This is a genomic window from Kocuria sp. TGY1127_2, assembly GCF_013394385.1.
Classification (GTDB): domain Bacteria; phylum Actinomycetota; class Actinomycetes; order Actinomycetales; family Micrococcaceae; genus Rothia.
This window is the reverse complement of record NZ_AP022834.1, coordinates 115,344-230,686: the sequence shown is the minus strand read 5'-3', so window position 1 is coordinate 230,686 and position 115,343 is coordinate 115,344. Positions and strand designations below refer to the sequence as shown.

102 protein-coding genes, 1 tRNA gene and 1 riboswitch (2 of these 104 cut by a window edge) are annotated in these 115,343 nt (G+C 60.5%); of the genes, 43 read left to right on the top strand and 60 right to left on the bottom strand.

Going from position 1 to position 115,343, the window contains the following annotated elements; translation table 11 throughout:
• Positions 1–89, bottom strand: the 5' portion of a protein-coding gene (locus sake_RS01025) for an MFS transporter (RefSeq protein WP_178945267.1). Its footprint begins 1,204 nt before the window's first position; the window shows 89 of its 1,293 coding nt (coding positions 1–89); the start codon lies at positions 87–89; the stop codon falls past the left edge of the window.
• A 72-nt stretch (positions 90–161) separates the two neighbouring features.
• Between sake_RS01025 and sake_RS01020 the strand changes: the two genes are divergently transcribed.
• Complete coding sequence (locus sake_RS01020) at positions 162–1,061, top strand: LysR family transcriptional regulator (RefSeq protein ID WP_178945266.1); 900 nt, start codon at positions 162–164, stop codon at positions 1,059–1,061.
• Between the two features lie 30 nt (positions 1,062–1,091).
• Here sake_RS01020 and sake_RS01015 read toward each other — a convergent pair whose 3' ends face one another.
• Positions 1,092–2,162 (bottom strand): biotin/lipoate A/B protein ligase family protein, encoded by a 1,071-nt coding sequence (locus tag sake_RS01015; RefSeq protein ID WP_129358441.1) that lies wholly within the window; start codon positions 2,160–2,162, stop codon positions 1,092–1,094.
• A 100-nt stretch (positions 2,163–2,262) separates the two neighbouring features.
• Here sake_RS01015 and sake_RS01010 point away from each other — a divergent pair, with 100 nt between their 5' ends.
• Complete coding sequence (locus tag sake_RS01010; protein ID WP_243155712.1) at positions 2,263–2,832, top strand: GNAT family N-acetyltransferase; 570 nt, start codon at positions 2,263–2,265, stop codon at positions 2,830–2,832.
• 81 nt (positions 2,833–2,913) lie between these two features.
• The gene (locus sake_RS01005; protein ID WP_178945264.1) at positions 2,914–3,351 is read left to right on the top strand and encodes an ASCH domain-containing protein; all 438 of its coding nucleotides are present in this window, start codon (positions 2,914–2,916) and stop codon (positions 3,349–3,351) included.
• Here sake_RS01005 and sake_RS01000 read toward each other — a convergent pair.
• Complete coding sequence (locus sake_RS01000; RefSeq protein ID WP_178945263.1) at positions 3,338–4,306, bottom strand: hypothetical protein; 969 nt, start codon at positions 4,304–4,306, stop codon at positions 3,338–3,340. The two genes, sake_RS01005 and sake_RS01000, sit on opposite strands and share 14 nt — an antisense overlap.
• A gap of 484 nt (positions 4,307–4,790) precedes the next feature.
• Here sake_RS01000 and sake_RS00995 point away from each other — a divergent pair, with 484 nt between their 5' ends.
• The 3 genes from sake_RS00995 to sake_RS00985 all read left to right on the top strand — a co-directional run bounded on the left by sake_RS00995 (position 4,791) and on the right by sake_RS00985 (position 9,184).
• Positions 4,791–5,450 (top strand): C39 family peptidase, encoded by a 660-nt coding sequence (locus tag sake_RS00995; protein WP_129358437.1) that lies wholly within the window; start codon positions 4,791–4,793, stop codon positions 5,448–5,450.
• 267 nt (positions 5,451–5,717) lie between these two features.
• Positions 5,718–7,241 carry a M48 family metallopeptidase gene (locus sake_RS00990; RefSeq protein ID WP_178945262.1) on the top strand — a complete coding sequence of 508 codons (1,524 nt, stop codon included), beginning with the start codon at positions 5,718–5,720 and terminating at the stop codon, positions 7,239–7,241.
• Between the two features lie 269 nt (positions 7,242–7,510).
• Complete coding sequence (locus sake_RS00985) at positions 7,511–9,184, top strand: ATP-binding cassette domain-containing protein (RefSeq protein WP_178945261.1); 1,674 nt, start codon at positions 7,511–7,513, stop codon at positions 9,182–9,184.
• A gap of 115 nt (positions 9,185–9,299) precedes the next feature.
• Here the strand turns inward: sake_RS00985 and sake_RS00980 are convergent, their stop codons facing one another.
• Positions 9,300–11,294, bottom strand: a complete 1,995-nt coding sequence (locus sake_RS00980) for a glycoside hydrolase family 15 protein (RefSeq protein ID WP_129358434.1) — start codon at positions 11,292–11,294, stop codon at positions 9,300–9,302.
• 112 nt (positions 11,295–11,406) lie between these two features.
• Between sake_RS00980 and sake_RS00975 the strand changes: the two genes are divergently transcribed.
• Genes sake_RS00975 through sake_RS00965 form a run of 3 tightly spaced genes read left to right on the top strand, consistent with a single transcriptional unit; the run spans position 11,407 to position 14,387 of the window.
• Positions 11,407–11,748: a metal-sensitive transcriptional regulator gene (locus sake_RS00975; protein ID WP_178945260.1), complete on the top strand. Its 342-nt coding sequence runs from the start codon at positions 11,407–11,409 to the stop codon at positions 11,746–11,748.
• Positions 11,749–11,798: 50 nt separating this feature from the next.
• The gene (locus sake_RS00970; protein WP_129358432.1) at positions 11,799–12,014 is read left to right on the top strand and encodes a heavy-metal-associated domain-containing protein; all 216 of its coding nucleotides are present in this window, start codon (positions 11,799–11,801) and stop codon (positions 12,012–12,014) included.
• 30 nt (positions 12,015–12,044) lie between these two features.
• The gene (locus sake_RS00965; RefSeq protein ID WP_178945259.1) at positions 12,045–14,387 is read left to right on the top strand and encodes a cation-translocating P-type ATPase; all 2,343 of its coding nucleotides are present in this window, start codon (positions 12,045–12,047) and stop codon (positions 14,385–14,387) included.
• Between the two features lie 259 nt (positions 14,388–14,646).
• Here the strand turns inward: sake_RS00965 and sake_RS00960 are convergent, their stop codons facing one another.
• Positions 14,647–15,684: a DUF418 domain-containing protein gene (locus tag sake_RS00960; protein ID WP_129358430.1), complete on the bottom strand. Its 1,038-nt coding sequence runs from the start codon at positions 15,682–15,684 to the stop codon at positions 14,647–14,649.
• 399 nt (positions 15,685–16,083) lie between these two features.
• Here sake_RS00960 and sake_RS00955 point away from each other — a divergent pair, with 399 nt between their 5' ends.
• Positions 16,084–17,463 (top strand): amino acid permease, encoded by a 1,380-nt coding sequence (locus sake_RS00955; protein WP_178945258.1) that lies wholly within the window; start codon positions 16,084–16,086, stop codon positions 17,461–17,463.
• Positions 17,464–17,472: 9 nt separating this feature from the next.
• Here sake_RS00955 and sake_RS00950 read toward each other — a convergent pair whose 3' ends face one another.
• The 3 genes from sake_RS00950 to sake_RS00940 all read right to left on the bottom strand — a co-directional run bounded on the left by sake_RS00950 (position 17,473) and on the right by sake_RS00940 (position 20,210).
• On the bottom strand, positions 17,473–17,901 hold the full coding sequence (locus tag sake_RS00950) for a hypothetical protein (RefSeq protein WP_129358428.1): 429 nt from the start codon (positions 17,899–17,901) through the stop codon (positions 17,473–17,475).
• A 95-nt stretch (positions 17,902–17,996) separates the two neighbouring features.
• Positions 17,997–18,596 carry a DUF308 domain-containing protein gene (locus tag sake_RS00945; protein WP_129358427.1) on the bottom strand — a complete coding sequence of 200 codons (600 nt, stop codon included), beginning with the start codon at positions 18,594–18,596 and terminating at the stop codon, positions 17,997–17,999.
• A gap of 108 nt (positions 18,597–18,704) precedes the next feature.
• Positions 18,705–20,210: a PLP-dependent aminotransferase family protein gene (locus sake_RS00940; RefSeq protein ID WP_178945257.1), complete on the bottom strand. Its 1,506-nt coding sequence runs from the start codon at positions 20,208–20,210 to the stop codon at positions 18,705–18,707.
• A 197-nt stretch (positions 20,211–20,407) separates the two neighbouring features.
• On the opposite strand from sake_RS00940, the gene pdxS reads away from it, so the two are divergent.
• Positions 20,408–21,325 (top strand): pyridoxal 5'-phosphate synthase lyase subunit PdxS, encoded by a 918-nt coding sequence (gene pdxS / locus sake_RS00935; RefSeq protein WP_178945256.1) that lies wholly within the window; start codon positions 20,408–20,410, stop codon positions 21,323–21,325.
• A gap of 7 nt (positions 21,326–21,332) precedes the next feature.
• A complete protein-coding gene (pdxT, locus tag sake_RS00930) occupies positions 21,333–21,914 on the top strand; it encodes a pyridoxal 5'-phosphate synthase glutaminase subunit PdxT (RefSeq protein WP_129358424.1) in 582 nt (193 codons plus the stop codon).
• Here the strand turns inward: pdxT and sake_RS00925 are convergent.
• On the bottom strand, positions 21,911–22,984 hold the full coding sequence (locus sake_RS00925; RefSeq protein ID WP_129358423.1) for a 2,3-butanediol dehydrogenase: 1,074 nt from the start codon (positions 22,982–22,984) through the stop codon (positions 21,911–21,913). The genes pdxT and sake_RS00925 overlap by 4 nt on opposite strands.
• A gap of 389 nt (positions 22,985–23,373) precedes the next feature.
• Between sake_RS00925 and sake_RS00920 the strand changes: the two genes are divergently transcribed.
• The gene (locus tag sake_RS00920) at positions 23,374–25,797 is read left to right on the top strand and encodes an FdhF/YdeP family oxidoreductase (protein WP_129358422.1); all 2,424 of its coding nucleotides are present in this window, start codon (positions 23,374–23,376) and stop codon (positions 25,795–25,797) included.
• A 78-nt stretch (positions 25,798–25,875) separates the two neighbouring features.
• Here the strand turns inward: sake_RS00920 and sake_RS00915 are convergent, their stop codons facing one another.
• The 18 genes from sake_RS00915 to sake_RS00835 all read right to left on the bottom strand — a co-directional run bounded on the left by sake_RS00915 (position 25,876) and on the right by sake_RS00835 (position 46,352).
• Positions 25,876–27,093 (bottom strand): MFS transporter, encoded by a 1,218-nt coding sequence (locus tag sake_RS00915; RefSeq protein ID WP_178945255.1) that lies wholly within the window; start codon positions 27,091–27,093, stop codon positions 25,876–25,878.
• A gap of 148 nt (positions 27,094–27,241) precedes the next feature.
• The gene (ribH, locus tag sake_RS00910) at positions 27,242–27,730 is read right to left on the bottom strand and encodes a 6,7-dimethyl-8-ribityllumazine synthase (protein ID WP_178945254.1); all 489 of its coding nucleotides are present in this window, start codon (positions 27,728–27,730) and stop codon (positions 27,242–27,244) included.
• A 52-nt stretch (positions 27,731–27,782) separates the two neighbouring features.
• On the bottom strand, positions 27,783–28,454 hold the full coding sequence (locus tag sake_RS00905) for a GTP cyclohydrolase II (RefSeq protein ID WP_129358419.1): 672 nt from the start codon (positions 28,452–28,454) through the stop codon (positions 27,783–27,785).
• A complete protein-coding gene (gene ribB, locus sake_RS00900; protein WP_243155711.1) occupies positions 28,451–29,797 on the bottom strand; it encodes a 3,4-dihydroxy-2-butanone-4-phosphate synthase in 1,347 nt (448 codons plus the stop codon). Before ribB ends, sake_RS00905 begins: the two co-directional genes overlap by 4 nt.
• A gap of 16 nt (positions 29,798–29,813) precedes the next feature.
• The gene (ribD, locus tag sake_RS00895; RefSeq protein WP_129358418.1) at positions 29,814–30,866 is read right to left on the bottom strand and encodes a bifunctional diaminohydroxyphosphoribosylaminopyrimidine deaminase/5-amino-6-(5-phosphoribosylamino)uracil reductase RibD; all 1,053 of its coding nucleotides are present in this window, start codon (positions 30,864–30,866) and stop codon (positions 29,814–29,816) included.
• A 687-nt stretch (positions 30,867–31,553) separates the two neighbouring features.
• Positions 31,554–33,221 carry an MFS transporter gene (locus sake_RS00890; protein ID WP_178945253.1) on the bottom strand — a complete coding sequence of 556 codons (1,668 nt, stop codon included), beginning with the start codon at positions 33,219–33,221 and terminating at the stop codon, positions 31,554–31,556.
• A 2-nt stretch (positions 33,222–33,223) separates the two neighbouring features.
• Positions 33,224–33,667: a DUF2871 domain-containing protein gene (locus sake_RS00885; protein WP_129358416.1), complete on the bottom strand. Its 444-nt coding sequence runs from the start codon at positions 33,665–33,667 to the stop codon at positions 33,224–33,226.
• A gap of 224 nt (positions 33,668–33,891) precedes the next feature.
• Positions 33,892–35,952: an ATP-binding cassette domain-containing protein gene (locus sake_RS00880; RefSeq protein WP_129358415.1), complete on the bottom strand. Its 2,061-nt coding sequence runs from the start codon at positions 35,950–35,952 to the stop codon at positions 33,892–33,894.
• A complete protein-coding gene (locus tag sake_RS00875) occupies positions 35,949–37,169 on the bottom strand; it encodes a secretion protein HlyD (protein ID WP_178945252.1) in 1,221 nt (406 codons plus the stop codon). The genes sake_RS00880 and sake_RS00875 overlap by 4 nt, the downstream gene beginning before the upstream one ends.
• A gap of 14 nt (positions 37,170–37,183) precedes the next feature.
• Positions 37,184–38,062 carry a hypothetical protein gene (locus sake_RS00870; RefSeq protein ID WP_129358413.1) on the bottom strand — a complete coding sequence of 293 codons (879 nt, stop codon included), beginning with the start codon at positions 38,060–38,062 and terminating at the stop codon, positions 37,184–37,186.
• 59 nt (positions 38,063–38,121) lie between these two features.
• Positions 38,122–38,484 (bottom strand): peptidase inhibitor family I36 protein, encoded by a 363-nt coding sequence (locus sake_RS13585; RefSeq protein ID WP_371811963.1) that lies wholly within the window; start codon positions 38,482–38,484, stop codon positions 38,122–38,124.
• A 195-nt stretch (positions 38,485–38,679) separates the two neighbouring features.
• Positions 38,680–39,981: an LLM class flavin-dependent oxidoreductase gene (locus sake_RS00865; RefSeq protein ID WP_178945251.1), complete on the bottom strand. Its 1,302-nt coding sequence runs from the start codon at positions 39,979–39,981 to the stop codon at positions 38,680–38,682.
• Complete coding sequence (locus sake_RS00860; protein ID WP_129358411.1) at positions 39,978–40,772, bottom strand: 3-oxoacyl-ACP reductase; 795 nt, start codon at positions 40,770–40,772, stop codon at positions 39,978–39,980. The genes sake_RS00865 and sake_RS00860 overlap by 4 nt, the downstream gene beginning before the upstream one ends.
• Before the next feature lie 76 nt (positions 40,773–40,848).
• A riboswitch (TPP riboswitch) is annotated at positions 40,849–40,945 on the bottom strand.
• Between the two features lie 15 nt (positions 40,946–40,960).
• Positions 40,961–42,382, bottom strand: a complete 1,422-nt coding sequence (gene efeB, locus sake_RS00855; RefSeq protein WP_178945250.1) for an iron uptake transporter deferrochelatase/peroxidase subunit — start codon at positions 42,380–42,382, stop codon at positions 40,961–40,963.
• A gap of 15 nt (positions 42,383–42,397) precedes the next feature.
• Positions 42,398–43,726, bottom strand: coding sequence for an iron uptake system protein EfeO (gene efeO / locus sake_RS00850; protein ID WP_178945249.1), 1,329 nt, complete (start codon positions 43,724–43,726; stop codon positions 42,398–42,400).
• A 65-nt stretch (positions 43,727–43,791) separates the two neighbouring features.
• Positions 43,792–44,664, bottom strand: coding sequence for an iron uptake transporter permease EfeU (efeU, locus tag sake_RS00845; protein ID WP_178945248.1), 873 nt, complete (start codon positions 44,662–44,664; stop codon positions 43,792–43,794).
• A 154-nt stretch (positions 44,665–44,818) separates the two neighbouring features.
• Entirely contained in the window at positions 44,819–46,249 is a 1,431-nt protein-coding gene (locus tag sake_RS00840) for an MATE family efflux transporter (RefSeq protein ID WP_129358407.1), read from the bottom strand.
• Positions 46,209–46,352, bottom strand: coding sequence for a hypothetical protein (locus tag sake_RS00835; RefSeq protein WP_178945247.1), 144 nt, complete (start codon positions 46,350–46,352; stop codon positions 46,209–46,211). Before sake_RS00835 ends, sake_RS00840 begins: the two co-directional genes overlap by 41 nt.
• Between sake_RS00835 and sake_RS00830 the strand changes: the two genes are divergently transcribed.
• Positions 46,351–48,759, top strand: a complete 2,409-nt coding sequence (locus sake_RS00830) for an excinuclease ABC subunit UvrA (protein ID WP_178945246.1) — start codon at positions 46,351–46,353, stop codon at positions 48,757–48,759. The two genes, sake_RS00835 and sake_RS00830, sit on opposite strands and share 2 nt — an antisense overlap.
• 19 nt (positions 48,760–48,778) lie before the next feature.
• Here sake_RS00830 and sake_RS00825 read toward each other — a convergent pair whose 3' ends face one another.
• Both sake_RS00825 and sake_RS00820 read right to left on the bottom strand, forming a co-directional pair.
• The gene (locus tag sake_RS00825) at positions 48,779–49,177 is read right to left on the bottom strand and encodes an RNA-binding S4 domain-containing protein (RefSeq protein WP_129358405.1); all 399 of its coding nucleotides are present in this window, start codon (positions 49,175–49,177) and stop codon (positions 48,779–48,781) included.
• 415 nt (positions 49,178–49,592) lie between these two features.
• Positions 49,593–50,351 (bottom strand): DUF6270 domain-containing protein, encoded by a 759-nt coding sequence (locus tag sake_RS00820; protein WP_178945245.1) that lies wholly within the window; start codon positions 50,349–50,351, stop codon positions 49,593–49,595.
• Positions 50,352–50,447: 96 nt separating this feature from the next.
• Between sake_RS00820 and sake_RS00815 the strand changes: the two genes are divergently transcribed.
• From sake_RS00815 to sake_RS00800, 4 genes are all read left to right on the top strand, one after another.
• On the top strand, positions 50,448–52,430 hold the full coding sequence (locus tag sake_RS00815) for a glycosyltransferase (RefSeq protein ID WP_178945244.1): 1,983 nt from the start codon (positions 50,448–50,450) through the stop codon (positions 52,428–52,430).
• A 194-nt stretch (positions 52,431–52,624) separates the two neighbouring features.
• Positions 52,625–53,878: a UDP-N-acetyl-D-mannosamine dehydrogenase gene (gene wecC, locus sake_RS00810; RefSeq protein ID WP_178945243.1), complete on the top strand. Its 1,254-nt coding sequence runs from the start codon at positions 52,625–52,627 to the stop codon at positions 53,876–53,878.
• Positions 53,879–53,961: 83 nt separating this feature from the next.
• Complete coding sequence (locus tag sake_RS00805; RefSeq protein ID WP_178945242.1) at positions 53,962–55,953, top strand: glycosyltransferase family 4 protein; 1,992 nt, start codon at positions 53,962–53,964, stop codon at positions 55,951–55,953.
• A 30-nt stretch (positions 55,954–55,983) separates the two neighbouring features.
• On the top strand, positions 55,984–58,869 hold the full coding sequence (locus tag sake_RS00800; protein WP_178945241.1) for a heparinase II/III family protein: 2,886 nt from the start codon (positions 55,984–55,986) through the stop codon (positions 58,867–58,869).
• A 10-nt stretch (positions 58,870–58,879) separates the two neighbouring features.
• On the opposite strand, the gene sake_RS00795 is transcribed toward sake_RS00800, so the two are convergent.
• The 7 genes from sake_RS00795 to sake_RS00765 are packed head-to-tail and all read right to left on the bottom strand — an operon-like array spanning position 58,880 to position 66,228.
• Positions 58,880–59,839: a hypothetical protein gene (locus sake_RS00795; RefSeq protein WP_178945240.1), complete on the bottom strand. Its 960-nt coding sequence runs from the start codon at positions 59,837–59,839 to the stop codon at positions 58,880–58,882.
• Between the two features lie 59 nt (positions 59,840–59,898).
• Complete coding sequence (locus sake_RS00790) at positions 59,899–60,300, bottom strand: hypothetical protein (RefSeq protein ID WP_178945239.1); 402 nt, start codon at positions 60,298–60,300, stop codon at positions 59,899–59,901.
• A gap of 11 nt (positions 60,301–60,311) precedes the next feature.
• Positions 60,312–61,463 carry a non-hydrolyzing UDP-N-acetylglucosamine 2-epimerase gene (gene wecB, locus sake_RS00785; protein ID WP_178945238.1) on the bottom strand — a complete coding sequence of 384 codons (1,152 nt, stop codon included), beginning with the start codon at positions 61,461–61,463 and terminating at the stop codon, positions 60,312–60,314.
• 49 nt (positions 61,464–61,512) lie between these two features.
• Positions 61,513–62,316, bottom strand: a complete 804-nt coding sequence (locus sake_RS00780; RefSeq protein WP_178945237.1) for an ABC transporter ATP-binding protein — start codon at positions 62,314–62,316, stop codon at positions 61,513–61,515.
• A complete protein-coding gene (locus sake_RS00775; protein WP_178945236.1) occupies positions 62,303–63,235 on the bottom strand; it encodes an ABC transporter permease in 933 nt (310 codons plus the stop codon). The genes sake_RS00780 and sake_RS00775 overlap by 14 nt, the downstream gene beginning before the upstream one ends.
• A complete protein-coding gene (locus sake_RS00770; protein WP_178945235.1) occupies positions 63,232–64,953 on the bottom strand; it encodes a glycosyltransferase family 4 protein in 1,722 nt (573 codons plus the stop codon). The genes sake_RS00775 and sake_RS00770 overlap by 4 nt, the downstream gene beginning before the upstream one ends.
• A gap of 42 nt (positions 64,954–64,995) precedes the next feature.
• Entirely contained in the window at positions 64,996–66,228 is a 1,233-nt protein-coding gene (locus sake_RS00765; protein WP_178945234.1) for a glycosyltransferase family 4 protein, read from the bottom strand.
• A 716-nt stretch (positions 66,229–66,944) separates the two neighbouring features.
• On the opposite strand from sake_RS00765, the gene sake_RS00760 reads away from it, so the two are divergent.
• The 3 genes from sake_RS00760 (at position 66,945) to sake_RS00750 (ending at position 69,018) form a co-directional block, all read left to right on the top strand.
• Entirely contained in the window at positions 66,945–67,715 is a 771-nt protein-coding gene (locus tag sake_RS00760; protein ID WP_129358404.1) for an SDR family NAD(P)-dependent oxidoreductase, read from the top strand.
• Between the two features lie 383 nt (positions 67,716–68,098).
• Entirely contained in the window at positions 68,099–68,302 is a 204-nt protein-coding gene (locus sake_RS00755; protein WP_129358403.1) for a cold-shock protein, read from the top strand.
• 200 nt (positions 68,303–68,502) lie between these two features.
• Positions 68,503–69,018, top strand: coding sequence for a ferritin (locus tag sake_RS00750; protein WP_129358402.1), 516 nt, complete (start codon positions 68,503–68,505; stop codon positions 69,016–69,018).
• A 119-nt stretch (positions 69,019–69,137) separates the two neighbouring features.
• Here the strand turns inward: sake_RS00750 and sake_RS13505 are convergent, their stop codons facing one another.
• The 6 genes from sake_RS13505 to betT form a co-directional block, all read right to left on the bottom strand.
• A complete protein-coding gene (locus sake_RS13505) occupies positions 69,138–69,260 on the bottom strand; it encodes a hypothetical protein (protein ID WP_255411230.1) in 123 nt (40 codons plus the stop codon).
• Entirely contained in the window at positions 69,253–69,645 is a 393-nt protein-coding gene (locus tag sake_RS00745) for a hypothetical protein (RefSeq protein ID WP_129358401.1), read from the bottom strand. Before sake_RS00745 ends, sake_RS13505 begins: the two co-directional genes overlap by 8 nt.
• Before the next feature lie 229 nt (positions 69,646–69,874).
• Positions 69,875–70,591, bottom strand: a complete 717-nt coding sequence (locus sake_RS00740) for a glycosyltransferase family 2 protein (RefSeq protein ID WP_165000920.1) — start codon at positions 70,589–70,591, stop codon at positions 69,875–69,877.
• On the bottom strand, positions 70,588–71,952 hold the full coding sequence (locus sake_RS00735; RefSeq protein WP_178945233.1) for a bifunctional PIG-L family deacetylase/class I SAM-dependent methyltransferase: 1,365 nt from the start codon (positions 71,950–71,952) through the stop codon (positions 70,588–70,590). The genes sake_RS00740 and sake_RS00735 overlap by 4 nt, the downstream gene beginning before the upstream one ends.
• A complete protein-coding gene (locus sake_RS00730) occupies positions 71,949–72,992 on the bottom strand; it encodes an acyl-CoA dehydrogenase (RefSeq protein ID WP_129358398.1) in 1,044 nt (347 codons plus the stop codon). The genes sake_RS00735 and sake_RS00730 overlap by 4 nt, the downstream gene beginning before the upstream one ends.
• A 274-nt stretch (positions 72,993–73,266) precedes the next feature.
• On the bottom strand, positions 73,267–75,459 hold the full coding sequence (gene betT / locus sake_RS00725; RefSeq protein ID WP_178945232.1) for a choline BCCT transporter BetT: 2,193 nt from the start codon (positions 75,457–75,459) through the stop codon (positions 73,267–73,269).
• A 729-nt stretch (positions 75,460–76,188) separates the two neighbouring features.
• Between betT and sake_RS00720 the strand changes: the two genes are divergently transcribed.
• On the top strand, positions 76,189–77,811 hold the full coding sequence (locus sake_RS00720) for a thiamine pyrophosphate-dependent enzyme (protein WP_178945231.1): 1,623 nt from the start codon (positions 76,189–76,191) through the stop codon (positions 77,809–77,811).
• A 162-nt stretch (positions 77,812–77,973) separates the two neighbouring features.
• Here sake_RS00720 and sake_RS00715 read toward each other — a convergent pair.
• Positions 77,974–78,060, bottom strand: a tRNA-Leu gene (locus sake_RS00715).
• 331 nt (positions 78,061–78,391) lie between these two features.
• On the opposite strand from sake_RS00715, the gene sake_RS00705 reads away from it, so the two are divergent.
• From sake_RS00705 to pknB, 7 genes are read left to right on the top strand one after another with little or no spacing between them, the layout of a single operon-like run.
• Positions 78,392–79,468: a DUF3662 and FHA domain-containing protein gene (locus tag sake_RS00705; protein ID WP_243155710.1), complete on the top strand. Its 1,077-nt coding sequence runs from the start codon at positions 78,392–78,394 to the stop codon at positions 79,466–79,468.
• Positions 79,468–79,971: an FHA domain-containing protein gene (locus tag sake_RS00700; RefSeq protein ID WP_178945230.1), complete on the top strand. Its 504-nt coding sequence runs from the start codon at positions 79,468–79,470 to the stop codon at positions 79,969–79,971. The genes sake_RS00705 and sake_RS00700 overlap by 1 nt, the downstream gene beginning before the upstream one ends.
• Before the next feature lie 5 nt (positions 79,972–79,976).
• Complete coding sequence (locus sake_RS00695; protein ID WP_129358393.1) at positions 79,977–81,875, top strand: PP2C family serine/threonine-protein phosphatase; 1,899 nt, start codon at positions 79,977–79,979, stop codon at positions 81,873–81,875.
• Complete coding sequence (locus sake_RS00690; RefSeq protein ID WP_178945229.1) at positions 81,872–83,371, top strand: FtsW/RodA/SpoVE family cell cycle protein; 1,500 nt, start codon at positions 81,872–81,874, stop codon at positions 83,369–83,371. The genes sake_RS00695 and sake_RS00690 overlap by 4 nt, the downstream gene beginning before the upstream one ends.
• The gene (locus tag sake_RS00685; RefSeq protein ID WP_129358392.1) at positions 83,368–84,810 is read left to right on the top strand and encodes a penicillin-binding protein 2; all 1,443 of its coding nucleotides are present in this window, start codon (positions 83,368–83,370) and stop codon (positions 84,808–84,810) included. The genes sake_RS00690 and sake_RS00685 overlap by 4 nt, the downstream gene beginning before the upstream one ends.
• Positions 84,807–86,639 (top strand): protein kinase, encoded by a 1,833-nt coding sequence (locus sake_RS00680; protein WP_129358391.1) that lies wholly within the window; start codon positions 84,807–84,809, stop codon positions 86,637–86,639. The genes sake_RS00685 and sake_RS00680 overlap by 4 nt, the downstream gene beginning before the upstream one ends.
• Positions 86,640–86,649: 10 nt before the next feature.
• Positions 86,650–88,863: a Stk1 family PASTA domain-containing Ser/Thr kinase gene (gene pknB / locus sake_RS00675; protein WP_129358390.1), complete on the top strand. Its 2,214-nt coding sequence runs from the start codon at positions 86,650–86,652 to the stop codon at positions 88,861–88,863.
• Between the two features lie 74 nt (positions 88,864–88,937).
• Here pknB and sake_RS00670 read toward each other — a convergent pair whose 3' ends face one another.
• Genes sake_RS00670 through sake_RS00660 form a run of 3 tightly spaced genes read right to left on the bottom strand, consistent with a single transcriptional unit; the run spans position 88,938 to position 90,455 of the window.
• A complete protein-coding gene (locus sake_RS00670; RefSeq protein ID WP_178945228.1) occupies positions 88,938–89,576 on the bottom strand; it encodes an aminodeoxychorismate/anthranilate synthase component II in 639 nt (212 codons plus the stop codon).
• 9 nt (positions 89,577–89,585) lie between these two features.
• Positions 89,586–89,747, bottom strand: coding sequence for a hypothetical protein (locus tag sake_RS00665; protein WP_165000919.1), 162 nt, complete (start codon positions 89,745–89,747; stop codon positions 89,586–89,588).
• A 3-nt stretch (positions 89,748–89,750) separates the two neighbouring features.
• Positions 89,751–90,455 (bottom strand): class E sortase, encoded by a 705-nt coding sequence (locus tag sake_RS00660; RefSeq protein WP_178945227.1) that lies wholly within the window; start codon positions 90,453–90,455, stop codon positions 89,751–89,753.
• A gap of 249 nt (positions 90,456–90,704) precedes the next feature.
• Between sake_RS00660 and sake_RS00655 the strand changes: the two genes are divergently transcribed.
• Positions 90,705–91,196, top strand: a complete 492-nt coding sequence (locus tag sake_RS00655; protein ID WP_178945226.1) for a cell division protein CrgA — start codon at positions 90,705–90,707, stop codon at positions 91,194–91,196.
• Positions 91,197–91,448, top strand: a complete 252-nt coding sequence (locus tag sake_RS00650; protein ID WP_129358386.1) for a hypothetical protein — start codon at positions 91,197–91,199, stop codon at positions 91,446–91,448. It abuts the gene before it with no gap.
• 56 nt (positions 91,449–91,504) lie between these two features.
• Here sake_RS00650 and sake_RS00645 read toward each other — a convergent pair whose 3' ends face one another.
• Positions 91,505–92,254: a hypothetical protein gene (locus tag sake_RS00645; RefSeq protein WP_178945225.1), complete on the bottom strand. Its 750-nt coding sequence runs from the start codon at positions 92,252–92,254 to the stop codon at positions 91,505–91,507.
• 149 nt (positions 92,255–92,403) lie between these two features.
• Positions 92,404–92,943 (bottom strand): YceI family protein, encoded by a 540-nt coding sequence (locus tag sake_RS00640; protein ID WP_129358384.1) that lies wholly within the window; start codon positions 92,941–92,943, stop codon positions 92,404–92,406.
• 277 nt (positions 92,944–93,220) lie between these two features.
• On the opposite strand from sake_RS00640, the gene sake_RS00635 reads away from it, so the two are divergent.
• Entirely contained in the window at positions 93,221–94,834 is a 1,614-nt protein-coding gene (locus sake_RS00635) for an FAD-dependent oxidoreductase (protein ID WP_178945224.1), read from the top strand.
• Positions 94,835–95,324: 490 nt separating this feature from the next.
• Here the strand turns inward: sake_RS00635 and sake_RS00630 are convergent, their stop codons facing one another.
• Positions 95,325–96,242 (bottom strand): ArgP/LysG family DNA-binding transcriptional regulator, encoded by a 918-nt coding sequence (locus tag sake_RS00630; RefSeq protein WP_129358382.1) that lies wholly within the window; start codon positions 96,240–96,242, stop codon positions 95,325–95,327.
• 79 nt (positions 96,243–96,321) lie between these two features.
• Here sake_RS00630 and sake_RS00625 point away from each other — a divergent pair, with 79 nt between their 5' ends.
• The 5 genes from sake_RS00625 (at position 96,322) to sake_RS00605 (ending at position 101,621) form a co-directional block, all read left to right on the top strand.
• Positions 96,322–97,080 (top strand): LysE/ArgO family amino acid transporter, encoded by a 759-nt coding sequence (locus sake_RS00625; RefSeq protein WP_129358381.1) that lies wholly within the window; start codon positions 96,322–96,324, stop codon positions 97,078–97,080.
• Positions 97,081–97,248: 168 nt separating this feature from the next.
• The gene (locus sake_RS00620; protein WP_178945223.1) at positions 97,249–98,637 is read left to right on the top strand and encodes a UDP-glucose/GDP-mannose dehydrogenase family protein; all 1,389 of its coding nucleotides are present in this window, start codon (positions 97,249–97,251) and stop codon (positions 98,635–98,637) included.
• Positions 98,638–98,812: 175 nt separating this feature from the next.
• Positions 98,813–99,334, top strand: a complete 522-nt coding sequence (locus tag sake_RS00615; RefSeq protein WP_129358379.1) for a flavin reductase family protein — start codon at positions 98,813–98,815, stop codon at positions 99,332–99,334.
• A 314-nt stretch (positions 99,335–99,648) separates the two neighbouring features.
• The gene (argE, locus tag sake_RS00610; protein WP_178945222.1) at positions 99,649–100,920 is read left to right on the top strand and encodes an acetylornithine deacetylase; all 1,272 of its coding nucleotides are present in this window, start codon (positions 99,649–99,651) and stop codon (positions 100,918–100,920) included.
• Between the two features lie 104 nt (positions 100,921–101,024).
• Entirely contained in the window at positions 101,025–101,621 is a 597-nt protein-coding gene (locus sake_RS00605) for a TetR/AcrR family transcriptional regulator (RefSeq protein ID WP_129358377.1), read from the top strand.
• A 668-nt stretch (positions 101,622–102,289) separates the two neighbouring features.
• Here the strand turns inward: sake_RS00605 and sake_RS00600 are convergent.
• The gene (locus sake_RS00600) at positions 102,290–102,634 is read right to left on the bottom strand and encodes a hypothetical protein (protein WP_178945221.1); all 345 of its coding nucleotides are present in this window, start codon (positions 102,632–102,634) and stop codon (positions 102,290–102,292) included.
• A gap of 198 nt (positions 102,635–102,832) precedes the next feature.
• Here sake_RS00600 and sake_RS00595 point away from each other — a divergent pair, with 198 nt between their 5' ends.
• Together sake_RS00595 and sake_RS00590 are read left to right on the top strand one after the other, a co-directional pair.
• Complete coding sequence (locus sake_RS00595) at positions 102,833–103,594, top strand: response regulator transcription factor (protein ID WP_129358375.1); 762 nt, start codon at positions 102,833–102,835, stop codon at positions 103,592–103,594.
• Positions 103,591–105,093, top strand: coding sequence for a HAMP domain-containing sensor histidine kinase (locus sake_RS00590; RefSeq protein WP_178945220.1), 1,503 nt, complete (start codon positions 103,591–103,593; stop codon positions 105,091–105,093). The genes sake_RS00595 and sake_RS00590 overlap by 4 nt, the downstream gene beginning before the upstream one ends.
• A gap of 4 nt (positions 105,094–105,097) precedes the next feature.
• On the opposite strand, the gene sake_RS00585 is transcribed toward sake_RS00590, so the two are convergent.
• A complete protein-coding gene (locus sake_RS00585; RefSeq protein WP_243155708.1) occupies positions 105,098–105,625 on the bottom strand; it encodes a DinB family protein in 528 nt (175 codons plus the stop codon).
• Between the two features lie 431 nt (positions 105,626–106,056).
• Here sake_RS00585 and sake_RS00580 point away from each other — a divergent pair, with 431 nt between their 5' ends.
• Positions 106,057–107,118 carry a hypothetical protein gene (locus sake_RS00580; protein WP_238147505.1) on the top strand — a complete coding sequence of 354 codons (1,062 nt, stop codon included), beginning with the start codon at positions 106,057–106,059 and terminating at the stop codon, positions 107,116–107,118.
• A gap of 117 nt (positions 107,119–107,235) precedes the next feature.
• On the opposite strand, the gene sake_RS00575 is transcribed toward sake_RS00580, so the two are convergent.
• The 6 genes from sake_RS00575 to sake_RS00550 all read right to left on the bottom strand — a co-directional run bounded on the left by sake_RS00575 (position 107,236) and on the right by sake_RS00550 (position 110,275).
• A complete protein-coding gene (locus sake_RS00575) occupies positions 107,236–107,508 on the bottom strand; it encodes a GlsB/YeaQ/YmgE family stress response membrane protein (RefSeq protein WP_129358373.1) in 273 nt (90 codons plus the stop codon).
• A 471-nt stretch (positions 107,509–107,979) separates the two neighbouring features.
• Positions 107,980–108,576 (bottom strand): alkaline shock response membrane anchor protein AmaP, encoded by a 597-nt coding sequence (amaP, locus tag sake_RS00570; protein WP_129358372.1) that lies wholly within the window; start codon positions 108,574–108,576, stop codon positions 107,980–107,982.
• Positions 108,573–109,136 (bottom strand): DUF6286 domain-containing protein, encoded by a 564-nt coding sequence (locus tag sake_RS00565; RefSeq protein WP_129358371.1) that lies wholly within the window; start codon positions 109,134–109,136, stop codon positions 108,573–108,575. The genes amaP and sake_RS00565 overlap by 4 nt, the downstream gene beginning before the upstream one ends.
• The gene (locus sake_RS00560) at positions 109,133–109,561 is read right to left on the bottom strand and encodes an Asp23/Gls24 family envelope stress response protein (protein ID WP_238147504.1); all 429 of its coding nucleotides are present in this window, start codon (positions 109,559–109,561) and stop codon (positions 109,133–109,135) included. The genes sake_RS00565 and sake_RS00560 overlap by 4 nt, the downstream gene beginning before the upstream one ends.
• 2 nt (positions 109,562–109,563) lie before the next feature.
• Positions 109,564–109,746, bottom strand: coding sequence for a hypothetical protein (locus sake_RS00555; protein ID WP_129358370.1), 183 nt, complete (start codon positions 109,744–109,746; stop codon positions 109,564–109,566).
• A gap of 64 nt (positions 109,747–109,810) precedes the next feature.
• Positions 109,811–110,275 (bottom strand): Asp23/Gls24 family envelope stress response protein, encoded by a 465-nt coding sequence (locus sake_RS00550; RefSeq protein ID WP_129358369.1) that lies wholly within the window; start codon positions 110,273–110,275, stop codon positions 109,811–109,813.
• 178 nt (positions 110,276–110,453) lie between these two features.
• Here sake_RS00550 and sake_RS00545 point away from each other — a divergent pair, with 178 nt between their 5' ends.
• From sake_RS00545 to sake_RS00535, 3 genes are read left to right on the top strand one after another with little or no spacing between them, the layout of a single operon-like run.
• Positions 110,454–111,035, top strand: a complete 582-nt coding sequence (locus sake_RS00545) for an RNA polymerase sigma factor (RefSeq protein ID WP_178945219.1) — start codon at positions 110,454–110,456, stop codon at positions 111,033–111,035.
• On the top strand, positions 111,032–111,583 hold the full coding sequence (locus sake_RS00540) for a hypothetical protein (protein WP_129358367.1): 552 nt from the start codon (positions 111,032–111,034) through the stop codon (positions 111,581–111,583). The genes sake_RS00545 and sake_RS00540 overlap by 4 nt, the downstream gene beginning before the upstream one ends.
• Positions 111,576–111,977, top strand: a complete 402-nt coding sequence (locus tag sake_RS00535; protein WP_129358366.1) for a hypothetical protein — start codon at positions 111,576–111,578, stop codon at positions 111,975–111,977. The genes sake_RS00540 and sake_RS00535 overlap by 8 nt, the downstream gene beginning before the upstream one ends.
• 115 nt (positions 111,978–112,092) lie before the next feature.
• Here sake_RS00535 and hutH read toward each other — a convergent pair whose 3' ends face one another.
• The 3 genes in view from hutH to hutI are tightly spaced (each overlapping or abutting the next) and all read right to left on the bottom strand, a layout consistent with a single transcriptional unit that may run on beyond the window.
• The gene (gene hutH, locus sake_RS00530) at positions 112,093–113,667 is read right to left on the bottom strand and encodes a histidine ammonia-lyase (protein ID WP_178945218.1); all 1,575 of its coding nucleotides are present in this window, start codon (positions 113,665–113,667) and stop codon (positions 112,093–112,095) included.
• Entirely contained in the window at positions 113,664–114,665 is a 1,002-nt protein-coding gene (hutG, locus tag sake_RS00525) for a formimidoylglutamase (protein WP_178945217.1), read from the bottom strand. Before hutG ends, hutH begins: the two co-directional genes overlap by 4 nt.
• Positions 114,658–115,343, bottom strand: partial view of an imidazolonepropionase gene (gene hutI, locus sake_RS00520; protein ID WP_178945216.1) — the 3' portion only. Its footprint extends 508 nt past the window's final position; 686 of the gene's 1,194 nt are visible here — the last part of the coding sequence; the start codon falls outside the window, past its right edge; the stop codon is at positions 114,658–114,660. Before hutI ends, hutG begins: the two co-directional genes overlap by 8 nt.

Sequence of the window (115,343 nt, the reverse complement as noted above, 5' to 3'; positions counted from 1 at the left end):
CCTGCGGCACTTGGGGACGCTGCGGAGGAAGCATCGTTTGGGACCAGCGAATGACTGGTCAAGCGCTCGCTCGGAAAGGGGTGGATCATGCCTCAACTATCCGAGAATTTATTGTTGAAGAGAAGCAAACATTTTTCGACGAAACCGTATAAAATAATTGCATGATCGACCCGCGGTTGCGCGTGCTCCAATTAGTGGCACACCACGGAACAGTCACTGCCGTCGCCAAGAGCCTGAACTACACGCCTTCGGCAGTCTCGCACCAGTTGCGTCAGCTCTCGGAAGACCTCGGGGTAACCCTTCTGGTGCAGTCTGGTCGCGGCATTCGACTGACCAGCGCAGCGCACACGGTCTTGCGCCACGCAGCGGTGATGTTTGCCCAGGAAGAGCGGGCTCGCGCCGAGCTCACTGCGGATCCGGAGCAGGTCACGGGATCTTTCACGATGTGTGGGTTCTCCACGGCTGCAACCCGGCTCCTCCCCCAGGCCGCGGCCCAGTTGCGCGGGGATTTTCCGGAAACCACGGTGCGGGTCATCGAGGCCGAACCGGCTCGGTGCTTCGACCTTCTGCTTTCGGCAGACGCGGACCTGGCGTTGTACACGGCGACGTCGATGACACCTTCCTCCTCGGACCCTCGTTTCGATCAGGTTCACCTGGTGGATGACCCCTTGGATCTGGTCGTTCCGCAAGATCACCCGCTGGCTCGGAGAAAATCGGTTGAGCTATCGGACGCTGCCGAGGAGCCGTGGATTGTGGGTCGCCCGGACAGCGCCTATTACCATCTCGTGATCGCAGCATGCATGAACGCGGGCTTCTCACCCAACGTGGCTCATCAGGCCGATGAATGGGAGACCGGCACCGCATTGGTGGCCCACGGTTTCGGGGTCATCCTCGTTCCCAAATTGGCGCGTCTTCATGCGGATTGGCCGGTCACGCGCGTACCCCTCCGCGGGGATCCCGCACCGACCCGCCGCATCTTCAGCGCCACGCGAAGCGGTGCCCGGGGGCACCCTCTGATCACAGCGGCATTGGACGCTCTTCCGGTCTCCCGGCTCCTCTAGTTCGGCGGTCGTCCGGATGGTAGCAGGCGATTACGGGACCCTATGTGTCCATTCCTCGGTTTCGAACTTCTCCTCGACGAGCCGACGACCGGCATCGAGATCTTCCGAAGACAACGTGGCCCACTCGGCGCCTGTGCGCGTCTGGAAAGTCTGCCCCATGGTCTGGATGATTCCTTCGCGGCTCTCGCCGGTCTGGCGGCGCAACGGGTCCACACGTTTCTTGGCACTGCGAATGCCTTTGTCGGAAATCTTCGCTTTGCCGATTCGGAGTACTTCAGTCATCTTGTCGGCATCGATGTCGTAGGACATGGTCACGTGGTGCAGGATCGCACCGCTCACCCGTTTCTGGGCCGCGCCGCCGATCTTTCCGCCCGAGGACGTGATGTCGTTGATGGGCTTGTACCAAGCATTGACGCCCAGTTCCCTGAGGGCTTGAAGGACCCACTGATCGAGAAAGACATAGGATTGCTCATAGCTCAGCCCGGCCACCAGGGAAGCCGGCGCATAGAGCGAGTAGGTCACACAGTTGCCGCCCTCCATGAACATGGCGCCGCCGCCGGATATGCGACGCACGACGTCGATCCCGTGCTTCTCGACGCCTTCCGGATGCAACTCATTCATATACGACTGGAAGGACCCGATGACCGTTGCCCTGTCCTCCCAATCCCAGAAACGAAGAGTCGGGCCCCTTCTCCCCGAGGCCACTTCGTCGAGCAAATACTGGTCCAGAGCGACGTTCAGGCTCGTCGGAAGGGGCCCGGGCCGCAGCATGCTCCACTCGAAGTCGCCGAAGTCCTTCGCTCCGGTAATCGCGCGCCGAACCACCAGGGCGACGTCACCGGTGGAGAATCCGTGAAGATCCAGGTCCTCGCCGAATGGAGCGAGCGCGGCGTCGAGGCGGGCCGTGAGCGTGGCACCGTCGTCGGAAGCAGATGAACCGACCAATGCGGGTGCGAGCTCGAAGAACGCCTCCTCGGGTTCCAAGAAGAAGTCCCCGGAAATCGTGGCGTCAGTAATACGCTCGCCGTCGGTGGTCACATCGGCGACGACGAGCTTGCCGCCGGCAACTTTGTGTTCTGCATGAAAAGTCTGGTCAGCCATGAACTCAGCCTACGCACGCCGCATCCCCACCGCCACAGAGGCGATAGGCCGTAAGATACATCACAGGAATCGACGTCCACCCGATATTGCGAGGCACCCTGTGAGCACATCCAGAAAACCGGCCCAAGGCGATCTTCCAGAGGATCGGACGGAACAATTGGATCTTCATATTCCGCAGACGTCGGATCTTCAGGACCTGCACCGTCTGTATTCGGATCCCCGGGTCTGGAGCCACCTGCCGAGCGGTCGCTTCGCAGACATCGAAACCACGGAAGAAGTCCTCTCCGGGTGGATTTCCGCGTGGGAATCAGGTCTTGGAACGTGGGTGGCCCGCGAAAATGGCACAACGGTCGGCCACGGCGGCTGCGCTCTCCGCCAGAACACTTTCTGGAATCTCGGATACCGGTTCGCTCCGGAAGCCCAAGGGCGGGGATTCGCGACGGAGCTTTCCCTCAGAGCCGTAGAAAGGGCACGCGAGTTACGCCCTGATCTGCCGATCGTGGCATATCTGCTCGAACACAACGAGGCCTCAGCGGCCGTCGCCCGGAAGGTTGGACTGACCCTTCAACACCGTGGGCCTGACGCGGGCAATCCGGACCCGACGGCGATTCGGCTGGTTTTCGCAGATCGCACCCTCGACTCGACAGAGCTGGCCGCCACGATGAGATGATCCACCAGGTCTCGCGATCGCTTGCCGGGGCGATGCCTGGAGGTTGGCCCATAGCCTCTTGCCCCATGTTTGAATGTTCGCATGTGCACCGACCTGCCTCTCGTAGAATTCGCATCCCCAGGGCCTTTGCGAGATCAACTCATTGCCGCCATCAGGACCGGCGCAAAAAGCACAACCAGTTCTCTCGTTCGCGAATACGACGTGGGAGGCGAGCCGTTGCCCGTCGCCGGGCAACAAGGCGTCGTCATCGATTCCGAGGGGCACAAGCTGTTCGTCATCGAAACGACCGAGGTCAAAATTGCCCCTTTCCGAGACGTCCCACTGGAACACGCCATCGGCGAGGGCGAGGGATACGAAACGGTTGCCCAATGGCGTGAAGGCCATGCGGCGTACTGGAATTCGGACGAGGTGTCCTCGGTGTTGGGGAAAGACTTCATCATCGACGATTCGACCCCCGTGGTGATGGAACGATTCCACGTTGTCAGGCCAGGTGAGACCCACAGACCTACTGATACGTGACGATCCACGGCTTGGGGTCTACCTGGTAAGTCTGTTCCGGCGTGAACGTCGGCGTGTCCTCATCGTAGAAGTTCTTCCAGGACATGTAGATGTTTTGCGGCAGCCCTTCCTGCAACGCTGACCACGTTTGCTCCTTGAGGTCGGGCGTCCCGTGCCCATCCGCATGCAGGGTGATGCCGAGCTCAGGATGGGAAGTATTGACACTCTCCCGCTGAGTGATCATGGAGCCCGCGAATTGATGAATGACCACGGCCTTCTGCGGCAGGTCTTCCCGGCGGGTCAGATCGGCAACGTAATCCAGCGATTCATTGATCTCCGAAGCGTCTACGGAACCGATTTGCCCCAAAGGCTTCTGACCTGGCTGCAGCCGCCACTCCGGATCGAGACCGACGCCGACGTTCGGATCCTTCAGCAGCTCCTGGTATTCCTTGATTTGGCTCGTGAAGTCTTGTTGTCCGGGCTGAAAATCGAGAATCACGTAGACCCCATTTTTCTTGGCCGCGTCCAGTAACGGTTTGAGTTCGCTGGGAGAAAGCTCATTGGAATAGTCCCCGTCATCCCCGGGGACGGCGTCCGCAACGGAGGCGATGACCTCGAAAGCCGGAATGACCGGTTCCTCGCTGTACGGTTGATACTTCTCAGCAAGGTTCTTGACCCGCTCCACGGACGCGGCAGGATCCTGCTCACCGAGAGCCCCCAGCGCCGGATTTCCGGGAGCTCCGTACAGTGCAACCATACGGCGATCAGGGAATACGGTCTTTCCGCCGCCAATGAGTTCGGGCGGCTTGTCCTTTTCTCCGCCCGCCGGCGATTCCGAAGAACCTTCCGAGGCTCCGGAAGACGAGGATTCGGCGTCGCCCCCGGAAACGGAGGAACACCCTCCGAGGAGGATAGACGACGTGACGAGAAGCGACGCAGAAACGAAGGCAGGCAGAGTAATCCCATTTTTGGACATGATGTGGTTCCCCAGGTGGAGTGCAAAGTGGTTCTGAGCCCAAACTACCGACGAAAACAGAGATGGCAAAACGGGCACCCGGGCAGAAATAACCCAGGACAGCCACCCTCTCAATCCCATCTGACTAGGGAAAACGTTATCGACGAGTGAATTCATTCGCATGAGTGTGACGTAGGAGAAACACTTTAGGGAACCATCGGTTAACTATATTAAAACTTAGATAAGCGCACCACATATACCGGCAGACGGGCGATATTTCAACCTATTAAATCCCGGAGTTGAACTCGAGGAATGACCACACCTTCGCGGCCATCGCACAATAGAGCCACCATGCCATTGACCAACGCAACCTATTACAAATTGATAATTACGAGCGATTCTCCGCAATCAACAAATCTTCGGGCAAACGTTGACGCAGGACGCATTTCATTCGTACCGTCAAAAATGCCCGAAACACCCAAAACAAACGGTAAGGAATTCAAAGATGAATAACTTCAAACGCAGGTTCGTTGCTGGTGCCGCTATCGCTTCATTGGCCACCGGTGCGATGGCCGGAGCCGCAAATGCAACCACAACCGCAGCACCGGAAAGCGCAGGCAACGCCCAGGCCTCGACCCAAGCCCAGCACAAGTTCCAGTACATCAGCCAGGTACAGGGCCAGGCTTCGCAGTACAACGACTGCGGCCCGGCCTCCATCCTGATGGCCCTGCTGCAGAATGACGGAAAATTGCCGAGCAAGTATTCCGACTCGGACCAGAGCGCCGCCATGACCCAGATCCGGGAGGAAGCCGGGCGTGGCAATTCCGAGTTCCTGCAGAGCGATGACGTCGCCACGATTCTCAGTAATCACGGTGTCAAGGGAACGGCACACGTGAACGCCAATGCCACCGACGCAATCGCAAGCATCAAAGACGGCAAACAGGCCATCGTACTGACCCAGACAGGCGTTATTTCCGGTGAGGACGCTGCCCCGGGTTACGGACACTTCGTCTACGTCTCCGGATACAACAAGGACAAGGGAACCTTCACGGTCAACGACCCGTTGAAGACATCCAAGAAGTCCTACCAGGCCACCGAAACCCAGCTGACCAACATCATCACCCAGGCCGCCGAGGGGAACACCCCCTGGACATACACGGTCTAGATTTGAGCTGAATTCCCCCCTCCTCGGCCAAGGGGTGTTGAGCGTCGATGTTCGGTCTTCGGGCATCGACGCTCATTGCTCTCTGCCACCAGAGAGAATTCCACATCCCGCCATGCCCGTTCGTTCTTCCGCATTGCCCCGTCCTCCCAGGTTTTCCTCACTTCGTATCCGCCCATCGACTGACGGCCCTGGGTACAGTTGGAAGTCATACCGTTGCCGCGACGCCTGAAGCACGTCTCGCTGATATGAACCACCGAGAGGACGTTCATGACCCAGAACCCGTTCGGGTCCCAACCGGGCCCTAACTTCGAGAAGGATGCGCACACGTACGGTGCACCCGGCATCCATCCGCCGGAAGCTTCGATCCCCTCCCAACCACTCGCTGACGACGTCAGTAACGGTTGGGTGCCCGAGGACTCACGCCAGAGAGCACACAGTCCTTTTCCCGGCCCGTCCTTGTTCTCGCCCCAGTCGCTCCTGGACGAGAGCCTCCGCAAGAAACTTCGGCATCCCGGCGAGATTCCGTGGCTCATCGTGGGGATCTGCTTCACCCTCGCGGCATATACCTTTGCGTTCTGGGTTTTGTTCATCCGCACGTTCATGCCCTTGGTGACGACTCCGACGACGTACGCGGAAGCCGATACGGCGTCGACCTTCGATCAGCTTCTTGCCCTGCTGTGCCTGTTGCCGATCATCATTTTCTTCAGCCGCGGCATGCTGTACGGCCAAATGCGCCTGACGGGCGTGCGCATTACTCCCACGCAATTCCCGGAAGCCTACAAGATGCTCGTCGGCGCGGCGAAAGCCCACGGTCTGCGGCGGGTCCCTGACGCCTATGTGGTCCTCGGCAACGGCACGATCAACGCGTTCGCTTCGGGCCACGGCCATCGGCGCTTCGTCGCGATCTATTCGGACCTTTTCGAGATCGGGGGCCAGGCACGCGACCCCGATGCCCTGCGTTTCATCATCGGTCACGAGGTGGGGCACATCGCCGCAGGCCATACCTCGTATTTCCGGCTCTTGGGCATCTCTGCTTTCCAGAACGTGCCCTTTTTGTCCTCGATTCTTTCCCGCGCGCAGGAGTACACGGCCGATAACTTCGGTTTCCGTTTTTGCCCGCGCGGATCTGAAGGAACCATCCGCACCCTGGCGGCCGGCAAGTACCTGAACAAGGACGTCAATTTCCAAGAGTTCGCGGACCGCGCCGTCTACGAGCGCGGATTGTTTACCTGGCTCGCCAACCTGAATATGTCCCACCCCGCGACGACGTGGCGCGCCCATGCGCTCCGTGACCGGTCCCGCCCGGGAAGGCTCATTTGGCGACCCCGATTCAACCCGGAGAACAATCCGATCTCTATGGTTCCCGCGGCCGAGCCCGCCGCTTCCTGGCCGGACCCGTTGCAAGGCAACTCCTTCATCGACGGTTATCCGGAGAAGCCAGGCAACACCCACTGGGGCGTCAACGTGGTCGAGGACAAGGACATCGCAGATCGGCGCGATCGGCCGATACCCGATCTCCTCGACATTCATTGGGCCGGACCCGGTCGACGTGGTTTCGGAGGCTTCGGAAGTTTTGGAGGACCCAATGGGTCGGGCGGTCCACAAGGCCCACAACCACAGACCCCCTCACCGGTTGAGGGCCCCGGCGGCCCGGGTCCGAAACCGCAGGATACCAACGGCTCTTCGGCTCATGACGGTGGCGACCCGCGTTCCCGTGACGACCGTGGTTACGGTATCGACCCCGGGAACGCCGAGCCCCCATGGCCTCCAAAACCGCCAAAGAATAGCTGACCCGGTATTGCGCCATCCTCTAGCCCCGCCGGGTCACGGCCTCGAGAGACGTTTGGCGTCAGGCGTCGGGGATTAGGCCCCCGACGCTTGACGGTATAAACGCCTCCTGCGTCGATCGACGCTTTCTTGAGAAACGGATTGCATGCTACGCTCTACTCGTTTCTGCCCCCGAGCAAAGGAAATGCATTGGATAGTGCACCTCTCCTCGCAATTCGCTGAGTGAGACCTCGCGTCCGCTCAGCATCATTTCATGCTGAGAGGGATGTTTTATGCCTATCCAACAGAATATTTCCATATCCGGAGTCGACTTCACCTGGCCAGACGGAACCGCCTGTCTGACTGGCATCAACGCAATATACGGTGCAGGGTTCCACGGGCTCATCGGCTCCAACGGCTCCGGAAAATCCACCCTCCTCAGGCTCATCACCGGTGACCTCGAGCCGGCCAGCGGTTCGATCGCCGCGCCGCGCCGGATTTGCGTACTGAGCCAGGACCTGGGTCTCGACACGGCGGCGACGGTCGCAGACTTGTTGGGGATATCCCCAATTCTCAACGCAATCTCCGCGGTAACCGAAGGCGACATAGACCAACGGCACTTCGACCTCATTGGCGACGATTGGGACATCGCCGATCGCGCCCGTGCCGAGATGTACCGTTCCGGGTTGCCGGGAATCGACCTGCGGCGCAACGTGGGGAGCCTCTCCGGCGGACAGGCCGTCAGGACGGCGATTGCCGGAATTCAGGTGGCCAGGCCGGAAGCTCTGATTCTCGACGAACCGACCAACAATCTTGACGCCGACGCCCGCAGTCAGTTGTGGGCTCTCCTGGATCATTTTCGACCCCGGATCCCGATCCTGGTCATCAGCCACGACAGGGCTCTTTTGGAGACCTGCGACTCGATCAGCGAGCTCAGGACCGCAGGCCCTCGGACCGACGCATCAGTCCTCAGACGGTTCGAGGGCGGCCTCTCCACATGGGAGAGTGCCGTCGCAGGAGAGGAAGCCGCCAAGCACCGCGATATTCGAGATGCCCGCGCCGACGCCTCGCGGGAAAAACGCGACCGTATGAACCACCACATCAAGCAGACGAGAGACGAGCGACGCGGAAAGAAGTTCGCCGAGACCAAACGCAAACCGCCCATCGCGCTGGGCGGTGACAAGGAAAAGTCCGAGAAGTCCTCGGCTCGGGCACGTTCCGTCATGGCGGATCGCGAGCGCGCGGCTCTCGGCAGGCTGGCCGATGCCGAGGATTCGCTGCGGCAGACCGAAGGGGTCTACCTCGACCTGCCAGACACCGCCGTCGGCAATGGCGTCAGGATTGTGGAATTACAACTCACCGAGGACCCGACGGCCGAAGAAACCCAGGACGCACCATTGGGAACCGAGGAGCGTCACGTGATCGTGACGGGTCCGGAACACGTGCGCATCGCAGGTCGCAATGGGTCGGGCAAGAGTAGTCTTTTGCACCGCATCGTCGAAGGTCCAAAGAGCACCTCCTCACGACCAGCTCGTTTGCCTGGCATGGGCCGCGTGTACGAGGTCGAGAACAGGGTGGACCGCGTAGGTTTTTTGCCGCAGCGCATCGAACTCGCACCCGAGAAATCCGTACTCTCGACGGTTGCGGCCACCAACCAACGAGCGAGCGAACAGCAGCTCAGGGATGACCTGGCCCGGTTGCTCTTTCGCAGGGACCGAGTCTTCTCCCCGATCAAGACTCTTTCCGGCGGGGAACGTTTCAGGGTTGCCCTGGCTGGAATCCTCTTGTCCGCGCCGGCCCCGCGGTTGCTGATTCTGGATGAGCCGACCAACAATCTGGACATGGCTACCGTCGACTGGCTCGTCAATGCTCTGGAGGGATTCCGCGGAGCGCTGATCGTCGTGAGCCACGACGAAGACTTCCTGGCACGCATCCGAGTGGACCGAACCATCGACTTGGACGAATGAGGACCACAGGTTCTGGTTCAATCCCACCGAGCCGGTCATGATCCACCACCTCTGGCCCACGCGCAGAGGCGACGTCCCGGCCCGGGACGACGGAATCGGCCCGGCGGGACAGTGGCTAGAGCAGGATCGCGTCTATCGCGGACACCAGCGCAATGTGGGCGAGGGTCTGCGGGAAGTTGCCCGTCATCCGGCCCCGCTTGAGCGAGTATTCGGCCGAGAACAGCCCGACGTCGTTGGCGCGTTCGAGCACGGCATCCAGAATTTCGCGCCCCCGATCGATGTATCCGGACCGAATATGCTGCTCCGCAAGCCACAACGTGGAGGCGAAATGGGGGTTGTCCTGCCCCTCGATTCCGTCCAACCCATCGGAGTTGCGGTAGCGGTAAATCATACCGCCGCCCGCATCGAGTTCACGCTCGATCCGCTCGACGGTTCCGCGCATTTCCGGCGAATCGAAAGAGACGAAGCCGGTGTGAGCGATGTTGAGCAATGACGAGTCGACGTTCGTTCCGCCGTAGTACTGGACGAACGAGTTGAGGTCGCGGTTGAACCCGTGGGCCCAGATCTGCTGGGCGAGCCGGTCCCGGGCGGAGGCCCACTGATCGGCGTCCCCGGACAAACCGTGTGTGCGAACCGCACGGACACCGGCGTCCAACGCCGCCCACAACATGATTTGGGAGTGAGTGTAGACGTGCGTCTCACCGTGCGTTTCCCAGATGCCCTGGTCTTCCTCGCCCACGTGCTCGACGGCGGACCCCAGCAGTGCCTGCTGAAGAGGCCACGAAAGATGGTCTTCCGAGTACCCCAGGCGACGCAATTTTTCGAAGGTCACCATGAGCTGTCCCATGGCGTCTCCCTGCAACTGCATGGCCGCACCGCTGCCGCGCCGCACCGGTTCCGAGTCTTCGTACCCGGGCAGATTGATATGCCGCTCGAAATCATCGCTTTCGCCGGCCAGACCGTACACGTTGTGCAATTTGGTTGGGTCGTTCGCGATGGCGCGCAGAAGCCAGTTGCGTAGCTGGGTCGCTTCGCGATCGTGGTCATGGGCGATCGAGATGCCAACGGACTGGGCGACGTCGCGCAGCCAGCAGAATCGGTGATCCCAATTTCGGGGCCCTCCGATGACCTCGGGCAACGACGTCGTCGGGGCGGCCACCACGCCGCCGGTCTCACGGTTCATGAGAGCGCGAATGACCAGAAGCGACCGCAGGCGGGCTTCACGGTAGTCGTCGAGCTTCGTATCTTTTTCTTCTGCTTCGGTTTGTCCGCCTGGGACCGCACCCAACGGCATGGCGCCTGAATTAACGTCGACCATCGGCATCGCCGTCGTGGTCGGGACGGGACCGGTGCCGGTGGGGACGGGCTCGCTGGGATCGTTGTACAGGTCGGACCATTCGCTCCATTGATCCACGGTGCGGTGCAGAGATTCGTTGAAGTCCACGGGTGCGGGAGGATTGCGGTGCGAAGCAAAGTAGGTCAGTGAGAAATCACGAACCTGTCCCGCAGAGATGTCGAATTGACCGGCGTGGCATCGGTGAGCGGCTTCGGGAATCGGGTCGCCTCGGTAGACCAGCGCGTCCGGACCGGCCATCGCCACAAGCATCCCATCGGCAGGGTCGGAATAGCCGGTTTGCAGGTCAGGGGCCCCCTCGTACCGAGTCACCCACGGCACGGTCCGCCCGTAGTTGAAGCGCAACGCGAGCTCCTGATGCATCGTCACTTCACCGGTCAGGCCCTCGACACGTCGAATGATCTCGGTGCGATTGCCCAACGGCATGAAATCGGTGACGCGGACCGAACCGGTGCCCGTGGACCAAATGGTGTGCAGAACAAAAGAATTTTCGCCGTAGAACCTCTCGGCCACTCGGGCCGATGAGTCCTCTTCCTGGGAAATCTCAGGGTTTTCCTCGTTTGGGGCCACGGGGAAGACAGCCGCCGCGGGAGCTAGCAGCCAACGCCCGTGGTCTTCGTCCCCCAAGAGCGCCGCGAAGGCGGCTTCGGAGTCGAATCTGGGCGTGCAGAACCAGTCCACGGACCCCTCGCGTGAAACCAGTGCAGCGGTGCTCATATTCGAGAGCAGGGCGTAGTCCTCAATCTTCGAAGCCATGGGTTAACTCTCGCACAAAGATCTCCGGTGGTTGTCTCCTGACCGGTCAAACACCTCAATTCTCACATTCGACCCTCTTGATGTATACCCCTAGGGGGTATATATTCGAGTGATGAGCGAAACATCGAGCCACCACATCGCGGATCCCACTCGGACGCCACACGGCTACACGCACGACAAGGAGGCCTACCTCAAGCGATTGCGACGCATCGAGGGGCAGGTCCGTGGCATCCAACGGATGATCGAGGAGGACAAGTACTGCATCGATGTCCTCACCCAGATTTCGGCAATCAATAAGGCGCTCCACGCGGTGGCGATCGGACTTCTGGACGAACACCTCGGCCATTGCGTCGTGGGTGCCGTGGAGTCAACCGCCGACGGCGGCGACCCCGAGGCCGTTCAGGAAAAAATAGCCGAGGCCACCGCCGCGGTATCCCGGCTGATCCGCAGCTAGCCATCGGCGGCTCACTCCAGACACTGCATCTCGACGAAAGGAAAAACCTCATGAATACCACCGACATCACGGTCCAGGGCATGACGTGCGAGCACTGCGTCGCCTCCGTGACAGAAGAGCTCCAGGAGATCGGCAACGTCCGCGACGTCCAGGTTTCGCTCAACGCAGGTGGGGACTCCCCTGTCCGGATCACCCACGAGGGGCACCTCGATTCATCCGCGATTCGAGCAGCAGTCACAGAAGCCGGCTACACCCTCATCAGCTGAACACCTCAATTTCTCGTCCAAGGAGGAATCATGGCTACCGCATCTCAGCAGTCGACTGGCGGTTCCGCATCGGATGGCACCCGCGTCGTGGACCTCAGCATTGAGGGGATGACCTGTGCTTCCTGTGTCGGCCGAGTCGAACGCAAACTGGGAAAAATTGAGGGAGTCGAGGCCAGTGTGAATCTCCCGCTCAAGTCGGCGCGGGTGACGGCACCTGAGGACGTTTCTGACGAAACTCTCCTCGAGACGGTTCGTAGCGCAGGGTATACGCCGTCGATCGCCCCCAGCGCCCGTGATTCCTCCAGCACGACCGGGCACTCCGGAGAGCATGAAAGGACGCACAACCACAGCGAGCACGCGGGGCATGACATGGCGATGCCCGCCGAATCCTCCTTGAAGAAGCGAATTTGGGTTTCGGCCGTTTTTACCATCCCGCTGTTCGCGATTTCCATGGTCCCGGTTTTTCAGTTCCCGCACTGGGCTTGGGTGGCTGCGGTCCTCGCCTTACCGGTGGCAACCTGGTCGGCGTGGCCTTTTCATGTGACCGCAGCCCGGGCTGCGCGCCACGGTTCCTCGACCATGGACACCCTGGTCTCGCTCGGCGTGATCATCGCTTACCTCTATTCCCTCGGACGCCTTATCGCAGAGCCGGCAATGACCGCGGGGGCCCATCCCGGCGCCCACCTGGACATGTCTTCGCACCAGGTCTATTTCGAGACCGCCGCGGTAGTTACGTTCTTCCTGCTCATCGGCAGATTCATCGAAACGCGCGCTCAATCCCGCTCGAGCGAAGCCCTGCACAAACTCTTGGACATGGGGGCTCGTGACGTCGAGGTGCTGCGGGACGGCGGCTCACGGTCGGTCCGCGTCCCTGTCGAAGAACTACAGGTGGACGACGAATTCCTGGTTCGCCCTGGCGAAAAAATAGCCACGGACGGAACGGTCATCAGCGGGAACTCCGCAGTCGACGAGTCGATGCTGACCGGGGAGTCCGTACCTGTCGAGGTCTCCGAGGGAAGCACCGTCACGGGTGCGACCCTCAACCAGGGAGGTCGGCTCATTGTCCGGGCCGCCCGTGTCGGCGAGGGCACCACTTTGGCGCAGATGGGACGGCTCGTCGCCGACGCCCAATCCTCCAAGGCTCCCGTGGCCCGGCTGGCCGACCGAATTTCGGCGGTCTTCGTGCCCATCGTCTTGGCGCTTGCGGCTCTCACATTCATTCTCTGGTGGGTCATCGGTGGAGCATTGGCCCCGGCATTCGTCGCGGGAGTCTCGGTGCTCGTGATCGCGTGCCCCTGTGCGCTCGGACTCGCGACTCCGACCGCTCTCCTGACCGGGACAGGCCGTGGCGCCCAGCTCGGCATTCTGATCAAGTCCGCCCAGGTCCTCGAGGACACACGCCGCGTGGACACGGTTCTGCTCGACAAAACGGGCACCGTAACGAACGGCGAACTCACGCTCGAGGCGACCCGAGTCCTGAACTCTTCTTCCATGAACCTTGACGAACATGAGGTTCTGGCGGTCGCGGGCGGCCTGGAGAACGCTTCCGAGCATCCCATAGCCCGCGCGATTGCAGATGCCGCCCGCGAGGAATTTGGGGACCTGCCGCGCGTCTCAAATTTCCTGAGTTCCCCCGGTGGCGGGGTTCGTGGGCAGGTTGAGCTCGATGGCACTGCACACGACGTCGCGATCGGGCAGCCTTCTTGGCTGCGGGACGTTGGCGTCGAGGTCCCCTCCAGCGATCTCGACGCCATGACCGAATTCCAGGAAGACGGCGCCACTTCGGTCATTCTCGCCGTGGACGGCGCCGTTGTCGGATTGCTGGCCCTCCGCGACAAGCCGAAGGTCGACGCCGCGGACTCCATCGCGGAGCTCAAGGACATGGGGCTGCACCCGATTCTGCTCACGGGCGACGCCGCCCCCGTGGCCCGGGCCGTAGCGGCGGACGTCGGCATCGCCACGTCCGATGTGATCGCGGGTGTCAGCCCGAGCGGCAAGGTGGATCAGGTCGAACGTCTGCAAAACGAGGGGCACGTCGTCGCAATGGTCGGGGACGGGGTCAACGACGCGGCCGCTCTTGCGCGCGCCGACCTCGGCATTGCCATGGGTGCGGGCACCGATGTCGCTCTCGAAGCCTCGGACATCACCCTGGTGCGCGACGAGGTCGGTTCGGTGCCACAGGCCATTCGCCTTTCACAAGCCACGCTCCGGGTCATCACGTCGAGCCTTTTCTGGGCCTTCGGCTACAACGTCGTCGCCATACCCGTGGCCGCCCTCGGCCTTCTCAACCCCATGATCGCCGGTGCCGCGATGGCGTTCTCGTCGGTCTTTGTAATCCTGAACGCGCTGCGATTGCGTCGGTTCGGACGGTAATTCCATTGGCCGTGGGGGCGGCACTCACCTCCTACTCGCTTCTTGCAGCCCGTTTCGGTTCGATAAGGCTTCGGAGAACAGCGTCTTGTGCAGGCAAGAACCCGAAGGGGTCTTCGCGACGTTTTTCGTCGCCCGTGAGCGATTTTTCAGATGGTCTTGGAGGTCCAGCCTGTTCTGGGTTTTCGCGAGTGCATTCAGGTGAGCGCTCCGCCCGGTTTCCGAAGACCGTGACCCGGCTCGACGAGATTGCGCGATTTGATCAAGTACTCCGCGGCACGGATCGTGAAGAACCGTTTCCCCACCATGTGACCAGACGCCACAAGCGTTCCAGCGGTCCCTGGGCGAACGCACGTAGCCAGGCCGTCGAATACAGCCATTGGACGATCAGTACTGCGCCGCAACCGGCCAGGCACCACACCCACGAGGCAGGGTCTTCGGATTCGAAGAGACCAGGCACGAGGAATCGTGCCGCCAACACGATCACTGTCGCGCCGATGTAATTGGTCAGGGCCATCTTTCCGAGGGGTGAGAACGTCGCGATCATGAAGCCACGGACAGGTGTGGTCATGATCGCCAGGACCACGAAGCAGTATGTCAGTGCCCCCAGAAGTCCGAATTGTGCGGCGAAATTGCTGTCGAGGAATCGTGCCTGCTGTGAGGTCATCAGGTAGCCGCAGGCGTCGGCGATCACCAGTATCAGGGTAATCCCCCAGGTCAGTTTCGGATAAGCGGTCATTTTCCGTACCCAGGAGGAACCGCCTAAGGAGAATCCTAGGAGGAACAGGCCCGGGATCACCACGGGACCGCCGCTGAAGACAGTGACGCCCACAGCCGTCAACGCCGTACCGAGCACAAGGCACACCCAGGTGCGTGCCTTCTCGGGTACGAAAGTAGACGGCAACAGGAAGACAAGCCCGGCCACGGCGTAAGGCAGAAGCGCCTCACCAGGCTGGAGGACCTGGTGTATCACGCCGAGCACGGCGAGCATGAGGAACCTCCGGGCCATGGCCCAGCGCGGTGAATCGGTTTTTTCCCGAGCACCCGCCCACATCAGGCCGAATCCGGTACCGAACAGAAGCGAAAAAATAGGGAAGAACCGTTGCTGTACAAAATCATTGAGCCAGTGGCTCGTTTCGTTCGGAAGAGCACCCAGATGCAGAATCTGAGGGGCATTGACGAGAATGATTCCCGCCAGTGCCAACCCGCGCAGAACATCCAGCTCCGGAATGCGACCGGATGCGGAGGATTGCGACGCCGCACGAACAGGGGCCGAGTCGATCTTTATTCCAGGATTCATAATCGAAAAATTATCAGCTGAACAAAACTCGAAGTAGGGATTTTGTTTGATATCAGTGCTGGCTCACGCGGAACCATGCCTGCCTATGCCGCACGGGGTAGATCGAGCTCTACCCCGCCCCACCTCCGGCGCCGCAACAGACCTCTGTGGGACGGACATGGTCGAATGCGACATTACCGACCTGCGCGAAGAGTGCACTCCATGAAATGTCCACGCAAAGTCCCACTCACAAATCGAAATTCGCATGAAAACAGAAATGAATCCTGGATTGAAGGAAAATTGTGTCCTGAGAATCATCGTCTCCGGTCCAATCCGCATGCCCCGAATCAGCTTCGTCTTCGGTCCCGATCAGGGCATAATCTGCTGGGTGACTACCAGAAATTTGGCGGGTCCCACCCAATGAACCGGAATTCCGCCCCACAACTGCGCAATTCGCTGACCAACCGGCACGTGACCATGATTGCGCTCGGCGGCGTGATCGGGGCCGGACTTTTCGTCAGTTCGGGGGCGGTGCTCAATACGGTCGGGCCCGCGGCACTGATCAGCTATATCGTCTCCGGGGTCCTGGTCACCCTGATCATGCGTGCCGTCGGCGAAATGGCCGTGATGCTGCCGGAAGCCCGCAGTATCGAAAACTACCCGCGTCTCGGGCTGGGCCGATGGGCAGGGTTTTCGGTCGGGTGGATGTACTGGTACTTCTGGGTCATCGTCGCCGCGGTCGAAGCGGTCGCGGGGGCCGGAATCATCAGCGGGTTCTTCCCGTCCGTGCCGAATTGGGCAGTCTGCCTCGGTCTGATCGTCGCAATGACTCTCCTGAACCTCATCTCGGTTCGGGTCTATGCGGAGACGGAATTCTGGTTGGCTTCGATCAAGATCGTCGCGATCGTTTTTTTCCTCGTCGTCAGCGGCCTCTTTCTGTTTGGCCTCTTCGGACAGTCCCCCGGAACCACTCATCTGACCGAACACGGTGGTTTCTTCCCCTTAGGCTCGGGCGCCGTCGTTGTGGGATCCGTGACGGTGCTGTTTTCCTTCGCAGGCGCAGAGATCGCCACCATTGCCGCAGCCGAGTCCAAGGACCCGGCGAAGTATGCCGCCCGGGCAACGCGCCAAGTCATGTACAGGATTTTGTTCTTTTATCTCTTGTCTATCGCGGCCATCATCTGCGTGGTTCCGTGGAACACGCCGATGTCCGGCTCCGAGGTGCGCAGCCCCTTCGCACTGACGCTGAACGCCGTCGGCATCCCGTATGCAGACGTCATTATGGAGGTTGTGGTTCTCACCGCGGTTCTCAGTTCCCTGAACTCTTGCCTGTACTTGACCTCGCGCGTGCTTTTCTCGCTATCCAAACACGCAGACGCCCCGAAGTTCCTCGTCAGACTGAATTCCCGCAAGGTTCCTGCACGAGCAATCTTCGCCGCGACGATCGTCAGCTACTTATCGGTGATTGCCAACTACTTTTTCCCGGAACAAGTCTTCCTGTTCCTCATCAATTCATCGGGTGCGGTGTGTCTGATCTATTACTTCCTGCTGGTCCTCGCGGAAGTATCAGTGCGACGCCGGCTGGCTGCTCAAGGAATCACACCGGACTTCCGGATGTGGGGGTTTCCGTGGCTGAGCTATCTCACGATGGCGTGGATCGTAGGGGTCCTCGTCTTCATGGCCGTTTATCCGGCCACGCGCTGGCAGCTCGTGCTGTCTGTCCTCAGCTTCGTGATCGTCCTCGGCGCCTACAGGATCGTTCGACGCCGTCCGGTCACGTCAGTGAAAAACCCGGGGTAAGAAGGTTCCCTAGTTGTGCTCTTCCGGGTGGGCGCGCTGACCGTAGTCTGGACCCTGTTCTGAACCGCTCGACTCGGAGTCGTTCGGCGTCGCGTTTCCCTTTTCCCGGGCTTCCCGCTCACGAGCTTCCCGCTCACGGGCGTCTTTACGCGCTCTGGCTTGGGCGTAAAGGTCCGCCGAACGCTTATTGATACCGGTGCCCTGCCCGAGCTCCTCGTCATTCGGCTTCTCAACGATGATCAAGGTCGCACACACAACGAGCGTTCCGACGAATACGCAACCAGCCACGGACAATGCGAGTCGGAATTCGGGTGTGTTGTTCGTCCCGCCCGTGGCGAAAATCAGGATGCACACGAATGCGACGACGGCCAGGACCGCCGCGATGATGAGCGGTCCCTTGATATCGGCCTTGATTCCGCGCTTAGGGCGCTGTGCCACGTGTGTTCCTCCTGGTGTCTTCGCGATGCTTCTCTAGTCTACGTCCCGAAATCTTCTCGCGCGGTCTGGGCACCAGGGTTTCGGAAGCCCGCGGACTAGTCGCCGCTGTTCTGCTGTTCCAAGGCGGCGGCGTCGTGCCGGAACGTCAAAGCGGCAAGGACCATGAAGATTCCGACGATGATGGCTCCCCCGCCCGTCACGCCGAAGGCCGCTTTGGGACCGATCTCCCCGATGAGGAAAAGTGCGGCACCCGTTAGGAATGTCACCAATCCGGCGATCTTCCAGTCCTTGGACATGGCCGAGGTCGCGGAGGTTCGCATGCCTTGAAGCAATTCGGTCACACCGCAGATCGAAAGAATCAACCCGGCGATCAGAACCAGGATCGGGAGGGATTCCGCGAAGGCGACCGTGAGAACGCCGCCCAACAAGTACAGAATCGCGTAGGACTGGATGACCGAGCTGCTGGGTCCGCGCTGGCCGTAGACGTGTTCGTTGAGGCTGCGCTGCATGTAGATCAGTGCGATGCCCTGAGCTATCAGGTAGAGGCCCAAGATCCATCGCACGATCATCAGCGTCGGCTCTTGCCAAAAGACCGTGATCAGGCCGTACACGAGGTAGATGAGCGCGCGTGTGAGCACCGGTCCGAACAGAGCACGAAGCTCACGAACGGTCTGGCGGGTTTCCGGAGCGGACATTCGGCGGTTGGCCTTTCGCAAGTTGGGTTTCGCGACCACGCACGAGCGACGTTTGTGGCGGGATTTCAGCTTAACCGTCCACCGCGGCCACGGGAAATGGACAGTCCCCTAAACACTGTTTTCGAGGGCCTCTCGGAGCAGCACCAGGCCCCTTTCGAATCTGTGTTCGCTGAGTCCCCCAAAACCTACGACCACGCCCGCTCGCCCCCGACCGCCGCTCCAATACGTGCCCAGTCCGGAAACGGCGACGCCCCGGCGCCGGGCCTCTTCAACAACCCTCGATTCCGCTTCCGAGGAGGACAATTGCAGTACGGCGTGCAGCCCCCCGTCCATCGGCAAAACCTGAGCCTTACCGAGGGCTTCTGTCACGTCGAAGACGGAGGCCATCAGGTCCCGTCGGCGACGATAACTTCGGCGCATGCGAGCGGTGTGCCGTTGCAGGCCGCCCTCGGCCATGAATCGGGTCATGGCGTCCTGGAGGATCCCGGAAATCGGCGGCCCGGCGTCGTTCTTGAGACTGACCAGGTCTTCCGCAAGATGGTGAGGCATAAGGAGATAGCCCAGGCCCAGGCCCGGGGTCAGAACCTTGGCGAATGATCCGAGGGTCGCGACGGATTGCTCGGCCCCCGGGCCCGGTTCGTCCAGCGCGGCCAATGCAGGCAAGGGCTCGCCGACATAACGAAGTTCCGAGTCGTAGTCGTCCTCCACGATGATTGCCTGGTTCTCTCTGGCCCAGCGGATGAGTTCGAGACGCCGCGCCACCGGCATGGTAGCGCCCATGGGGTATTGGTGGGACGGAGTCACCAGCACGACGTCGGGACGGTCGCCCCCGGCAGGGAAGCCTGCGGGGTTGAGTCCTTGCTCATCGAGGGGCACGGGCACGATCCGGTGACCGAGAGCGCGGGGAACGCGGTGAAGGGATGGATATCCTGGGTCCTCGACCGCAACGATCAGCGTGCGAGCTTTCCTCTCGTAGAGCGTCGTGAGCAAAACGCGGAGCCCATCGCGGGCACCTGCCGTGACCATCAGATCCTCGGGCCCTCGCACCACGGAACGCATGAGGCGCAGATATTCGCTGAGTTGGTCCCGCAATGCCGGGGACCCCTGGGGCGCGTAACCCAGGGACGGTTCGGCCGCGGCCGCACGCCACGCCGCACGCCACGTCGTATTGGCCAGTGTCGAGGTGTCCGGGGTACCCGGGCGAAGATCGAACGGGCATTTGATCGAAGTCGGATGCCGATCCTTGGTGGGTGCCGCCCCACCCCGGGGACGGCGCGTCTCGAGGTCAGTGCGCCCTCCCCCGCGCGAGGTCTTAGCCCCGTTTCCCGTGAAACTGGACCGCATTACTCCGGGAAGCTCCGGAGTAATGCGTGTATTACCCCGATCGGCTACCACGTACCCCTCGACGGACAGCTGGTCATAGGCAGTGGTAACCGACCCTCGGGAAACGCCGGCTCTGTCGGCGAGCGCGCGCGTCGAGGGAAGCCGGTCGCCTGGCAGAAGGCGCCCGTGGGTCACCATAGCGCGAATCTGCTCGACGATCTGCCCTGGTATCGACCCGGCAGAACGGTCAATGCTCAAGGGAAGCTCCACGTCAGCCCTGTACCGCGCCATGCCATTCACCTCTTTGCTTTCCGGTTGCCATCGCAGCCCCATGCACTCGTTTCCGCGCCGAGGTGGCGGTGTCGGGTGTTGATTCATCCCGCGTCCGCTCCACATTTCCATTTCGACGCACAGGGTCCCCACTGGACCAAAATTTTTCCACGATTCTGGCCCTTACTCTGTACCAGGGGGTCGGAGATGATGGTCTCATGACTGAATCAGCTAGTGAAAACTCTGCCCAGACCGGCTCGCCCCTCGTGAAGCGGGGTCTGGCCGACATGTTGAAGGGCGGCGTCATCATGGACGTCGTCACCCCGGAACAAGCCCGCATCGCGGAGGACGCGGGCGCGGTTGCCGTCATGGCTCTGGAACGAGTGCCCGCCGATATTCGGGCTCAGGGTGGAGTCGCCCGTATGTCCGACCCGGATCTGATCGAGCAGATCATTGAGACCGTGTCCATCCCGGTCATGGCCAAGGCTCGCATCGGCCATTTCGTCGAGGCCCAAATCCTCGAGGCGCTCAAGGTCGACTACATCGACGAGTCCGAGGTCCTTTCCCCCGCCGACTACGTGAACCACATCGACAAGCAGAAGTTCACCGTCCCGTTCGTGTGCGGTGCAACCAACCTGGGTGAGGCCCTCCGTCGCATTGCCGAAGGTGCCGCAATGATTCGCTCCAAGGGTGAGGCCGGAACCGGGGACGTCTCCGAAGCAACCAAGCACATCCGGACCATCAAGTCGCAGATCGCCGACCTCCAGGCCGCCTACGCTTCCGCGCCCGATTCTCTGTACGTCAAGGCCAAGGAACTTGCGGCACCGTACGACATCGTTGCGGAAGTCGCACGGACCGGGAAGCTGCCGGTAGTCCTGTTCACCGCCGGCGGCGTCGCAACACCGGCGGATGCCGCGATGATGATGCAGCTCGGTGCCGACGGGGTGTTCGTCGGATCCGGAATCTTCAAGTCCGGCAACCCAGCACAGCGTGCGGCCGCAATCGTCAAGGCAACGGCCTTCTACGAAGACGCCCATGCGGTCGCCGAAGCCTCACGCGGACTCGGCGAAGCCATGGTCGGGATCAACGTGGGTGATCTTGCAGCCCCACACCGCCTGGCCGAACGCGGCTGGTAGGAAGTCCATGAGCAACCCTACTGTTGGGGTCCTCGCGCTTCAGGGTGGGGTGGCCGAGCATGTCCGCATGCTCGGCCAGCTCGGGGCCCAAACCGTGTTGGTCCGGCGCCCGGAAGAGCTGAAGCGGCTTGATGCTTTGGTGCTTCCCGGCGGAGAGTCTTCAACCATTGACCGTCTGACCAGGATTTTCGGACTCCGCGAGCCTCTGATCGAGACGATTCGCGGCGGATTGCCTGTACTGGGCACCTGCGCGGGCCTCATCATGTTGTCGTCTCACATCGACGACCCAGCCCCCGGGCAGCAGTCATTATCGGTGCTCGACGTCGGCGTCTCCCGGAACGCTTTCGGCTCGCAGGTCGCCTCAACGGAGGCCACGCTCGATTGGATGGGATCCGCCTCGCGATCCGTCCGGGCCGCCTTCATCCGAGCGCCGATCGTCACGGCTCTGGGCGAAGGGGTCCGGACGCTGGCCAGACACGAGGACCAGGTGGTTGCGGTGCGTCAAGGAAATATTCTGGGCATTTCTTTCCACCCGGAACTCACCGGGGACTCCACCGTCCACGAGGACCTTCTGGAGATCACACTTTAGCTCTCGAGCCCTTGGCCAGTCGGGGACACCAGAATCTTCACGGCGGTCTCATTGTGGTTGATCAGCGTATCGAAGCCTTTGTCGATCAGGTCATCGAGACCGATCTTGCCGGTGATGAACGGGCGAAGATCCACTAGACCTTCTTCAACGAGCCTGATGGTTGCGGGGTGGTCGTAGGAATACCCTATGGTGCCCCGGAGGTCGATCTCCTTCATCACCAGTTTGTGCAGAGCGACCTTTGGCTCATGCCCCCAGATGGAAACGTTGACGATGACCCCTGCCGGACGAACGGCGTCCAGAAGCATGTCCAGCACGACGTCGACCGAGCTGCACTCGAAGCCGACGTCCGCGCCTTTTCCCCCAGTGAGTCCGCGGATCTCGTCGGCCACGTCGACTTGCCGAGGATCGAAGGCATAGTCGGCTACCCCCGCGTCCAAGGCTTTCTGACGACGCAGTTCCGAGAGTTCGGAGATGACAACAGTCAGTCCTTCCGCCTTGGCCACCGCCGCAGTGAGTACTCCGATGGGACCGGCACCACCGATGACGGCGGTGTCCCCTTTCTTTGCTCCGGATCGTACAAAACCGTGGTGAGCGACGGAAAGGGGCTCGATCAGGGCCGCTTCGTCGAGGTTCACCGAGTCGGCGATGGGGTGTACCCAGTGACGGTTGACGGCGATTTGTTCTCCGAGGCCGCCGCCTCCACCGCCCAAGCCGATAAAGTTCATGTCCGGACTGAGTTGGTAATGATGATCTTCCCAATCTTCCTCACGGATCAGGTAGGGCTCAACGACGACCTTCTGCCCAACTTTGAGGTCGTCAACGCCTTCGCCTAGCGCGGCGACGGTACCGCTCATCTCGTGCCCCAGCGTGATGGGCGCCTCTTCACCAGAAATCGGGTGGGGCTGGCCCTTGGGCGGAACGAAGATCGGCCCGTCCAAGTACTCGTGGAGGTCGGTTCCGCAGATCCCGCACCATGCGACGTTGATGAGAACATCCCCGGCTCCGGCGACCGGCGGTTCGATGTCGTCAATGCGGATGTCGTGGTTCTGGTAATAACGGGCGGCACGCATGATCTCTTCTTCCGTTCGGGGTCGGTACGCTCTCAGTCTAGTGATCGGGGTCACCGCACTGACAGCTGTGGGCCAAGATTTCAAGGGCGGGATCTGGCACCCAGAACCGCCGGGGCGAAGGCAAATATGGGAGTTTCCGAGGCATTTCCGCATGAGTGCATTCGCCGGACCCCGGCGCTGGGGTGGCCCGTGTCAGCGGGCTCGGGACGTCGGCGCTGTTGACCTTTTCGAGGGTCAACCGTGTCACCGGCGAAGCCCACGTCGCGGGAACCGAGAAAAATTTCGCTTGGCAAGGTATCTCGCGACGGGGGTATCCTGGCACCAGACTTGCCCCTGATCGTTCCCGGACCGGTCGGGCATTCGAACCATACACCGGGCGAGGAGAAACCATGACCGTCCATCCGCACATCAAAGGACAGTCCGACGAAACCGCCAGCGCCCCCGGCAAGAACAAAGGGCCTCTCAATAATTCGTATCTCCAGGGCCTTGCAGGTCAGCTCGTCACCGAGTGGAACGTGGAGGGCGGACAGGGACAGGGCGGTTATGGCCCACGCACTCGCCGTCCGTTTTCTCAGAAGGATTATCACCACCCCGCCGCCGGTTACGGCGCCGCACTGTCCGTGACCGAGGTCTTGGCCAAGGAACGTGAACCGGTCCTCGGCGCCCGTTCGGTGTTCACCATGAACCAAACCGACGGCGGTTTCGATTGCCCAGGGTGCGCATGGCCGGACGATCCGAATGTCTCGATGGATATCTGCGAAAACGGCATCAAACACGTCACGTGGGAGATGACGCCGAAGCGGACGACCCGCGAATTCTTTGCCCAGCACTCTGTGACCGAACTCGAGTCCTGGACCGACCATGACCTGGAGAAGGTCGGGCGTTTGACCGAGCCGATGTCCTACGATGCCGAATCCGATCATTACATTCCGATCACGTGGGAGAACGCCTTCGCGATGGTCGGAGACACCCTCCGCGGCCTGGACAGCCCGCACGAAGCCACGTTCTACACCTCAGGCCGGCTAAGCAATGAGGCAACGTTCATGTACCAGCTCTGGGCGCGGGAGTTCGGTACGAACAATCTGCCCGATTGCTCGAACATGTGTCACGAGGCGTCCGGGCGTGCACTGACGGCCTCGCTGGGCACGGGCAAGGGGACCGCCGACCTGAACGACTGGCTCGAGGCGGATCTCCTGTTCGTGATGGGTGTGAATGCTGGCTCCAATGCGCCGCGCATGCTCACGGCACTGGCCCAGGCCGAGCGCAAGGGCACCAAGATCGTTCACATCAATCCGATCATCGAGGGCGCGACCAATGGGACGATCGTGCCGCACGAGATCGATCAGATGATGATGGCCAAGGTCACCCGAACCTCTTCCCTCAACCTCCAGGTCCGGCCCGGGGGCGATATGGCACTGATGCGCGGCATCGGCAAGCGCCTGATCGAGTTCACCGCCAACGACCCGGAAGCCATCGATCAAGCATTCCTCGAGAAGTACACCCACGATTTCGAGGCGTACCGCAGACTCGTCGAGCAGACCTCCTGGGAGGAGATCGAAGAGCAGTCGGGTGTTTCCAAGGGCCAGATCATGCAGCTCGCGAACCTGTACCGCGAGTCGGACAAGACGCTGATCTCCTGGTGCCTCGGTGTTTCCCAGCACGAGCACGGGGTGGACACTGTCCGCGAGATCGTCAACCTGCTGATGCTGCGGGGCAACCTGGGTAAGAACGGCGTCGGCCCTTCCCCCGTGCGCGGGCACTCGAACGTCCAGGGAAACCGGACATGCGGCATCGACCATCGCCCGAGCAAAGAGTTCATCGAGAAACTCAACCGTGCTTTCAACCTGGATGCGCCGACCGAGCACGGCCTGGACACGGTCAGCTCGATCGAGGCCATGCATGAGGGATCGGTCAAGGTATTCGTCTCGCTGGGCGGTAACTTCGTTCGCGCGGTTCCAGATCCGGAGTACACCGAGACCGCGATGCGGAAGCTGGATCTGAATGTGCAGGTCAGCACGAAACTGAACCGAAGCCACATTGTCCACGGCAAAAAGTCGTTGATCCTCCCGTGTCTGGGCCGCTCCGAGAAGGATGTCCAGGCCTCGGGTGAACAGTGCGTCTCGGCCGAGGATGCGATGTCGATGGTCCATGCCTCCTTCGGCATGAAGAAGCCCGCGTCTCCGCATCTGCTCTCCGAGATGGCGATTCTGGGCGGCATGGCCCGCGCGACCTTGCCCGAGTCGACAACGCCGTTCGAGAAGTACGTGGACAATTACGACGAGATCCGCGACATGATGACCGAGGTTCTGCCCGGGTTCGAGAATTTCAACGAACGTGTGCGCCAGCCCGCGGGATTCCGTATCTACCAGGCGGCACGCGAACTGGATTTCTCCAAGACCACGAGCGGCAAGGCGAATTTCTCGACCGCCGAATTACCGCAGGTGGATCCGGGCGAAGGGAAACTGGTTTTGCAAACGATGCGCTCCCATGACCAGTGGAACACCACGATCTATTCCAACAATGATCGTTACCGGGGGATCAAGAACATCCGCACCCTGGTGTTCATGAATCCCGACGACATGCGCGCCCGCGGGATCCAGGAGGGGGATTTCGTGTCCATCACGTCCACCTCGAAGCTGGGCATCATGCGCCGACTGAACAAGTACCGGGCCTTCGCGAAGGACATCCCTCAGGGCAGCGCTGCCGGTTACATGCCTGAGATGAACGTCCTGATCGGAATCGAGGACTACAGCACGCAGTCCGAACAGCCCTTAATGAAGAGCATCCGGGTCACGATCGAATTGGAGAAGTAGCCCAGGAATACCGGCCCTCAGATCCTCACCCCGATCCTTGGAACGGCCCGCCAACCCGGCGGGCCGTTTCCACATACTTCAAAAGCGGCCATTCCGTGTCGAATGGCGAGGCATGATGACCAGCGAGGACCACGCCACACATGCACAGGTAATAACAGCGATGCTGGTGCCGACAACAGGCCCCATAGCATCCAGGGCGAGACCGCATCCCCAGGTTCCGGCGGCGATGCCGGAACCGACACCGCTCACGGCCCATGCGTTGGCCTCGTTGAGGACCTTCCGCGGCACTGACCTTTCCGTCAGATGGAAGATCTGCGCCAATGCCATGGGAAAGCCGATACCGGCCAAGATCAAGATGGCCGCATAGGATACCAGCGGCAATTGCGGCGAAAACAGCAAAATAAAAGCGCATCCGAATCCGAAGACGGTCCACCTGAGAGTGGTGACGATCGGCCATTTGAACTTCCATCGACCGATCCACAGACTGCCAGCAAATCCACCCAAACCGTTTATCCCCAACAGCACCCCGGAGACTGCACTCTCATGGCGCAATTCACCAAAGGTATTTACGATCACAGGTAATGCGCCGACAGGAACCCCGATAAGAAACTGAACCGCAACGATCCGTCTCAAAGCCGAGTAGGCCAGTGGCTTCTTGTGAACCTCCTGATCGAGCCGATCCAGAGGTTTCCGCATCACTGGGAAAAGAGCAAAGGCTATGGAACCGGCCACAGTCAAGAAAGCCATGAGCAATACGTTTCCCGACGATCCAAGCACCGCCAAGGACACGACGTTGAGTATCGGGCCCAAGACGAAGAGGAACTGCTGGGCTGCGACGTCGAGACTGAAAGCGGAATTGAGCTGTTTTCCTGGACGCATGATTGCGGTCCAGGTTGAACGGAGACAGGACTCCAGAGGTGGGGTTGCCACCCCCGCCACGGTGGCCGCCACAGTGACGAGGACCGGATGCGCAGGCCCCAGGAAAGTAACGAGACACAACCCTAGGCCACCGCAAAGGGACGTTATCGAAACCACGATGCGCGCGCCATGCCGGTCAACAAGGCGTCCCCAGTACGGCTGTCCCACGGCTCCGCCGAGAATGAAAACGGCAGTAACGACGCCCGCGAGATTGTAAGAACCACCACCGTCCCTGACGAACCTCACCAGGGCCAAGGCCCCCATGGCTTGGGGCAAACGTCCCAGGAACGCCGTGAGGAGAAGATACATTGCTCCGTGCACACGCCACGCGGAATCGGGGCCGACCCCCTCCGTTGGGTGCTTGGCTTTGGTTGTCATCAGTGCATAACCACCCTCGGCGAGACTGGGCCGGACGCCCCAGGCGCCCGGCCCAGTCTCAGGATCTAAATCTTCGGGCCAATCGAGCGACTACACTTTCTGCCATCTCGATTCCCCCAGTTCCGTTTGAATATACGAGGAAAACTGATTACCCGTGTTGGCTCAGTTCGCGGAGGGTCACGGCCGTCTGCAGTGTGGCAGCCGCTACGTCATACCCCTTGTCTTCTTGCGATTCCGCGAGCCCGGCCCTATCCAGTGCCTGCTGTTCGTCATCACACGTCAAAACGCCGAATCCAATGGACTTTCCAGTATCCAACGCAATGCGGCCCAATCCGTCACAAGCCGCCGAACACACGTAGTCGAAGTGGGGGGTTCCCCCTCGAATAACGACACCGAGGGCAACAACCCCATCGTGAGTCTGTGCAAGGGATTGGGATACAACCGGCAATTCGAATGCTCCCGCAACTCGAACCACTGTCGAGGTGTCCAGAAGACCAACCTGTTCCAGGGCTCGCTTGGCACCACCAAGAAGCCCGTCCATTACCTGCTCGTGCCAGGACGCAGCCACCACGGCGATCTTCAAGCCGCTGACATCGAGCTGGGTTACATCAGTTGTTGCAGTTCCAATACTGCTCATAATATTCCTTAGGGTATTGTTGCTATCTTGATTACTGGGCCGGCAACCAGGTTCATTCCTTGCTACGATGCGCCGCCTCAGCTGGCTCCTCATTCAGATTCAATTTGTGATTCATGCGTATTTTTTTGGTCATCATGTACGCAGAGTTCTCTGGGCGCGGGGCCACTTCGTCCGGAACCATGCACTTCACGTGGAACCCGAAACTCGTCAAGGCCTCAACCTTTGCGGGGTTGTTGGTCATAAGACGCAGTTGGCCGATTCCGAGTTTGCTGAGAACCACGGCAGCTTCTTCGTAGTCACGTTCATCCGGCTCGAAGCCCAGGGCAACATTCGCGTCGACGGTATCCAGTCCTTGGTCCTGCAAACGATATGCCTTCAATTTGTTGACAAGACCGATTCCCCTGCCCTCGTGCCCTCGCAGATACACAGCGGTTCCCCCGCACTCGGAGATACGCTCAAGACCCTCGTGCAGCTGTGGGCCGCAGTCGCATCTGTACGATCCGAAGATGTCACCCGTTGCGCATTCAGAATGCAGCCTGACTAGGGGGAATGGATTACTCACATCAACGGGTTGGCCGTCTTCGCGGACTGCGGTGAAGCTCAGTAACTCATGATCGTTGGGGAATAGCCAGCCTCGCACGGAAAACAACCCGAAGGGGGTGGGTATGATTACCGCTTCCGTCGATTCGACGAGGTCATTGTTCTGGATCGACAGTCTGTTCATCGCGCTCGCACACCCTCGGAGCCCAACTCCGTCTTGTCCTCCTTGGCCTCAACCCATTGGATCAGGTCATCTATGGAGATCATTGGGAGGCTATGCCTGTTCGCGAATTCGCGGAGGGCATTGAATCTCATCATCGTCCCATCGTCATGATTGACTTCGGCGATGTAGCCGACTGCCTCGACCCCCGCCCACTTGGACAGCTCTACCGCGGCTTCCGTGTGGCCTGGTCGCTTTCGGACTCCGCCAGCCACCGCTCGCAAAGGAAGGACATGGCCGGGCCGTGTCAGCGAATCCGCCTCAGGTGACGGCACCGCGAGAACGTTGAGCGTCTTTGCTCTGTCGTGACCGCTGATACCGGTAGTCACGCCGTGCGCCGAATCGCAAGTGACGGTGTAGGCAGTTGCCTTCGGGTCCTCATTGTGTTCGACCATGGGAGGCAGACCGAGCTCGTCCGCACGCTCAGCGCTCATGGGAGCACACACCACGCCTGAGGAGTATCGGATCATGAATCCCAGCGTTTCGGGCGTGGCCAAAGCGGCGGCGCCAATCAGGTCACCCTCGTTTTCGCGGTCCTCGTCGTCGACGACCACTGCAAGACCACCACGGGCAATGGCTTGGATTGCGTCCTCTACCGAATCAAGTTCTGATGCTTGACCTGCGGCGTCGTTGACTTTGTCACCATTGGCCGAAACCGTTTGCGGCGACAGATGGCCTATCCTGCCGAATTCACGGGACCGCGCGAGGTACTTGGCTACCGGGTCGGTCTCGAGGTTGACGCTGTCTCCGATCTGAGCATCCCCCAATGTCGTTACTGCAAGCGTGGTGGGGATGGCCCCAACCTCGAACCAGTGGGTTTCGACACTGGGGTCGCTGGTATTGGTGACGGTCAGGGAAACACCATCGACGGCGATGGAACCTTTCTCGGCTACCTGGGGTGCCAGATTTTCCGGGAAAGATACTCGAATCGTGATCCATTCATCGTTATGCCGAGTCATGTCCTCGATACGACCGATGCCATCAACATGTCCCTGAACGATATGCCCATCGAACCGCCCTACTAAAGGTACGCAACGTTCGAGATTCACCTGTTCCCCTGGTTTCAATTCGCCCAAATTGCTGCGCACCAAAGTCTCCCCGATAACGTCGGCCGTGAACACATCGTCTCCACTACCGCCTTTCGTGGCCGTCAGGCAAACTCCATTGACGGCGAGCGATCCTCCTTCGGGAATTTCACCGGCGAAACGTCCCGCTCGAACCGACAAGCGAGCAGATCGGTCCCGACGATCAAAACTCTCTACGACACCTTTGGATTCGACTATTCCAGTAAACAATACAACCTCCATAATGATGATCTAATAATCAGAATTTATAGTGTGTGACAATATCTTCGCCGAGCAATCCGATTCCCTGGTTTGTTCCATCCAGTTCGGAGCCCGCCGCGTCAATGAACAGCGGAATTGCATCTTCCAGCGTGTTCACCATGATCCCGCCCGTGGCCGAAATGCCTTGTCCTGCCAATTTCGGGGCGGAATACCAATAAATTTCATCGACAATTCCCTCGGAAATAAATGATGAAATGACTTTGGGGCCTCCCTCGAGCAAAACGTGGCGGATTCCCCGTTCTGCCAAGGTCTCCAATGCTTGGGTTGGCGACCGCGTCTTCAGCTGAAGTGTCCCCGGCTGTTTGCCGAGTATGGAGGTATCCGGAATCGGAGTCTGACCCAGGACCACCCGAAGGGGCTGACGCTCAGCGAGCGAGTGGTCGGGAAGCCGGGCGGTCAGCTGCGGATCATCGGCCAGCGCCGTTCCGGTTCCGATCACAATGGCATCGACCCGCTGACGCAACTGATGACCGTGCGCCCTGGCCGCCTCCCCCGTGATCCATTTGCTCGTGCCATCCGCCGCGGCAACACAACCATCTATGGTGCTGGCGATTTTCGCGGTGACGAATGGACGACCCTCTTCAACCGCGTTCCACCATCGAGCATTGAGCTCATGGGCCTCTTGGGCGAGACATCCTCCGCGAACCCGAATTCCGGCTGCCTCAAGAGCTGCTCCGCCACCTGCAGCATTCGACGTCGTATCCGATTCTGCGTAAGTCACGGAGCGAATTCCCGAGTTGAGGATTGCATCGGAGCATGGTCCGGTCTTTCCCGTATGGTTGCACGGCTCCAAGGTCACAAACAGATGCGCCCCCCGCATATTCAGGCCGGATTCGTGGGCTCGAGCAAGGAGAGACGCTTCGGCATGAGCAGTTCCGCTTCCCCTGTGATGATCGACCTCAATCACGGCTCCGTCGCCGCCGACGAGAGACGCCCCTACCAGCGGATTGGCCCCGCGTGGCCCCCTTGACGCGGCGGCCAAGGCGGCTCGCATTGCTCGCTCGTCTTCCTGTACAAATCCGTTTTTCATTGAGTCATTGTTCCCTCCGTGTGATACGTAATTGCAAAGCGGGTCAGATTTCTCTTTTCAACCTGGCCTAGAGACAACTGCTGACTGCACTCCGTCTCTCGCGCGGATGTCACTGTTTGAATTATTCATTTCGAATTTTTTCTCCGCACGAAACACGATGGCCATAATTTAAGTGGCGTGCACCACACCATCATGTCGGAAACTTTTTATTCAGAATGAGTCTGCCCGGATCTTGAATCTCTCTTGCTGTATTACGTGCAATTTTTGATTTTTCCCGGCATCAGAAGATCATCCGCGACCGCCCCAGCCAGTCAACCTATTCTGAAATTCACTCGGACTCCGGATTCTCGCCGACGGAAGAATCGGACGATATGGGACAGATATTTCCTATAAGAAAGTCGGTTTCACGAGGTAAAACTACTCCCGTGAGAACTGAGCGCAGTATCGCGTGATCACCACGGGAGATTTTCAAATGCCATGTCTACGTGTGGTGCAACGTCGTGATTCAGTTGATTCTTTCCCGGGGATGCTGGTGGCCATGGACCCTTGTTTCTCGGACGACGGCAGATCCCTCCGGTCAGGGCACATATCCGGACCGGGGGAGGTATACCCCGATGACCGTGGTACAGGAACCGAGCGTGTCCCAGACGTCCCAAGCTGCGCGGCAAGCCCGATCCATCCCGCGGGTCATGACGCTTCCTGGCTCGCGGCCCGTGACCGTGTTGAGGCTCCACGCAGCTTCAGCGAACCGATGAATCCGAGGACGAGGAACACGGTGGCCACGATCAGAGCCCACCGGACCGCGTCGGCGAATCCCGAGGTTAGGGCGTCTACCATAGGCTGGGCGTTCGGACCGAGGTGCCCGGTCTCGGCCTGCTGCCGTAGTTGCGGTATCGTTCCGCCGGCGGATTGGCGCGTGGTCTCCGCAAGTTGTGTCGCACGGTCGTGGCCCAGTCCTGTGCCGTCCAACGAGGCCGGCATCGTGAGGCTCAGGGACACGGACAGTGCCGCACCGGCGAAGGCAGTGCCGAGGGCAGAGCCGATCTGGCGCACCGTGGACTGCGTGGCGGAGGCTTGGCCCGAAACCTCCACGGGTATATCCCGCAGCACGGTTCCGGTCAGTTGCGCCGAAGCGAGACCGAGACCCAGACCGTAGACCACCAGGGGAATCGCCACGATCCACCCCGACGTCGACGGGCCGAGCAACAGCGCGAGGACCAGCACGCCCAGCACCTCCAGTCCCAGGCCGATCAGCACGGTGCCTTCAGCACCGAATCGCGCGGCGAGGTGGCGCGCGGAGGCCCCCGAGAAGAAGGCGCCCACGGCCATTGCCGCAAGGATCAGCCCCGAACCCATGAGACTCAGTCCGAGAGCGTTGGTCAGGTACAGCGGGAGCACGAAGATGATGGCGAACTCGCCCACGGCAACCATGGCCGCTGTGAGGTTTCCCCACGAAAACGTGGAGACCGTGAACAAATCGAGGTTGAGCAGCGCCGAGCGCTGGACCTTGTCACGGTGACGTTCCCACACCCCGAATAAGACGATCGCGACGAGGCCGATCAGCAAGGTCACGGGCACGATCGAGATCGCCGCGGTCTGCGGCCAGACCCACCCGCCGATCGAGAAATCGGTTTGAGGAGTCCACCAACCAAGGTTCGGTCCCTCGATGACCGCGAAAACGAGAGCCCCGAATCCGATGGCGCTGAGCAGGGCGCCGTCGACGTCGGCCCCCTTGCGTCGCTCCGCGTTGCGCGTGTTGGGCACCGTGATGATCGCGGCCGCAGCAATCACGAGCCCGAGCGGAATGTTGATGAGGAAGATCCAGGGCCACGAGGCCCATTGCGTCAACGCGCCGCCGGCAAGGGGACCGACGGCGGCGGCCCCGGACATCACCGCTCCCCACACGCCGAATGCGGGTGCCCGGTACTTGCCTCGGAACACCGCGTTCACGGTGGACAGCGACGACGGCATGATGAATGCCGCCCCCACGGCTTGGATAGCCCGGGCCGCGATGAGTGGTCCAGCGGAGACCGCAAGGGAGGCGTAGAGACTGCCGGCGACAAAGACCAACAGCCCAGCGATGAACATCACCTTGCGTCCCCAACGATCCGCTAGCTTACCCGTGGAGAGCAGCAGGGCCGCGAGAAGGACCGCGTAGAGGCTGTTGACCCACTGGGCTTCCGTGAGGTCCAGGTCCAGGTCGGAGATGATCGCTGGCAGGGCAACCCCGACGATCGTGCCGTCCAGGACGATCACTCCCAGCCCGACGGCGAGGACAGCGAGCGCCAACCAGTCCTTGGAGGACGGCTTGGGCACGTCGTCGGTTTCCGGATTCGAAACGGCAACCGGGCTCATGACTAGGCCTGCACGGATTTCGATGAGTCTTTCTGATCACGGATGACGGCTCGTCGCAGAGCGACGAACAGAACGATCATGCCCGCGGTGATCAGCATATGTCCCAGCCCGGCGATGCCGGAGATCATGGCGTTGGATTCCTGCCCGAGAACGGTGAGCATTCCGTGCCACACCATGGTGCCGGAGGTGACGATAACGCCGGCGTTATACAGCCAGAAGAACCAGGTGAACAATTTGGGGCTGCGGGAAAATCCGAATACCTTTTCCAAGGCCAGCGCCACGAGGAGCACGATGAATCCCAGTGTAAGAACGTGAGTGTGGACGAGACTCAGCTGAGTGAACCCACCTTCCGGGAAATCATGGGATTTGGTGAATTCCCGGTAGAAGAGCCCAGAGAGGACCCCCACCACCATGTAGATGAATGCGGCGTTGAATAGCTTTTTCATAATGCTCCTATGGGCATTGTGTCGGCAAGTGAAGTGGCTCGGTATTGAATCCGAAAACTAGGTTTTTCAATTTCACCAAGTCAGCGCCTAATCGACATCGCCGGAAAGATTGAGTTCGAATCAACCATTCGGATGATGCACTCGCTTCGTCCGACCCATTAGGAACTCGATCGACCTCGTGGTCTGCAGGTTCGCGGGTTCTTCTCCGACCAACCCGCCGGGCGTCATGCGTGCATGAGCGTCTCCACAGGGTCCGTCTTCCCGGCTTTCCACGCGGGGTAGGCGCCCGCGAGCAGCCCCACGGCCAGACCCGCGACGACGCCGCCGAGCACCGTGTCCATCCGGAGGATGGGTCGCCAGTGGTTCACGAGGCTGATGGACGCGACCGCGTCCAGGGCAAGGGCCGTGCCGAGGATCGTACCGACGGCGCTCGTGAGCACGGCTTCGGCGGAGAACTGTGCCGCGATGCCCAGGGGTCGCGCCCCCACGGCGAGCCTCAGCCCGATCTCCCGCCGTCGCTCCAGGACGGCGACCAGGAAGGTGTTCATGATACCGATGGTCCCGATCAGCAGGGTCACACCGGAAAGAATCATCAGCAGAGAGCGTTGCTGCTGGTCAACGGCTTGTCGCAGAGTTTCGGGTTCGGGTGGAACGCTAGCGGAGAACAGTCCCGGCTTGCGCGGACTCAGCGCCGTCGGTGCCTCCCGCCCCACTTGGCTCGCCGCACCGGGCGACGTTGCCACGATGATCTTGGTGGCTCCGCCCTCATGACCCTCAAGGGCGATCCCCAACGGCGTGTAGACGGCCCCGTGGTCCTCGGACAAGGAAGGATTTTCCGAGGCCACGCCGATTACGGTCAGCGGTGTGGCCCCAACGTACAAGGTGAGCCCCGGAGTCCACGGGGTTCCGAGCGAGTTCAGGAGGGAACGACCAACGACGGCGACCCGGTCCCTCCGGGCGACGTGGCCCTCGTCGAAGCCTCGGCCTTCCTCGATTTTCTGCCCCTGGGCTTCAAAGACTGTCGGGGTCGCGGAGAAGACCTCGGTTTGAACCCGTCCGTCGAACTGATTGTCCTGCTTCGGGACAGTCGTGATGGTCTCCATGCCTTCCGTGGCGGGCCGGACGACGGCGGTCACGTTGACCCCGTTGAGCCGGCTCAAGGAGGCGTACTCCGGCCCCGCCGCCAGCTCCACGGCTTGCTCTCGCGACAGCGGCGTCTTGCTCGTCTGGGTCAGAACGACGTGCTGGGCCTTGAAGACATCGAATGCGTCGGAGATCTGGCCCGCGATGGTCGAGGTGATGCCCGAGGTCAGGACCAGCGTCGCGACGCCGAGCATGACCCCCAAGGTGGTCAGCATGTTTCTTCTGAATCGCAATGACACCGCTTCCGCGGCCTCTTTGAGGCTCGTGAGCAGCCATCTAGACTTTGCGGGGATCGCCGCTTCCTCCGGCGCAGCCCCTCGCCTTTGCACCGGAACCATCTCAAGGACCCGCATCGAGTCCTGATCGGGTGCCGGCGTCGAGCCGATCGCAACGGCCTGATTGGGTTCCCGAGTCGGCGACGTCGTCTCGACCAGCCGACCGTCCTCGAGGGAGAGCACACGGTCGCATTGGGAGGCGACCCACGGATCGTGGGTCACGATCACGGTGGTCTGATGACTTCCGGTCTGTTCGCGGAGGATCTTCAGGACTTCGGCGGAACGGCGCGAATCGAGGGACCCGGTGGGTTCGTCGCAGAGCAGCAATTTCGGGCGGGTGACCAATGCGCGTGCGATCGCGACCCGCTGCTTCTCGCCTCCGGAGAGCACCGCGGGCCGAGCATCGCGGCGATGCGCCATACCCAGCTCGGCGAGCATCCGCTGCGCCGCGGCCCTGCGCTGCCCTTTCCCCACCCCCATGTATTTGAGCGGCAATTCGACGTTGGCTAGCGCGGACTTGTGATCGATCAAATGGAATGACTGGAACACCAGCGCGATCTTTTCCAGACGAGTTCCCGCGCGGTCCCGAGGACCCGTGCCGGTGACCTCCACTCCGTCGAGAACGTATGTCCCCTCTGTCGGAGGCGCGAGAAGGCCGAGGATGTTGAGCAACGTCGACTTGCCGGAACCGGAGGGCCCCACGATCGCGACCATGTCCCCGAATTCGAGCCGGATGTCCACGTTCTCGAGCACGGACGTCCGGGCCTCCCCGTCGCCGAAGACCTGCGTGATCCCTGTGGCCTCGACGCAGGGGCGGGCGTCCGCATTCGGTCTGACCTTCGGAACGACGCCGGCCTCGGCGCTCACCCTTCCCCACCTCGATCGGTGCCGATGCGAATCGTGGTCCCCTCAGAGAGCTCCCCGCTCAGGGGCTCGACCGCGTTCTTCCCGTCGGTGGAGAACAGCACTCGGACCGGCACATCGTGCGTGTCCTGGCCGTCCACCACGGTCACCCGGGTCTCATTGTCTTTGGTCCACAGCCCCGAGCTGGGGACCACGAGTTGCCGAGGCCGCGATTCGTCAAGGATCAGGTGCCCGGTGACCGTCCCGTGGACCTTGTCGATGTCCGGGCCGACGTCGACGAGGATGGCTCGGTCCACGGATCCCTCATCGGCTTTACTTCCTGCCGCCTCCTGGGCCACAGGCTGGGGAGCGCCTTGCGCTCCGGCGCCCTCACCGGAACTCGATGTGGGCCTCTGCCCCGCGTTCGGCGCCACACCGGTGCGGCCTTCCTGGCCCGAGTGCCTCGAGCCAGTGTTCTCCACGACCTCCGTGATGGCGTACTCCGTGGTCCCCAGCGATGGCACCGTGACTCGTTTTCCGACCCCGGCTTCCGGGGTCAGCTGGCCGCCGACTCCTGTGCACCGCAGGCGCGCGCCCTCGGCGGACAAGGTTGCGATGGGTCCTCGGGATACGGGCCCGGTCGATCTAGGTTCGTCGATGACTTTTCCGGGGCGTTCGAGATACTGGAATGATGTGGCCGGAATGGCGTCCTTCTTGTCGATGGGCTCGTAGCCGAATTGTTTGTACAGGCGGGCCAGGGCGTCGTAGGTCGCCGCATTGATCAGGTCACGGGCTTCGCCCGAGCGTTTTCCTTGGAGCCCCAAGGCGGAGAGGCTCTCATTGAACTGGTGGGCGTCGGGGCCGCGGTCTCCGTCACGAAGGTCTCTGTACAGGGAGAATCGGCCGATCATCGCGAACAGCGGTTTGCCGTTGACCTCGGCGAGCAACGATCCCTGGTCGATCTCTTCGTGCGGCGCGACCGCGATCTTCGTGTACTGTCCTCCTTCCTCCGAGGGCGGGGCCTGCACCGTGAACGTGGAGCCGTAGCTAGACGTGCATGTCACGGGCACGGTCTTGCGCAATTGGTCCCGCGTGATTGTTGCGGTCAGCGTGGAGGGCGGAGGAGCTTCCGCGTCGGCCGCTTTCTGCGCCGAGGTAGTGAAGGACGACGCCGCGATCCAGGTGACCACGACCACGGCCACAAGGATCGCGGAGAACAGAGCGAGACCCTTTCTTTTCATGATCTCCTCCGGACTCACTGCCCCAGGATCGCGAGGACGTTAGACTCAGCGGCCCTTTTCGCGTCGCTGACCTTGGTGATCAGCCCCTGCTTTTCCTTGAGGAACGTGGTCAGGTACGCGTTGAGCTGCTTCCGGAGTTGGTTCTCGAAGTCGACCTTTTCCCGACACTTCGCATCAGCCACGGCGATATCGATACCGGGGTTCTTTATTTTCGCGTGAATAATGTCCGGAGTCTCGAATTCGAGGTTCTCATCGTTTTTCATGCATTCGGACCACTTCTTTTCGAGGCCTCGAGTCTCCTCCGAGTCCATAGCCGCATTGACGTAAGGGAGCGGCAGGTTCCCTGCGGCGCCTTCGAAGACAACACCAGATTCCGCGGAACCGAAAACTTTTTCATAAGCGAAAGCCAGGCAACCATCCTTGGAGATGCCACCAGGCACCCCCTCCACACTCACCGAACCGTTCTCGGGGTCCCCGATAAATACGGAGATCGCCTTCTTTTCCATGTCTGAAGGTAGAGATTCAGGATCTTCCAGCCCGGCGTCAGTCACATATCCCTGAACCCGAGCATCTTCGACGTTGAGTTCCGACGGGCTCGCCAAACTACGCACCGACGGGGTCTTATGTGATCGGGCGACCCACCGCGCCCCATGGTTACTGACACACTGTCCGATTTCTTTCTCGACCGCGTCATGCATCGCCGGGGTCTGACGGAAGAGTTCATCCACTTTTTCGATGGCCTGGGGATCGGGCGACGTCGCGGCAGCGAGGCTTTCGATGGCGAGACTCTCGGAAGACTCGCTCGCATTAGGCTCGCTCTTCGCCCCGCCCTCGGCGGCCCCGCACCCCACAAGGAAAAACACCAGAACAGAGAAAAAAGTAATCTTTTTCATTATTCTCTTTCAGCCCGGCGACGGCGACCGTCAGGCCGCCATCGCCAAAAACTAATACGTCAGACTTGTTTCACGAAATCTGCCATGTCATTAAATCTGATGCTTTTCAAATTGTCCTCATACCAGCCGGGCGGCAGGGTTTGGCCAATAAACTGACGACCCCGACGCCACTCACCAATACCTTCGGAAGCCCTAACGTTCGCGTTGGTCCACGAACTCGCGCGATCGTGAAGGGCTCGACTCAGGTCCGTATACCCGTTGTAACCGTTAATGACCTGCGACGAACCGCCACGGCGAGCATGCTCATAGACGCACACATTGGAGGTGGGGCATCCAAGTACGGTAGCGGAAGCGGGTGGTGCCCCGATCACCAGACTCGATGCCAGACCACAAGGTACTAGCGAGCCAGCCAGAAGTTTCATCGATATTAACGATTTCATGTTTCCCCGTTACGGATGAATCACTAATAATGGCAAGAAGTATCTTAAGTGACTTGGGGCACCCGGGCAAGGGATTCGGCACGAAAAGTCTAGAAATTTTAAGTATAGATATAAAATCTATACTTATTCCCCGTGGCCTGCGGAAATGTCGTCATTTCCGTACATCACCCCCCTGGTTCACCCGCTAGCCAGATGCCCCCGGAGGGTCGCGGCGTCGTAGTCCGTGCGGAAGCGGCCACGTTTCTGGAGTTCCGGAATCACCTGGTCCACGAAGTCCTCGATGCCGCCCGGCAGGGTCGGGGGCATCAGGTTGAAGCCGTCCGCTCCCCCGTGGTCCAGCCAGTGCTCGATCTGATCGGCAAGGGTCTCCGGGGTCCCGACCATGGTGCAGTGTCCGCCACCGGCCGCGAGCCGCCCCAGGAGCTCGCGCACCGTGGGGCGCTCGGCTTCGATGATGCGCAGAATCGTCGCGTACCGCCCTTTGGGTCCGGTGAACTGCTCGAGCGGTTCGAGCTCCGGGACGGGCGCATCGAGCTCCCAGTCGCTGCAGTCGCGCTGCACGAATTTTCCCAGCTGGCGCAGGGAGGCCTCGACGGGCAGGAGCTCGTCCAGCTCCCTTCGCTTCCGTTCGGCTTCCTCGACGGTCGAGCCCACGTAGGTCACGAGCCCAGGCATCACGACGACGTCGTCCGGGTTCCGTCCCGCGGCCGCGGCCCGACGCCGAATGTCGGTGCGGTATTTCTCGCCCTGTTCGAGGTCGTAGGCGACGGAGTAGATGCCTTCCGCGCGACGCGATGCGAGGCTTCGTCCCGGTTCGGAGGCGCCGGCCTGGAACAGCACGGGCCGACCCTGCGGCGGTTCGGGTACGTTGAGCGGGCCAGCGACCGAGAAATGCTCGCCCTCGTGGTCCACCCCGTGGATCATGGTCGAGTCGGCGTAGCGCCCCTCGCGATCGGCCAGAATCGAGGCGCGGGGCCACGAATCCCAGAGCGCCTGGACGGCGTCGACGAACTCTTCAGCCCGGCGATAGCGTTCGTCGTGCCCCGGCAGGGTTGTACCACCGTGGTTGCGGGCCTCGGCATCAAACATGGACGTCACGACATTCCAGCCGATCCTCCCGCCGCTGATGTGGTCGAGGCTCGCCAGAATCCGGGCCGCATGGAAAGGAGTCCAGAATGAGCTGGACACCGTGCTGACCAGGCCGATCTTCGATGTCGCCCGCGCCATGGCGGCCAGGCACGTGAGTGGTTCCAGGAACCACGCCGGAGAGTCCTCGAGGTTGCCGGGGCTCAGCGACTGGCCATCGGCGAAGAACACGGCGTCGAGTTTGCCGCGTTCGGCAGTGCGGGCGAGCTCCTCGTAATAGTCGATCTCGCCGAGCCTCTCGACCGAGGAGCCCGGGGCCCTCCAGGCCGCATTGTGGTGCCCGCAGCCGTAGATGAACAGGTTGATGTGTGCGTGCTTCTTTCCAGCGTTCATCCTTTAACCAGCCCTCCGTCGACGATCAGGTTCTGCCCGGTCACCGCGCGGGCCCACGGGGAAGCGAAGAAGAGAATCGCGTCGGCCATTTCGTCCGGGGTGGTCACGGAACGCAGTGGCGTTCCCGCAGCGATCATGTCGAAGACCTCATCCGGAGTTGCGGAGCTCGCATCCGTTTCCCTCAACAGACCACCGGAGACCATATTGACCGTAATTCCTTCCGGGCCGAGATCCTGCGAGAACGTGCGCGTCAAGGAGAGCAGGGCGGCCTTGGCCGCCGTGTAGTCGTGGTACGGGACCACGGGGTTCTGAAACAGGTTCGTGCCGATGTTCACGACGCGCCCGAAGCCCCGTTCGGCCATACCGGGTCGGAGCGCCTGGATCATCGCGAGCGGCCCGTGGAGCGACCCGTCGATCTGTTTCTGGAATTCCTCGGCGGTGATGTCGGCGGCTTTCGACCGGGCCTCGCCGTTGAAGCTGAAGTCCACCAGGGCGTTGTTGACCAGCGTGGTCGGTGCGGTGCCGAAGAATCCGGAGGCTGACGTCGCGAACTCTCGAATGCTCTCCCCGTCCCGAACGTCAAGGGCCGCGCAACGGGCTCGGTCCGGGAATTCGTCGACGATGCGGGCGGCGTCGTCCTTGCTCTGGTGGTACCCAATGACCACCTTTGCCCCTTCGCCGAGGAAAGCGCGGCTGATGCTCTCTCCAAGGCCCCTCGCGCCGCCGGTCACCACCACGATCTGCTCGTCGATGGGCAGAACGCTCGATACGGTGGTGGGATTTTCGGTCATGGTCTTTGCCTCTCCATCGAGGCGAAGGCACCCGAAAGAGCGATTCCCGCAACCGCTGTTGCGGCACGCGGATGTAAGTGCGCTCTGCGGACATTCCCTTCGCCAGTACTAGCTGAATCAGGTTCTACGGGTTTCATCTCAGCCTCCCTTCGGAGGCACCCCGTGTCGCGCGTCTCATGTTAGCACCGCTACTCGAACAGGCCCTGCCCAACCATCTCGTCTCCGTCACGAATGCCCGCGGGCACGGCGAAGAGCGCCGATGCCTGGTGCTGGAGATACTCCGTCAGGGCATCCTGCTCCGTCATTTTCTTGAGAGTCGGGTAGAAACCTTTCCGGGGATCTCGCACGTAGGCGATGAAGAACAGACCCGCATCCAGACGCCCGAGGGAATCGTTGCCGTCCGTATAGTTGTAGCTGCGTCGAAGCATCCGATGACCCCCGTTGTTCTCAGGGGCGACGACGGCCACGTGCGAGTCCGTGGGAATCACGGGTTCCCCGTGGTCATCCTGAGCCGTGAAGTCCAGTGCTTCGAACTCGTCCGACGCCCGAGGCGAGGCGATCGACAGTGGCGCACCGTACTGCTTGTCCCGGCCGATCACCTCCTGCTGTTCGGAGAGCCGTACTCGATCCCAGATTTCGAGGTACATGTGAATCTTTCGTGCCACGAAATACGTTCCACCGTTCATCCACTGTGCGTTGGGATCATCCTCGGGCTGAACCCAAACGTTGTCGCCGAAGAGGTCATCGCCGTCTTCCGCTTTGAGGTTGGCCGTACCATCCTTGAATCCGAAGAGATTACGGGGTGTCTGCTGTCCCCTCGACGTCGAGGAACTGCGTCCGTAACCGATCTGACTCCACTTGAGCGTCGCCGAGCCGAAGGCGATGCGGGTCAGGTTTCTGATCGCGTGGACGCAGGTCTGAGCGTCATTGGAGCACGTCTGGATCAGGATGTCCCCGTCGCTGGATCCTGCCCGCAGGGCTTCGTTCGCAAATTTCGGAACCCCATCGCTCAGGATCTTGGGCATCTTGTCCTTGAGTCCAAAACGATCATTTCCGTGCTCATCGACGAAGAGCGAACGTCCGAAACCGAAGGTGATGGTCAGTCCGCTCGGCGAGTATCCCCAGGCTTCTCCGGTGTCCTCGGGCGGCATGTGGTGATTGCCCTCAGGAGCGCCGCCAACGAGTTCCCCCGCGCACATATGCTCTGCGGCGACCGTCCACTCGGAAAGCAGTTCTTTGAGTCCTCCGACATCCTGAACAGTCACATTAAAGGCGGCGGTATACATATTGTTTTGCGTGGGAGTCAGAATTCCCTGTTGTTTTTCCCCGCGAAAGGGGTACCTGAGTTCAGCCGGAGTGGCTGCTGCGGCTTCATCGCTACCCATGCGGTGACCGATTGCTCCACCGCCGAAGCCCGCAATGCCCAACAGGCCGGCCGCTCCCGCGGCCCCCACGAGCCGACGACGCGAGAAACCGAGGGTTTTCCCTTGAGTTGCTGCCGCCTCGTCGCCGGCCATGGCATCCGTAGGGTGTGTCTCTGCCCAGTGCGAGTTTTTGGCAGACGACGACGCAGCACGCGGTTCATCACCGAATGATGTGTGAGGTGACATTGATTCTTCCGTGGACTAGTGAAGGATCGTTCCCGCGATCTTGGACAGCGGCTCACCGAGAGCGTTGACCGCGTCGGAGAACTTTCGTTGGAGGTCGGTGTAATCCGAGTCTTTGGGCGCTTCCCCGGCGTCCTTCTGAACGGCAGCGATCTGGGAGTAGTCCTTGAACAGGGTGTTTCCGCCCTCGTCCTTACCGGTCGATTGTTCGTTGATCAGTGACTTCACCGATTCGAATTTTGACTCGATCTTCTCTGCCAGCTTGGGGTCTTTGTCTTTCACCAAATCAGCGACATTCCCATAGGCAACCTCAGCTCCTTCGACGTTGGCCTTGAAGTCATAGGTATCCGTGTGCGAGAAAGTCTCTTCTTCACCCACGATCTTGGACGTGGCAACTTCTTCCAGGAGCGAGGAAGCGCCGGTTGCGACGTCGGACAATTCGAGTTTGAACTTGCCCTTGGCGCCGTCGATCTTGCCGTAGACCAGGTCGTAGAGCTTCTGGGTGTTTTCGTTCAGCTCGTCCGCGGCTCGTTTCCGGTCTTCGTCCGTGTCGAACTTGTACCCGGCGGAATCATCTGTGAACAGGTCCGCCTCAATCCGGTGCCAGCCGGTCCAGCCCTTGAGTACCTCCGGGTCCGTGGGTTTCTTGTGCGCATCCGCCGAGAGGTCCTGGACTCGGGCGTCCAACGCAACGTCGAGGTCCCCTCCTTCCTTGATGCCGAAGGATTCGGCGGTCGGCTCGATGCGCTCGTAATGCTGACGAGCCAACGGGTACAGCGTCTTCGCCTTTTGGTCATCGCCTGCGATGTAGGCCTTCGTGAACTCTTGGGTCGCACTCACCAGCTGACCCGTCTGGTCTTTGACGTACGAGGTGTAGTTCGAGATCGCGTGGTCCTCGGCGGCCTGGACATCTTTTGCTACTTCCACGTTCTCGCCTGGGATAACGTCGAGTTGGGCGAGTCCCACGAAGTTGCCGACCATATTCGGCTTGCACCCGGTGTAATACGTTCCTTCCTTGAGCGCCGTTGTCATGTGTGCCGTGGTGCCCGGCCCGATGTTTTCCTTCTCGGAAACGATCTGCAGTTTGTTCTCGGTCAGAACCTCGAATTCATTCGGCGTGGTCCCGTTGTTGGCGATCTCGAAGGCGACTTTGCCGGCCGGGATCTTGGCCGGATCGGTCGTGCACGTGTCGTTGGCGATGTTGGCTTTGACGGTCTGAACGGTTCCCCCGTTTGTGGACTCGTTGGATGAAGCCGACGAATTTGCGGGATTGTCAGTGCATGCCGACAGAGAGATGACCATAGCTATAGCGGCCGGAACAGCAAGAAGGTACCTTGTGTTTTTCATGTTTTCCTCTCGGGTTCGGTGATGGCGCGGACTACGGCGTCCGGCTCGGGGAAGGGATTGAGGGGTCAGTGCGCCTGAACATGCGGTGCGGCCCGCGTTGCGGCGCGCTTGCCAGAGGAGACTTGGCGCGTGAAGAGAAAGACTGTGGGAACCAAGTAGACGACCCATGCGAGGACTTGCAACACCGTCGGCTGGAGATTGACCTGGAAAACAGCCTGTCCGAGCGTGTAGGTCCAGAAGAGGGGCGATGTGATCGCAGGCAAGCGATTGCTAAGGTCCCAAGCGTGGCTCATGATCCCGGGCAGCACGCCTGCTTCTTGCAGGTCGCCGATTCCGTAAGCGCAGATCCCGGCCGTCACCACTATCAGGAAATAACCGGTCGCGGAGAAGAAGAGGCGCATATTGATCCGACGAGCACCTCGGTAGACGATCCACCCGAGGGCAACCGAAAGTACCAGGCCTGTCAGCACGCCCGTGGTGGTCGCCAGGACGTTGGTTTGGATGGAAGATCGAACCGTTGCCCAGATGAAAAGCGCGGTTTCCACGCCTTCTCGGCCGACCGCCAGCACGGCAAGCCACACCATGCCCCACCCGCCTGAGCCACCCACCAAGGAGCGCTCCACCGAAGATTCAAGATCGTGCTTGAGCTGGCGGGAGTGACGGCCCATCCAGAAGATCATCCAGGTCACGAGGGCAACAGCAACCAGGGAAAGTGTCCCGCCGATGATCTCTTGAACCTGGAACGAAAGTGTCTTAGGCCCCCATGTGAGCAGTGCGCCGATGCCGAGAGGCAACAGAACCGCCACGCCGACGCCCAGCCACATCTTGGGCAGGACATCGCGGCGTCTGGTCTTGATCAGATACGCAACAAGGATCCCAATGATGAGGGAAGCCTCGAACCCCTCCCGGAGAGCGATCAACAAATTGGCAACGAACACACAGCCTCCCAAGACGATCAGCCGCTGGAGGCCCTGTCATGGGCTCGGCGGCTGGGCTCAAGAGAAGTATAACCTCACCACAAACCACGTTAATGCTTTACCGATGATCAAGTAAGCCTTGTTTTCCTCTATGGCTTCCCTGACCTATTCCGCGTCAGGCCCTGATCCATACGTTCGAGCGCGAGCGCCACCCGAGCGTGATTCCACGAAGTCCCATGAAGCCCATCGCATACGCGATCCAGACCCAGACGAAGCCCCTGGGATCGACGTCGCCTCCGCGGTCCGCGCTGAAAGCAAATACTCCCCAGAGCATCGGTGCGTAAATCACCAACGAAATGAATGAGGCGAGGGCCAAATATTTCACGTCCTCGGCGCCGATGAGCACGCCGTCGAGAATGAAAACATAGGACGCCAATGGCTGTCCGATCGCAACCACGATCATTGCGGCACCGAAGAGCTGCTGAACGTGCGGGTCGGGGGTGAAGGCCCAGCCGAATCCGTATCCGATGATGGGACAGATCAGGCCGGTGATCACGCCGAAGCCCACGGACCATCGGATCAGGCGGTTCATGAGCCTTCTGACGTGCTCCTTCTCGGAGGGCAGACTCAGGTTCCGACTGCCCATCTCCTTTCCGAGTAAGGCTTGGGCCGCGATAGCGAGCGCGTCGAGCCCAAACGCCATGAACCCGAAGAGGGACATCGTCAGCTGATAGGCCGCCAAGTTGACCGGCCCCTGGTGAGTGACGACCAAAACGGTGAGGAGCATCGCGGCTCGCATCGACGCGGTGCGCAGCATCAGCCATGAACCGACGGAAAGTATCGCACCTACCCGGCTCGGCGACGTCGTCCAGCAGACATCATGGTCTCGGGAGCCTCCGACGATCATGACGAGGTAGACGGCGGCCATGCCCCATTGAACGAGTGAAGTGCCCATGGCGGAGCCTGCGACTCCGAGATGCAACGGGAAGACCAGGATCATATTGAGGATTACGTTGACCGCTGCACCGGTTGCCGCAACGTACAGCGGCGTCTTGGTGTCCTGGAGTCCTCGCAGAATCCCGAGGGCCGCGAGGACGATGAGCATACCCGGCAAACCCGGCATGGACCAGCGCATGTAGGCGACGGCGTGTTCGAGGGTTTCCTTCTGGGCACCCATCATGCCCAGAACGGCGGGGGCAAGAATCCAACCGGCGATGGCCAAGACAAGACCCAAACCGAATGCGACCCATAGGCCATCGCGCCCTTTCTCGTACGCCGCCTTGAGGTTCCTAGCGCCGAAGAATTTGGCAACGGCCGGGGTGGTCGAGTACGAGAGGAAAATCATGAGGCCGATGACCGTCTGAACTACCGTGGAAGCGACCGAAAGGCCCGCCAGCTGGGGCGTGCCGAGGTGGCCGACAATAGCGGTGTCGGCGAGGATGAAAAGCGGTTCCGAGATCAACGCGCCGAAGGCCGGTAGGGCCAGGGCGAGGATCTGCCGGTTGAGACTCTTCGCTGACGCCTCCGATGAGGTGTGTTCAGGTGCGTTATTCACCCGGCCAAGTCTAGGAGGTGAAAGGTTCGTCGAGCCACGGGCGGGCCCCATTACTACCCCAACGCTGTGCCCCAAACCCGTTGACTCCGTTGTTGTCCACAATCTGCTTGATGACCGTTCCGGCGGGCCAGGACTTCTGGTTAGATCGAGTCATGGCCAACACACTCCAGACAGTGCACCCCGCCGACTTCCATGAGCTGATCCGCGTGCACGGAGCTCGGGAGAACAATCTCAAGGACATCAACGTCGAGTTGCCCAAGAGGCGCTTGACCGTATTCACTGGCGTCTCCGGCTCAGGCAAGAGTTCCTTGGTCTTCGGAACCATCGCGGCCGACTCGCAAAGACTCATCAACGAGACTTATAGCGCGTTCGTCCAAGGGTTCTTGCCCACCCAGGCGCGACCGGAAGTGGACTTTCTGGACGGCCTCACCACGGCGATCATCGTGGACCAGGAACGTATCGGGAACAATGCGCGTTCGACCGTCGGGACCGTCACGGATGCCAACGCACTGCTGCGGACCCTGTTCAGCCGCGTAGCCGAACCCAAGATCGGCGGCCCCAAGGCTTACTCTTTCAACACGCCCTCCGTGACCGCGTCCGGAGCGATGAAGGTCGAGCGAGGCCACCGCAAGGCGGTCAAGACGACATTCTCCGTGACCGGAGGAATGTGCCCCCGCTGTGAAGGCATGGGCTCGGTGACGGATCTGGACCTGGCGGAGGTCTTCGACGAGGCCAAGTCCTTATCCGATGACGCGATCAAAGTCCCCGGATATTCGGGCGGCGGCTGGAACGTCCGGCTGTTCAGCGGTTCGGGCTTCGTTGACCCGGACAAACCCATCAAAAAATTTACAAAGCGTGAGATGCACGATTTTCTGTACAAGGAACCCGTACGCATCAAGGTCGACGGCATCAACATGACCTACGAGGGCCTAATACCTCGCATCCAGAAATCGATGCTTTCCAAGGACAAGGAGTCGATGCAGCCTCACGTCCGAGCGTTCGTGGATCGCGCGGTGACCTACGTGACCTGCCCCGATTGTCACGGCACTCGCCTGACTCAGGGTGCACTGTCTTCCAAGGTTGACGGCAAAAACATTGCCGAGTTGTGCCAAATGCAGATCAGCGATCTGGCCGAGTGGGTCAGAAACCTCGAGATCCCCAGCGTGGGTCCTTTGCTCACGGCGCTGCGTCACCTCCTCGATTCATTCGTAGAGATCGGTCTGGGCTATCTGTCCCTGGATCGGTCTTCCGGGACGCTTTCTGGCGGCGAGGCCCAACGGGTCAAGATGATCCGCCACCTGGGCTCCTCGTTGACCGACGTGACCTACGTATTCGATGAGCCGTCTATCGGGCTGCATCCCCACGACATCGAGCGGATGAACCGACTCCTTCTTCAGCTGCGGGACAAAGGCAATACGGTTCTGGTGGTCGAGCACAAACCGGAGATGATCGAGATCGCCGACCACGTGGTGGATCTAGGCCCCGGTGCAGGCAAAGCCGGCGGCGAAGTTTGCTACGAGGGCGACGTCGCCGGCTTGCGTGCTTCCGGTACTGTGACGGGCCAGCATCTTGACGACCGCGTGCATCTCAAAGACTCGGTTCGTCAGGCTTCCGGAAAACTCGAGATTCGCGGTGCCAACCGCAACAACCTGCGGAACGTGGACGTCGACGTCCCTTTGGGGGTCCTGACCGTGGTTACCGGCGTCGCCGGATCCGGGAAGTCCTCGCTGCTCCACGGTTCTTTGCTCAAGGGAACGCGGGGCGCAGAGGAAGGCATCGTTTCCATCGATCAGACTCCCATCAAGGGGTCGCGCCGGAGCAATCCCGCCACGTACACCGGCCTCCTCGAGCCGATTCGCAAGGCATTCGGCAAAACCAACGACGTGAAGCCTGGGCTGTTCAGTTCCAATTCGGAAGGAGCATGCCCAACTTGCAATGGCTCCGGGGTCATATTCACCGACCTGGGGATGATGGCGGGGCTCTCCACCGTGTGCGAGGACTGCGAAGGCAAACGTTTCCAACCCGAGGTCCTGGAATACAAATACGGCGGCAAGGACATCAGCGAAGTTCTGGCCATGTCGGTCGCCCAGGCGGAGAAGTTCTTCGGGCCGGGCGAGAACAAGCTTCCCGCCGCGCACAAGATCCTGAAGCGTTTAGACGACGTCGGACTCGGTTATCTGAGCCTGGGACAGCCCCTGACCACCCTCTCGGGTGGCGAGCGGCAGCGGCTCAAGTTGGCTACCCATATGGGAGAAAAAGGCGGGGTCTATATCCTCGACGAGCCGACCACGGGGCTTCACCTGGCCGACGTGGAACAGCTTCTGGGGCTGCTGGATCAGCTCGTGGAATCGGGCAAGTCGGTGATCGTGATCGAACACCATCAGGCGGTCATGGCACATGCCGACTGGATTGTTGATCTGGGTCCCGGTGCCGGTCACGACGGCGGGCGCGTGGTCTTCGAAGGTTCGCCGGCCGAGCTCGTCAAGTCCCGTTCAACAACGACGGGCCGGTACTTGGCCGACTACGTCCGCGGGGGTTTGCCCTCTTCCGCCGAACAGTAAACACCCCTGGGGAAGGGCCTCAGCCGTGACGTCCGCGGAGTTTCTCCAACTCGCGTCGTTCTTTCTTGGTTGGACGCCCAGCTCCGGGCTCGCGGCGTGGGACCGGGGCGGAAAGCGCCGTAGGACGCGGCGGGGAATGGTCGACGTAGCAGGTGCGGGCCACGGGCGCCCCGACTCGTTTGGTCAGCAACTTGATCACTTCAAAAACTCGCTCCCAGCCTGGCGTCCGAACCTTGACGACGTCGCCCACCCTGAGGGCTTGTGAGGCTTTCACGGGTTGGTCGTTGAGGCGGACGTGTCCTGCACGGCAGGCGGTTGTGGCCGAAGAGCGGGTCTTGTAGAGCCGGACGGCCCAGAGCCATGCATCCAACCGCACACTCTGCGGCCCTTCTTGCGGAGTCTGGTTCTCTGAGCTCATGGTCATCCAGTCTAGTCCGGACGGTGCTGCCCCGGGGCGTTCAGGCGACAACGCTGGTCGGCTCGGCAGGAATGATGCGGGCCACGTTGGGAGGCATTTACCCGATTCAGAGCCCTTTCCCTGCGCCGCGCCCCCACCAGGCGGAGGCCTCGGTTTAAAAAACCACCGGCCGGGAAGTGGAGCTATAGGGAAAACGCTCCACCCCCGGCCGATGGTCCGAGACGGATTCGCGGTCCGCCTCTCATCAATCACTCGCACCTTATGAGGTACTTATTAACCTAACCACCCCGACTGAGCTGCAACCTCACACCAGCTGAGAGCCTCCTGTTAATCAGGTCACGACTTGGACAAGTTCCTGTGTTCGGGCCTCTCAGGTCCGGCTGAGAGGCCCGAAGTGCCAGATCGGCGAACAGATTCAGCTCTCTAGGGCCCCGAAACGTTGCAGTATCCCCGCATCGATTTCGTCGTAGACCTCGGGGATGTAATGGAACGGAGCGAGACCCCAGCGGTGTTCGGAATCGCCGAAAACATCTCCTGCCACGGACAGCACATCGAACCCCAGGGCTTCCAAATAGCTGTAGTAAGGCTCGAAGAGCTGGTTGGCCTGACTCGCGGACAATCCCAGGCTGGGCGGAACAGATTCGCCATTGCGTCCCTCGACCGCCCACGGCACTTTGATGACCACGACTTTTTCCCAAAGGCCACGTTTTCGTAGACCCTCGCTGAATTCGCTGACTGCTTCCTTCCATGCTTCAAAATGCATCTCATCTCCAAAGGGCACCCATTGTTCCCCGGGCAGCACCTCAGCGACAGGCTCGGCCGAGAGTGCGTCCACTGACCTGGTGGCGACCCCGCCATTCATGAACCAATAGACGCCGTGCCGTTCGTCGACGAGGTCCCACAGCAGCAAGTCGAATTCACCGGCTGAATCAATCTGCTCCCACAGGTCACCGCGCCAGTCGCCGACGACCATTCGCTCCTGGAAGGCATGCTGAAGCCCCAACTTGGTGGGCAGGAATTCTGAGGCGTCATGACCGACGGAAATCACCGATTGCCGCGCTATGTAACGCCGAAGCTCGTATGAGCCTGGCCCAAGTCGCTCAACCGCATCTCGAGACACGCAAGACCCGAATACGAAGAGCCGAGGGACCCGGTCCTTCTGCGACTCCGTCATAGATGTCTCTCCCAACCGACCATTTAATTTCGACTTAGTGGTTAGACTAATGGCGTCCGTGCCAATGGCCCATTTCCTATCGCGCTAGGAGTCTTTATGTCCGCGGAGCGGCTCCTAAGCATTCAGCATTTTCGCCGATTGGCCTGGCACCTGAGGAAGGGCGGAATCGCGCAGGCCCGGACCTATATCCACCGAAGCCGCCTCGGGCTGAACGACGCTTTGATGCCGACCGCCGTTTCACGGTCTCAGAACGTTCCCGCCCGAAGTGGTTTGGCAGGACGGTCTGAAAGCGCAACCCTAGCCGGTTACACTCTGGACTTCCTTCCAGCACAGCCTTCGCGCAAGAAACCCATGTTCCCGGACCTCACCGTGGCGACAATTCTGGACAAATTCTCCCAGACCGCCTGGAGTCATGAATTCCCAACCCTTCCTGTGACGCCGGAGTCCTGGCACCGACAGCTCGAGGAGACTCCACCGGACCTCCTTCTTGTCGAGTCGGCGTGGTCCGGCAACGACGGGGCTTGGCAGTACCAGCTCACGGGCTCAAATGCGCCATCGGCCGCATTGCGAGAGCTCGTGGCGCACTGCCGCGAGGTCGGCGTACCCTCGGTTTTCTGGAACAAGGAAGATCCACCGCATTTCGAAGACTTCCTGGATACAGCACGGCTTTTCGACGTCGTTCTGACCTCCGATTCCCGGCTGATTCCCGAATACCAACGGAAGCTCGGTCATGAGAGTGTCTTTCCCCTTTCCTTCGCCGCCCAGCCGGCCGTGCACAACCCCATTCGACCCCAGCACGGCTTCCATCAACGCGACGTCGCCTTCGCCGGCATGTATTTCTCTCACAAGTTTCGGGAGCGACGCGAGCAGATGCAGTTGTTGCTTAACGCCGCACTGGCCGTCTCCGGGAGAATGAAATACGGACTGGAGATCTTCTCGCGCTTCGTGGGAGACGACGAGCGCTATCAATTCCCGGCGCCTTTTTCGGAACGAGTTGTCGGTGGCCTGGACTACGATCGGATGCTGACCGCGTACAAAGCGTTCAAAGTGTTTCTGAACGTCAATTCGGTGACGGAATCGCCATCCATGTGTGCGCGTCGCCTTTTCGAGATCACGGCGTCCGGAACCCCTGTGATTACCACGGCGTCCGAGGCAATACCGAGGTTCTTCACCCCTGAGCAGGTCCCTGTGGTGGACTCAGCACAGAATGCACAACACACCATTCGAGCACTCGTCAGGTCCCCCGAGCTCAACGACCGCACCGCGCACTTGGGACAACGAGAGATTTGGCGCAAACACACTTATGCACACCGCATGGTGCAAGTTCTGGAGGCAGCAGGCCTCTTCCAGGACGCCCAGCAGGAGAGTTTCCGGAGTCGGCTGTCGCTTCCCTCGGTGAGTGCGGTTGTCAGCACCAACCGACCTCACCAACTGGATCACGTCCTCGAAGCTCTAGGAGGACTCGAGGACGTCGACCTCGAAGTAGTCCTCGTGACCCACGGATTCGAAGTCAAGGATTCTGTGCTGCGAACAAGGGCCGCGGCCGCCGGGATCGAACATCTGGAAACGCTCGACGCCCCGCAGTCCTGGTCCTTAGGCAGATGTTTGAACGAAGCAGCCGCCGCCGCATCGGGCAAAATAATGACCAAGATCGACGACGACGACCTCTACGGTCCGCAATATCTCGCGGACCTGTTGCGTACGCTGCGCTTCTCAGGTGCCGACATTGTGGGAAAGCAAGCCCATTACATGCACCTGCTGGGCAGAGATGCCACCATGTTGCGATTCCCGGACCGGGAACATAGATGGACCGACTTCGTCATGGGGCCGACCATGACCGGCAGAACAGAGCTGTTCCGAGACCTCGGATTCAGTGAGCTGTCCCGTGGCGAGGACTCGGACTTCCTCAAGCGGGCAGTCCGTGCCGGCGCCAGCGTCTATTCCTCGGACCGCTTCAATTTCTGCCAGATGCGTCAAGAGGTCGCGTCAGGGCATGCGTGGGACGTCGAGGACGTCGAGTTGCTGGCAACCGGTGAAGTCAAATTCTTCGGCCTGCCGCTGGAGCACCTCTTCGCCTAACGCATCGAGTCACAAGTACAAATCTTTCCCAAAAATTGGATTTTGCCTAGTCAGGCTGGGATAATTTCGCGAGGCAATACGAATATCCGACGATAAGGCGCGCGCCGGGATCAGTGGCCACCATCTTCATCACATCGCATCCAATATTGGTCGGCGCACATGATCGCCGATCCCCTCAGAGGAATTCAGCCTTTATGACTCAGCCATCTGTCGCATTCGTCGGTCTCGGATACATCGGCCTTCCCACCTCAGTCACGATGGCCAACCACGGCCTTACCGTGACGGGCGTCGATATCAATGAAGACAACGTGGGTCGCATCAACCGCGGAGAAGTAACTATCGTCGAGCCGGGTCTCGAAGAGTTGCTGAAAAAAGCGGTCGATTCCGGGAACCTCACGGCGACCACCCTCATGCCGCACGCGGATACCTACATCCTGGCGGTACCCACACCTTTCAAGGAAAATCACGAGGGCGATCTTTCCTACGTATTCGCCGCGGCCGAGTCCATTGCCCCCTTGCTCGTTGGTGATGAGTTGATCATTCTCGAATCCACATCACCGCCGTTGTCTACCAAAAAGATGGCCGAAAAGATCTTGACGCTTCGGCCCGATCTGGTGGCCGACGGCTCTCCGAACCCGGATGATAAGCCCGTAATTCACTTTGCCCACTGCCCGGAGCGCATCCTCCCTGGCCAAGCTATGGAAGAGTTGATCACCAACGATCGAATCATCGGTGGACAAACCCCTGAGGCCACGCGTCGGGCAACTGAAATCTACGCAACCTTCTGCACAGGCGAACTCCTGCCGACCGACGACACGACTGCGGAAATGGCGAAACTCACCGAAAACTCGTTTCGGGATGTCAATATCGCCTTCGCCAACGAGTTGTCGCTGATTGCGGACAACCTGGGCATCAATGTTTGGGAGCTCATCGAGCTATCCAATCACCATCCGCGTGTCAACATTCTCCAGCCCGGCCCAGGTGTGGGCGGCCACTGCATTGCCGTCGATCCGTGGTTCATCGTCGCTGCGGACAAGGAGAACTCGAATCTGATTCGCACGGCTCGTGAGGTCAACGACGGCAAGCCGGACTGGGTGATCAGCAAGGTGACCCACGCGGTTCAGCACCTGGAGAAGCCGAAGGTGGCCGTGCTGGGCCTGGCCTTCAAAGCGGATATCGACGACCTTCGCGAGTCGCCGGCTCTGAACATCACCAAACGCTTGGCCGTTTCCCTGCCCGAGACCGACGTCCTCGCGGTCGAGCCCAATGTGGAGTCTTTGCCCACCTCACTCGGGTCCATGAAGAATGTGCGGTCGGCGGATTTGCACGAAGCATTGGATGAAGTCGACGTGGTGTTGTTGCTGGTCGACCACCGAGAGTTCAAGGCCCTTCCGGCTACGACGCTTAAAGGCAAGACGGTTATCGACACCAAAGGCATCTGGCGGTAATGAGCCTAAACGATCGCAGTGCCGCGCATCGCCGCCCCGACGAAACGCCATCCGTTCGGACTCGCCTTTCCGACATAAAAAAGATGAGGCCGAATCAGGCTCGGATTGCGTACCGGGAATTGCTGGTCTTGACGGGTGCGAATACCGAGGTTCTCACCGAGTATGGAAGATTCCTCGTCGAATCCGCAGAAGCCCGAGCCGCTGAAGAAATTCTGGCTCTGGCGCTGGAAGCCGACGGCGCCAATGTGGACGCTCTCGAGTTGTTCATGGCTGTCCAGGGAGAAATCAAAGCTCATTCCTCGCGACAGCGGTGGGCGCTGAAGCGCTTGGAAGAAGACATACTCACAGCGCCTGAGTTCCATCGCGCTGGCCTCGATTACATGATTCCTCATAAATTGGAACGAGGACTCCGCATTTTGGAACATTCCCCGGACCCTGTCGTGCGAGCAGCCATACGGGTCAACGCGGTCATGACGGGAGTTGGTTCCAAGGAGGAAACTCTCGAAACTGCGCTCGAGGGACTCAGCCAACAGGACGCGGATCGCACCATGTTAATCGTGTCCATGGCGAGAGGAAGATCGGGGCTCACCGAGAGCATCATTCAACGCTGCGCAGTAACGGCGATTCCGGCCGATTCCGCAAGACGCGCGATTCGTCGCAGCCAGCAAGCGCGCAAGCCGGAACAGACAGAGGTCTATATACGCGCGTACCTCAAGGTCTATCCACATGATCGTTGGGGAAAACAACAGTTGGAAAAGGTCTCCCAAGAGCACACTTCCAATTATCAGCTGTCTCTCAAGGGGTTCCCCTTCCCCGTACCCGGGCCAAACCCCGCTTACGAAGTACAGCGCAACAAGGTTTTGTATCTCCTCTACAACTCCTTGCCGTTTCACTCAGCGGGATACGCCACAAGATCTCAGGGGCTCATCCACGAGCTCAACGAGCGCGGATGGAATGTAGACGGCGTCACCCGCTTGGCTTATCCGTATGACATGCCGGGGTACAAGGACATTCCTGATGTCCCAGAGCTGGAGACCGTGGATGGAGTCAACTATCACCGGCTTCTGCTTCCAGAGCGTGAGATCATGCGGAAGAACCCAGTGTATCCGTATACACAGAAATATGCGGAGTCGCTGGAAGCCCTCGCCCGCCAGGAAAAGGTTGGCCTCATTCACGCCGCATCCAACTACGTCAACGGTGTGACGGGTGTTCAAACAGCTCAAAAGCTCGGCCTTCCTTCGATCTATGAAATCCGCGGACTTTGGGAAATCACTAGAGTCTCTCGGGAGCCTGCTTGGGGTAGTAGCGACTTGTTCAGGCATATGGTGCGGATGGAGACTGACGCCGCCCAGCAAGCCACAAAAGTACTGACCATCACGAATGCCTTACGCGATGAAATGATCGATCGAGGTGTGGACCCAGAAAAAATATCGGTTCTCCCCAATGGCGTGAACACAGATCGATTCCGTCCGGTCCCGCGAGATGAAGCGCTTGCGGATAGATTGGAGGTTCAACACAAAACAGTCATTGGCTACATCGGATCAATCCTTGATTACGAGGGGATCGACTTGATCCTTGAGGCAGCCCGGGAACTGGCGTCCGTGCGGAATGACTTCCATGTACTGATCGTCGGCGACGGACCTGAAAGGCACAAGCTCGAGGCGTACACCCGAGACGAGGGGTTGCAAAACATCGTCACGTTCACCGGACGAGTACCCCACACCGAGGTCGAAGGCCACTACTCACTGATCGACATCGCGCCATTCCCACGTTTGCCGTTGCCGGTGTGTGAGATGGTTTCTCCTCTCAAACCGTTTGAGGCCATGGCCATGGGCAAGGCAGTGGTGGCCTCGGACGTCGCGGCTTTGGCTGAGATCGTCACGCCCGGTCACAACGGGCTCCTCCATCGAAAAGGGGACGCCGGTGACCTGCGAATTCAGCTGGAAAGACTCTTGGAGAATCCGAAAGAGATACAGGTGCTTGGCTCTCAGGCACGAGAATGGGTCGTTGAAAACCGTGATTGGCGAAAATTGGCCAGCAAAGCTTCAGAGATATATCAGTCCCTCGTGGACTAGCCTCTGACCAAAAGTAAGGAAGGCCTTTCGATGGTCAATGTGGAAGCCGCGCGGAAGCAGATAGTCCGCAAGAAGCCGAACACCAAGACGCTTGCTGAGGTCATGAACGGCGAAGTGCTGCTGAGACCACACCCCATGTGGCGGCTCAACGAGCCTATGGACTGGACAGCAAATCCGTTCCAGGACAAGAACTGGCGTTGCCAGTTGCATATGCTGCGGTGGCTCGAGCCGCTACGTGCGGCAGGGGCCCAGGGCGACAGTGCGGCTGCCAGCAAGTGGCTCACACTGGCTCACGACTGGTTCATCAACAACCGTCCACCTCATTTGACCGACGACGAGCCGGCTCCTGATTCTTGGGTGGACATGATCGAGGCCATCCGCGCCGTACATCTCGCCCAAGCGGTCCCCATGCTTCAAGATCTCTATCCGGACGAGCTGCCGTGGCTTATCCAATCGCTCGAGGAGCATCTCGCCTGGCTAGCGGACGAATCGCACATCGGCCGGGCCAATCATGCGCTGCACCAGCATGAAGCTCTCATGGTGTGTGCTCTAGTCCTGGAAGATCGGGATCATCTCAGGCTAGCCCTTGATCGATTGGTCGAGCTCTACGAACAGCAGTGGGACGATGAAGGAGTCAACGCCGAAGGGGCAATCGCCTACCACCGGAATAATTACATTTGGTGGAATCGACTGATCTGGCGCATGAAGCAAGCGGGAATTAAGATTCCGGAAGCCATGGACTCTCTCGATAAAGTGCCGGAAGAACTAGCCCATGCAACTCGCCCGGACGGTCTGTTGTCCCCCATCGGAGATACCGACGATGCCGCGGCAACGCAGATCGACCATCCCGCGTGCCTTTACGTCACATCCCAGGGCGCTCAAGGATCTCCCCCCGAGGAGAACGTCAAGCTCTATCACGACGGATACCTGTTCGGCCGGAGCGGCTGGGGAGAGTTCGAGAGAGATATGGCCGAGGAAACCTTCTTCTCTATGGTCTTCGGCCGATTCAAAGTCCACGGACATGAAGACGGCGGGTCGATGACTTTCTCGGCCCAGGGAGTCAATTGGATCACAGATCCAGGAAAGTACTCGTACACCCATACGCACCCGATGCGCTTGTACGTCACGGATCACAACCATCACAGCCTGGTATATCTCAAAGACGGAAAACGAAAGAGTAGGGAACCGGTCTCTCTGATCTCTGCTCATCTCACCGGCCCAATATGGGATGCGACAGTCGAGGATGATGGGTACAGGAACGTCAATATTCGCCGTCGCGTCGTCTTTTCCACCGTCGGTGAATACCTCGTCATCGTCGATACGGTACGCAGCAACCATTCCGTCACTGCAGTTCAACGATGGCAACTTGGCCCAGACGTACAGGCTCATGACAATGGAGCGTCCGTCCAACTCGTTAAGGGCGAGAAGACCGCCGTTCTAGCACCGTCCGGAATCTCCCCGGAGTGCACCATCCATGAGTCCCCGGACGAGGATAACGACTTCACAGGACACATCGCGACCGCGTGGAAGACTCTGGCCACAGCGCCGGTCGTCGAATTCTCCAAGACCGGTGAAGTATTCAGGTTCATAACTGTCGTTGTAGCAAGTCACCGAAATACGGCCTCGGTCGAGAACCTCCCAGGCCTCCCGCGCGGATATTTCGGACTGAAAATCAGTAACGGTGCGGTCACCGAGAATATCGTCATTGGGGAAAATACGCGCCACACATTCGATGAGGGCACAGATGTGGAGACAATTCGCAGAGCCCTGGACAAGGCCGACGAACCCGCCTCGGAGACGGACGCCGCGGACGAGCCAGCAGGTGACAAGGCGTCAACGACCCAAGCCATGCGGAAAACCGCTCTTGAGCTCGCATCCCAGGCTCGAGAGTCGGCGTGGAAAGCGACGGCCAAGGATCGCCAAGAAATTCTTCAGAGTTTCGGCGTCGAGGCCAAAGCCTTGAATCTTCCCGCTGACTTGGACTTCGGCCTGGCAACTACGGCTGCTGATCTCAACCCTCGGTCAAAACCCGGCCAGTACGGTCCCCGCGGTAGCCGGGGCCCGCTTATTAACTGGACCCGTAACCCCCGTTGGCGACCGACGTTCTACGATCTACCTGTCGTGAGCCACCCGGAGTCACTGCGCCCGAGAAAGCTCGGAAAGAAACCTCAGCTGCACACCGTCGATCTGGGGCCGCTCGTCTTGCCCATGGCGTTGGCTCCTGATCCCGGGTCCGTGCTCACTGTTCAATTCCACGGCGCGATCGATCGCAACAAAACTCAAATCCCAATTTTTCAACGCATGGAATTCCAACGTGGGTTGTCGACCGGCCCGACCATGAATCTCGCCGACCCAACTTTGGACCTTTCCTCCACTCTGCGGTTGGGCTGGTACATGGGCGTCGCCGAGCTAGACCTGCATGAAGCTATCGCCCACCAAATACATATTGCAGCTCGTGCGCTCGGAGTGGACAAAGTCGTGCTGCAAGGCGGCTCCGGAGGGGGCTTCGCGGCCCTGCAAGTCGGTTCCTTCCTACCGGAAGCCAGCGTTATCGCTTTCAACGCCCAAACCGATGTCCGTATGTACCATGCGCACTCGGCCGCAGCGGCTTTCGAAGCATCCTTCGGGACCCGGGAGGCCCCGACCGATCCGGCCCTCATCCGCCGGGTCAGCGTTATTGAGCGCCTGTCACACGGAGGTTCTCTGGGCAACGTGTATCTCGTGTCCAACCCAGGAGACACTTTTCACACACAACACCATGAACAACCGCTGAGTCATTTTTTGGACAGCCAGCCCGTCGCGAAATCGCATGCGACTATCTTGTACGATCTGGGGCCGGGCCATCGGTCCCCCAACAATGAACAATATTCAGAGTTGATGTCCAGGGTTTATTCTGACCAGGGAATCGCCATATAGGAAATTTCTTCTAATCATCCCGAAAAGCGAGGCTCATTGAAGTGCCTTCGGAGTGGATGACCGCTCCAGCCGGGCCTTCGTTGACTATCTTGACCGAAAAGCGTACCGATTTTCCGCACGAAGGAATTCCGGTATCCGAGCTTCCTAGGGACAGGACAAAATGGTGCTGATCGTAAGTGACTTTATGGTCGGCGGATATCGATTTTAATTGCGAGCAAATGCGCCCCTGAGCATCGAGCACTTGCCCATTGATGACGGTACGCAGCTGGCTCCCGCCTTTGTCCAACAGGCTTCTGTTGCATAAAGGCCCCGAGGCATTGGGGTCTCGCGAACCGTTGACAATAGTGCAACTCGTCGTCTGCAGAACTAACGAAACCTGCATATGGCGGGACCCTTGCGGAATCGAGTCCGTTTCTTGGTAAAGGGTCCTTGATGACCCCGACCCCAGGGTTTGCGGCAATGCCTTGGTGCTCCGCACATCCTTGCCCTGGGCGAGAGGGTCGCTGACGGCGAGGTAGGTGGACGCCGAAACCTCTACACCTCGGGCAGCCGCCTCGCCGGACGGCGCTTCTACCGCAAGCTCGCATGAAATCGTTCCGGCATAGTCTCCCGTGTTCAGAACCCCATCCAGATCAAAGACTGCACTGTCGTTCTGGAGAATATTCTCAGTGGCCTGCTTCCGAAAAACTTGGTGTCCGGTGTCGTCATGACAGGTTGCCGTACCTTTCAGAAATGCCGCTTTCGCCTTGCTGAGCGGCATTTCGGCCTTCATCTCGATGGAAACCCAATGCTGCTTATGAGGCTGTGCTTTGAACCGGAGGTCCTTGGAAGTGAACTTACCCGGAACTTTTATCGTCCCGTTGTCCTCCATCACGGAAACATCGCCGGGGTTCCTCGGGTTGCCTTGAGAAAACCCGTCATGTCCCATGACAATCGAAGGGATTGTGATGCCTGCTACGATCAGTAGCATGACACCGAGAATCGCAAGCTTCGGGTAAGGAACCAATCCTAAAGGCGGCCTATGATGTGTCAGCTTTCCGATTCTTCCGTAACCGCGGAAATTTTCAGGAGTACCCTCTCCAGCTCCCGAATCTTGGCCTCGTGCCGGCTGCTCTCACTCCGTAAGCCCTCCAACACCACCTCCGTAGATTCGGGATCCTGGTGTCGAACCCCTTGGGCTATTTCCAATAGCTCTCCCGCCAATCCGCCTTGACGCTCCTTAAGGTTCCTGATTTCGGTCTGCAACCGCCAGAGCCCGCGGCGCTGGTTCTCCACGAAGTGGTACCACCCGAGTCCCAGGACGATGAGGCCCACGAGCAGCGTGACCGACCCCGTCCAAGCCAAGCTGAAGCCGGACATCAGGATGATGCCCGCAATCATAAGGACAGATCCCACCGCTGAGAGCACGAGAATAGTTCGATTATCAGTCACTATTTGTCCCTTCACGACACATTGGGCTGGAAATCCGGAAGTCTGGCGCCCAAGCCGAAGAACGATTCCAGCGCCGCAACGGTACGCTCAGCAGCTTTGCCATCCCCGTAGGGATTAACTGCGTTGGCCATCGAATCGTAATGCGCCTGATCTCGGATCAGGCGGGAAGCCTCCTCAACGATTCGTTCATAGCTGGCACCGATGAGTCTCACTGTACCGGCGTCAACGGCTTCCGGCCGTTCCGTGTTCTCACGCAGAACGAGTACAGGTTTGCCCAGGCTCGGAGCTTCTTCCTGTACCCCACCCGAGTCGGTGAGGATGAAGTGCGCTGAAGCAATCAAGCGAGTGAATTCACCATAGTTCAAAGGCTCAATGATCAGAACGTTTTCCAAGCCCTCGATCTGCGGCAGAACCGCTTCCCGAACTTTCGGATTCTTGTGTATCGGAAGTACGAACTGGTAATCGAGGTTTTCCGTAGCCAAATAATTGAGCGCACGACCGATACTGACCATGTTCTCGCCCAAATTCTCCCGACGGTGCGTCGTCACCAGAACCAGAGGACGCTTGGATCCGGCAAATTCTTCCAGGTCGGGATCGGTAAACGGCTCAGAGTTCTCGACGGCTTTCATCAACGCGTCGATCACAGAGTTGCCGGTGACCGCGATGTTTGCTTCTGACACCCCCTCGTTCAAAAGGTTCGCTTTCGACTGCGCGGTCGGCGCCAGATGAAGGCGAGCTACCTGAGTCGTGAGCTTGCGGTTGGCCTCTTCAGGGAACGGTGATTCAATGTCTCCGGACCGCAAGCCCGCCTCGACGTGTACAACAGGGATCTGTCGGTTGAAAGCCGCAATGGCCGCACCCATCACCGTGGAAGTATCACCCTGAATAATCACGGCGTCAGGGGCATGGTCTGCCAGTTGCTGATCGATTCCCGAAACGACCTTCGCGACGATCTCATTGAGCGACTGATTCTGAGTCATGACTTCCAAATCGGCGACGGGGTTGATGCCGAACAGCTCGTTGACCTGCTGAAGCATCTCTTTGTGTTGTCCTGTCACCACCGCCAGGCTCTCGAACTGCTCGGACTGCTCCAGAGCCTTGATCACCGGGGCGACCTTAATGGCCTCCGGGCGTGTCCCATAAATGGTCATGATGCGTTTCATACGTGCCCCTCTGAGTGCTTACGACTGAATGGTGAGAAATTGTTCGGATTCACCGAAACTGCCGGCGTTGTTCTTGATATGCGTTGGCCAAAACCTCGATGGCTTTGTTCCTGTCCCCCTGGGCGAGGATATGGGCGAACCATCTGTATCTCCGAGCCACCTCTTCGGCTGGCCCGTCCATGACCAGAGTCCCCTCCTCGAGCCAGATGGCTCGCGAACACAACTCCTCGATGGTTTGGGCGGCGTGGCTCACCAGAAAAATCGTTCCCGCTCGTTCAAGCATCGCGTCCATGGAGCGCCTGGACCGCTCTTCGAAAGACGCGTCTCCGGTGGAAAGTGCCTCGTCGATCAGCAGGATTTCCGGGTTCCCTGCCCGAGAAATGGCGAACCGCAACCGAGCCTGCATGCCAGACGAATAGGTATTCATCGGGCGAGAAATCGCCGGTCCCAAACCCGCCAGATTTTCGATCGAGGGGCGCGCTTCTGTGGCTTCTTGTTTGGTCATCCCCATGGCCATGCAACCCAGGAGAACATTCTCCGAACCTGTCAGGTCGCCGATCAACGCTGCATGCACGCCGATCAGCGTAGGCTGGGAACTGGCGTACACCGATCCGCTGGTGGGTGGCTCGACCCCGGCGATAGTCCTCAGGAGGGAGCTCTTACCTGATCCATTGCGCCCCACGAGCCCGATGAATTCGCCAGATCTGGCGCTGAAGCTGACCCCGGTCAGTGCGCGGACGACGGGCCGGGAATCCTTGCCGAATCGATGCTTGCGCTTGGCCGAATACTCGAGAGATACCTTGCTGACGAGGACGCTGGTATCCGATGCCTGCTGCATTTCAGGGACGGCCATACTTCTCCTCCGATCCCCAAAAGAACACAAGGCCGAAGACGGTCAATCCGGCGCCCCACAACAGTACGGTGAGCCAATCCAGTCCCGACGGCACAGAGTGGTCCAACAAAATAGTTCTATACATCCTCAGCAGGATGAAAACTGGGTTACTTGTCATGACGTCGTACACAACGGGGTGGCTGATGAACCTTTCGACCGGGAATATTACCCCTGAGCCATACATCAAGATCCTCGACAAAAAGGACATGGCTTGCGAAACATCCGGCACCCCAAAAGCCAACCTGGACACGATGAACGCCAAGCCGAGGTTGAACAAGGTCTGGATAGCCAGCAGGGGAAAGATCAGAAGCCAAGACCAGGCCGGAAAAACGTGTGGTGGGACTACGAGGACCATCATCACCATCGCCAGCACCAATGGCCCAGCCGCTAGGGCTTCCCGGAGGACAAAGGATAGGACCAGGCTGGCTCGCGGAAAACTGAAAGCGTGGATCATGGCCCGGTTGGCTCGCAAAATACCGACCGACTGAGTCAGCGCCACGGAGGAGTACCGGAACATCAGCACGCCCACCGTAACGTAGGCCACGTAATTGTCGATTCCGCGGTCAACCTTGAGCAAGAGACCGAAAACGATGAAATAAAAGGCGACATCAAGTATCGGCTTGCCGATGAGCCAGAAGGACCCCAATCGATGGTGGCTGTTCTGGGTACGAACTCTCGCGCGTGCGTCGTACAGCAAGAAATCCCTACGCTGCCAGATGTCGGCCACGTATCTCGGCAGGGGTGGTCTCCGGCCGACCTGAGTCACCTTCTTGGAGGCAATCAGCTCCTTGTATGGTGATTCCTCAGCCGGCGGGGTGTGATCCCATGGCGCGGAGATTTCGCCACTGTGAAGCTTTTTCTGGAATTCCCTGGCCATCATGCCCTGCTCATTGCTGTGTACACCATTTCGATTGTTGCCGCATTCCTGGCCCAGGTTCTCTCACAGGCAAAATTCCGGCCTGCATCACGCAGTTCCTCGCTCCAGACAGTACCGGCTGAAGCCGCCTTGAGCTTCGCGGCCAGTTCTCCCACCGCCCCTGGGACAAACAGAGCCCGGTTCGCCTGCACCCCGTAGGCACCCTCTGCGAGTTCCCGCAAAGGCGGCACGTCGGACATGAGAACTTGAGTCCCCGCCGCGAATGCCTCGATCGGCTTGAGCGGTGTGACCATCCGGCACACCTCAGCATTCGTCCGGGGGACGCAAAAAAGATCCAAACAGCGATGATACGCACGGGCGGTGCCGGAACCTACTCTTCCCGTGAAAGTGACCGAAGCGGAGATCCCCAAGTCTTGCGCGAGTTTCTCCAGCGAGGGGCGAGATGCGCCATCCCCAGCCAACAGGACTCGAAGATCGGTTCCCTGCTGGCGGGCAATCGCGACGGCCCTCAGCAAAACGTCGAATCCTTCGTAATCGACCAAGGAAGAGACCGAGCCTACCCAGAATCCACCTTCGGGCAGACCATTTGCCTCTCGGACCTCGGACGAGATTCTCCTCTCGTCGAAGAATTCGGGTGCAACACCGTTCGGCACCACGGTCACCTTCTCCGCAGGCACACCGCGCTTCACAATCTCCGTCTTCATGACCTCGGAAAGGGTCACCACGTGATCGGCTCGGTGCATCATTCGAGTTTCCTGCAGGCGCAGTGCGAGGAACCGTTCCGAAAGCCGTGCTTCGACCCGAGCGTCGATGCTTTCTCGGCCAGCTGCCCAAGTTTCCTCCAATAGCCCCCGCACCTCATAAATCCATGGGAGGTCGAAACCTCTGGCCAATGCGTCCGTCATGAGCGCATTAGTGTAGTTGGTAGTGCAGTGAAGCAGGGTTGGGCGAAAGCTTCTGACCATCGGGGCCATGATGTCAACCTGTTGTTGCAGACGGGCTGCCAGTCCATGATCCAAACGAGACCGAAGTATCCTCCGGTACCGGACGCCATCGATCTCTTGATCATCCCGGCCGTGCGGAATTCCAATCATCGCGGGATAACCCAATCGGGTAACGGCCTGGACGGCCAGTCCTCGTTGGGACAATGCGTACAGAAGGCGATGAGTTCGCAGGGTGTAGCCGGACTGTGTATGCGGAAGAGAACTGGTCAATACGTGAAACGCCCGAGGTGGCGTACCCGTCGGCCAGCTGACTCTCGGATTCGCCACTGCACTAGGTGTCTGCAGGAGAAATTCGGGATCCATGGTTTCCGCTTCGCTGCGCAGTCTGCCGGACATTCGCTCGTGTCCCTGCGAATCAGCCTCGAGGATACATATTGATTCCGACATGTTCCCTCGCTTCCAGGCGGCGCGAGCACGAGTTGCTGAAGGCAGTGTCGCCAGGTCCACTGCAACCGCGCCGACCTCGAGAGCTACCTCCGCTGCGAGACGGTACTCGAAACCCCGCGTCGATCCCGATAAAACCGCCGCGGCCAGGCTGCGGGCTTTCTCCACGTCGCCATCGGAATAGGCGGACAACGCCCGTAAACCGGCAATCGGCAACGCTCGCATGAGGATGCGAAAAATCTGCGCCAGTCTGCGCGGCAGTCTCCGAGACCCTTGAACCATCAGGTGAACCGGGTCGTCCCAGGCATGTTGCAGCGCGGTGCGTGTCAACAAGGCGAGGTTCCTCAGCACATAACGAAAATTTGTCACGGTGCCCTATCCGGAGGATCGGCATGTCGTCGCGCGGACCACGTCCAAATACTCGTCACTGAGCTGCACGGAGTCGGATTGGTTGCGAACCCACTCTCGCCCCGCGTCACCGTGGTCCATTCGGGAAGGATCTTGAGCCATGTCGACCCAGTGCCAGCCCAGCGCCTTCGAGTCTCCGGGCTCGCAAACGAATCCCGCGCCGGACTCCCGGACGATTTGAGCGGCTTCTCCCGCGAGCATCGCTGACACATGTCGGTTGGTGGCCAAGACTTCATAGAGCTTGGACGGGACGGTCCACTCGAACGGCGCCCACCCCGTGAGCGACACGACGACGGTATCCGCCCATTCGTAGTGCCGCCACACTTCTTCAGGCCGAACCATGTCCAGGATGCTGATGGATGCTTGAGACTCTCTGGCCCTTTCGATCAGTTGTTCTCTGGCAACCCCGTCGCCCACGAGCCTCAATTCGATGTCCACACCCCCAGCGGCAGCCATGCCGGCCGCATCGATCACGGCGCCCAGACCCTGACTGCGCCCGAGGGTACCCAAATACAAGACCTTGAGACGTCCCCGGCGGAAGTGCGGGCGGCCCGTGACCGGTATCGCTTCCAGATCCGCCCCATTGCGAATCACGGTCACGTGTTCGGCACCCCTGGATCTCAGTACGTCGGCGAACCGAAAACTCGTAGTAACCACGTGCTTGGATCTGATCTGGGATCGCGTGACGAGATTGTGAGTGGCAGCTCGCGCCTTGGCCACCAAGCCATTCGAATTCTTGATCCCACCCGTGTAAGTAACCAGGTCCGGCCATGCGTCGCGCATCTCGATGATCAGAGGAGCCCTGAATACCCAGGAAGCCAGATGTCCTGGGATCAGAGAAGCGAGCGCGGGCACGGTTACGATCACCGCATCGTAGCGGTGACGGGCCAGTGGAATCCCTGCCACAACGCTCAGGCCTGCAACCACGAAATGGTCTACCGTTCTGGAGACGATTCCGTAGCCATGAGAAAAATAAGGTAGACGGATTACCGTTTCGCCGTACACACCTTTTTGTGGGGAGAAAGCCTTGGTTCCGCGTCGAAGGCTGGCTGTATGGCGAGGAATCGGATAGTGAGGAAGGGCGGTAATCACAGTTACTTCATGCCCGTCCCGAAGCCAATGCTTCACAAAGCTGTCCCAGCGCCGCTGAGGAGCCCCAATCTCTGGACGGTAATAATGAGTGACGAGCAGAATTTTCACGCGGAGTCCCTCGAGGCGACGACACTCTTTCGATCCGGTGGTGTCGACAAAATTCTCCTCAGGGTGTTTACAGTCATCCGAAGCCCATAGTACCGATGGCTATCTGGTCAGACGATAACCCGGCCACAGAGCATTTTCCGGATTCTGCCTAGCCCCTCATCGGACAGGACGCTCAGACCTCATTGCGTGCTCCCTCTGGCCGTCTTCCCGACTGGGAGTGAAACAGAAATCCGCAAAAATTCGACCATCCTCTTCCTCGCCGCCGGGCGAACTCGTCAGCGGAGGCTTCCACATTTCATTCCTGAGGCCCATTGTTACAAACCGGAACGACTTGGGGAACCATCGCGGATGATCCTTTCCGCCGAAACTTCAGCTCCGAACGACCTTAAAGCGAAGCGTCCCGCTCGAGTGCGAGCACGAGCGGGACGTCGGCTTCCGCAAATCCCCCAAACGAGGAGCGCCGATCGACGTCGGCGTCTAGCCTCCATGCGGAAGCAATTTCCGACCCCCATAGCCGGCCGGAAAACCTTGAAGCAGATCCAGTTTGTACAAGATGTTGTATCTGTTGTATGTACCGATAATAACGGATCGGCGCCAAGAATTCAGAGGGATTTGGGTAACAATTTGTGATTTGTGGCACTTTTACTACTCGCCAGTACGGAAGTTGCGCACTCCGCACTCCCATAACGTGCGGTGAAGGCCGTAAAGTGGCTGACATGAACGATTCGACCGTTTCACCGAGCTCCATTTCGGAGTCCCTTGCCGAAATCCGACGCCTCGCCTCCACAGAACCCGATCGCCCGATCGCCGTGGTCACCGGGGCCTCAGGTGGCATCGGCTCACAGGTCGCACGGGATCTTTCGCACGATCACATCGTCGTCGCTATTGGGCGCAACAAAGATCGACTTGAGCAGGTCAAAGCCGACAGCGGCCCCGAGAGCACCATCGTGCCGCTGGTTCTCGACCTCGACGACGTTGAAAACATCGCGGAAACCCTCGGCGGGCTTCCGCGGGTGGATGCATTGATCAACGCTGCCGCCGTCGCTCCCAGGTTCACGCTCGAGGACGCCCGCCCTTCCGACTGGGAAGCGGCCCTTCGCACCAACGTGACCGCACCTGCGGAAGTCACACGCTCAGTTCTCCCTCAGTTGCGCGACTCCAAAGGAACCGTGGTGTTCCTCGGCTCGGGGGCGTCCCGCGCGTCCAACCAGTACAACGTGATTTATTCGGCCACCAAGCACGCGCTGCAAGCGACAGCGGACGGTTTCCGGAAACAAGTCTCCGAGAACGGCATCCGCGTGGCGACCGTCGCGCCCGGGCCGACCGACACGCCCATGGTCCGTTGGGACGACGAATATCCGAAGGCCGAGCCGCCGACATTCATCGACCCCGCGACCGTGGCGCGCTCGATTCGCCACGTCATCGACGCCCCTGACGACACCCAGATCACCGAGGTTTGGGTTAGGCCCCGTATAGAGGCCAAGTGAGGCTGGCTGTGCGGCGAGGCTCACGCCTCCTTCAGCGGATCTTCTGAATCGCAAGGACGTAGATCACCGCGCCGCACGGCAAACTCTTCACACAAGACCCCAATTGCCTGGTAGGGTAGTTAACGTACACGCCGAACAGCGACGCACAACGAGGTCCGTCAGCGACGTCGGCTTCTTCAATTCGAAACACACAGGCCCCCTGATCCATGGCGGGCCAATCATCAAACAAGGCGGCGACATCTACTATCCCGCTTGATCCCCCACCAATTTTTTGAGTTCTTTAAAGCAGTACGCCTGCATTCAGTAGCTCAAGAACCGCGTCGGCAGAATCGATGCGGAGTACATGGTCACCTCAGGTGGCCGACACGAAGGAAAGAATAATAATGGCTACAGGCACCGTAAAATGGTTCAACGTCGAAAAGGGCTACGGCTTCATCGCTCCCGATGACCAGTCCAGCGATCTCTTCGCTCACTACAGCGCCATCGAGGGCTCCGGCTTCCGCGGCCTCGAAGAGGGCCAGGCTGTTGAGTACCAGGCCGAGCAGGGCCCCAAGGGTCTCCAGGCTACGAGCATCCGCGTTCTCTAAACGCGTTGTCCCCGCAATGAGGGGATAGCTGAAAGGGCCGTTGGCGAACATGTGTTCGTCAACGGCTTTTTTGTGCTGCGGCACCCTAGGATTCCGTGTGGAAACCCTCCCCTAAATTTAGCCATTGCATACCTGAAGTTGGTTTGAGGAAAGGCTCCACACGGCTGACAACGCAGGAAATCCGGCTTATTCTCGAAGCTATGAAGATGTCTACAGACCTTGAAAAGAAATTCCAGGACCAAATCACTCTCGAGTTCGAAGCCTCGATCACCTACCGTCAGCTGGCCATCGAGGCCGATGAGCAGGACCTCCCCGGTATTGCCGCGTGGCTTCGCCACCAGGCGGACGAGGAAGTCGTTCACGCCAACAAGTTCATCGAGCACCTCTCGGATCGCGGCAACCACGCCGAGATCGGCCAGATCAGCGCGCCCTCGGTGAAGACCGGGCTGTCCGTGTTGGAGATCTTCGAGGCCGCGCTGGCCCACGAAGAGAAGGTTTCCCAGTCGATTCGCGACCTCTACCGCGAAGCCGACGCCGAGGGCGACTACGATTCTCGTCCTTTGCTCAACTGGTTCGTTGATGAGCAGATCGAAGAAGAGGCCACCGCCTCCGAGATCATCGGCCGCATCAAGCTGACCGACGGCGACGGCTCCGGAATCCTCCGCCTCGACGCAGAACTCGGCAAGCGCCCCGAAGAGGGCACCGAAGACGACTAAGAATCGATCGTCACTTTTACAGCGAAGGGCCCCCGAACCACAACGGTTCGGGGGCCCTTTGTGCCTGCATCTTCTGTGCGGGCACGAGCTGACTCCTCACGAGGCGTCAGAGTATGCGATCAGTCCTTGGAGTTTTTCTTGCCCTTGTCGATGCGCTGTTCCTCGGCCTCTTGGGTCGTTTCGCCTTCTCCGGGCTCTTCTTCGGAGATCTCTTCTTCAGGTCGATGGTTCGGTTCAGTCATGATGCTCTTCCTTTCGATCGGATGTTCCCGTGGCCTTTGGAGCGAGAATTGTCCGCCCGGTAGTCACACGGTGTTTTGCCGCCGCGAGGCAAATTGCCTCTCGCACGGCTTCGGGGTCCTGAGGTGTGCGATGCCAGACGATGCCTGCACTGGGGTCACTGCGATCCTTGGGGGTGATCCTCCACCCCAAGGAAATGAACGTCCTCGTCAGCGACGCGATATCCTCTGCTATGGGCGTACGATCCGGGTCGCGGACCGGGCAGCTGCTTGTTTGAAGCCCCCACCGGTACTTCTCGCAGATCTGCAAAGCCCACTGGGACTCGTCCTGCACGTACTGCGGAGGGATCGTGAGCATAGTAACCGACACCGGCTGGGTATCGTACAAAATGGTGAGCTCCTTTGCCCAGTGCATCAGTAACGATGTCTGACGCGAAATGCCGCGCCAAAACCCCCGGTGTCCGCAACACCCACCTTCCTGCGGGCAAACCGTCCATTGGTGTCGTGATCAGCCATAATCCTTACCTTCTTGTTTTTTACGGCTGTACGCTTCACTGCCCACTCAACCCCGAGTCAGCTCGGAGTTCAAGTACTTTTGCTGTGCCTTGCGGGAGAAATCATCGGCCTAGCTGGTCGTCCAGGTCCCTCAAGTATGCGGAGAACCCTTGGGGTACACGGCCCGTCCTCCGTGCCGAAGTCACGACTCGCATGGAATCGGTGGCCACCCAGCGCGCCCCCGTGTCCTTGAGTCGTGCGACGACGTCAATATCTTCCCCGACCTGTAGGTTGCGGAAGCCGCCGATCCCCTCAAGACAACTCAGGCGAATACCCATATTGGCCCCGTGAATGGCCGAATGTCCTTCGCCCAAGGGGTGCTGTTCGAGCCAGAGTCGGCACGTCGGAGTATGAGGGGGCTCGTCGGGCATGACGCTGCCGATCACGAGGTCCGTCCCCTCATTGGCCAGGGAAATATGCTTGGCGAGCCAATCTTGAGGAACGCGCGAATCGGCGTCGGTGTGCACGGTCCAAACGTTCTCGGAGGGTATTCGCGAAAAGAATTCCGCGAGTCGAAGAGTCCCGGCGGCACGGACGGACCCGACGCTCGCGAAATCCCCTTCAACCAGCGTCAAGACCTCTTCACCAGCACGTCGGGCCGCTTCCGAGGCCACGCGAGCGCTGCCATCCGTGCAACGGTCCAACACGACGACGATATTCGTCGGCACGTTCACCTGCTGAGCGGCAATCCTGATCGAGGCCAAACAATGTTCCAGATAGCCCTCTTCGTTGTGCGCAGGGACGACGACGCCTACGGCCTGAACTGAGCGCCCGTTCACGACATGGCCGTCCTGCTCGACTTGTCCGCGGTCCAGAGTGCGAGCTCGAAATCGGGGTCGGCTATGGTCACCGCCCGCAGAAGGTCAAGCTTTTCGTCGAGGATTCGGTGGACGCCAGCGGCTCGCATCGGCCAGCCCATGATGGGGTGGGTCCAATGGCATGCAAGGACTGTACTCGTTCCGGAGGCAGCGATGAGCTCCCCGAGCCTCGACAACCGCCCCGGGCTGAGAAAATAGCCGATTTCGGAGAGCACCACCAGATCGAAGTGCCGACCGAGCACGGCCTCACCCCATTCTTCGGGAACGGACGCGCGAACCCATTCGATGCGATCGGATACGGTCGCGTCTCGGGCGCGGGCCAGTGCGTCGGCACTCTCGTCGACCGCGAGAACACTGTTGCATCGAGTGAGAAGATCGCGCGCCAAAGTTCCGACGGAGCACCCCAATTCGAGAACCGTTCCGTATTGGGGCCGCGGCAACGCCGCCAGGGTCAAGGCCCTCTTGCGCTGTTCGTACCAGCTGCTCTTGGTCTCCCACGGGTCCTCGGAGAACCGGTGGAGTTCGTCGAAGGGACTCACTTCGCCGCGCTCCGGGGCCAGGAAGAGTTCGAAACCGCGATCAAAATGGGCCAGGACTTCGGCGGACAACAATGCCTCATTGCCTTCTTCGGGGCCGAGCGGTTCGGTTTGGGAACGATGCTTGCTCAGCGCGGCCCGCTTGACCTCACGTACCTCATCGTCGAGGTCGAAACGGACGAGGGGCTGTTGCGCGGCGCAGGCAGCCACTTCGGATGGTGTCCCCCAGTGCCACAGCCACAGAGGCGCTTCCAGGTGAGTCGCGTCGGTTCGCCAGACCGCGATCGAGGCCGCCCGCGCCGCGGCCTCGTGGTCCGTATGCCCGTCCCCACGCCACGTCGAAACGACGAGCGTACGGCTCGCGGAAGGGCCGAGGAGGTCCACAAGCACGTTGACGAGCTCCGTCTGGCTCTTCGCGAGGTGACTGTCCCCCAGATCGAGCAAGTGGACTCTCGCGTGCGGAGCCAGCGTCAACACGGCTTCGCGGATTTCCCCTTCCCGGATACTCCGCAGATCTGCTGGATCATGCGTCGGGGAATTCGGGTGTGATGCTTCGCCGGCCGTCGCGACGACGATGTCAATCTCCATCCCCCGAGCGCTGGCGGTCGCAATGAGGCCAGCAGCGGTAAGCGTTTCGTCGTCGGGGTGAGCCGCGACGGCGACAAGCCGGTCAAAAGGCTCGAGGCTCAGTTTCTCTGCGGTTGCCAGCAGTGGCTCGGAACTCCATACGGATTCGGGTGTGCCGGAATCGTCGTGGCGGAACCGGGGCGCCCGTTGCGGGCTCACGCTCGCGCCCAGATGGCCGGGGCACCGTCGAGGATCGCCTGACCGATACCGGCCACGTCCCGTTCGGGCTTATACTGTTGCACATAGACCTGCAGGTCAGAGACCCTTCGGGCGTATTCCTCGTCCTGGGTCAACGGGCCTGGCCCCAGGGTGTGTCCCACTGCCGAGAGCACCGTCTCGCATGCCTTGTGCACCGTGCCACGTACGCGGAGGGCGAGGGGCCATAGGTCCTTCGCCTCGGTACCAAGGGCGTCGTCGCCGTGGACCGCGGCGTGGGCCAGCACGTTCCCCGCGGCTTCGAGTTCCGTCGAGCATTGTCCGAGGTGGTACAGCGCAATTTGGTCGGGCGTACGAGAACGGCACGATGTCTCCAGTTGATGTGCCAGTGCACACGCAGCACCCCACCACACGGCGGCGACACCAATACCTCCGAGTGCGAAACCGGGCCGGGAAAAATACCACTGGTCTGCCCCGACAGGTTCAGCCGGGACGTTCTCGAGCTCGATCGACGAAGTCTGGATTGCGCTCAGCCCTCTGGCGACCCAATGTCCATCCGTGACGACTACGCCGTCGCCTCCCAGGGAGACCGCAAAGAGTCTCCGTTCGGTCTTTGAGGTCCATGCGGTGACGAGCGCGTGAGAAACGTAGTGAGCCAGGGAACACCACGGCTTGCGTCCGGTGATTCTCCATTGGCCGTGCCCCGTTTGCGTCGCTTCCAGCCGGTCGTTGGCAGACTCCGCAGCGTATACGCCCCACGTCGAACCCTGGGGAATCTCGACCCGTGGATCAGCCTCCTGATCCAGGATCGCGAGGGCATCCAGATGAGGCTCAACGGCGCGCGCAACCGTCAGGTCGATCGACCCCAATGCCGCAAGACCTTGCCAGTGAGACAGCGTATTTCCGTTTCCCGGCGACCCCAGTTCCCGCGCTATATCGGGGGCAAGGCGCAAGGCCAGCTCCGGGTCGCCTGCGGCCTTGCGCACCTTCTCCTCGAGCTCATGCGGAAGTCTGGCGCAATACGTCACAGTTTGAAGAGTCATATTCACCTCGGGCGTGGTTCAGTGCTCAGGCTTCGAGCTGTTCAAGAAAAAGATAGCACCGCGAATCCGGGCCTCCACCGTGGATCGCGGGCTGGGGATCGAAGGCCCTTCCTCCGCATGCGAGGAGTTCCTCGAGCCGTCTTTCTGACCGCCCGCAAAACTCCCCGGGTTCGGAACACCGGACGAAAACTACGTTTTCCCTAGCCAAGTTCAGGTTATCAGCGACTCGCACGTTCTCTGTGGTCAAACCCACGCCGATCGGGAGATCACATCGTTATCGCTCCACCGGCGTCACCACCGAGACTGCGTCGTGGGCCGCCGAATAGCTCAAGAACCCGAGGTGCGCCTCGAAGCGATCCAGGACGTCGTCGATCACTTGCTGCTGGGTCAACCCCATGAGGTCATACCCTTCGGAACCCGTTTGCGTGAAGACTTCGAGTCGGTAGTACACGTCCGTTTCTCGGGACATCCTGCCGCCGAACATGGGCACGGGGGCCTCCACGGCCCCCGTCTGGTACCGGAACGTGCGGTGGTCCGGAATGTCGACCAAGAGCGTACGCTCGTCGACGCCCGTTTCCTCGTTGGGCAACGTATCGAGGGTTGCGACATAACCCTGCTCCACAAATTCCGCGGCCACGGCATCCAGGGCTGGGGCGACGGTCTCGTCCGCGAATTCCTTGATCATTCTCTTGGAAGGGTAGGAACGCATCCGCGCCAGGCGCTGTCTCCACGTCTTCTCCGGTTTGACCCCGCCGTCGGGTGCGAAAGTCGCTCGACTGAGACGCCGCCCTTCCTGCTCGGCACGCTCCATGCGCAGAACCTTGGAGAAGGATGCCATGACAAGATAAGCCACCACGGTCACGGGCAGCGCGAAGATCAGCGTCGCGTACTCCATCGTCGTGACGCCGCCCGCCACCAGCATCGCTATCGTCAACAGGGCTGTGAGAACGGCCCAGAAAATACGCAGCCATTTCGCCCCGTCCTGAGAAGGGTCGGGAATGGTCGAGGAGAAATTCGACATCACCATCGCGCCTGAATTGGCGCTCGTCAGGTAGAACAGAAGACCAGAAAGAGTAGCCAGCCCGATGAGGAAAGCCGCACCCGGGAAACTCTCAAGCAGGGCGTACCACCCGGCCTCCGGCGAGTCCATCGCGAGCTGGGCGAATTCATGATCCCCACTCATAACTCGCGACAGGGCACTGTTGCCGAAGATCGTAACGATGAAGAAATCGCACAGCACGGGAGCAGTGATAGCAGCGATAACGAATTCCCGAAGGGTACGCCCGCGGGAGATGCGCGCCAAGAACAGACCCACGAACGGTCCCCACGCGAGCCAAAAGGCCCAGAAGAACAAGGTCCACGTGGACATCCACGCTGACCCGCCGTCTTCGTAGGCCATGGTTTGCATCGTGCGATCCGGCAATGACCAGACGAACCGCCCAATGTTCTCGACCATCGCATTAAGCAGGAAAGCCGTTTTGCCCGTCACGAGGATGTAGATCATCATTGCGGCCGCCGACCACAGGTTCAGCTCCGAAATCAGACGAATACCCTTGTCCACACCCGAGGTGCAGGCGGCGATGGTCATGACCACGGCTACGAGGACCAGAGCAATCTGAAGAGCCAGGCCCTCAGGGAGCCCGAAGAGCCAGGAGAAGCCGACGTTGAGAAGCACGACGCCGATGCCCATCGACGTCGCGACGCCGAATACGGTGCCCACCAAGGCGAAGATGTCGATCACGTCGCCGGTCGCCCCGCGGACGCGTTTTCCGAGCAGAGGGTACAGCACCGCACGAATCGACAAGGGCATGCCCCACCGGTACGCAAAATAGCCCATTGCCATGCCGAGCAAGGAATACATCGCCCACCCTGCGACGCCGTAATGGAACATCGTCCAGACCACGGCCTCGTGCGCGGCCTCGGCGCTCTCCGGGTCGGCATTGATTGGCTGCATGTACTGAGTAACGGGTCCGGTCACGGAGTAGAACAGCATATCGATGCCCACGCCAGCGGCGAAGAGCATCGAGACCCAGGTGAATAACTTGTATTGGGGACGGGAATGATCCGGCCCGAGCCGCACTCCGCCCAGCTTCGAGAAAGCAACCCACAGAACGAAGAGAATCACGCAGGTGACCGTGACGACGTAGAACCACCCGAGGCTCTCCGCGATCCATGCCACGACGTTGCTCATGGTCGATTCCGCGGCATGCGGCACAAGGATGGCCCATACAGAAAATGCGACGACGACTGCCGACGAAATCAGCAGGACTTTCCAGTTGACTTTGGGACCGACGTCCTTGCGCAGCTCGGCGGGGCCGCGGCTCAACTCCGCACTGGAGCTGGGAGGGCGATTCTCCTGGCGTTCCACCACGTCGGCAAGTGACCGTTGCGAGCCGCCGAAGCGCTCGCGCTCGACCCCCGCGGACGTCTGGTTCCTTGGTGAACTGAATTCCTGCGATTCTGACACGCACTCTCCTCGTCTCGACGGCAAACTTCTCGTGCCGGTGGGTCGCACCAGCACATACTGAACCAAGGCACCAATAACGCATTCGCAAACGCCCGGCCGCTACTTGTTGGCTCCTTGAAGACGCAGAGCCACACCGGCGCGGGGGCTCTCAGCGTTAGGGCGGCCTCGTCAGCGGGTGTAGCGCGCCGATTTTTCGCGCGTCGCTGACTCTTCGCTACGCCCAGCGGAATCCATGGGCACCCTATTCAACTTAGTTGGCTGGGATTTTCCTGGCAATTGCGCCGAGCTGATGCGACGGCGAAGTGCGGCGGCAGACCAATATTTGTCACGTAATCCGCAAGAATTACCGGTTCTACTGGAAATCCGGCAATGGACATCTTGACCCTGTTGTTTTTCTGTGAAACCGGAACATAACTCGCCTCTTTTTCACAAAAGCCTTGCGCAGAGCCCAAAAATGCAACAAACCTCGGGGAGTGCCACAGGCCTGACCGCCCACGTCTCCGCCCGTAGGTGCCCCTCGCGCCGGTTGCGCAGGTAATTATTAAGCAAAGAGAGTGTCGCTTCGGTGCGGTGGCGATAATGTGGCACTCGGTGACGCAGCACACGGGTCGCGTTGACACTATTCACGCATTCGCTGTTGCGGCGCTTCTCTCCTGACCGCCTCCAGGACCTCGAGCCCGGACTCCTTCGACCGTCTCTTGCACCTACTTCCCCGAAAGAATTCACCTCATGACCTCAGCCGGACACGCGATCGTTCGATCGCTCGAACATCACAGCATCGACCGGATCTACACCGTGCCCGGAGAGAGCTTTCTCGATGTTCTCGACGGACTCCACGACTCATCCATCGGTACCGTCGTCTGCCGCCACGAAGGCGGAGCGGCCTATATGGCCGAAGCCGAGGGGAAACTTACCGACGTACCCGGCGTCGCGATGGTGACTCGAGGTCCCGGGGCAGCCAACGCACACGTCGGCCTCCACACCGCGTGGCAGGATTCGACCGCAATGGTCTTGTTCGTCGGATTGATCCCTTTCGAGCACAGGGAAAAAGAAGCCTTCCAGGAATTCGACCCCAAGGCTTGGTTCGCGACCGGAGCCAAAAGGGTCATGATTCTGGACCATCCGGACCGCGCGAGCGAGCTCGTGGCCGAGGCGATCTTCGCCGCTCGGTCAGGTCGCCCCGGACCCGTGGTGGTGGGTTTGCCCGAGGACATTATTCAGCGCGAAATCACCCCCGAGCTGCACCCTCAGATCCCCATCGCGACCGGCGGCATGACGGTCAGCGACTGGAAGGAACTCCACAATGCGCTCCTGGACTCGGAGAAGCCTCTCTTCGTGTTCGGCGGCAACGACTGGACGCAAAAGGCCGCAGCGGACTTCACCTCGTGGTTGGAGGCGCATGAGCTGCCAGCCGGTGCGGAATGGCGCTGTGAGGGCACCGTGCCGTTCTCGTCCCCGAGCTATATAGGCCCTTTGGGGTACGGCAGACCGGACCACTCGCGACAGACCCTGGACGAAGCGGACCTCATCGTGTTCGTCGGAACCGTGCCCGGCGACGTCATCACGGACGGATTCACGTCGCGGCAGGATTGGGACAAGCGAAACTTCCTGGTGACAATCGACCCGGGCCTGCGCGGTCGTTCGGGCCCGGTCACGCACCAAATCGTCGCCAAGCCGGACGTCTTCGTCCGAGACCTGTTGCGGATGGATCTTCCGGTCAAGGACTCCTGGCGCGACTGGCGGGAGAAATTGCGCGGTCAGCAGACCGAGTTCTCGACTCTGCCCGAGGCACGAACCAGTGGTCAGGTCAGCATGGATTCGCTGATGAGTTACCTGGTGCCCCGGCTGCCGGAGGATTGTATGGTCACCTTCGGGGCCGGCGAACACACCAATTGGGCCCATCGCTATTTCCCGACTCACGGTTACGCCCGGATGATTTCGGCCCGTAACGGATCAATGGGCTATTCGGTTCCTTCGGCGGTTGCCGCTTCCTTGCGCCATCCCGAACGTCTGGTCGTCTCAATCGCCGGGGACGGCGAATTCCTGATGAACGGGCAAGAGTTGGCCACGGCCGCTCAATACGGTGCAACACCGCTGGTCATCGTGGCCGACAATCGTGAATACGGGACCATTCGGACGCATCAGGAACGCCAGTACCCGGGTCGGGTCAGCGGAACCCAGCTGCACAATCCCGATTTCGCCGGGCTGGCCCGTGCCTATGGCGGATTCGGCGTGCGGGTCGAGAACAACGAGGAGCTGCCCGGCGCTCTCGACGCCGCATTGCGCACCGTCGAATCGGGACAGTTCGCGGTGATTCACTTGGTCGTACCGCAACGGCAGAAAGCCTACTGACCTGGGGCAGGGAGCGCTCGTCGGAAAGGGATGCCTGCGGTCCGGATGCGCGGGTCAGAGCCCCGCATCCGGACGGCAAGCGCCACAACCCCGAGAAGCTTCCTTCGGATACAAAAACCGGCCCGCCGCCAAGCGTTTCGCCTGGCAACAAGCCGGTTTTACTGGTGCGCGAGGGGGGAGTTGAACCCCCACGCCCTCTCGGGCACACGGACCTGAACCGTGCGCGTCTGCCTATTCCGCCACTCGCGCAAGTGACTCGCCCGCGATCCGAAGGATAACGCGCGAAAAGCAACGCTGACCATCGTACCCAGATCCACGAGTGGCTGTCTAATCGAGGACGAGGTGTCCTTCGCCACGAGCCGCCAGACCCTCGGAAATTGTCCACAGTTCAGAAAACCCGCACTGTGTCGCCATCAAATCCGGGAATTGTCCCAGTGAATTGGTCCGAGACCGACCATTCACGGTCTATTCAGGATAGGTCTCTACTATCCTTGTGTCCGAGGCCGTACGCGGTGGCGGTACCCCGTACCCTAAAGCGAGGGTTGCCGGAGGACCGTAACCGCAGAACCAGGAGGCAACCATGGGACTCATAGAAAATGTTGAGCGGAGTCTCGAAAAGGCTGTGCGAGGGGTTTTCACCGCCGGCTCGAAGAACCGCATCGAACCGGTCGACGTCGCGAGCCGCCTGCGTTCGGAAATGGACAAGAAATCCTACGCAATCGCTGAGGGGCGAACCATCGCCCCGAACGTCTTCACCATCGAATTTTCGGATGCCGACTTCACCCGAGCCCAAGACTGGGGTCATGACCTGGCTGAGGAACTCTGCGACGTCGCCATCCGCCATGCACGGTCACAGGGTTACACATTGCGCGGCGCAGTTCGCGTCACTTTCACGCGCGCTCATACCGAAGAACTTCAAAAAGGCGAATTCCTCGTTCTATCCAGCCAAGAACGCGCCGGGCGTTCGGCATCGCGAGGACGCTCCACCCGAACGGCCCCGAAGACTTCCGCTGCTGCCGCCGGGGAGCGCTACAACGCGAGCCAGACCAATGCCCAGCAAACAGGATCACCCGTCGGGCATCAGGCGACCAACGTGCCGGCCGAGCCGGAACCGACTTATGCCCCCGGGTACGCGCCGGAGTACGAGGCAGACCCGGCCGACGCGGCCGCTACGGCTGCCCCTGCCGCAACGGCCGCTGCGTCAAGCAGAACCCTGCCCAGCGGCTCATCCCGCATCGCGCCCCGAACTCCCGGCAGGCGGGGCTCTGCGGGCGGCCGCCAGGCCGGTGCGGACCCGAACGCAACGCAAGCCATACCATCTCCGCACAGGTACGAACAGCCCCACCGCGCTGCGCCGAACTACAAGCCTGTCCTGGATATCAACGGTCAACGGTTCTCCATTCAGGCGAGCTCGATCGTACTCGGCCGTTCTTCGGAAGCTGATATAACCATCGAAGATACTGGTGTCTCCCGGCGCCACCTGGAGATTCTCAATCAAGACGGTGTCTTCCTAGCCGTGGACCTAGGCTCGACCAATGGGTCATCGGTGGATGGAACCCGGCTCAACGGTCGACGCGAGCTCGTGGATGGGACTGTCATTACAATGGGTCGGACCAAGATAACTTTCCGCTTGCTCGCCCCGAGGAGTAGTCGATAATGGCCTCAGAGCTGACCGTCACGTTGCTCCGTTTCGGCTTCCTGGCCTTGCTGTGGGTATTCGTCTTCGTGATCCTCGCCGGGCAGCGGCGAGACCTCGGAATAGGGCAGACACTCCGTTTCACGTCTTTGCCCGGCCGCAAGAAGAACAAGAAAAAAGGCGGCGCCCAAACTGCAACCTCGACCGGTTCCCAAAAGCAACAGACGCCTCAGCGGCCCAGCCAGCTTGCGATCATCGGCGGTCCCGGGTCCGGAAGCATCGCCCGGTTGGGCGACTCTCCGGTGCTCCTCGGGAGGGCGCAGGACTGCACCCTCCCCTTGGACGACGACTACTGCTCCGGGCACCATGCCCGCCTCTTCCCGCAGGGATCCCGCTGGTTCCTCGAGGACCTTGGGTCGACCAACGGGACCTTCGTGAACGATCAACGCCTGACGCGAGCGACGCTCGTCGAACCGGGCGTGCCCTTTACCGTGGGACGCACTGTCATTGAGTTGAGGGCGTAAAACCGATGAATATTGCTTTTCGGTACGCGGCACGCTCAGACACGGGACGCGTACGTAGCAAAAACGACGATTCCGCATATGCGGGCCGATACCTGGCCGTCGTCGCCGACGGCATGGGAGGCCATGTGGGCGGCAACGTCGCATCCGCCTCGACCGTTCTCGACCTGACCCCCCTGGATCACTCAGAATATGACGGCTCAGCGGGCACGATTCTTGCGGATGAAATTCAGACGGCCAACATCATCCTCAACCAATTGGTCGAAATGAATCCTCTGCTGGCCGGCATGGGAACCACGTGCACGGCCCTTCTGGTGGACGGCGACGAACTCGAGCTCGCCCACATCGGTGACTCACGCGCCTACCGATTGCGCGGCAAAAAATTCGAGCAGATGACCACCGACCACACATTCGTCCAGCGTCTGGTCGAAGAAGGCCGGTTGCGCCCCGAGGAAGCAGAGCACCACCCGCACAAGAACGTCATCATGCGTGTTCTCGGGGATACCGACGCATCACCCGAACTTGAGCTCAAACGCGTAGACGCGCAAGTTGGCGATCGGTGGCTCTTGTGTTCGGACGGACTCTCCGGCGTGGTCTCGGATCGCATGATCGAATCGATCCTCGGATCGACCAACGATCTACAGGAAATCTGCGAGTCCCTCGTTGAACTGACTCTCGACGGAGGCGCACCGGACAACGTGACCGTCGCCGTGGTCGAGGTCAATGAGGAGGCGAACTTGGCCAACGCCGTCACCAGTCGCCTTGACGCCGTAGGCCGGGACAGCCGGGCCGACGAACATCCCGAGCGCGTTTCCGAGGAACCCCAAGCGGCAGTCGGAACCACGTCGAGTTCCGGACTCATGCCGGCTGATTCATCGTTCGAAAGCTCCTCGCACCGCTCCAACGATCCGGATCAAGAGTGGCCCAAATTCCTGGATATAGAGGACGACTCATCCCTGGCCCCATGGGAAGAAGAATCTCCGGAAACTGGGGCATCGGACGTTGCACCAGAGAATGTCGCAGGCGTTGATGCCGCCTCCTCGACTCGGGACCGTGCCCCAGTGGACGAGGACTCCAACGAGTTGAAGGCTCCATGGCGGCGGCGACTGCCCCGAGAACGTGGCGAAAAGGTCCGCCACACCCTTCGGCACGGCCGGTGGCGCGGTGATTCCTTCTCGGACTCCGTGCTCAATGCGATGATGCAACGGTCCGGAATCGACCTCGAAGAGGCCAGTCAGCAAGAAGAAAGCTCCGCCTCAATCTTGCGTCGAGAGCTGGAGGAACGACCCCACCTGCTGGTAGGAGCGGCCGCCTCCGCCACCCACACCGGCCAGATACCCACGGTGACCGATGCGACCGTTCAGCGCAGGGCGACTCTGGCACGGACACCGTCGATGGACACCGACGAGGGCGAGGAGATTCCGGACGAACTGCTCGAGGAGATGGACAGCCCCCGACGCCGGAAGCGACGGTGGGGCCTGGCCGCTTTCATCTGGGCATTCATTCTGGTGCTCATCGCGGGTGCTGTTTGGGCCGGGTTGGCGTGGGTCAACAGCCAGTACTACGTCGGTGAGAATAACGGCAAGGTCGCAATTTACCGCGGCGTCGACCAATCACTCGGACCGATACACCTCAACAACCTGGAGAGAGAGACCGACGTGAAGGTCTCCGATCTTCCGGCCTATTCCAAATCGCGCGTCCACGAGGGCATTCACGCATCATCCGTGGCAGATGCCGAGCGCGTGGTGTCGGATCTGGACTTGGGTTCCCAAGGCGGAGGGGAATCCACCTCCCCAGCGCCCCACGGAACAGTATCGAGTGCTCCGCCATCAAGTGATAAATCATCGAATTCCAGCAATGATAGTCAAAAACCCAGCTCAGACGGGCAAGGAGGTGACGACCAGTGACAACCCAGGCTCAACCTGCTCAGGAGCATTCCTATACTCCGGACGAAGAGCAGCACATCCCCAAGCCTCGTCGCTTCTTCGAGCTTTTATTGCTGGCCATCTCGTGGATCATCGCTGTCGGCTCGCTCTGCCTCGTGGATCTGGACAACACGGCCTCCTTCGACCATCGTGTCGTCGCCGCCGCGGCTGTCCTTGTTCTCGGTTCCCTCATCATTCACGTGATTCTCCACCTCAAAGCACGGTACGCGGATCCATTCATCCTCCCGATCGTGGTGGTTCTCAACGGCATTGGCCTGACGATGATCTATCGCATCGATCTCACCACGCCGACGTCCTCGGTCAGTTCCCAGACGGCGTGGACCGCCGTTGCAATGATTGCTTGTGCCGCGGCCCTGTGGTTCCTCACGAATCACAGGGTGCTTTTGCACGTCACGTACATCAGCCTGGCCGCCTCGGTCCTATTGCTGCTTCTTCCGCTGGTTCCTGGCCTCGGGACCGAGATCAATGGTGCTCGCATTTGGATCGCGATCGGCGGCAGGACTTTTCAGCCCGGCGAAATCGCAAAGATCACGTTGGCTATATTCTTCGCTGGTTATCTGTCTACCAATCGCGATTTGATCCTGCTCGCGGGCAAGAAGATCGGGAGGATTCGGCTTCCGCGCTTCAAGGACTTCGCCCCGATGTTCGTAGCATGGCTCGTGAGCATCGGCGTCCTCGTCGTTCAGCATGACCTCGGCTCCGCGATCCTGTTCTTCGGTCTGTTCCTGGCGATGCTTTATCTGGCTACGAACCGGTTCACGTGGGTCGCTCTCGGACTGGTGCTGGTCGTCGTCGGCGGCTTCTTCGCGTACAAGACCATCAGCCACGTGACCCTGCGCATAGATTCTTGGGTTCACGCTTTTGATCCTGAGGTCTACAACCAGCAAAGCGGCGGTTCGGGGCAGATCGTCCAGGGGCTCTTCGGCCTCGCATCGGGTGGCCTCTTCGGACGTGGTCTCGGTAACGGCAGACCCGACCTCGTCTCATTCTCGAATTCGGACATGATCATCACGGCCATCGGAGAGGAGCTCGGGCTCTTGGGCCTCGGAGCGATTCTGATGCTGTTCTTGATATTGGTCTCCCGGGGATTCCGCGCGGCGTTGGGGACGCCCGACGCGTTCGGCAAGCTCCTGGCGGCAGGTCTGTCCGCCGCCATGGTCCTGCAACTTTTCGTGGTAGTCGGCGGAGTGACACGCCTGATTCCGCTGACCGGTCTGACGACGCCATTCATGTCCGCGGGAGGCTCGTCCCTCCTCGCAAACTGGTTCATCGTCGGGTTGTTACTCGCAATCTCTCACTCGGCTCGTTCGCCTCGCGTGGTCAATGAGGAGACTGCCGATGCCGAAACCACTGCGGATACAGGTCAGTTGGGGGCTACTGCGGCGATTTCCCGACTCGGCTCGAACTCTCATGAGGAAACTGCTTCTTCCCCACATTCAGCAGGAGGTCACTCGTGAACCAGGCCATCCGAAGAACATGGCTCGCCGCGGCGGGCGTCTTCATTTTGCTCATCGGCTCCCTGACGTACGTTCAATACGTGCATGCCGGTGCGCTGGCGGAAAACCCCTGGAACAGCCGCCAGCTCTACGATCAGTACGGTTCAGCACGCGGGTCCATCCTCGTCGACGGATCCGCGATCGCACAGTCCGTTCCGTCCAACGACAGCTTCGGTTATCAGCGCCAGTATTCACAGACCGACGAGTACGCCGCCCTCACCGGGTACTTCTCGATGGTTTACGGGTCCACCGGCCTCGAATCCGCTATGAGCGATGAGCTCTCCGGAAAATCGGACTCGCAGTTCTACGATCGCATCGCGCAAATCTTCTCCAACCAAGACACTCACGGTGCTTCGGTCGAGCTGACCATCGATCCGACGTTGCAGAAGAAGGCCACGGAGTTGATGGCCGGCCACAAGGGCTCGGTCGTTGCGATGAACCCGAAGACGGGTGAGATCAAAGCCATGGTCTCCACGCCAAGCTACGATCCCAATCAACTCGCGTCACACGACTCGAAATCGGTCATCCAGGCGTACTCCGAGCTGAACCAGGACCAGGACCGCCCACTCTACAACCGAGCCATATCCGGCGACCTCTACTCACCGGGTTCCACGTTCAAGATCATGGATGCGGTGGCCGCCTTGGAATCGGGCAAATACAACAAGGATTCGGTTCTGGACAACCCGCAGAACCTGCCTCTTCCAGGCTCCTCTTCGACCTTGCCGAATTATGTCAATGGCAACTGTTCCTCCCAGTCCAAGACGGACTTGCAATGGGCGCTAGCACAATCGTGCAACACTCCCTTCGCACAGATCGCAATGGACCTCGGTGAGGATAAGATTGCCAAGACGGCAAAGAACTTCGGGTACGGCCAGGATCTGGACATCCCGATGAGCGTCACCCCTTCAAACTTCCCCAGTGGCATGTCCAAGAGCGAGCTCGCGTTGTCTTCGATCGGTCAATACGACGTCAAAACCACCCCGTTGCAGGTGGCCATGATGTCTTCCGCAATCGCCAATAACGGCGTCCAGATGAAACCGAACATAGTCAAGACAGTTCGGTCCAACAGTCTGAGCACGCTCTACGATTTTTCGGCGGAGCAATTGCGGGAATCAACCTCGCCCGATGTGGCCCATCAGGTGCGCGACTGGATGGTCAACGACGTCGACGACGGAATCGCGTCCGGCGCGAAGGTCGACGGGACCAAGGTTGCGGGGAAGACCGGAACCGCCGAGACCGGCGTGGACGGAAACAACGAAGCGTGGTTCACCGGTTTCGCACCGGCGGACGACCCGGAACTAGCTGTTGCTATTGTCTATGAAGATGTAGATGCGGTCACAGGAGCCCAGCTCACGAGCCCTGGTGCCAAGCAACTTTTCGAGGCGGTGTTGAATCAGTGAGGCCCTCATCATCGATGACCCTTGGCGGTCGCTACGGCCTGACCGAGCGCATCGCTATCGGCGGTATGGGCGAGGTCTGGAAAGCCAAGGACAAAGTCCTCGGTCGCATCGTCGCCGTCAAGATCTTGAAAGAGGAATACACGGGGGACCCCGGTTTCCTCGAGCGTTTCCGCGCTGAGGCTCGCCATACGGCACTTCTGAACCATCCCGGCGTCGCTAACGTCTTCGACTACGGCGAGGAAGAAGGCTCGGCGTACCTGGTCATGGAGCTCGTGCCTGGCGAGCCTCTGTCGAACATCATCGAGCGCGAGAAGACACTTCCGGCCGATCGAACCCTCAACATCATCGCCCAGACGGCACGGGCATTGGCCGCCGCGCACGCCCAGGGACTGGTGCACCGCGACGTCAAGCCGGGAAACATCATGATCACGCCCGACAACCGCGTGAAGGTGACCGACTTCGGCATTGCCCGTCTGGCGGATCAGGTGCCGCTGACGGCAACCGGCCAGGTAATGGGAACTGCCCAGTACCTTGCGCCCGAGCAGGCCACCGGACAGACCGCAACGGCCTCATCCGACCTCTATTCACTCGGCATCATCGGCTACGAGTGCCTTGCGGGGAAGCGTCCATTCACCGGGGAATCTCAGATCGCAATTGCATTGGCCCAGGTCAATGACCCGCCGCCACCGTTGCCGAAGTCCGTACCGGTGCCCGCGCAGGCCATGATCATGTGTCTGCTGTCCAAGGACCCGGCCCAACGCCCGGCGAATGCGACGACGCTCGCGAGCGCCGTCGACGCTATCCGACGCAATGACCTCAAGGCCGCTGTCAAGGCCGTTCCCGGGCTCTCGACGTACCTGCCGATCAGCACCGACACGAGCCAGACACAGCCCGTCACGACGCCTACCGAGCCCTTGGGCGGGACTGACGCTACCCGCCAGTTCGGTTCGGGGGCCTCGGCCGCCGGATATCAGGCCCACCCCACCACATCGCAGTTGCCTGCCGTGGGCGAACCTCGTTCGTTGAAGTACCAGGGCGATTACTCGGACAACGGCGCGGAGAAATCGTCCAAGGGTGCTGCCGTTTGGAAATGGCTTGTCCCTCTGCTGGTGTTGTTGCTGGCTGTTGGCCTCGGCATCTGGTGGATCGTGCAGTCGGGTTCGGGGACGGACGCCTCCGCATCCCCTGGAGCGAGTGGATCCGTATCTTCGGCGTCTCCCTCCTCGAGTTCCTCGCAACCTTCGGCAAGCTCGAGCTCGGCCAAGATGGTTGATATCGACTCTTCGGCATACAAAGGCAAGAAGTTGGACGACGTCGTTTCCCAGCTGGCGAGCATGGGCCTGACTGTCCGTTCGGAAGGAAAGAATTCCAGCGAGCCCGAGAACAATGTCCTCGAGGTCTCCCCCGAGGGGCAGGTTGCCGCTGGTTCCAATGTGACCGTGGTGTATTCCACCGGGCCCGAGTCGGTTAACCTGCCGAGCAAGATGGTCGGCCAGGATGCCCAGTCCGTCATAGACGAGATCACTCAAATGGGCGTGAACGTGACCCGTCACGATCAGACCTCGAGCGATCAGGCCTCCGGCAAAGTCGTCCGGACCTCTCCCAGTGAGGGAAGCAAGGTGACGGTTGGCTCATATGTTGACGTTTACGTGTCCACTGGATCCGGGAGCAGTTCGAGCCCCGCTCCCGAGAACCCGGCGCCTACGTCATCCGCTCCGTCCCAGCCGAGCTCACCCTCGCCTTCGGCGGCCTCCACAAGACCCGCGACCAACGAGAATCAACAACCGGGTGAATCGTCCGAGGGCGGCACCCAAGGCTCCAACGGATGACTGAGACCCTATGAATCTGCGCGTTCCACGTATTCTCGATAACCGATACGAACTGGGTGGGATCCTGGGTTCAGGCGGCATGGCCACCGTCTATGCGGCCGAAGACAACCGCCTGGGCCGTCAGGTCGCCATCAAAGTTCTGCGCCCTGAGCACGCCGAGAACAGTGTTTTTCGAACCCGTTTTCGCCGCGAGGCCGAGGCCATCGCATCGTTGAACCATCCGACCGTCATCGCGGTTTTTGATACCGGAACGTTCCGTCCGATGACCGAAGAAAATGCGATAGCGGATCCGGATGCCACGGCTCCCATGCCCAAAGTGGAGTTGGAGCACCCCGGTGACGACGACATCGAACCCGACGAAGAGGCAGACGCCGACTCCGTTCCCTACATCGTGATGGAGCGACTGCACGGAGAAACTCTCAAAGACGTCATGGCCGACCGGGGGCAGTTCGCGATCGAAGATGCTCTGAGCTATACCGAGGGCATCCTCGACGCACTGGAGTACAGCCATGAGCGCGGCATCATTCACCGAGACATCAAGCCCGGAAACGTCATGGTGCTCAACCGCACCGAAGAAGACGAGGCTTTGGGTCGGCCAGCCCGGATCAAGGTCATGGACTTCGGTATTGCCCGGGCTATGACCGAAACGGCTCGTCCGTTGACCGAAGCCCAGACGATCATGGGTACCGCCCGTTACATCTCCCCGGAACAAGCCCGGGGCGAAACGGTCGACGCACGCTCCGACCTTTACGCCGTAGGGTGCCTGCTCTACCAGATGCTCGCCGGGAGGCCGCCCTTCGACGGTTCGACGAGCATCGAGGTTGTGGAGCAGCACCTCCGCGAGGCTCCGGAGACGCCCAGTACCTTCAGGTCAGAGATTTCACCCGCCCTGGATGCTTTGGTCCTCCGGGCGCTCGAAAAGAACCGCGTCGACCGGTTTCAATCCGCAGAAGACTTCGCTTTTGCGCTCCAGAATGCCTCCCACGGCATCAGCGTCGGCCATGCAGGGGCCCCAGACGAAGATCCGACGCAGGCCATCGGCGGTGTCACCGGAATCGCAGCGGGTGCCACCGCTGTGGGCGCGGGTGCGGCGGCGTCCCGGGCGGCTGACGGCAAGGCCCACCATGGCGACAACGAAGCGTACGAATCATCACTGAACTCCCCGGAGGCTTCGGACTCAGGAGAGTACAACGCGTATACCACGAATGAGGGCGACCAGCCTCAGATGGAAGACGCGAACGTCTCCGGTTTCTTCCCATCAGCGCAAGACGAGTACTCCGAGGACGAGCTCTACGATTACGAGCGCAACAAGGCCCTCGCTTCCAAGAAACGGCGTCGTAACGCTTGGAAGAACGTGATCCTCGGACTCATCATCTTCCTGCTCGCTGCAACCGCCCTTGGCGCGTGGCTCTACTACCAGAACGAGCTCAACAAGCCCGTCTACGTGAATGTGCCGGCCGTTGCGAACCAGTCGGAGTCGGACGCGGAGGAACATCTGCGCAATGAAGGCCTCAAGGTCAAGGTCGAGGAAGAGTTCTCGGACAATATCCAGCATGGCAATGCGATCAACACGGACCCCGCCGACGGAACCGAGGTCGAAAAGGACTCGACGGTAACCCTTCGAATATCCAAGGGTCCCGCGAATGTACAGCTTCCGGAGGACCTCTCGGGCCAGTCGGAAGCCTATGTGCGCTCCCGTCTCGAGGAACTAGGTCTCAAGGCCGGGCGAGTGGAAACGGCCAACAGTCCGACCGTTCAGGCAGGCCTGGTCGTGGACACCAACCCCAAGTTGGGCGAGCGGGTCAGCGCAGACACCACCGTCAACCTGGTCCTCTCGACCGGCAAGGTCCAGGTTCCCCAGGTCGTCGGGCTCACGCGTGACGAGGCGATTGCGACCTTGACCGGCAAGGACACCCTGCTCTCGACTGAAATCACCAATGAAGAGTCGAGCCAGCCCGCGGGAACAGTTCTGCGCCAGTCCGCACAGGCCGGGACGTCCATTGCCCAAGGCTCCACAGTGACCATCGCTGTCTCCTCCGGACCACGTGCGACGCCCTCTCCTTCGCCCAGCCCATCGAGCAGTCCGAGTGGAAATTCCGGTGACTCGGCCGCGAACGGGGGAAATAACTCCAACGGGAATTCCGGCGGCAACTCCTCACCCAGCAGTAGCCCGTCGCCCTCATCCTCCCCTTCGCCTTCTTCCAGCCCCAGCCCGGGACGGTAAGCGAGACAAAGTGAGCGGGCGGCCTCATGCCCATTGGGCACGAGGCCGCCCGCTCACTTATTTCCTGAGTGTCTCTAAGCCTCAATCAGAGGGGAGAGGTCACGGGCTTTCCTCACCGCCCCGGCGAGACCTAAGGACTCGAGCCAATTGCCGACCATGAGGTAACCGTCCTCGGTCAACACGGACTCCGGATGAAACTGAACCCCGTGCAGCGGCGCAGAACGGTGGCGCACACCCATAATGATCCCCGATTCGGTCCACGCGGTGGCCTCCAGCTCTTCCGGCAGGGTCCCGTCCGCGATCGCCAGGGAGTGGTATCGGGTCGCGGTGAATGGCGTTCGCACGCCGGAAAAAACGGAGAGCGAATTGTGGGTCAGCCGAGAGGTCTTTCCGTGCATGAGCTCGGGAGAGTGAGTCACGGTGCCGCCGAAGGCCTCGGCGATGGCTTGGTGGCCCAGGCACACGCCGAAGAGCGCCTTCTGGTGTTCGGTGGCCCAGTGAATGAGATCGATGCAGACCCCTGCCTCAGCGGGCGCTCCCGGCCCTGGCGAAATCAGCACGCCGTCGTGCTGCTCGGCGAGACGCCTGGCTTCCTCGGTGCTGAGATCATCGTTGCGGATCACGGTGGTCTCCGCGCCGAACTGCTCAACGTACCCGACCAAGGTGAAAACAAAGCTGTCGTAGTTGTCCACCACGAGAATCTTGATAGTCATGAAATTCTCCTACTCGTCCACGGTCACGTCGGGGCTCAATGGGCTGTACTCTTCAAGCCACGGAAACAAGAATTCCATGAGGAGATAAGCAACCGCGACAATCAGAACTATCGCAATGATGATCCGAAGCCACAAGGGGCCCGGGACATGAGCGAAGACCCATCCGTACATCTGTTACTGGTCCTTCCCCACGAGGTCGGCGATGGGCGGGGGCGGCCCCGCCGAATTCGGTTGCCATCCTTCGAAAACTGCGTAGGCGATGATGCGCTCGGTAGACCCGAATCGAGGGTTGCAGCTCGTCAATGTCATGATGCGGTCCTGTGGCTCTTCTCCAGGATATCCGGGGACAGGTGCAATGACATCCGTCTGCGAGGGCAGGACGATCTCGTTATTTCGAAAGACGTAAGTGTAATAGCCCTGAGCAGTGCGAACGTAGATGCGGTCCCCGGTAACTAGCTTGTCGATCTGGTCGAAGACCTTGCCGTTGGTCTGTCGGTGACCCGCTACCGCAAAATTCCCGATGTCTCCCGGCATTGCAGTGGATTCGTAGTGACCGACACCGAGCGTGTCCAGTACGTCGCGGCCCGTACCCTGAATGACCGGGCGCTCATAGGCCTCGCCGAACCGAGGAATATACATGATCCCGATACCCTGACCATGCGCCGGGGCTTCCCCGATAATGGGGTCCTCTGGGCCCTTGCCGGAATCATCGAGGCTTCCGGAGTCCCGGAAATTCTGCTTCATCTGGTCGACGGCGTCGGCCTGCGCTTTGTCGGATTCTAGATTGGTCCACCACAGTTGCCATACGACGAACAAGATCAGAATGAGACCCACAGTGATGAGCAACTCACCCAGGACCTGAATCACACCGCCGACCATGCTGCGGGGCCGTCGGTCAGCCCGTGAAGATGCTCTCCGCGCGGCCAACGGCACCTCCTGACGAAAAAGATACTGCCAATATCATTCGTACGAGCCGTGAATCCACAGGCACATATCGGCAAGAGCTTGGCAGATTGGTTAGACTCGACATTCAGGCGATCGGCCACCGAATACAGGCCGTTCTCGCCCAGAATCATACCTTATGTGGTCACCGCAGAAGTCGGACGCGGAATTCCAGGAGGACCAAGAATGGCCGAGGACAAGAAGACAGGCGGGGGCAACCTCGCCACCGGAACGTCGACCGAAAAGAATCCCCGTCGGGGGCTTTTCGGCTCACGCCGCGCTGGATCTAGCGTTGCGGGCGCTGACTCGAAGGTGACCGCTTCGGAAGGCGGCGACGCCGTAGGCCAGACGGACCGAACAACCTCCCTCATCGCCGACGAAGACACGAGCAGGACCTCCCCGTCGGATACCAAGGCGAAGCGGGCCCACGAGAGCGCCGAAGACGAGCGCCTGCGCAAAATCGCGGACGAGATGACGTCCAACATTCGTCAATCCTCCCCGACCCCCACGTGGTACATCGCGATCATGCTCGGCTTCATGATCATCGGTCTCCTGTGGATCATGACTTTCTACATCTCCGACCAGGCGCTGCCGATCCCCGATCTCAGTTTCTGGAACATCGCTATCGGCATCGGACTGATGATGGTCGGCTTGATCATGACAACCAGGTGGCGCTAGGTGGCCGAAGCTCGGGACCCTCAGGACCCCCTCAACGGCGAGTCCGGCCAGCATCCCGACTCCGAAGCCGCGGCCGAGGACCAGACTATGGGCCCCTCGGCGGAAAGGTCTGAGGCCCGTCCGACACGGCCCCGCGAGGATCGCCCCGACATCAGGGCCGCGAAGACCGAAACGCGCGTGCGCCGCTGGGCCCTCTTGCTGCTCGTACTGGTCCCGGTGGTCTACTTCGTGGTCCAGAAGCTGATCTCGTAACTGCAACCCGACCGATGCGGGATACGGAGGTCTGACACGGAGCCGATGGCAGTGACCTACGAAGTCATCGCCGTAAAGCCGGCATCGAAGGCCATGAAAAGCGGGATGATCCAGAAGATCGGCACGATAACGGCCAGACTTCTGGGAGCCCCGCCTGCCCGGCGCTGCTCGGGTTCGTCGCGTCTCACACGAGGATCGGACGTCCGACGCGAGGTTCTCACGAGCCTGAGGGTGGAGAGGACGGCTATTGCGAGCACCCCCAAGATCCCGACCGCGGCCAGGAACACGGGCGTCCCAGAGAACACCACGGGCAGGTCCGCTCGGGAGATCAACGCACCGGCCGCCCCCAGGACGATCGCGAGACCGAAAACAACGGTGAAAACCCAAACGTTGTAAATCGCGGTGCTTCCCCAAGCCGTCGTCGCGGTGACGACACCGACAATGGCGACCAGAACCACCCAACAGATCAGAGTCCCCAAGTTGATGACGAGTTCGGTACCCGTGATCCAGTCACGGATCGCATAGGAACCCACCAGGAGCAATAGGACCTGCACGACGACGGGCAAAGCCGTCCGGAGGACATCTCTCTTCTCCGAAGCCTTGGGCTCGAACCCCAGGGATTTCGCGTACTCCGCGGGATCGCCGAATTCCTCCTCCGGAGAGCGATCCATCTCGTCGCACTGGGTGTGCACGGAAGCGAGGCGGTCGGCGATGTCCTCTCCCGTGGCACCGGAGAGCCGGAGAGTCAGAACGAAGTCATCCACCCACATTCGGTGCGCTTGAGTCCAGTCCTTGAGAGTGGTCATGGCGAGCCTCCGTTCGCGGGTCGGAAGGTATTTCCTCCTTTGACCGTAGCGCACGGTGGCCACCGATATTCACGGCACAGGGCCCCTCCGCCTCAATGAGGAGGCAGAGGGGCCCTGGGCCGGAACCTATGGAGTCTGGCGCTGCGCCCTTATGCTTGAGGCGCGATGAAGGAGACGTCGAGCGAGATGTTGACCTTGTCGGAGACCAGGACGCCACCGGTTTCGAGCGCGGCGTTCCAGGTCATGCCGAAATCCTTGCGGGAAATCGCGGTGGAAGCCGAGAACCCTGCGCGGGTGGCACCGAACGGGTCCACGGCAACGCCGCCGAATTCGCCCTTGAATGAAACGGGACGGGTCTCGTCCTTGATGGTGAGGTCACCGTTGAGGGTGAAATCCTCGCCATCGGACTCAATCGAGGTCGAGGTGAAGGTCATGGTCGGGTAGTTCTCTGCATCGAAGAAATCTGCGCCCTTGACGTGACCGTCGCGGTCGGCATTGCCGGAGTCCAAGGAAGCGATATTCGCCGAGGCGGTCACGGATGACTGCTCGCCGATGTTCAGCTCGGCCGAGACTTCCTGGAAAGTGCCGCGCACCTTGGAGATACCGGCGTGACGCACGGTGAACTCGACCTCGGAGTGAGCGGGGTCAAGGGTCCAGATGCCTACGGAGAGTTCGTTGAAGGTGGTCATGGTGAGATCCTTTCGTTGATCTGAGTTCGAGATTTACTTTACGAGTAAACCTTTTCCATCACAACCCCGTGCCCGGTCAATCTATTCCCGGCAAGTGAGGACGCATCCCGAGGCCGACGGCCCAAACCGGATTCGCGAGACTCCGCGCCCCCCTCAGCCGCAAGACATGACGGAAATTTGCATTCAATGACGCTCCGGACTCGGATCGGTCTCACACCTGTAACCCCAAGAGATTTCCCTTTACGCTGTTAGGTACACCTAAACCAATGGAGGACATGTGACTACCGCACCCGTGTTTGAGCCCCGAGAAGAGTCAGAGCATTACGACGCCGAGCTCGTCGTGCTCGGCGCGGGCGGCACCGGCATAGCAGCAGCACTGGCCGCCGCCGAGCGAGGCGTCAAGGTCGTATTGCTCGAAAAGGGCAACCGCCCTGGCGGCGCAGCAATGTTCGGCGCCACCGGATTCGCCGCCTATGAGTCCGAGGCCCAGAGGGAAGCGGGAGAGACCTTCAGCGTCCAGGACGCATTTCACGCCATCACCGAATACAATCGCCACCGGTGCAACGAGAAGTTGGTGCGCGCGGTCGTCGGCCGTTCCGGGGAGACGGTTTCATGGCTTGCGAGTCACGGTCTCAAAACCACTTTGGCCGAACATGACGACGCGCACTCGGCCCCTGTCCAGGCCCAAACAGGAATTCTGACCGCGCACCGCAACGCACGGACTTACCACCGTTACGCATCCAAATTCGGTGGATTCAAGAAGATGCTGAAGGCCTTTCAAGACATGGACGGTCTTCTGCTGACCGAAACCGCCGCCACGGCGATCGAAACCGGCGCCGAAGGCGAAATCCTGGGCATCCGTGCGGAGAAGACGGACGCGGGCAAGCCCATCTCGACTCCGACCGCCCTCAGCAAGGATGCTTCCGAGGATCTCGAATCGGATGAGAACACGGCCCCGATTCACGTGGACATCAGTGCCAACGCCGTGGTGATCGGAACCGGCGGTTTCGTCGGAAACATGGAGTTGGTGCAACGAGAATTGGGGCCGATCGACGCTTCGACCCTGCACTTCACCGGAGAACGCAAGGCCGTGGGAACCGGCCGGCAGATCGCTGCGGCAGCCGGCGGGGTCTCGGATGCGGAACGCACCCTGGACATCCCGAGCTTCACGGTGCCGGGACGCTTTTCTTCCAGGGCCCTGGCGATGTTGGCCAACTTGCCGCTCCTGTGGGTCAACACTGCAGGGAAACGCTTCATCGACGAAGCCGTGACGTACCGTTTCGGGCAGCGCGGACCCGCCGTTTACCAACAGGGCGGTCACTTCTGGATGATCCTGGATTCTTCCACGGTCGAGAAGCTCTCCGCCGAGGGCCTCGCACTCTCCCCCGGCGAGGACCACAGTGCGCCGCTGCCTCCCGGAACGGTCGGCACTCCCGCGCAACCCCAGCTCGTGGAAGCGCTCGGCGAGGCCGTGGACTGCGGCTCGGCTTACATGGGAACTTCGGTCGAGGAGCTGGCGGGCGCCGTCGGCTTCCAGGCCCAGGAGTTCGCGGACACGGTGGATCGTTACAACCAGGCTGTTCGCGAGGGACACGACGAAGAATTCTTCACTCCCGCTTCTGTGCTCCAGCATCAGGTCAGCGCCGGCCCCTTCTACGCGGTCAAAGTCGTCAACACGGTCCGCGGGACCTTGGGCGGCATCAGCATCGACGAGCGAGCCCGCGTGCTCGACCCGCACAGCGTTCCCATTCCCGGCTTATTTGCTGGGGGCAACGAGACCACGGGATTCTACGGAGGCACGTACCCACAGATTGACGGCCTGACGCTCGCCTTTGCCTTCAACTCCGGACGCATCGCCGGTGAATCCGCCGCGGAATTCCTCGGAAAATAGAGGGTGTGGGGCGGCAACGCCACGGTCGGCTCAGGCATCCTTGATGCGTTGGGGGACCATAATGCAGGCCAGAGAACCAGTACCGCCGTCAGCGGTACGGCCAGCGTGAAACGCTCGCCCCGGAAGAGTACGGCCCGGATGGGAGCGAGAAGCGGAGTCTGGCCCACCTGGCGGAGAGCAACTGAGGCAACGGCACGCATCGGCCGTCGGCGCGATGTACGAGACCCTGGCCCCGAGACTCTGACGTGGATTCCGCACGGCGGACACCTTCCCCGGGTCCAGTTACCCTCCATGACCTCGCCCAGTGCGTCCGCGGAAGGGGCACCGGCGCGCGGCGTCGCGGTGACCCCGGGCGGGAACTATCAACCGACCGAACGCTAGGCGTCCCACATCCGGATCAGCTATGTCACCGCACCGACGGCGGCCGACGTCGCCTCCTCAATCCGCAGGCTGGGCTGACTGAGCGAGATCCTTGAGTGAAGCCGGTTGGTCACTGCCTGAGTCGTTGGCGTGCTGTTGCCCGGATCGCTTCCGTGAGTCTCTGGAGCGCAGGGGAATCGATGGTCCATCGTTGCCAGTAGATCGGGATGTCAATGGGCCGTTCCACGAGCCTGATGAGCTCCCCGGTCCTCAACGCTTCCTCGGCCTGGAGATCCGGCACGGCGCCCCAACCCATTCCCAGGCTGACGGCCCTGTAGTACTGCGTCGACGAGGGGATGTAGACGCGAGGCGCCTGGGTCTGGGGCCTCAGCCCGTGGCTCTCGGCGAGCAGCTGGACCATGTCGTCGAGCATGATGTCCTTACGTTCGAACTGAATCACCGGGGCCTCGCGCAGTTGGTCTTCGGTGAGCCGGGAAGGACTCTTGAAGAAGGCCGGAAAGAAGTAGTTCACGAAATCCGGTGATGCCGCTATGAAGTATCGCGTTGAACCGAGCAACTCGACCGAACATCCCTGAACCGGTTGCGGATCCACGGTCAGTGCCCCCATCACGCCACCGGAACGCAACAGCGCCGAGGAGTGTCTTTCGTCTTCACGGTGAACCTCGCAGTAAAGTCGCTCGTGTCTCGGGATGGACGCCAATGCATCCAGGAGCCAAGTCGCCAGGGAATCCGAATTGGAGGCAATCGCCAGCCGCCGGACTTGGTCTCCTCCGGTGAGTTCACGCTCCGATTCGAGGGTCAGCAATTCGATTTGTTTCGCGAGCCTCAGGACCGCGCGCCCGGGCTCGGTCGGTTCCACAGGGTTGGATCGCCTCAGGAGGATCTGCCCGCAGGCCTCCTCCATGGCCTTGATCCGTTGCGAAATCGCCGAGGCAGAAACCCGGAGGACCGGCGCGGCCTCTTCGAAAGTTTTCTCCTCCACGACGGTCGCGAACGTCCTGAGCTGCTCCGCGGTAAATCTCTTCACGCCATCATCATAAGCTCAGCTTAGGTATCCTAAAAAACTTTAGCTGTACTGTTCTGCTTTCTGGTCATAGCTTGGTCTCATGACCATCGATTTCTCCCTGATTCTCCTGGGTGTGGGAACCACCCTCGCTCTGATCACTGCCATCGGTGCCCAGAACGCTTTTATCCTCAAGCAAGGCATTATGGGGCGCCCGATGTTGCCCATCATCGTTTTCTGCATCGTCTCTGATGCCCTGCTGTATACCGCAGGGATCGGCGGAATGGGCTACCTGGTCGAGAGGCTCCCCTGGATCCAGACCGTCCTCCTGTGGGGTGGCGTGATATTCATGGTCAGCTACGGTGCGATGGCCGCCACAAGGGCCATCCGGCCCAGCGGTGAGGCCCTCGTCGTCACCCCGCAGGATGCGGTGGGGCCGGGGGCGCACTTCCCGGAGGAAAGCGCCGACGAATCGAGTGAATCGAGCGCCTCCACCCCCGGTGGCGGTGTCAGCCTCAAGACCCGGGGGGCGACGCGCACTCAACGCACGACGACGACCGCATCCCCCGAACCCACGGTCTTCGCCCTGCTCCTGACGTGTGCGGCCATGACTTTCCTCAATCCGCATACGTATCTGGACACCATGGTGCTCATCGGATCGGTCGCCAATCAGCAGGGCGACCCAGGGCGATGGTTATTCTTCGTCGGAGCCGTTGTGGGCTCCACGATCTGGTTCTTCGCCCTGGGATTCGGTGCCCGCCTTCTCCGACCCTTCTTTGCCCGTCCCGGTACATGGCGAATTTTGGACGGCATCATTGCACTGATCATGTTCACCCTCGCAGCCCACCTGATCATCGGATAGGGGATCCGGCAGAGGGAACTCGCTCACGCCTGCGGCCGAATTTGTCCCGCGACCTTTTGCGAGAGGTCACGCGAAGTTCACGTGGGGTTCTTGTGGCCGAGCCTACTGTGAAGCGTCGACAGACCCGATTGCCCATGGCACGGGATTCCCCGCTCAGAGGACGCAGACATGAGAATCGCAATATTTGGGTCAGGGTACGTTGGACTGGTTACCGGCGCGTGCTTGGCCGACGCAGGCCACCACGTCACGTGCATAGACGTGGATCCTCAACGCATCGAGCTGCTTCGATCCGGGACCTGCCCCATCTGGGAACCGGGTCTGGACGGCATGATCCGCACCAACGCAGAACAGGGTCGGCTCGATTTCACGGACGACGCGTCCGAGGGCCTCTTCGAGGCGAAGGTCGTTTTCATCGCAGTGGGAACCCCGCAGAATTCCGACGGCTCCGCGGACCTGCGCTCCATCGACGCCGTCGCCCAAGACATCGGCAATCTCACGGACCACCCGTTGCTGGTAGTCAACAAATCCACGGTTCCGGTTGGCACGGCCGAGAGGATCCAATCACTCATTGACGGGGCCATCGGCGGGCGCGGCGCCCAACACCGGGTTACGGTGTGCTCCAACCCCGAGTTCCTGAAAGAAGGGGCCGCGATCCAGGATTTCAAGCACAGCGAGCGGATCGTCATCGGCACATCCTGCGCTGACGATGAGAGGACGATGCGCGATGTCTACGAGCCCTTCAACCGGCAGCACGAGAAGATTCTGTCCATGGACATCGCTTCGGCGGAAATGACCAAGTACGCAGCCAACGCCATGCTCGCAACCAAAATCAGCTTCATGAACGAGATCGCAGGCATTGCAGAGGCCACCGGAGCCGACGTCGAAAAGATCCGCGTCGGCATCGGTTCGGACTCGCGCATCGGATATCAATTCCTTTACGCGGGCGCAGGGTACGGTGGTTCATGCTTTCCCAAGGACGTTGCGGCTTTGGCGCACACCGCCCGCACGGTGGGGTGCCAACCCCGGATACTCGAAGCCGTCGATGGCGTCAACACTCATCAGAAGACGTCGATATTCCGCAAGCTGGAGAGCCTTATGCCCTCGATGGATGGTGCGACCGTCGCCGTCTGGGGTCTTTCGTTCAAACCCAAAACGGATGACGTGCGCGAGGCGCCTTCCTTGGTCCTGGTTCGCTCGCTCCTCGATGCCGGCGCGGCTGTTCGCGCCTACGATCCGGTAGCAGTCGGAACATTCCGTGCCGCGCTCGGAACCGACGCAGGCCCAGTGGTCTTCACGGACAACAGTTTCGATGCCCTCGCGGGCGCCGATGCACTCGTCATATGCACGGAATGGGAAGAATTCCGCGTCTTCGATGCCGAACTTCTTGCCTCCAGAATGCGCGGTCGTGTGATCGTGGACGGCCGGAATCTCTACGAGCCCTCCCGCGTCGCCGAGGGGGGCTTCCGCTACGCATCGATCGGCCGAGGAGTCTCCGAGCCGGCCGAAAACCTCGCCCTTCTCCGAGCCGATCGACCAAAGGCCGTCTCGCGCCCGTGAGGGTCAGACTCTCAGGCGATCCAGCCACGGTCACGCACCTTTTCACACTCCGGTCACATTGGGAGACGGGACGTAAGATTCCGTATTCCCCTGCGCCAGTGGAAGTGCTCGCTCTATCGTGAGGAGAAAGGTAGGCCTAGCGGACATTCGGTATAGTCCGCTGAAAGGATGATCGATGACTGACGCGAGTCCAGAAAACAGGGAATCTATCAGCGAGATCTTCAAGGAGATCTTCGGACACCACCCGGCCGGCGTCGCGATCATCACGAGCACCGACGAGGACGGTCCCGTGGGCCTGACGGCCTCCTCCGTCTCGTCTATCTCGGCGGACCCGGCCATTCTGGGCTTTTCCCTCGCCGCCCGACGCGGTTCAGCGGCGCATATCGCTGACGCCGAAACGTACCTGGTGCACTTACTGGACGCCGAGAATGTCGAGCTCGCCAAGACCTTCGCAACGCACGGCGCACCCCGTTTCGGCGATGTGATGAATTGGGAGACCCTCCCCACCGGCGAGCCGTTGCTGACCGACGTCAGCAGAGTGCTGCGGTGCCGAACCCTGACTCAGGCACAGGCCGGCCCTGCCCTGGTCTTCACGGCCGAAGTCATAGAAGCCGCTCGAAACAATGACCCGGGAACTCCCTTGGTTTATCACCGTCGTGCATTCCATACTCTCGGTGAGCATTCATACATGATTTAGCGCCTATCCAGCATATTTTCAGATCAGCATTTTTGCGTAATATGCGGAAATAATTATTCGTACCCGAAAGTAGCGAGTTAACTTTGGTGGGCTGGGTTGCTGATGTGCACAGTGCGGCAATCCGGTGAGACGCGATCAGACCCCCATAGACCGGTCGCATCATTTAATCACCGGAATTCACTACGGCATCTGATCCCCCAATTTTGATGCCGTTCTGCACGCGGCAACCCAGCACTTCTCACTGTTGAATGAGCCTGCAGGCCCTGAAAGCACTGGCTTCTTCGTGAGCGAAGACCACCGGCTAGGCTGATCCTATGGGCGATATCAAGCAATCCACGGAACTGCACACGCAGGTCAAGAATTCGGCCGACCTTCCTTCTTCGTACGAGTTGATCGACCGCCTCCTCCGGTTCCCGACGATGAGCGAAACCTCGAACCTGGAGTTGATCGAGTTCATCGAGTCCCAATTCCAGCGCCATGGGATCGCCACACATCGCACTTACTCCGATGACGGGCAGCGAGCCAACCTTTTCGCGACGGTCCCGACCGAGAACGGCGAGACGAGCGGCGGAGTCCTCCTATCGGGCCACACCGACGTCGTGCCCGTAGAGGGGCAGCCGTGGGACACGGATCCCTTCACACCGACGATCAAGGACGGCAAGATCTATGCTCGCGGTGGTGCGGACATGAAGTCGTTCATCGGGGTCGCATTGTGGCTCCTGCCCCAGGTCATCGAGGCCAAACTTGCCGAACCGATCCATTTCGCCTTCACCTACGACGAAGAACTCGGCTGCTTGGGCGCCCCTCGAATGATTGAGGAATTCGGTCAACGGGGCGTCAAGCCGCGGTACGCGATCGTGGGCGAACCGACATTGATGAACATCGTCGTCGCCCACAAGGCTCCGCAACGCGGCCGCTTGACCTTCCGCGGAGTGCCCAAGCACTCTTCTCTCGCTCCTTTTGGAATCAACGCCGTCCGCTACGCGGGCGAGTTCATTCACTTCTTCAACGGACTGGTTGACGACCTCCGCGACAACGGGCCCAGGGTCGAGGGTTTCAACATCACGTACACCACCGGCGGCGTCAACTTCGCCCAAGGTGGTTCGGCCTACAACATCGTGGCCGACCAGTGCGTTCTTGAATACGACTTCCGGATTGTCCCCGGAACCGAGCCCGAGGAACTCGCCGAGAGGATCCGCATATTCCTCAGCGAAGAAATCGAACCGGCACTCAAGGACGAGGTGGCCAGGGTTCGGTCCCTCGATGGCGCGGATGAGAAGGCCCTCGGCAAGGTAGGGGTCGACTTCGAGGTTCTGGCACGAGTCCCGGCCCTCAACACATCCACGGACGCACCCATCGTGAAGTTTGCGGAAGAGCTCGGGGCAGTGCTCGACGGCGGCGGCGAGTCGACACACGTCTCCTACGGGACCGAGGGCGGACAGTACTACGAAGCCGGCATACCGGCCATTGTGTGCGGTCCGGGTTCTATTTCTCAGGCTCATACTGAGAATGAATGGGTTGAACTGTCCCAAATCGAAGCATGTGAACGATTTATGATAGAAATTCTGAACAAATCCAAGGCGTAAACCGACCGGAGCCAACCGTTCAGTGCATGCCGCGCGAGTAGTTTTTATCCAAGAATTATTGGCCGGGGTAGGTGCAAACATCACACGTATTTGAAGGAGATGACATGCCCCGAAAGCGGCGTATGGAACATGAGCAAGCTCGCGAACTCATTCTAGGGACCGCGCTGGCTACCTTTGCTCACAACGGTTTCTACAGCACCACCATGGATGAAATTGCGGAGACCTCGAACCTTTCAAAACCGTTCCTGTACCGGTATTTCAAAAGCAAGGACGACTTGTACCTGGCGGTCGTGGACGACTGCGTCGAGAAGTTCCTGTCCATGATCCATGGCCCCTTGCATGCCGAACTGTCCTCGGAAGAACGCACCGAGAGCTCCATCAAGGTCCTCACGGATTTCGTGATCCGGGAACCGGATCGCTACAAGATTCTGTTCGAGTCGGACATGCTGAATACCTCGGCCGTGGACGAGCGCGTGAGCAGGCTCCGCGAAGGGCTCGTCGACACCTTGACTCAAGTTCTCCTCAAAGAATCCAAGTTCACGGAGGAGGCGGCCTGCCGGCTTTGCGCCGAGGCCATCATCAGCGCCGCGCTGACTTCTTCCAAGGTCATCGCGGGGGCCGAAACCCCCGAGGAACAGAACGAGCTGAGCAAGGTTTTGATTCGCTTCGCATGGGGCGGCATACACCACATGGACGACTGACGAGCTCTCTCAACAGCCGACCCACCCGCGCTGCCCGATGGTCGTGGCCAGATATTCGCCGCACGCCACGGAAACAGCACCGCTGCAACGGAACCACCAGGGAGCACGATCCGTCGGAGCTACGGCACCCAGCCCGAGGCTTGGCGTGATATCAGGGCGAACACCCAGATGGACGTGAACAGAGGGGCTGGGCGCCGCCCGACAGAGACTCGTCCGGCATCCTGAATTCCGGAAGAACGTCGGTGAGATGCAGTTGAGTTCCGTGTTGTCGCGGTCTCGTGCGCCCAACATGTGCCACCCCGGTGAGGTCAGCTATAGCAATGTACTGTGCTTCATCGGTGACTCCGGAGTCACATAGGAGCAGTTTGCTACGCGGATTGTCGACCGTCGTTATGGACACGAAAACCGCCGACGAGTCAGCCGCACATAGAGAAGAGGCCCGTGTTTGGGGGAACCACAACCACAAACACGGGCCTCTTCGACCCCGAGCGTACCTTAAGAAGCTCGAAAACTTCTCAGGCCCTAGGGAGAGGGCTCGGGGCGTTCGGCGTACCGTCCGGTTACCGGACGGTACAAGTTTTATCTACGGTGAACTACTTTATCGCATGAAATCGATCAACGCATCGTTTGCGCCAATGCCTTGTTCCCGCGATTTAAAAACTACACGCTCATGCTCCCACTTGCCCAGAGGTCGGTGGTTCCTCGCCTTGTGCGCCGCCGATGGTCGGGTTTTTCCCGGCGAGAGCAAGAGCCACGGTCGCCATCGTTCTTCTCTTGGACCATTTCGAGGTGTCATTCCCCCGATACTCGTTCCACTCGGAGGCCGGCGATCCCCAGGTCGGCATGTCGGCGTTACTCGTCGATGGATACGTGGTGCGGGACGTGATCCGACCGGTGGGCACGGTGCGTCGGCCAGAGGCGCTGGACCCGGTCCTTCGGTGCATCTCGACGTCCGCTGGCACGAACTGCTGTTTGTCGCCCCTTGGGTCGCTGGGTGTCTTCGAAATCATCATTCGTCCTTTCTATCGGCCGGGGAGGCCCCGCCCGGGTTACCGCGATGGCTGGACCAGCCGGTCAACAGCCCGGTACGTCTCGACTCTGGGCGGTCAACTTATGAGCCAGCTGTGACAGGACGAAAGCGTGTCTGTGACATTGAGGTTTTGACGGATTCGACCCACGGATGCACGCTGAAGGCCACTAGTCTGTGAACCATGAGCCATAACCCCGAACCCTCTTCGGCTGCACACATCGCCAAGAATCTACCGGCCCTGGAGCACCCGGACGGAAGCCCCATCCGCGCGCTCGTTGTCGACGACGAGGCGATGCTTGCCGAACTCATCAGCGTCGGCCTCAAGATGATCGGCTGGGACGTCCAGCACGCGGGTGACGGCCCGGCGGCCCTCGACGCGGCACGGAGCTTCCTCCCGGACGTTTTGGTTTTGGACATCATGATGCCCGGCTACGACGGACTCGAGCTGCTCTCCAGGATCAGGCGGGCCCAGCCGGAGGTTCCGTGCCTGTTCCTTACCGCGAAAGACGCCGTGAACGATCGCATCGAGGGCCTGGCTGCGGGCGCCGATGATTACGTGACCAAGCCCTTCTCGATGGAGGAGGTCATGATCCGTCTTCACCGTTTGGTCCAGCGCTCTGGCGTCGCCGCAATCGACGACGCAGAGCTGGTCGTCGGAGACCTCGTCCTGAATCAGGACACTCGGGAGGTGACGCGCGGAGGCGAAGAGATCCAGTTGACCGCGACTCAATTCGAGCTGCTGCGTTACCTCATGGAGAATCCGCGGCGCGTGGTCTCGAAATCCCAGATCTTGGACAACGTGTGGAAATACGACTTCGGCGGCCAGGCCAACATCGTCGAGCTGTATATTTCCTACCTGCGCAAGAAAATAGATCTTGATCGGGAACCCATGATCCACACGGTGCGCGGCGCAGGCTACGTCATCAAACCTGCGGCCCAATGACGGGATCCCACGCTTCCAGCGGTCCGCGGAGGTCCCCTGCTTTCAACCCCGGTTCCTGGCGGTTGCGCACCCGGCTCATTGTGATCCTCATGCTTCTCCTGGGTTTGGCCTGTTTGGTCATCGGGCTCGTCAGCTACGGTGCCATGAACGCGACCCTCACCGGCCAACTGGACTCACAATTGTCCGAGGCCTCGAGCCGCGCGACCAATTTCTCCGGGGCGGGCCCTGATCAGGCGGACGGGGCGCAGCAAGCAGCGCCGAATCCGCTCAACGCGCCCGGCCAGGCGGCGGGCACCCTGAATGCGCGGATCGACGATGGACAATTCGTCGCCGGGGGCTTTCTGGATACGGGTGGATCAGCCGTGAAGCTCACGGAGTCGGACCGGCAGACCTTGAAGAATATCCGGCCGGGGAACGCGTCACAAAAGGTCGATCTTTCCCAGGGCGACTACTTGGTGGTCTCGGAACTGGACCATTCGGGTCAGGTCGTTCTGACCGGCCTGCCCCTCAAAGGGGTCCACCGGACCCTGAGCACGTTGGTAGCCATCATGTTGGGGGTATCCGTCGCCGCTCTGCTCCTCGCGGGTCTGCTCGGGTCCATCGCTGTCCGCCGAACCATGAAGCCCCTCGAACGGGTATCTTCGGTGGCTACGAGTGTCTCGCGGCTTGATCTGGAATCCGGGCAGTTGCCCGCCGCGAGCCGGGTGGCCGCACCGGATGCACATCAGGACACGGAGGTGGGCGCCGTCGGACATGCCTTGAACCGGATGCTCGATAACGTGGGGTCGGCGCTGACGGCCCGCCAGAAGTCCGAGGACAAGATGCGGGCGTTCATTGCGGACGCGTCCCACGAACTGAGGACCCCGCTCGCAGCGATCCGTGGTTATTCCGATCTCCTCAAATGGACTGAGGACTTCACGCCGGAAGGTGAGAAGTCCTTGGGGCGTATCGACTCTCAATCCCAGCGGATGGCCGGATTGGTCGAGGACCTCTTGCTTCTGGCCCGTCTCGACGAGGGCCGGGAGCCGGAACGGGAAAGTGTAGATCTCACGGAACTCGTCATCGAAAACGTTTCCGATCTCCAGGTTGCGGCCCCTGACCACGAATGGGAGCTGAAACTTCCGGAGGATCCCGTGGTAGTACAAGGCGACCCCCGGCAGCTTCAGCGGGTTCTGCTCAACCTTCTCTCCAACGCCCGGAAGCATACCGATCCCGGGACATGGGTCGCCACGCGGCTCGGTACATCGGCGGATCGGCAGGAGGCGGTATTGGCCGTGACCGACAACGGCCCGGGAATCGAACCCGAATTTCAGGAAAAGATTTTCGCCCGCTTCGCACGCGCCGACCAGGCCCGCTCAGGTGAAGTCGGCACGACCGGCTTGGGCCTGGCCATCGTCAAAGCGATCGTCGAAGCCCACAACGGCGGCATTTCACTGACTTCCCGGCCCGGTCACACCGAGTTCGAGGTGAGGTTACCGTTGCTCGCGGCCACCGAGTGATCGACTACTGGAAGACGGACGTGTCCATCCCCGTGATATAGGTGGCCTGCCCTAGGTGCTGAAGGGCGTCTTCGGAAACGCTGACCAAACGAGCGCTCCTGGTCACTGGCGGATCCCAGTTGTCGTCGATGACCGCTCCCAGGTCCTCGTCACTCAAGGTATCGATGTAGTCGAGCTCAGCTTTGACCACGGCATCGAGATGTTCGAAAAGCAGATCCACGTCCTGCACTTGGATGGACCGGGCCCTGTCACCGGACTGGCCGAAACCGAGTTCGTGTGGTTCCAGGTCCAAGCCGAATCGATCGCCAAAGCCCTGGGAAACCCAGACGGTCTCCTGTTGGGAAAGCTCACTGACCTGTTCATCGATCTCCCGCGCGGTGTGCCACACTAACCAGGCGATCGAGTTGTCGTGGTCGCCGGGGTGAGCGTTGAGCATTTCGGGGCTGACTCTGTCCTTGAGTCGCGCTGCGACTTCGGAAGGACGGCCGGCCAAGTCTTTCAATATTGTGATCGCATCCATAGTCTCGACCATACGCTCCGCCTCGAGACGCCGTAACCCCGTCCCATCTCCGGAGCCCCACGACCTCTCGAACGGCTATTTGCCCAAGTCAGCGCGGTTTGAGTAAGGTTATTGTTGCTCGAGCGGTGTGTTGGCTCAAGAACCGTTCGGGGGTGACCCCGGGCAGCTTTCTTGTACGCTTCACCTGCCCAGGCACCGGGCCGGTACCGGAACTGATGTTCTGGTACCGGCCCCTCATCTGAGCGCTCTTCGCCGTCGACCACCGCTGTCTCGCTGCGCTGCGAGGCCATCGCTTTCTCACGGGCGCTCTTTGCCGCGTGGTGCGGCTTCACGTGCAGACCATCTCTCGTGCGAGAGTTGCCTGGTCACGCACGGCAAAGAAAATCTATTGCGAACATCCGGCCCACTCGTGCGTGGGCACCTCGGCGTATAGGACCACCACTGTGCACACAACGTCAGATTCGACCCCGAAAATCCTTTTGGTCTCCGATCCCGGATTGCCGACCAAAAGAATCGAACATTCACTGTCGAGCATCAAGACCAGATTGGGAGACATCCTCGGGCACCAGACCGAGGTCAACCACATCAAACACCTCATTCCGGTGACTCCCGAGAACGAGGTTACCAGCGAGCTGGATCTTCCGGAGGAAGCCCGCGATGTCGACTACGCCGTCCGCGTGCTGCTCACTGAAATGCCGCTCCGCCACAGCGGACGGCCTGTGGTCGCACAGACGGACTTCTCCCGGGGGATCCTGATCATTTCGTGTCCCACCATGGGCGTCTTGTACCCTAAAAGGCGGCTCGTCGACGTCATCGGGCGCGGCGTCGAATCCCTCGTGCAGAACTCCTCATCCGAAGGAAACAACGTTCAGGGCTGGAATGAATGGGGCGGCCAGGATCAGGATCAGATATCCCGGCTCTACTCCCACACGTGGACCGGTGCCCCGCGCACCGTTGCGGGAATGGTCATGTCCAACCAACCGTGGAAGACGGTTCCCCGGCTCTCCAGCGCTCTCACGGCAGCCTCCGCCGCGGGCGCATTCGGCATCTTCTACAGCTCTATCTGGGAAATGGCAGAATCGCTGTCAGGCCTGCGGTTGGCCATCATCACCCTGGTCTCGATCTTGGTGATGACGGCCTGGCTCATCCTGCGCAACCGCTTGTGGGATGCTCCCGTACAAGAACGGCTTGCCCGAGTGGTCGCGTTGTACAACGTTTCGACGGTTGTCACCCTGCTCATTTCCATAGCCAGCCTCTATCTCATGCTATTCGTCCTCATTCTGCTCGGCGGCTTGGTCGTGATCGATCCCGACTTCATGCAAAAGACGCTGGGCATGCCCGCGCACTTGAGCAACTACCTCAATATTGCGTGGCTGAGCGCTTCAATGGGCGTCATCGCCGGCGGCCTGGGCTCCGGATTCGACTCCGAGACAGATCTGCAACGTTTGACCCACGGACAGCGCGAACGCCAACGGGTTTTGAGCAAAGACAAGGACGAGGACTAGTTCCCCTGAGGCCCTCATTGCCCTCTCGGCAAGAGGGAGAGCTTGTCGATGACGGCATACGAAAGCGGGGGCGGACCGTTACCGGTCCGCCCCCGCTTTTGTTGAGTTTATTCGCCGCTATGCGCGGTTCTTGCGGCCGAAGATCAGACCCCAGATGAAGAGCACGATCAACGAGCCGACGAGCGCGAGGAGCCACGTGGTCAACGAGAAGAACCCGTTTCCGTGAACTCCGAAGATCGCTCCGCCGATCCAACCGCCCAAGAGGCCGCCCACGATGCCGAGGATCATCGTGACAATGATTCCTCCGCCCTGGCGCCCCGGCATGATGAGTTTAGCGAGCGCACCGACGATGATTCCGATGACGATCCAGCCAATAAAACCTAGTCCCATGATATTTACCTTTCGCGAGTAATTACGTATGTCCTGGTGTTGGCTCTGATTTCAGGATACCTGCTAAGACCCGGGTTGCCATAGCCAAGTTTTAGAGCTCTTCTTGAAATTTTGGTTCTCGAAACCGAGCCAAGGAGTTTTGCCGAATATCCGAGCGCCTGAATTATTTTTTGAATTTGAAAATACAGCTAATCTACGGTTCAGTAACTTCTGTCAAGCCCTCTGAGATGTGCACAAATCCTTGTAATGTGTGCCCCAGCCACCTTCGCCGCGAATGTACTTCCAAAAGAAACACCGGGTATCGAGCCCAGGCAGAGTTAAATGAGGCCTGCCCGTTTTCAATCGCAGGCCTCACCGTCCGCCCTGCGCAGAGGGCGGCAGCGGACGTGGATCTCCCCCAATGAAATCCGGATTGGCCACCATCACTTGACGGCAGCCAATCCGGACAGCTCCACGACCGAACCTTTTGCGTTACTGCAGCGTGACCTGTCGCTTGGAGCGGGACTGCCGCGAAACCGTGTACACGACTCCCACGCTTCCCAGGGGATTGCCCAACACTCGGGCCACTGAAGGAAGAACCTCTTCTCGGATCTCCCTCGTGACTTCCTTGAGGTCAGCACGCTCGTTCACGGTAACGTCCAGGACGAGTTCGGCATTGGTTCGTTGGCCCTTGAGGCCTGCCTTGGCGTCCGTGACGTACGTGAGATCTTCGATGTGCTCGGCTACGGCCGCGGTGATGACCTTGGGCTCCACAAGCGTGAACCCACGCTTGGGATCCTTCTGGAAACGGAAAGTCGACGATCCCCCACTCCGCGGTATCTGACGGATGAGCCACCAGAGACCGAAGAGCATCAGGATCACACCGACCACGATCAGCGCCGATGCCAGCCATGGGGCGTCGAGGACGGTCGAAGCGTTCTGCAAGGGGCGGCTTGATGACTCCCATTGCTCTCCCGCTCCGGCCAGCAGGCCTCCGGCCGTAACAGCCCAGAGGACCCCGGCCGCGAGAAGGATAAATCCTATGATCGCGAGCCACGTCCGGTTGGTAGATCCAGCGGTTTTCTTCATGACACGTCCTTGCTCTGTGCACTGACCCGCACCTTGGGGAAACGCACAAGGTCAGCAGAAGCCAGTCGTTCCTCGACCGCTGCCCTGACTTCTTCCTCGAGGCTCGTGGTCTCGTGCAGCGGCGTCGTCACGTTGACGAGCACCCGTTTGGCGGTTGCGGAGGATTTGACCCCCGAAACACCGTCGACCTGCGAAGCCGCAGAAGATGCCAAAGTCGCGAGTCCGCGGTTGCTGACGACCGCATCGACGGGACCGCGAGAGTGCCCACTTGCCGCTTGCTGCCTCTTCAGCTGGGCGGCGTTGAAACCGCCCGGCAAGAATGCACACAGCAACAAGATGAGCCCCAGGACCGCGGCAACGATTGCCGCCACCCACCCCCACGGTGAATTCCATGATGCCGATGACGCGGAGTCGGCCGCACTGCTCAGCTGGGGCCACCATTGACCTGTGGACAGTTTCTGAATACCGGCCCAGATAAAGCCGAGGCCTATGATCAAGGCCAGAAGCAGAACTATCGCGGACGGTATGGCGCGAGAGGGGCGCCGTCGAAGTGACTTCACAGCAATACCCTTTCTTGTCGGCCCTGCTGAGGTACGAGGTACTTGACTCGGATGTCGACTTGGCGGACTTCGACGCCAGCCATGTCGGACACGGTGCGCACGAGAGTCTCACGGACTCGCTCGGTCGTCTCCTCGATGGGAAGCGGATATTCGATACCCAAGTCCACGCTGAGCACTGCGATCGAGCCGGTGAGCTCGACCTTGACCTGCGGGCGGGAATCCAGATCCGCGTGGCCTCCCACGCCGAGGAAACCTCGTTCGCGACCTCCGACCCCGGACAGTTCCGAGGCGCATTGCGCGGCGATTTTCTCTACCACTCGGTCCGCGATAACGAGGCTGCCGCGCTGGGCGGTGGATTCGGAGCCTTCAGGCAGTCCCGATTCCCCGCTTTGCGTCGATTCCAGCCGATGTGCGCTAGCCATCATCGTTACCTCCTGTCAGAGCCGCGGCCCGTCATGGAGCGAAGGTCCAAGCGACCCTCCATGAAGAGTCCGACGGCTGCACCAATGACGGCGAATACCGCTGCAATAAGGAATGCGAAGAATCCGCCGAAGAAGGCGACTACGCCCAGCGCAAGGCCGACGATGAGTCCCAATTGGCTCGGTTTCATGCTGATGTACCTTTCCATAGTGCGAGATCGGGCCCCGAGACCTGTTGCTCGGGGCCCGCGCTCATTACTGGAGTTCGCGGTCGTTCGAGTTATCGTCCTCGTCGTTCTCCTCATTCGGGAGGTGGACGTCAGTGACATCGATGTTGACCTCGATGACCTGCAGGCCGGTGGCCTGCTCAACGGTGCGGATCACGTTGCGGCGAATGCCATTGGCGATCTCGACCACGGAGCTTCCGTATTCGATGACGATGCTCAGGTCGATAGCTGCTTGCTTCTCGCCCTTCTCAACGGACACGCCACCGGAGACGTTGGTCTGCGAACCCGGGATGCGCTCGGAAATGGAGTCGAAAGCACGGCGGGCTGCATTGCCCATCGAGTACACGCCAGGAACCTCACGTGCGGAGATACCGGCAAGCTTCTGCACGACGGTGTCGTTGATGGTGGTGTTGCCCTGTGGTGTCTGGAGAGGGCTGTTGCGCTCGGCGTCACTGCCCTGCTGTGCGTTCTTGACGTTGTTCTCAGTAGCCATGATTTCTACTCCCTTGTTTTGGTCGAAACGGGCTTGTACTAATACTGACGCTCGAGCCGACGATTCGTCACGGAATTTCTCAAAGAATTTTTTGGGGGCGCCTTTTGAGGGTCCTTTCTGCAAGGATGGGCTGTAGTGGATTCCACTCGCCGGAAGGCGAAGAGAATTGAGGGGGCTTATGAGCCAAGGTGAAAACGACTCTTCCGCGCAAATAGCCACACTCGTTCTTCGTGCTCAAGACGGCGACGTCGATTCTTTTGAACGGCTGGTGGACAAGTATCAGGCTCCGCTGTTGCGCCTGGCGTTCAGAATGCTCGGAAACAGAGCCGACGCCGAAGATGTGGCTCAAGAATCACTCATGAATGCGTGGCTCAAACTTGAGTACTTGGAAACGCCAGAAGCGTTCTCAACGTGGTTGTACCGTCAAGCGGTGAACCGTTGCAAGGACATCCTGAAGTCTCCCCGGCACGGATTCACGGTCCCGATCGACGAAACGAATGACGGCAACCCGGCGTGGACCGATACGAACGCGTCGGCAGATCCTCAAAGACAGGCAGAGAACCAATCCAGCATGGATGCCCTCTCGATCCTGTTGCAGAAACTGCCCCGCGAACAGCGGGAATGCTGGGTGCTTCGGGAGCAGATGGAGCTTTCTTATGCCGAGATCTCTCGAACCCTTGCGCTGCCCGAAGCCACGGTTCGAGGGCGTCTCTCGCGAGCACGCAAGACCTTGGCCAACGAGATGAAGGAATGGCAATGACCGACGACGAGTCCCTTGAATGCGGGCGCACCGTTGAGTCGGTGTGGGAAACCGTAGATTCCGAACCAGATTCCCACCAACGAGACTGCCCCTACTGCGCCGAAGTCCGAGAACGCCTCATTCACCTGAATGAGCTCGCGCGGGAGGCCCAGCAGGCAGACAGCTCCCTCGAGATCGAGGCGCATACCCGAAGTCGGGTCCTCGACTTCGCGCGAACCAATCTCCGGCGCGGTGCTGATATTCCCGTCCACCGGGAACCGACCGCGACCGTGTCCTTCAGCCAGATGCTCATCGCTCGCACCGCCAGGGAAGCCATTGATTCCTTCCCAGGGCTCACGGCGCGCCGATGCGCGGTCAGAAATCTCCAGACGCCTGAGCAAGGCCACCAAACGCTTGCGCTGAGCATCGGCGTGGTCATCACGCCGACCACGAATATCCGAGTTCTCGACGACGCGGTGCGTGAGGCCGTTATCACCGCCGTCTCCCGGAATCTCGGGGCTCGCGTCGAAGAAGTCGATTTCACGGTAGAGGATGTGCACTATGACTAGTCACCGCCCAGAAGCACCCGCCGAGGGAAGCCCTGTCGGATCCTCGCGGGCCGAGCCGAACGATACTGGCACGACCGCATTGATCGCGGACTTAGCAAGAGTCGTCGACGCCGTTCCCGGAGTGACGCGACGGGAACCCAACGTGGGTGACTTTTTGCGAACCCTCTGGAAGAAACCTGTAACGGGGGATCAGGGCAGTCCGGACACCAAAGGAATGCGTCTGGATGTGGAAGAGGAAAAAGCTTCCCTGACCGTCGCGATATGGGTCGGTGGCAGCACCCCGGGTACTGCGTTGGCGATCGCCCAGCAGGTTACGTCACGGATCAACCGGACGATCACCGAACACGGCTTCAAACCGGGAAAGCACCAGGTCAGCGTGCGCGAGGTCGAATAGTTACCCCCCCCCGCAGCCCGCACTCGCCGACCTGAGCAACGAAAACGGCCCGAAGAACTCCGCGTGGGGTTCTTCGGGCCGTTTTCGTTGCCAGGATACGGTTCGGGCTCCTCGGCTACTGAAGCTTCCCGGTTACCGTTTGCACGGCATCCAGCAAGTCGCCGGAGGAAACCAGTCGCACAACCGACTCGATTTCCGGGGCAAGGAATCGATCCGGCCCGGGACCTTGCACGCCGGCTTCACGGATCGTCTCGATCACTCGGGCCGTTGCCGGAGCCGGTTCGGGTGTCCGCAATTCGATCCCACGGGCCGCGGTGAGGATCTCGACGGCCAGAACCCGCGTCAATCCATCGATCGCCTTGCGAAGCTTGCGTGCCGCGGACCAGCCCATCGATACGTGGTCCTCCTGCATGGCCGAGGAAGGAATCGAATCAACCGAAGCCGGATTCGCCAGTCGTTTGAGTTCCGAGACGATGGCTGCCTGAGTGTACTGGGCGATCATATGCCCGGAGTCGACGCCGGCGTCATCGGCGAGGAAGGGCGGCAAACCGCGGTTGCGTGCGACATCCAAGAAGCGGTCGGTACGCCGTTCCGAGATGGATGCAGTGTCCGCGACAGCGATCGCGAGGAAATCGAGCACATAGGCAACGGGGGCGCCGTGGAAGTTTCCGTTGGACTCCACACGACCGTCAAGAGTGACCACGGGGTTGTCGACGGCAGAAGCCAACTCGCGCGTCGCGACCGTGCGGGCGTGATCAATGGTGTCTCTCGCTGCCCCGGCAACCTGGGGAGAACACCTCAGCGAATACGCGTCCTGGACGTAGGTGCAGTCTTCCCCCTTGTGACTGAAGACGATTCCGGAATCCGCGAGAATTGAGGTCATGTTGGCGGCCGAAGCCGCCTGCCCCGGATGCGGCCGGAGGGCCTGGAGATCAGGCTGGAAAACCCGATCCGTTCCGAGCTGGCCCTCGACCGACATTGCCGCGGCGAGATCCGCCAACCGCATCAAACGGTCCAAGTCGGAAATCGCGAGAACCAACTGGCCCAGCATTCCGTCGGTGCCATTGATCAGGGCGAGCCCTTCTTTTTCCGCGAGCTCAACGGGCTTCAGCCCAGCAGCGGAAAGGGCTTCCTCCGAGGTCGTCAGTTCACCCTCCCGGGTCCTGACCGGACCTTCACCGATGATCGCGAGCGCGCAGTGGGCCAAAGGCGCCAGGTCTCCGGAGCAGCCCAGGGAACCGTATTCGTGAACCACCGGGGTGATCCCGGCCGAGAGCATATCGGCGTAGGCCTTGGCGACCTCCGGTCGGACACCCGTTCGACCCGTGGCCAATGTGGAGAGGCGCAACAGCATGAGAGCTCGAATGACCTCGCGTTCTACCTCCGGGCCGGAGCCGGCGGCATGTGAACGGATCAGGCTCCTCTGAAGCTGACGGCGCATGTCCTGAGGGATGTGTCGGCTTGCGAGCGCGCCGAACCCGGTCGATACGCCATATACGGGACGTTCGAAATCAGCCAATTCGCGGATTCGGTCGCTCGAATCCTCAATGGCCTCGATCGCCTCGTCGGAAATGCGAACTGTCGCATCGTGCCGAGCTACGTCGATGACGTCTTGGAAACTGACCGGGCCCGTCCCGACGACCACCTCGTGTTGCCCGGCGTCCTGGCTGTTGTCTCGATTCTGACTCATGAATTCTCCTGATTCTGCGAAGTCGTCGCGATACGGTGCACCAGACGCGCGGCAGTGCGCGCGGTGCGGCTATCGACGTCGTACTGGGGGTTGAGTTCGGCCACGTCGCATACCGCGAGCTTTCCGCTCGTGGCGACGAGGTCGCACACCAATTGAACAATGTCGAGCGGCACCCCATACGCGGCGGGCGCGCTGACTCCGGGTGCCGTTGACGCGGGCAAACCGTCGAGATCGATGGTCAGGTAGACCAGATCGACCTCATCGAGGAAGTCGGTGACGAAGGCCCGGACTTTTTCTCGGTCCACGGCGGAACAGTCCTCGTCCAGCATGTAGGTGACGCCGTACTTTTGTGCGGTGTCGAAGAGCACTTGGGTGTTGCTGGGCTGGCTGATGCCGATCACCGTGTACTGCATCTCGGTCTCGGCTGCCTCTTCGGCCTCGAGCATCTGCCGGAACGGGGTGCCAGAGCTGGGGACGGGATCCGGCCGAAGATCGAAGTGGGCGTCGAGGTTGAGGACGCCGAGTTTCTTGTCTTGTCGAACTGCCGACTGGGCGATGCCTAGGTAGGTTCCGAAGGCTATTTCGTGTCCGCCGCCCAGGACGACGGGGAGATGTCCCGCATCGAGGAGCGCGGACACGGCAGCGCCCAAGCGCGCTTGGCCCTCCTCCATCCGTTCGTCGGTCACGGCTACGGTGCCTGCGTCCCACGCGCGGATACCGGCGTCCCGATCGGAGAGAGCGAGTCCTCCCAAAGCTCCGCGTAGGGCTGCCGGTCCTTCTGCGGCCCCCCGACGCCCCTTGTTCCGTTCGACTCCTTCATCGCTCGAAAAACCCAGGAATACGACGCCGCCCTCGCGGTGATCGGAGTTCCCGGACTCATAAGGACGGACCACCTGGTGCCATCGGAGGTGCTCGCGGCCTGCCCCATCCGTTCTTCCGGTCCATGCGACGGCGGGAACGTCCACGTCGATGTCTCGGTGTTCATTCTTTTCAGTCATGCTTGACCTCCGATGCCGAATACTTGAGCTCGCCCGCCTTCCATACCGAGGAAACCAGCTGGACTCCCGGCCGGTAGGCCAGGTGAAGGTGGTTCGGTGCGTCGAGAGCCATCAGGTCTGCTCTGGCCCCGGGGCGCAGCACGCCGACGTCGTCTCGTCGCAGGGCACGTGCACCACCGGCGGTCGACGCCCACACGGCTTCGTCGGCGGTCATGTGCAGGTCCCGAACGGCTATGGCTATGCAGAACGGCATGCTGGTGGTGTAGCTGGTTCCGGGATTGCAGTCGGCCCCCAGAGCGACGGTGACTCCGGCATCAATCAGGGCGCGTGCATTCGGGTACTCGTTCCGAGTCGAGAAGTCTGCACCTGGAAGAAGGGTAGCGACGGTCTGGCTACCGGCGAGGGCCGCGATGTCTTTCTCGTTGATGTGGACCACATGGTCCACCGACGCCGCGCCGAGTTCAACCGCGAGCTGAACGCCTGGCCCTTGGTGCAATTGGTTCCCATGGACACGCGGAGTGAGTCCATGTTCCATCCCTGCTTTCAGGACGCGACGGGACTGCTCCTCGTCGAATGCGCCTTGTTCGCAGAACACGTCGATCCAGCGGGCCAGCGGAGCACACCGCGGAATGATTTCTTCGCACGCCACCCGGACGTATTCGTCAGTGTTCCCCCCGT

Excerpts from the sequence above, each read along its gene's own strand:
- ribD (WP_129358418.1), bottom strand. The coding sequence starts at position 30,866 with ATGAAAAACGGATTTGTACAGGAAGACGAGCGAGCAATGCGAGCCGCC.
- sake_RS00760 (WP_129358404.1), top strand. The coding sequence starts at position 66,945 with ATGAACGATTCGACCGTTTCACCGAGCTCCATTTCGGAGTCCCTTGCC.
- sake_RS00865 (WP_178945251.1), bottom strand. The coding sequence starts at position 39,981 with ATGAACGCTGGAAAGAAGCACGCACACATCAACCTGTTCATCTACGGC.
- wecB (WP_178945238.1), bottom strand. The coding sequence starts at position 61,463 with ATGAAACGCATCATGACCATTTATGGGACACGCCCGGAGGCCATTAAG.
- sake_RS00960 (WP_129358430.1), bottom strand. The coding sequence starts at position 15,684 with ATGAATCCTGGAATAAAGATCGACTCGGCCCCTGTTCGTGCGGCGTCG.
- sake_RS00835 (WP_178945247.1), bottom strand. The coding sequence starts at position 46,352 with ATGACTCGATCTAACCAGAAGTCCTGGCCCGCCGGAACGGTCATCAAG.
- sake_RS00625 (WP_129358381.1), top strand. The coding sequence starts at position 96,322 with ATGACCATCGATTTCTCCCTGATTCTCCTGGGTGTGGGAACCACCCTC.
- sake_RS00860 (WP_129358411.1), bottom strand. The coding sequence starts at position 40,772 with ATGACCGAAAATCCCACCACCGTATCGAGCGTTCTGCCCATCGACGAG.
- sake_RS00815 (WP_178945244.1), top strand. The coding sequence starts at position 50,448 with ATGTCCGCGGAGCGGCTCCTAAGCATTCAGCATTTTCGCCGATTGGCC.
- sake_RS00645 (WP_178945225.1), bottom strand. The coding sequence starts at position 92,254 with ATGACCACTCTCAAGGACTGGACTCAAGCGCACCGAATGTGGGTGGAT.
- sake_RS00670 (WP_178945228.1), bottom strand. The coding sequence starts at position 89,576 with ATGACTATCAAGATTCTCGTGGTGGACAACTACGACAGCTTTGTTTTC.
- sake_RS00595 (WP_129358375.1), top strand. The coding sequence starts at position 102,833 with ATGAGCCATAACCCCGAACCCTCTTCGGCTGCACACATCGCCAAGAAT.
- sake_RS00540 (WP_129358367.1), top strand. The coding sequence starts at position 111,032 with ATGACCGACGACGAGTCCCTTGAATGCGGGCGCACCGTTGAGTCGGTG.
- wecC (WP_178945243.1), top strand. The coding sequence starts at position 52,625 with ATGACTCAGCCATCTGTCGCATTCGTCGGTCTCGGATACATCGGCCTT.
- sake_RS00615 (WP_129358379.1), top strand. The coding sequence starts at position 98,813 with ATGACTGACGCGAGTCCAGAAAACAGGGAATCTATCAGCGAGATCTTC.
- sake_RS00920 (WP_129358422.1), top strand. The coding sequence starts at position 23,374 with ATGACCGTCCATCCGCACATCAAAGGACAGTCCGACGAAACCGCCAGC.
- amaP (WP_129358372.1), bottom strand. The coding sequence starts at position 108,576 with ATGAAGAAAACCGCTGGATCTACCAACCGGACGTGGCTCGCGATCATA.
- sake_RS00655 (WP_178945226.1), top strand. The coding sequence starts at position 90,705 with ATGGCCGAGGACAAGAAGACAGGCGGGGGCAACCTCGCCACCGGAACG.
- sake_RS00825 (WP_129358405.1), bottom strand. The coding sequence starts at position 49,177 with ATGAGCTCAGAGAACCAGACTCCGCAAGAAGGGCCGCAGAGTGTGCGG.
- sake_RS00980 (WP_129358434.1), bottom strand. The coding sequence starts at position 11,294 with ATGGCTTCGAAGATTGAGGACTACGCCCTGCTCTCGAATATGAGCACC.
- sake_RS00955 (WP_178945258.1), top strand. The coding sequence starts at position 16,084 with ATGAACCGGAATTCCGCCCCACAACTGCGCAATTCGCTGACCAACCGG.
- argE (WP_178945222.1), top strand. The coding sequence starts at position 99,649 with ATGGGCGATATCAAGCAATCCACGGAACTGCACACGCAGGTCAAGAAT.
- hutH (WP_178945218.1), bottom strand. The coding sequence starts at position 113,667 with ATGAGTCAGAATCGAGACAACAGCCAGGACGCCGGGCAACACGAGGTG.
- hutG (WP_178945217.1), bottom strand. The coding sequence starts at position 114,665 with ATGACTGAAAAGAATGAACACCGAGACATCGACGTGGACGTTCCCGCC.
- sake_RS00995 (WP_129358437.1), top strand. The coding sequence starts at position 4,791 with ATGAATAACTTCAAACGCAGGTTCGTTGCTGGTGCCGCTATCGCTTCA.
- sake_RS00575 (WP_129358373.1), bottom strand. The coding sequence starts at position 107,508 with ATGGGACTAGGTTTTATTGGCTGGATCGTCATCGGAATCATCGTCGGT.
- sake_RS00750 (WP_129358402.1), top strand. The coding sequence starts at position 68,503 with ATGAAGATGTCTACAGACCTTGAAAAGAAATTCCAGGACCAAATCACT.
- sake_RS00820 (WP_178945245.1), bottom strand. The coding sequence starts at position 50,351 with ATGACGGAGTCGCAGAAGGACCGGGTCCCTCGGCTCTTCGTATTCGGG.
- sake_RS00555 (WP_129358370.1), bottom strand. The coding sequence starts at position 109,746 with ATGAAACCGAGCCAATTGGGACTCATCGTCGGCCTTGCGCTGGGCGTA.
- pdxS (WP_178945256.1), top strand. The coding sequence starts at position 20,408 with ATGACTGAATCAGCTAGTGAAAACTCTGCCCAGACCGGCTCGCCCCTC.
- sake_RS00870 (WP_129358413.1), bottom strand. The coding sequence starts at position 38,062 with ATGAAAAAGATTACTTTTTTCTCTGTTCTGGTGTTTTTCCTTGTGGGG.
- sake_RS00830 (WP_178945246.1), top strand. The coding sequence starts at position 46,351 with ATGGCCAACACACTCCAGACAGTGCACCCCGCCGACTTCCATGAGCTG.
- pdxT (WP_129358424.1), top strand. The coding sequence starts at position 21,333 with ATGAGCAACCCTACTGTTGGGGTCCTCGCGCTTCAGGGTGGGGTGGCC.
- sake_RS00640 (WP_129358384.1), bottom strand. The coding sequence starts at position 92,943 with ATGACCACCTTCAACGAACTCTCCGTAGGCATCTGGACCCTTGACCCC.
- sake_RS00890 (WP_178945253.1), bottom strand. The coding sequence starts at position 33,221 with ATGAGCCCGGTTGCCGTTTCGAATCCGGAAACCGACGACGTGCCCAAG.
- sake_RS00985 (WP_178945261.1), top strand. The coding sequence starts at position 7,511 with ATGCCTATCCAACAGAATATTTCCATATCCGGAGTCGACTTCACCTGG.
- sake_RS00775 (WP_178945236.1), bottom strand. The coding sequence starts at position 63,235 with ATGATGGCCAGGGAATTCCAGAAAAAGCTTCACAGTGGCGAAATCTCC.
- sake_RS00705 (WP_243155710.1), top strand. The coding sequence starts at position 78,392 with ATGGGACTCATAGAAAATGTTGAGCGGAGTCTCGAAAAGGCTGTGCGA.
- sake_RS00990 (WP_178945262.1), top strand. The coding sequence starts at position 5,718 with ATGACCCAGAACCCGTTCGGGTCCCAACCGGGCCCTAACTTCGAGAAG.
- efeO (WP_178945249.1), bottom strand. The coding sequence starts at position 43,726 with ATGAAAAACACAAGGTACCTTCTTGCTGTTCCGGCCGCTATAGCTATG.
- sake_RS00970 (WP_129358432.1), top strand. The coding sequence starts at position 11,799 with ATGAATACCACCGACATCACGGTCCAGGGCATGACGTGCGAGCACTGC.
- sake_RS00535 (WP_129358366.1), top strand. The coding sequence starts at position 111,576 with ATGACTAGTCACCGCCCAGAAGCACCCGCCGAGGGAAGCCCTGTCGGA.
- sake_RS00605 (WP_129358377.1), top strand. The coding sequence starts at position 101,025 with ATGCCCCGAAAGCGGCGTATGGAACATGAGCAAGCTCGCGAACTCATT.
- sake_RS13585 (WP_371811963.1), bottom strand. The coding sequence starts at position 38,484 with ATGAAACTTCTGGCTGGCTCGCTAGTACCTTGTGGTCTGGCATCGAGT.
- sake_RS00585 (WP_243155708.1), bottom strand. The coding sequence starts at position 105,625 with ATGGTCGAGACTATGGATGCGATCACAATATTGAAAGACTTGGCCGGC.
- sake_RS01005 (WP_178945264.1), top strand. The coding sequence starts at position 2,914 with ATGTGCACCGACCTGCCTCTCGTAGAATTCGCATCCCCAGGGCCTTTG.
- sake_RS01015 (WP_129358441.1), bottom strand. The coding sequence starts at position 2,162 with ATGGCTGACCAGACTTTTCATGCAGAACACAAAGTTGCCGGCGGCAAG.
- sake_RS00660 (WP_178945227.1), bottom strand. The coding sequence starts at position 90,455 with ATGGTCGGCGGTGTGATTCAGGTCCTGGGTGAGTTGCTCATCACTGTG.
- sake_RS00925 (WP_129358423.1), bottom strand. The coding sequence starts at position 22,984 with ATGCGTGCCGCCCGTTATTACCAGAACCACGACATCCGCATTGACGAC.
- sake_RS00945 (WP_129358427.1), bottom strand. The coding sequence starts at position 18,596 with ATGTCCGCTCCGGAAACCCGCCAGACCGTTCGTGAGCTTCGTGCTCTG.
- sake_RS00840 (WP_129358407.1), bottom strand. The coding sequence starts at position 46,249 with ATGGGGCCCGCCCGTGGCTCGACGAACCTTTCACCTCCTAGACTTGGC.
- sake_RS00800 (WP_178945241.1), top strand. The coding sequence starts at position 55,984 with ATGGTCAATGTGGAAGCCGCGCGGAAGCAGATAGTCCGCAAGAAGCCG.
- sake_RS01020 (WP_178945266.1), top strand. The coding sequence starts at position 162 with ATGATCGACCCGCGGTTGCGCGTGCTCCAATTAGTGGCACACCACGGA.
- sake_RS13505 (WP_255411230.1), bottom strand. The coding sequence starts at position 69,260 with ATGACTGAACCGAACCATCGACCTGAAGAAGAGATCTCCGAAGAAGAG.
- sake_RS00590 (WP_178945220.1), top strand. The coding sequence starts at position 103,591 with ATGACGGGATCCCACGCTTCCAGCGGTCCGCGGAGGTCCCCTGCTTTC.
- sake_RS00875 (WP_178945252.1), bottom strand. The coding sequence starts at position 37,169 with ATGAAAAGAAAGGGTCTCGCTCTGTTCTCCGCGATCCTTGTGGCCGTG.
- efeB (WP_178945250.1), bottom strand. The coding sequence starts at position 42,382 with ATGTCACCTCACACATCATTCGGTGATGAACCGCGTGCTGCGTCGTCG.
- sake_RS00805 (WP_178945242.1), top strand. The coding sequence starts at position 53,962 with ATGAGGCCGAATCAGGCTCGGATTGCGTACCGGGAATTGCTGGTCTTG.
- sake_RS00560 (WP_238147504.1), bottom strand. The coding sequence starts at position 109,561 with ATGATGGCTAGCGCACATCGGCTGGAATCGACGCAAAGCGGGGAATCG.
- sake_RS00915 (WP_178945255.1), bottom strand. The coding sequence starts at position 27,093 with ATGACAACCAAAGCCAAGCACCCAACGGAGGGGGTCGGCCCCGATTCC.
- pknB (WP_129358390.1), top strand. The coding sequence starts at position 86,650 with ATGAATCTGCGCGTTCCACGTATTCTCGATAACCGATACGAACTGGGT.
- sake_RS00700 (WP_178945230.1), top strand. The coding sequence starts at position 79,468 with ATGGCCTCAGAGCTGACCGTCACGTTGCTCCGTTTCGGCTTCCTGGCC.
- sake_RS00545 (WP_178945219.1), top strand. The coding sequence starts at position 110,454 with ATGAGCCAAGGTGAAAACGACTCTTCCGCGCAAATAGCCACACTCGTT.
- sake_RS00720 (WP_178945231.1), top strand. The coding sequence starts at position 76,189 with ATGACCTCAGCCGGACACGCGATCGTTCGATCGCTCGAACATCACAGC.
- sake_RS00600 (WP_178945221.1), bottom strand. The coding sequence starts at position 102,634 with ATGATGATTTCGAAGACACCCAGCGACCCAAGGGGCGACAAACAGCAG.
- sake_RS00550 (WP_129358369.1), bottom strand. The coding sequence starts at position 110,275 with ATGGCTACTGAGAACAACGTCAAGAACGCACAGCAGGGCAGTGACGCC.
- sake_RS00695 (WP_129358393.1), top strand. The coding sequence starts at position 79,977 with ATGAATATTGCTTTTCGGTACGCGGCACGCTCAGACACGGGACGCGTA.
- sake_RS00940 (WP_178945257.1), bottom strand. The coding sequence starts at position 20,210 with ATGGCGCGGTACAGGGCTGACGTGGAGCTTCCCTTGAGCATTGACCGT.
- sake_RS01000 (WP_178945263.1), bottom strand. The coding sequence starts at position 4,306 with ATGTCCAAAAATGGGATTACTCTGCCTGCCTTCGTTTCTGCGTCGCTT.
- ribB (WP_243155711.1), bottom strand. The coding sequence starts at position 29,797 with ATGGAGGTTGTATTGTTTACTGGAATAGTCGAATCCAAAGGTGTCGTA.
- sake_RS00885 (WP_129358416.1), bottom strand. The coding sequence starts at position 33,667 with ATGAAAAAGCTATTCAACGCCGCATTCATCTACATGGTGGTGGGGGTC.
- sake_RS00795 (WP_178945240.1), bottom strand. The coding sequence starts at position 59,839 with ATGCTACTGATCGTAGCAGGCATCACAATCCCTTCGATTGTCATGGGA.
- sake_RS00780 (WP_178945237.1), bottom strand. The coding sequence starts at position 62,316 with ATGGCCGTCCCTGAAATGCAGCAGGCATCGGATACCAGCGTCCTCGTC.
- sake_RS00730 (WP_129358398.1), bottom strand. The coding sequence starts at position 72,992 with ATGACTCTTCAAACTGTGACGTATTGCGCCAGACTTCCGCATGAGCTC.
- sake_RS00755 (WP_129358403.1), top strand. The coding sequence starts at position 68,099 with ATGGCTACAGGCACCGTAAAATGGTTCAACGTCGAAAAGGGCTACGGC.
- sake_RS00975 (WP_178945260.1), top strand. The coding sequence starts at position 11,407 with ATGAGCGAAACATCGAGCCACCACATCGCGGATCCCACTCGGACGCCA.
- sake_RS00905 (WP_129358419.1), bottom strand. The coding sequence starts at position 28,454 with ATGAACAGACTGTCGATCCAGAACAATGACCTCGTCGAATCGACGGAA.
- sake_RS00665 (WP_165000919.1), bottom strand. The coding sequence starts at position 89,747 with ATGTACGGATGGGTCTTCGCTCATGTCCCGGGCCCCTTGTGGCTTCGG.
- ribH (WP_178945254.1), bottom strand. The coding sequence starts at position 27,730 with ATGAGCAGTATTGGAACTGCAACAACTGATGTAACCCAGCTCGATGTC.
- sake_RS00620 (WP_178945223.1), top strand. The coding sequence starts at position 97,249 with ATGAGAATCGCAATATTTGGGTCAGGGTACGTTGGACTGGTTACCGGC.
- sake_RS00965 (WP_178945259.1), top strand. The coding sequence starts at position 12,045 with ATGGCTACCGCATCTCAGCAGTCGACTGGCGGTTCCGCATCGGATGGC.